Source organism: Prevotella sp. SGI.167, from assembly GCF_050313615.1.
Taxonomy (GTDB): Bacteria; Bacteroidota; Bacteroidia; order Bacteroidales; family Bacteroidaceae; genus Prevotella.
Genome location: NZ_JBNPLT010000005.1, coordinates 1 through 115,343 on the forward strand (window position 1 = coordinate 1; position 115,343 = coordinate 115,343).

At 45.0% G+C, this 115,343-nt stretch carries 92 protein-coding genes and 4 tRNA genes (1 of these 96 running past the window's edge); 42 read left to right on the plus strand and 54 right to left on the minus strand.

Going from position 1 to position 115,343, the window contains the following annotated elements; genetic code table 11:
- Window positions 1–99: 99 nt before the first annotated feature.
- The 6 genes from ACQRBJ_RS03895 to ACQRBJ_RS03920 all read left to right on the plus strand — a co-directional run bounded on the left by ACQRBJ_RS03895 (window position 100) and on the right by ACQRBJ_RS03920 (window position 8,280).
- Window positions 100–2,175 (plus strand): AAA domain-containing protein, encoded by a 2,076-nt coding sequence (locus tag ACQRBJ_RS03895; protein WP_445302898.1) that lies wholly within the window; start codon window positions 100–102, stop codon window positions 2,173–2,175.
- 172 nt (window positions 2,176–2,347) lie between these two features.
- A complete protein-coding gene (locus ACQRBJ_RS03900; RefSeq protein WP_445302899.1) occupies window positions 2,348–3,640 on the plus strand; it encodes an ATP-binding protein in 1,293 nt (430 codons plus the stop codon).
- 96 nt (window positions 3,641–3,736) lie between these two features.
- Window positions 3,737–4,138 carry a hypothetical protein gene (locus tag ACQRBJ_RS03905; protein WP_295346983.1) on the plus strand — a complete coding sequence of 134 codons (402 nt, stop codon included), beginning with the start codon at window positions 3,737–3,739 and terminating at the stop codon, window positions 4,136–4,138.
- A 217-nt stretch (window positions 4,139–4,355) separates the two neighbouring features.
- A complete protein-coding gene (locus ACQRBJ_RS03910) occupies window positions 4,356–4,907 on the plus strand; it encodes a sigma-70 family RNA polymerase sigma factor (RefSeq protein WP_445302900.1) in 552 nt (183 codons plus the stop codon).
- 10 nt (window positions 4,908–4,917) lie between these two features.
- Complete coding sequence (locus tag ACQRBJ_RS03915; RefSeq protein WP_445302901.1) at window positions 4,918–5,634, plus strand: DUF4974 domain-containing protein; 717 nt, start codon at window positions 4,918–4,920, stop codon at window positions 5,632–5,634.
- 75 nt (window positions 5,635–5,709) lie between these two features.
- Complete coding sequence (locus tag ACQRBJ_RS03920) at window positions 5,710–8,280, plus strand: hypothetical protein (protein WP_445302902.1); 2,571 nt, start codon at window positions 5,710–5,712, stop codon at window positions 8,278–8,280.
- Between the two features lie 81 nt (window positions 8,281–8,361).
- Here ACQRBJ_RS03920 and ACQRBJ_RS03925 read toward each other — a convergent pair whose 3' ends face one another.
- From ACQRBJ_RS03925 to ACQRBJ_RS03935, 3 genes are all read right to left on the minus strand, one after another.
- A complete protein-coding gene (locus ACQRBJ_RS03925) occupies window positions 8,362–9,618 on the minus strand; it encodes an ATP-binding protein (RefSeq protein ID WP_295346979.1) in 1,257 nt (418 codons plus the stop codon).
- A 293-nt stretch (window positions 9,619–9,911) separates the two neighbouring features.
- Window positions 9,912–10,583: a hypothetical protein gene (locus ACQRBJ_RS03930; protein ID WP_217760654.1), complete on the minus strand. Its 672-nt coding sequence runs from the start codon at window positions 10,581–10,583 to the stop codon at window positions 9,912–9,914.
- A gap of 64 nt (window positions 10,584–10,647) precedes the next feature.
- Complete coding sequence (locus ACQRBJ_RS03935; RefSeq protein ID WP_445302903.1) at window positions 10,648–13,155, minus strand: hypothetical protein; 2,508 nt, start codon at window positions 13,153–13,155, stop codon at window positions 10,648–10,650.
- Window positions 13,156–13,969: 814 nt separating this feature from the next.
- On the opposite strand from ACQRBJ_RS03935, the gene ACQRBJ_RS03940 reads away from it, so the two are divergent.
- Entirely contained in the window at window positions 13,970–14,194 is a 225-nt protein-coding gene (locus ACQRBJ_RS03940) for a DUF3874 domain-containing protein (RefSeq protein WP_254880970.1), read from the plus strand.
- 689 nt (window positions 14,195–14,883) lie between these two features.
- Here the strand turns inward: ACQRBJ_RS03940 and ACQRBJ_RS03945 are convergent.
- The 3 genes from ACQRBJ_RS03945 to ACQRBJ_RS03955 form a co-directional block, all read right to left on the minus strand.
- A complete protein-coding gene (locus ACQRBJ_RS03945) occupies window positions 14,884–15,753 on the minus strand; it encodes a tetratricopeptide repeat protein (RefSeq protein WP_217760652.1) in 870 nt (289 codons plus the stop codon).
- Window positions 15,754–16,504: 751 nt separating this feature from the next.
- A complete protein-coding gene (locus tag ACQRBJ_RS03950; protein WP_445302904.1) occupies window positions 16,505–18,064 on the minus strand; it encodes an AAA family ATPase in 1,560 nt (519 codons plus the stop codon).
- 263 nt (window positions 18,065–18,327) lie between these two features.
- Window positions 18,328–19,260, minus strand: coding sequence for a helix-turn-helix transcriptional regulator (locus tag ACQRBJ_RS03955; RefSeq protein WP_445302905.1), 933 nt, complete (start codon window positions 19,258–19,260; stop codon window positions 18,328–18,330).
- 150 nt (window positions 19,261–19,410) lie between these two features.
- On the opposite strand from ACQRBJ_RS03955, the gene ACQRBJ_RS03960 reads away from it, so the two are divergent.
- Together ACQRBJ_RS03960 and ACQRBJ_RS03965 are read left to right on the plus strand one after the other, a co-directional pair.
- Window positions 19,411–21,246: a DUF262 domain-containing protein gene (locus ACQRBJ_RS03960; RefSeq protein WP_445302906.1), complete on the plus strand. Its 1,836-nt coding sequence runs from the start codon at window positions 19,411–19,413 to the stop codon at window positions 21,244–21,246.
- A gap of 9 nt (window positions 21,247–21,255) precedes the next feature.
- Window positions 21,256–23,304 (plus strand): DUF262 domain-containing protein, encoded by a 2,049-nt coding sequence (locus tag ACQRBJ_RS03965; RefSeq protein WP_445302907.1) that lies wholly within the window; start codon window positions 21,256–21,258, stop codon window positions 23,302–23,304.
- A gap of 174 nt (window positions 23,305–23,478) precedes the next feature.
- On the opposite strand, the gene ACQRBJ_RS03970 is transcribed toward ACQRBJ_RS03965, so the two are convergent.
- The 3 genes from ACQRBJ_RS03970 to ACQRBJ_RS03980 all read right to left on the minus strand — a co-directional run bounded on the left by ACQRBJ_RS03970 (window position 23,479) and on the right by ACQRBJ_RS03980 (window position 25,832).
- The gene (locus ACQRBJ_RS03970) at window positions 23,479–23,856 is read right to left on the minus strand and encodes an HIRAN domain-containing protein (protein WP_203049236.1); all 378 of its coding nucleotides are present in this window, start codon (window positions 23,854–23,856) and stop codon (window positions 23,479–23,481) included.
- 454 nt (window positions 23,857–24,310) lie between these two features.
- Complete coding sequence (locus tag ACQRBJ_RS03975) at window positions 24,311–25,492, minus strand: MFS transporter (RefSeq protein WP_445302908.1); 1,182 nt, start codon at window positions 25,490–25,492, stop codon at window positions 24,311–24,313.
- A gap of 13 nt (window positions 25,493–25,505) precedes the next feature.
- On the minus strand, window positions 25,506–25,832 hold the full coding sequence (locus ACQRBJ_RS03980) for a DMT family transporter (RefSeq protein WP_117664025.1): 327 nt from the start codon (window positions 25,830–25,832) through the stop codon (window positions 25,506–25,508).
- Window positions 25,833–25,992: 160 nt separating this feature from the next.
- Here ACQRBJ_RS03980 and ACQRBJ_RS03985 point away from each other — a divergent pair, with 160 nt between their 5' ends.
- Window positions 25,993–26,556 carry a Crp/Fnr family transcriptional regulator gene (locus ACQRBJ_RS03985; RefSeq protein WP_445302909.1) on the plus strand — a complete coding sequence of 188 codons (564 nt, stop codon included), beginning with the start codon at window positions 25,993–25,995 and terminating at the stop codon, window positions 26,554–26,556.
- 256 nt (window positions 26,557–26,812) lie between these two features.
- Window positions 26,813–28,102, plus strand: coding sequence for an ATP-binding protein (locus ACQRBJ_RS03990; protein WP_445302910.1), 1,290 nt, complete (start codon window positions 26,813–26,815; stop codon window positions 28,100–28,102).
- 19 nt (window positions 28,103–28,121) lie between these two features.
- Here the strand turns inward: ACQRBJ_RS03990 and ACQRBJ_RS03995 are convergent, their stop codons facing one another.
- Genes ACQRBJ_RS03995 through ACQRBJ_RS04005 form a run of 3 tightly spaced genes read right to left on the minus strand, consistent with a single transcriptional unit; the run spans window position 28,122 to window position 32,147 of the window.
- Complete coding sequence (locus ACQRBJ_RS03995) at window positions 28,122–29,171, minus strand: FecR family protein (RefSeq protein ID WP_445302911.1); 1,050 nt, start codon at window positions 29,169–29,171, stop codon at window positions 28,122–28,124.
- 11 nt (window positions 29,172–29,182) lie between these two features.
- A complete protein-coding gene (locus ACQRBJ_RS04000) occupies window positions 29,183–29,647 on the minus strand; it encodes a sigma-70 family RNA polymerase sigma factor (protein ID WP_445302954.1) in 465 nt (154 codons plus the stop codon).
- Window positions 29,648–29,663: 16 nt separating this feature from the next.
- Entirely contained in the window at window positions 29,664–32,147 is a 2,484-nt protein-coding gene (locus ACQRBJ_RS04005) for an outer membrane beta-barrel family protein (protein WP_445302912.1), read from the minus strand.
- Between the two features lie 302 nt (window positions 32,148–32,449).
- Between ACQRBJ_RS04005 and ACQRBJ_RS04010 the strand changes: the two genes are divergently transcribed.
- From ACQRBJ_RS04010 to ACQRBJ_RS04020, 3 genes are all read left to right on the plus strand, one after another.
- A complete protein-coding gene (locus ACQRBJ_RS04010; protein ID WP_445302913.1) occupies window positions 32,450–33,814 on the plus strand; it encodes a sigma-54-dependent transcriptional regulator in 1,365 nt (454 codons plus the stop codon).
- 45 nt (window positions 33,815–33,859) lie between these two features.
- Window positions 33,860–35,188, plus strand: coding sequence for a sensor histidine kinase (locus ACQRBJ_RS04015; protein WP_445302914.1), 1,329 nt, complete (start codon window positions 33,860–33,862; stop codon window positions 35,186–35,188).
- 79 nt (window positions 35,189–35,267) lie between these two features.
- Window positions 35,268–36,059 (plus strand): Fic family protein, encoded by a 792-nt coding sequence (locus tag ACQRBJ_RS04020; RefSeq protein WP_445302915.1) that lies wholly within the window; start codon window positions 35,268–35,270, stop codon window positions 36,057–36,059.
- 38 nt (window positions 36,060–36,097) lie between these two features.
- Here ACQRBJ_RS04020 and ACQRBJ_RS04025 read toward each other — a convergent pair whose 3' ends face one another.
- The 6 genes from ACQRBJ_RS04025 to ACQRBJ_RS04050 all read right to left on the minus strand — a co-directional run bounded on the left by ACQRBJ_RS04025 (window position 36,098) and on the right by ACQRBJ_RS04050 (window position 45,250).
- Window positions 36,098–36,778, minus strand: a complete 681-nt coding sequence (locus ACQRBJ_RS04025; RefSeq protein ID WP_445302916.1) for an ABC transporter ATP-binding protein — start codon at window positions 36,776–36,778, stop codon at window positions 36,098–36,100.
- A 48-nt stretch (window positions 36,779–36,826) separates the two neighbouring features.
- The gene (locus ACQRBJ_RS04030; protein ID WP_445302917.1) at window positions 36,827–39,211 is read right to left on the minus strand and encodes an ABC transporter permease; all 2,385 of its coding nucleotides are present in this window, start codon (window positions 39,209–39,211) and stop codon (window positions 36,827–36,829) included.
- A gap of 77 nt (window positions 39,212–39,288) precedes the next feature.
- A complete protein-coding gene (locus ACQRBJ_RS04035; RefSeq protein ID WP_118416971.1) occupies window positions 39,289–40,542 on the minus strand; it encodes an efflux RND transporter periplasmic adaptor subunit in 1,254 nt (417 codons plus the stop codon).
- 56 nt (window positions 40,543–40,598) lie between these two features.
- Window positions 40,599–42,020 (minus strand): TolC family protein, encoded by a 1,422-nt coding sequence (locus ACQRBJ_RS04040; protein ID WP_445302918.1) that lies wholly within the window; start codon window positions 42,018–42,020, stop codon window positions 40,599–40,601.
- Window positions 42,021–42,195: 175 nt separating this feature from the next.
- Window positions 42,196–42,876 (minus strand): ABC transporter ATP-binding protein, encoded by a 681-nt coding sequence (locus ACQRBJ_RS04045; RefSeq protein ID WP_118311189.1) that lies wholly within the window; start codon window positions 42,874–42,876, stop codon window positions 42,196–42,198.
- Window positions 42,877–42,907: 31 nt separating this feature from the next.
- Window positions 42,908–45,250, minus strand: coding sequence for an ABC transporter permease (locus ACQRBJ_RS04050; protein WP_445302919.1), 2,343 nt, complete (start codon window positions 45,248–45,250; stop codon window positions 42,908–42,910).
- 240 nt (window positions 45,251–45,490) lie between these two features.
- On the opposite strand from ACQRBJ_RS04050, the gene ACQRBJ_RS04055 reads away from it, so the two are divergent.
- The 6 genes from ACQRBJ_RS04055 (at window position 45,491) to ACQRBJ_RS04080 (ending at window position 53,838) form a co-directional block, all read left to right on the plus strand.
- A complete protein-coding gene (locus tag ACQRBJ_RS04055; protein WP_295346963.1) occupies window positions 45,491–46,009 on the plus strand; it encodes a DNA-binding response regulator in 519 nt (172 codons plus the stop codon).
- 75 nt (window positions 46,010–46,084) lie between these two features.
- Window positions 46,085–46,963, plus strand: coding sequence for a sensor histidine kinase (locus ACQRBJ_RS04060; RefSeq protein ID WP_445302920.1), 879 nt, complete (start codon window positions 46,085–46,087; stop codon window positions 46,961–46,963).
- Between the two features lie 154 nt (window positions 46,964–47,117).
- Entirely contained in the window at window positions 47,118–47,309 is a 192-nt protein-coding gene (locus ACQRBJ_RS04065) for a hypothetical protein (protein ID WP_217760640.1), read from the plus strand.
- A 135-nt stretch (window positions 47,310–47,444) separates the two neighbouring features.
- Entirely contained in the window at window positions 47,445–49,265 is a 1,821-nt protein-coding gene (gene argS / locus ACQRBJ_RS04070; RefSeq protein WP_441932982.1) for an arginine--tRNA ligase, read from the plus strand.
- Window positions 49,266–49,468: 203 nt separating this feature from the next.
- Window positions 49,469–49,942: an RNase H family protein gene (locus ACQRBJ_RS04075; protein WP_295346960.1), complete on the plus strand. Its 474-nt coding sequence runs from the start codon at window positions 49,469–49,471 to the stop codon at window positions 49,940–49,942.
- Window positions 49,943–50,544: 602 nt separating this feature from the next.
- Entirely contained in the window at window positions 50,545–53,838 is a 3,294-nt protein-coding gene (locus ACQRBJ_RS04080; protein WP_445302921.1) for a glycoside hydrolase family 2 TIM barrel-domain containing protein, read from the plus strand.
- 91 nt (window positions 53,839–53,929) lie between these two features.
- Here ACQRBJ_RS04080 and ACQRBJ_RS04085 read toward each other — a convergent pair whose 3' ends face one another.
- Window positions 53,930–54,088, minus strand: coding sequence for a hypothetical protein (locus tag ACQRBJ_RS04085; RefSeq protein ID WP_176425501.1), 159 nt, complete (start codon window positions 54,086–54,088; stop codon window positions 53,930–53,932).
- 66 nt (window positions 54,089–54,154) lie between these two features.
- Window positions 54,155–55,192: a bifunctional diaminohydroxyphosphoribosylaminopyrimidine deaminase/5-amino-6-(5-phosphoribosylamino)uracil reductase RibD gene (gene ribD, locus ACQRBJ_RS04090; RefSeq protein ID WP_445302922.1), complete on the minus strand. Its 1,038-nt coding sequence runs from the start codon at window positions 55,190–55,192 to the stop codon at window positions 54,155–54,157.
- Between the two features lie 106 nt (window positions 55,193–55,298).
- Between ribD and ACQRBJ_RS04095 the strand changes: the two genes are divergently transcribed.
- The 12 genes from ACQRBJ_RS04095 to metG all read left to right on the plus strand — a co-directional run bounded on the left by ACQRBJ_RS04095 (window position 55,299) and on the right by metG (window position 67,346).
- Window positions 55,299–56,333 carry a N5-glutamine methyltransferase family protein gene (locus tag ACQRBJ_RS04095; RefSeq protein ID WP_445302923.1) on the plus strand — a complete coding sequence of 345 codons (1,035 nt, stop codon included), beginning with the start codon at window positions 55,299–55,301 and terminating at the stop codon, window positions 56,331–56,333.
- A 221-nt stretch (window positions 56,334–56,554) separates the two neighbouring features.
- Complete coding sequence (locus tag ACQRBJ_RS04100; protein ID WP_153122023.1) at window positions 56,555–57,085, plus strand: regulatory protein RecX; 531 nt, start codon at window positions 56,555–56,557, stop codon at window positions 57,083–57,085.
- Between the two features lie 118 nt (window positions 57,086–57,203).
- Entirely contained in the window at window positions 57,204–57,935 is a 732-nt protein-coding gene (locus ACQRBJ_RS04105; RefSeq protein ID WP_445302924.1) for a ComF family protein, read from the plus strand.
- A gap of 141 nt (window positions 57,936–58,076) precedes the next feature.
- A complete protein-coding gene (pyrE, locus tag ACQRBJ_RS04110) occupies window positions 58,077–58,709 on the plus strand; it encodes an orotate phosphoribosyltransferase (RefSeq protein WP_153122021.1) in 633 nt (210 codons plus the stop codon).
- 17 nt (window positions 58,710–58,726) lie between these two features.
- The gene (locus ACQRBJ_RS04115) at window positions 58,727–59,188 is read left to right on the plus strand and encodes a polyketide cyclase (RefSeq protein WP_089543321.1); all 462 of its coding nucleotides are present in this window, start codon (window positions 58,727–58,729) and stop codon (window positions 59,186–59,188) included.
- Window positions 59,189–59,201: 13 nt separating this feature from the next.
- The gene (gene argH, locus ACQRBJ_RS04120; RefSeq protein WP_445302925.1) at window positions 59,202–60,539 is read left to right on the plus strand and encodes an argininosuccinate lyase; all 1,338 of its coding nucleotides are present in this window, start codon (window positions 59,202–59,204) and stop codon (window positions 60,537–60,539) included.
- A gap of 19 nt (window positions 60,540–60,558) precedes the next feature.
- Window positions 60,559–61,185, plus strand: coding sequence for a hypothetical protein (locus tag ACQRBJ_RS04125; protein WP_293629176.1), 627 nt, complete (start codon window positions 60,559–60,561; stop codon window positions 61,183–61,185).
- A gap of 115 nt (window positions 61,186–61,300) precedes the next feature.
- Window positions 61,301–61,373, plus strand: a tRNA-Gly gene (locus ACQRBJ_RS04130).
- Between the two features lie 21 nt (window positions 61,374–61,394).
- Window positions 61,395–61,480, plus strand: a tRNA-Leu gene (locus ACQRBJ_RS04135).
- 19 nt (window positions 61,481–61,499) lie between these two features.
- Window positions 61,500–62,507, plus strand: a complete 1,008-nt coding sequence (locus ACQRBJ_RS04140) for a DUF4369 domain-containing protein (protein ID WP_294971167.1) — start codon at window positions 61,500–61,502, stop codon at window positions 62,505–62,507.
- Between the two features lie 42 nt (window positions 62,508–62,549).
- Window positions 62,550–64,100: a YifB family Mg chelatase-like AAA ATPase gene (locus tag ACQRBJ_RS04145; RefSeq protein ID WP_153122017.1), complete on the plus strand. Its 1,551-nt coding sequence runs from the start codon at window positions 62,550–62,552 to the stop codon at window positions 64,098–64,100.
- A gap of 1,179 nt (window positions 64,101–65,279) precedes the next feature.
- On the plus strand, window positions 65,280–67,346 hold the full coding sequence (metG, locus tag ACQRBJ_RS04150) for a methionine--tRNA ligase (RefSeq protein WP_264951163.1): 2,067 nt from the start codon (window positions 65,280–65,282) through the stop codon (window positions 67,344–67,346).
- A 116-nt stretch (window positions 67,347–67,462) separates the two neighbouring features.
- Here the strand turns inward: metG and ACQRBJ_RS04155 are convergent, their stop codons facing one another.
- The 3 genes from ACQRBJ_RS04155 to ACQRBJ_RS04165 all read right to left on the minus strand — a co-directional run bounded on the left by ACQRBJ_RS04155 (window position 67,463) and on the right by ACQRBJ_RS04165 (window position 70,614).
- Window positions 67,463–68,191, minus strand: coding sequence for a porin family protein (locus ACQRBJ_RS04155; RefSeq protein WP_295346955.1), 729 nt, complete (start codon window positions 68,189–68,191; stop codon window positions 67,463–67,465).
- Between the two features lie 413 nt (window positions 68,192–68,604).
- The gene (locus tag ACQRBJ_RS04160; RefSeq protein WP_441935811.1) at window positions 68,605–69,462 is read right to left on the minus strand and encodes an enoyl-ACP reductase FabI; all 858 of its coding nucleotides are present in this window, start codon (window positions 69,460–69,462) and stop codon (window positions 68,605–68,607) included.
- Between the two features lie 129 nt (window positions 69,463–69,591).
- Complete coding sequence (locus ACQRBJ_RS04165; protein ID WP_445302955.1) at window positions 69,592–70,614, minus strand: endonuclease/exonuclease/phosphatase family protein; 1,023 nt, start codon at window positions 70,612–70,614, stop codon at window positions 69,592–69,594.
- 89 nt (window positions 70,615–70,703) lie between these two features.
- Here ACQRBJ_RS04165 and ACQRBJ_RS04170 point away from each other — a divergent pair.
- Window positions 70,704–70,775 (plus strand) — tRNA-Arg (locus tag ACQRBJ_RS04170).
- Between the two features lie 157 nt (window positions 70,776–70,932).
- Here ACQRBJ_RS04170 and secDF read toward each other — a convergent pair.
- The 3 genes from secDF to ACQRBJ_RS04185 all read right to left on the minus strand — a co-directional run bounded on the left by secDF (window position 70,933) and on the right by ACQRBJ_RS04185 (window position 76,129).
- Entirely contained in the window at window positions 70,933–73,956 is a 3,024-nt protein-coding gene (gene secDF / locus ACQRBJ_RS04175) for a protein translocase subunit SecDF (RefSeq protein WP_441935812.1), read from the minus strand.
- A 109-nt stretch (window positions 73,957–74,065) separates the two neighbouring features.
- Entirely contained in the window at window positions 74,066–75,163 is a 1,098-nt protein-coding gene (locus tag ACQRBJ_RS04180) for an endonuclease/exonuclease/phosphatase family protein (protein ID WP_441932975.1), read from the minus strand.
- Between the two features lie 18 nt (window positions 75,164–75,181).
- Window positions 75,182–76,129 carry a rhomboid family intramembrane serine protease gene (locus tag ACQRBJ_RS04185; protein ID WP_295346952.1) on the minus strand — a complete coding sequence of 316 codons (948 nt, stop codon included), beginning with the start codon at window positions 76,127–76,129 and terminating at the stop codon, window positions 75,182–75,184.
- Between the two features lie 227 nt (window positions 76,130–76,356).
- Between ACQRBJ_RS04185 and ACQRBJ_RS04190 the strand changes: the two genes are divergently transcribed.
- Window positions 76,357–76,632 carry an HU family DNA-binding protein gene (locus ACQRBJ_RS04190; RefSeq protein WP_153122011.1) on the plus strand — a complete coding sequence of 92 codons (276 nt, stop codon included), beginning with the start codon at window positions 76,357–76,359 and terminating at the stop codon, window positions 76,630–76,632.
- Between the two features lie 137 nt (window positions 76,633–76,769).
- On the opposite strand, the gene ACQRBJ_RS04195 is transcribed toward ACQRBJ_RS04190, so the two are convergent.
- The 14 genes from ACQRBJ_RS04195 to xerA form a co-directional block, all read right to left on the minus strand.
- Window positions 76,770–77,573: a gluconate 5-dehydrogenase gene (locus tag ACQRBJ_RS04195; protein WP_295346951.1), complete on the minus strand. Its 804-nt coding sequence runs from the start codon at window positions 77,571–77,573 to the stop codon at window positions 76,770–76,772.
- A 168-nt stretch (window positions 77,574–77,741) separates the two neighbouring features.
- A complete protein-coding gene (locus ACQRBJ_RS04200) occupies window positions 77,742–78,557 on the minus strand; it encodes a FecR family protein (protein ID WP_445302926.1) in 816 nt (271 codons plus the stop codon).
- Between the two features lie 17 nt (window positions 78,558–78,574).
- Complete coding sequence (locus tag ACQRBJ_RS04205) at window positions 78,575–79,408, minus strand: hypothetical protein (protein ID WP_445302927.1); 834 nt, start codon at window positions 79,406–79,408, stop codon at window positions 78,575–78,577.
- 14 nt (window positions 79,409–79,422) lie between these two features.
- Window positions 79,423–80,640: a DUF4249 domain-containing protein gene (locus tag ACQRBJ_RS04210; protein WP_295346948.1), complete on the minus strand. Its 1,218-nt coding sequence runs from the start codon at window positions 80,638–80,640 to the stop codon at window positions 79,423–79,425.
- A gap of 22 nt (window positions 80,641–80,662) precedes the next feature.
- The gene (locus ACQRBJ_RS04215) at window positions 80,663–83,413 is read right to left on the minus strand and encodes a TonB-dependent receptor (protein ID WP_445302928.1); all 2,751 of its coding nucleotides are present in this window, start codon (window positions 83,411–83,413) and stop codon (window positions 80,663–80,665) included.
- Between the two features lie 24 nt (window positions 83,414–83,437).
- Complete coding sequence (locus ACQRBJ_RS04220; RefSeq protein ID WP_445302929.1) at window positions 83,438–83,959, minus strand: RNA polymerase sigma-70 factor; 522 nt, start codon at window positions 83,957–83,959, stop codon at window positions 83,438–83,440.
- 84 nt (window positions 83,960–84,043) lie between these two features.
- Window positions 84,044–84,114, minus strand: a tRNA-Gln gene (locus tag ACQRBJ_RS04225).
- A 66-nt stretch (window positions 84,115–84,180) separates the two neighbouring features.
- Window positions 84,181–85,482 (minus strand): tyrosine--tRNA ligase, encoded by a 1,302-nt coding sequence (gene tyrS / locus ACQRBJ_RS04230; RefSeq protein WP_445302930.1) that lies wholly within the window; start codon window positions 85,480–85,482, stop codon window positions 84,181–84,183.
- Between the two features lie 63 nt (window positions 85,483–85,545).
- Entirely contained in the window at window positions 85,546–85,800 is a 255-nt protein-coding gene (gene yidD / locus ACQRBJ_RS04235) for a membrane protein insertion efficiency factor YidD (protein WP_153122004.1), read from the minus strand.
- Window positions 85,797–86,246, minus strand: a complete 450-nt coding sequence (rnpA, locus tag ACQRBJ_RS04240) for a ribonuclease P protein component (protein ID WP_445302931.1) — start codon at window positions 86,244–86,246, stop codon at window positions 85,797–85,799. Before rnpA ends, yidD begins: the two co-directional genes overlap by 4 nt.
- A gap of 20 nt (window positions 86,247–86,266) precedes the next feature.
- Window positions 86,267–87,016 (minus strand): uroporphyrinogen-III synthase, encoded by a 750-nt coding sequence (locus ACQRBJ_RS04245; protein WP_153122002.1) that lies wholly within the window; start codon window positions 87,014–87,016, stop codon window positions 86,267–86,269.
- 6 nt (window positions 87,017–87,022) lie between these two features.
- Window positions 87,023–88,051, minus strand: coding sequence for a DUF4271 domain-containing protein (locus ACQRBJ_RS04250; RefSeq protein WP_294971339.1), 1,029 nt, complete (start codon window positions 88,049–88,051; stop codon window positions 87,023–87,025).
- A 20-nt stretch (window positions 88,052–88,071) separates the two neighbouring features.
- Window positions 88,072–89,346 (minus strand): methionine adenosyltransferase, encoded by a 1,275-nt coding sequence (gene metK, locus ACQRBJ_RS04255; protein WP_294971342.1) that lies wholly within the window; start codon window positions 89,344–89,346, stop codon window positions 88,072–88,074.
- Window positions 89,347–89,493: 147 nt separating this feature from the next.
- The gene (gene xerA, locus ACQRBJ_RS04260; protein ID WP_445302932.1) at window positions 89,494–90,408 is read right to left on the minus strand and encodes a site-specific tyrosine recombinase/integron integrase; all 915 of its coding nucleotides are present in this window, start codon (window positions 90,406–90,408) and stop codon (window positions 89,494–89,496) included.
- A 133-nt stretch (window positions 90,409–90,541) separates the two neighbouring features.
- On the opposite strand from xerA, the gene aroQ reads away from it, so the two are divergent.
- Window positions 90,542–90,964, plus strand: coding sequence for a type II 3-dehydroquinate dehydratase (gene aroQ / locus ACQRBJ_RS04265; protein ID WP_153121998.1), 423 nt, complete (start codon window positions 90,542–90,544; stop codon window positions 90,962–90,964).
- 1 nt (window position 90,965) lies between these two features.
- Complete coding sequence (locus tag ACQRBJ_RS04270; RefSeq protein WP_295346941.1) at window positions 90,966–91,631, plus strand: O-methyltransferase; 666 nt, start codon at window positions 90,966–90,968, stop codon at window positions 91,629–91,631.
- A gap of 134 nt (window positions 91,632–91,765) precedes the next feature.
- Here the strand turns inward: ACQRBJ_RS04270 and ACQRBJ_RS04275 are convergent, their stop codons facing one another.
- From ACQRBJ_RS04275 to pckA, 11 genes are all read right to left on the minus strand, one after another.
- Window positions 91,766–92,995 (minus strand): FtsX-like permease family protein, encoded by a 1,230-nt coding sequence (locus tag ACQRBJ_RS04275; protein ID WP_294971350.1) that lies wholly within the window; start codon window positions 92,993–92,995, stop codon window positions 91,766–91,768.
- Window positions 92,996–93,027: 32 nt separating this feature from the next.
- On the minus strand, window positions 93,028–93,363 hold the full coding sequence (gene rbfA / locus ACQRBJ_RS04280; RefSeq protein WP_153121995.1) for a 30S ribosome-binding factor RbfA: 336 nt from the start codon (window positions 93,361–93,363) through the stop codon (window positions 93,028–93,030).
- Window positions 93,364–93,386: 23 nt separating this feature from the next.
- On the minus strand, window positions 93,387–94,223 hold the full coding sequence (gene murI / locus ACQRBJ_RS04285; protein ID WP_217760621.1) for a glutamate racemase: 837 nt from the start codon (window positions 94,221–94,223) through the stop codon (window positions 93,387–93,389).
- On the minus strand, window positions 94,220–94,771 hold the full coding sequence (locus ACQRBJ_RS04290; RefSeq protein WP_294971354.1) for an OmpH family outer membrane protein: 552 nt from the start codon (window positions 94,769–94,771) through the stop codon (window positions 94,220–94,222). Before ACQRBJ_RS04290 ends, murI begins: the two co-directional genes overlap by 4 nt.
- A gap of 101 nt (window positions 94,772–94,872) precedes the next feature.
- A complete protein-coding gene (locus ACQRBJ_RS04295; RefSeq protein ID WP_153121992.1) occupies window positions 94,873–95,358 on the minus strand; it encodes an OmpH family outer membrane protein in 486 nt (161 codons plus the stop codon).
- A gap of 94 nt (window positions 95,359–95,452) precedes the next feature.
- Window positions 95,453–95,965: an OmpH family outer membrane protein gene (locus ACQRBJ_RS04300; protein WP_153121991.1), complete on the minus strand. Its 513-nt coding sequence runs from the start codon at window positions 95,963–95,965 to the stop codon at window positions 95,453–95,455.
- 11 nt (window positions 95,966–95,976) lie between these two features.
- Window positions 95,977–98,613, minus strand: coding sequence for a POTRA domain-containing protein (locus ACQRBJ_RS04305; RefSeq protein WP_294971358.1), 2,637 nt, complete (start codon window positions 98,611–98,613; stop codon window positions 95,977–95,979).
- A 54-nt stretch (window positions 98,614–98,667) separates the two neighbouring features.
- Window positions 98,668–99,420 carry an isoprenyl transferase gene (locus ACQRBJ_RS04310; RefSeq protein WP_294971361.1) on the minus strand — a complete coding sequence of 251 codons (753 nt, stop codon included), beginning with the start codon at window positions 99,418–99,420 and terminating at the stop codon, window positions 98,668–98,670.
- 1 nt (window position 99,421) lies between these two features.
- Entirely contained in the window at window positions 99,422–100,111 is a 690-nt protein-coding gene (locus ACQRBJ_RS04315; RefSeq protein ID WP_445302933.1) for a DUF6089 family protein, read from the minus strand.
- 13 nt (window positions 100,112–100,124) lie between these two features.
- Window positions 100,125–101,510 carry a DUF6242 domain-containing protein gene (locus ACQRBJ_RS04320; protein ID WP_445302934.1) on the minus strand — a complete coding sequence of 462 codons (1,386 nt, stop codon included), beginning with the start codon at window positions 101,508–101,510 and terminating at the stop codon, window positions 100,125–100,127.
- 202 nt (window positions 101,511–101,712) lie between these two features.
- A complete protein-coding gene (pckA, locus tag ACQRBJ_RS04325) occupies window positions 101,713–103,314 on the minus strand; it encodes a phosphoenolpyruvate carboxykinase (ATP) (protein ID WP_235391826.1) in 1,602 nt (533 codons plus the stop codon).
- A 397-nt stretch (window positions 103,315–103,711) separates the two neighbouring features.
- Between pckA and upp the strand changes: the two genes are divergently transcribed.
- Window positions 103,712–104,371, plus strand: coding sequence for a uracil phosphoribosyltransferase (upp, locus tag ACQRBJ_RS04330; protein WP_294969339.1), 660 nt, complete (start codon window positions 103,712–103,714; stop codon window positions 104,369–104,371).
- Between the two features lie 593 nt (window positions 104,372–104,964).
- Here the strand turns inward: upp and ACQRBJ_RS04335 are convergent.
- Window positions 104,965–106,626, minus strand: a complete 1,662-nt coding sequence (locus ACQRBJ_RS04335; RefSeq protein WP_295346936.1) for a nucleoside kinase — start codon at window positions 106,624–106,626, stop codon at window positions 104,965–104,967.
- A 171-nt stretch (window positions 106,627–106,797) separates the two neighbouring features.
- Here ACQRBJ_RS04335 and ACQRBJ_RS04340 point away from each other — a divergent pair, with 171 nt between their 5' ends.
- Window positions 106,798–108,507: a Na/Pi cotransporter family protein gene (locus tag ACQRBJ_RS04340; RefSeq protein ID WP_294969345.1), complete on the plus strand. Its 1,710-nt coding sequence runs from the start codon at window positions 106,798–106,800 to the stop codon at window positions 108,505–108,507.
- Window positions 108,508–108,675: 168 nt separating this feature from the next.
- Here the strand turns inward: ACQRBJ_RS04340 and ACQRBJ_RS04345 are convergent, their stop codons facing one another.
- Together ACQRBJ_RS04345 and ACQRBJ_RS04350 are read right to left on the minus strand one after the other, a co-directional pair.
- Window positions 108,676–109,245, minus strand: a complete 570-nt coding sequence (locus tag ACQRBJ_RS04345; RefSeq protein WP_445302935.1) for a hypothetical protein — start codon at window positions 109,243–109,245, stop codon at window positions 108,676–108,678.
- Between the two features lie 364 nt (window positions 109,246–109,609).
- The gene (locus tag ACQRBJ_RS04350) at window positions 109,610–110,878 is read right to left on the minus strand and encodes a serine/threonine protein kinase (RefSeq protein WP_445302936.1); all 1,269 of its coding nucleotides are present in this window, start codon (window positions 110,876–110,878) and stop codon (window positions 109,610–109,612) included.
- Window positions 110,879–111,004: 126 nt separating this feature from the next.
- On the opposite strand from ACQRBJ_RS04350, the gene ACQRBJ_RS04355 reads away from it, so the two are divergent.
- From ACQRBJ_RS04355 to ACQRBJ_RS04370, 4 genes are all read left to right on the plus strand, one after another.
- Entirely contained in the window at window positions 111,005–112,000 is a 996-nt protein-coding gene (locus ACQRBJ_RS04355; RefSeq protein WP_294969353.1) for an NAD-dependent epimerase/dehydratase family protein, read from the plus strand.
- Window positions 112,001–112,049: 49 nt separating this feature from the next.
- Window positions 112,050–113,036 carry a phosphatase PAP2 family protein gene (locus ACQRBJ_RS04360; RefSeq protein WP_445302937.1) on the plus strand — a complete coding sequence of 329 codons (987 nt, stop codon included), beginning with the start codon at window positions 112,050–112,052 and terminating at the stop codon, window positions 113,034–113,036.
- Between the two features lie 56 nt (window positions 113,037–113,092).
- Entirely contained in the window at window positions 113,093–114,427 is a 1,335-nt protein-coding gene (miaB, locus tag ACQRBJ_RS04365; protein WP_445302938.1) for a tRNA (N6-isopentenyl adenosine(37)-C2)-methylthiotransferase MiaB, read from the plus strand.
- Between the two features lie 160 nt (window positions 114,428–114,587).
- A protein-coding gene (locus tag ACQRBJ_RS04370; protein ID WP_295346931.1) for an ABC transporter ATP-binding protein crosses the window boundary here: on the plus strand, window positions 114,588–115,343 show its beginning. 1,098 nt of this gene lie beyond the right edge of the window; the window shows 756 of its 1,854 coding nt (coding positions 1–756); it begins with the start codon at window positions 114,588–114,590; its stop codon lies off the right edge, out of view.

Below are 115,343 nucleotides of genomic sequence, written 5' to 3' on the forward strand. Positions count from 1 at the left end.
TGCTCAGGAACTTATAAATAAAGTTAAATTATAGTGTTGCGGAATTAAGGCTATTATCTTCTTATTTTTGCCTGAATTGGTGTAACTTTGCATCCAATTATGGAACAGATTTCACCAATTCAGGCATTATTGCAACAACGCACCCTGCTCCAGCTGGAGTATTATACCGAGAAAGAAGCCTTCCGCAAGCTCACCGAACAGATGGGAATGCAGCGAAAGGTGAAACGAGGTGATGCCTGGTTCCCGCTCCGTGTGGGAAAAAGCTTTTATAATTCGCTGAACCAAACAGCCATTGAGGTCTTCCGTACCTCTGATCAGGATATCGAGCACAACTTTGAGTTCGGTCGCCCCGTCATGTTCTTTATGGTCAAGAAGATGGGCAAGAATGAGAACCAGGGCAGTACAGCCCTCCAGCAGTCAGAAAACGCTAATCAAAAAGTTCAAAGTTCAAATCTCAAAGTTCAAAGTAATCAAAAAATTCAAAGTATAAAATATTTTTCCTTTACGGGAACCGTAAGCTATGTGGATGGCGACAGAATGGTGATTACCGTTCCCGATTCTGCCCCATTGCTCGACTTGCAGCAATCTACGGAGCCTATCGGCGTGCAGCTGTCGTTTGATGAAACCAGCTACAAGCTGATGTTCGAGGCTTTGGATAGAGTGATGAAGGCGAAGAACAACCGTCTGGCTTATCTCCGCGATTTATTCTATTCGCATCAGAAGGCAGGCAGATTCTCCTTCGAACCGATGAAGTTCCCATGGCTCAACCCTACCCAGGAAAGAGCTGTGAACGAGGTGCTTTGGGCGAAGGATGTGGCCATCGTTCACGGACCTCCGGGAACCGGAAAGACCACAACCCTGGTGGAAGCCATCAACGAAACCCTGATGCGAGAGACTCAGGTGCTGGTGTGTGCACAGAGCAACATGGCGGTGGATTGGATTTCTGAAAAACTGGTGGATAGAGGTGTGAATGTGCTCCGTATCGGAAACCCTACCCGTGTGAACGACAAGATGCTGGGCTTCACCTACGAGCGCCGCTTCGAGAGCCATGCTGATTACCCTCAGCTTTGGGCAATCCGCAAGGCTATCAGAGAATTAAGAAAAAACAGGAAGCAAGGAAGCGAGAACTATCATCAGAAGATGGAGAGGCTGAAGAGCCGTGCCGCCGAAATAGAAATCCGCATCAATAGCGAACTCTTTGGCGAGGCGCGTGTCATCGCCTGTACCCTGGTAGGTTCTGCCCACAGATTGCTGGAGGGAATGAAGTTCGGCACCCTCTTTATTGACGAGGCTGCGCAGGCTTTGGAAGCTGCCTGCTGGATTCCTATGCGAAGAGCCAGCCGGGTGATTCTGGCGGGCGACCATTGCCAGCTGCCGCCTACCGTAAAGAGTATTGCGGCATTAAGAGCCGGACTTGGCAAGACCCTGATGGAGCGCATCGCCGAAAACAAGCCGGAGGTTGTAACCCTGCTGAAGATTCAGTACCGCATGAACGATGAAATCATGCGATTCTCCAGCGACTGGTTCTACGGGGGCAAGGTGGAAAGTGCGCCACAGATCAAATACCGAAGCGTATTGGATTACGACCATCCGATAACGTGGATTGATACTTCGAACGAGGAGAATCAGATAACGATAGAAGGAGAAGATGTTCCTGAAGATTCTGCTTCCACATTATCTTCTGTATCTGCAGCCAATCAGAATTCTGATTTGAACTTCAAGGAGCAGTTTGTGGGCGAGAGTTTCGGGCGTATCAACAAGGCAGAAGCCGAGCTAACCCTGCTCACCCTGGCGGAATACTTCACCAAGATAGGCAAGCAGCGGGTATTGAGCGAGAGCATCGACGTGGGCATCATTTCGCCTTATCGTGCCCAGGTACAATATCTCAAGAAGCTCATCAAGAAGTATGAGTTCTTCAAGCCTTACCGCCGCCTCATCAGCGTAAACACGGTGGACGGTTTCCAGGGGCAGGAAAGAGACGTGATCCTCATCTCGCTGGTACGTTCCAACGACGAGGGACAGATCGGATTCCTGAAAGACCTCCGCCGCATGAACGTGGCGATGACGAGAGCCCGAATGAAGCTCATCATCCTGGGCAACAAGGACACGATGACGAAACATCCTTTCTACAAGAAACTGTGGGAGTATGTGGAAGGGCTCAATAATGATGAATAAGGACGAAGTTCGTGTAAAAAAGTGTATGTATGCAAGGAAAGTTCGTGTAGAAAAGTGTTGAAAACATTTGGAAGTTCGTGTAAAAAAGTGTATCTTTGCAACCAACAGAGCTGTTTAAACATCATAACAGCAGGTTATTAACATCATTAACAACTTCAAAATGTATGTAAGGATGAAAAGAACGATCATAGAACAATTAAAAGCATGGAAAGAGAGCCTTTACAGAAAGCCCTTAATCTTATCAGGAGCAAGACAAGTAGGCAAGACTTATATCCTTCAGGAGTTTGGGAAACAGGAATATGACCACGTTGCCTACATCAACTGTGATGGAAACTCTGAGATTGCCAACATATTTGCAGAAGATTATGATATGAAGCGAGTCCTAATGGTTATCGGAGCCATTAGCAAACAGCCTATAATCCCTGGCAAAACGCTTATCATTCTGGATGAAATACAAGAACTTCACAAGGGACTTTCCTCGCTGAAGTATTTCTGTGAAAATGCACCAGAATACCATGTGGCTGTAGCAGGTTCACTTTTAGGCGTTGCCATGCACCAAGGAGAATCCGCCCCAGTGGGAAAGGTTGATATCATTCGACTCTACCCTATGTCTTTCGAAGAGTTTCTTATGGCAAAAGACGAAGAACAGTTGCTGAACATATTGAAAAGTAAAGACTGGAAGACCATCACATTACTTCATGATAAACTCATCAAGATATTAAGAGAATATTATTTTGTAGGGGGAATGCCTGAGGCTGTGAAAACTTATCTTGCAACTAACGATGCAAATCTCGTCAGACAGGTTCAGAACAACATTCTCACCATTTATCGTAGTGACATGTCGAAGCATGTCAGCCCAAATGAAGCCACTCGCATCAGCATGGTTTGGCAATCCATCCCTTCCCAGCTTGCCAAGGAAAACAAGAAGTTCATCTATGGAGCGGTGAGAAGCGGAGCACGAGCCAAGAATTTTGACATGGCAATACAATGGCTGGTGGATGCAGGTCTCACCTATCGCATTTCCCGAGTAAGAGAAGTTGGAATGCCTTTGAAGTTTTACGAAGACCTCAATGCCTTCAAGCTGTTTCTCCTGGATGTCGGCCTCCTGGGTGCGCTAAGCGAGATGGAACCTGCCCAAATGCTCATCTCCAACAAAGCCATGACGGAGAGCAAGGGGGCGTTCACGGAAAACTACGTCCTTACCCAGCTATTATGTCAACAGGACATTTACACCTATTATTATAGTAGGGAAGACGCTCGCTTGGAGATAGACTTCCTTGCCCAGCACCAAGGGGTGATAACTCCGATAGAGGTAAAAGCGGAAGAGAACCTGCGTTCCAAGTCACTTCGCGCCTTCTTTGACGCCCATCCCGACTTGCGAGCCATCCGCTTCTCCATGTCGCCATACAAGGAGCAAGAGTGGATGAAGAATGTTCCATTGTACGGGGTAGAGGAGAGTTTCTAGGAACTCTTCTCACAATACTCCCTGAACTTTGCCTTAGTCATGGCAATACCAATGAGTCTATTAGATAACGCAACAATAACAACAAAATAAAAAAATATGCTACAACGTGACTACATACAGCGACTGATTCGCGAGTTTATGGCGGCACTCGAAAGAATGCTCGAAAAGAAAGAGGTGGAGGAGAGACGTGAGAAGATCAGGGAACTCTACAATCAATACGTGGGCCCTTACGCCTTCTACAGCATAGCCACCATCGAGGATGTGATGAAAGCGATGGCAGGAATTGCCGATGAGGAGAAGCGACTCTCCAAGATGGATATGCTTGCCGAACTCTACTATCACGAGGCAGATACCGTGGGGCAGCCTACAAGAGATGAACTCCTGAACAAGGCTTTCATGCTCTTCGATTATGTGGAAACCCACGGAGATACGTTCTCCATCGAACGCCGTAACAAAATGGCAGAAATCAAACAAAAGATTGGAGATGCGCTCAAATAAAGAGTGCATCCTCCTTTTTTATATTTCTAGGATAACAAAAACTAATCATAAAGTTCAATGGTCAAAACTCAAAGTTCAAATTTCGATGCTGAGTGGCGTAATGGAAATGATAGCGAGATGTGGCGTGAGTCTCTGATTTGCATTAAAAAATATTCTGCTAAGGGTTAGGAAAATGAAAATTCGATTGTAATATAGGCAAAAGAAAAGAAATAAAGTAATGCAAATAAACAAAGAAACGATAGAACAGCTCTTCCGGCAACATTATCTGAGGATGTACCAATTGGCCAGGGTACTTCTGAAGGATGATGCAGCCAGCAAGGATGTGGTGAGCGAAGTCTTTGCCGATGTGCTCAACGGAAAGACCCAACTGGGACTTGATAACGAGACAATAGCCAGCGATTCGCCCCTGCCTTCCACTAATGCCGGGAGCTATCTTCTGGTGTGTGTGCGCCATAAATGCCTCAACCAGTTGAGCCGACAGAAGATGAAAGACCGGGTTCATCATCTTCTGAAAGCCGATACTTCGCCTTCGATAGCTCCCCTGGAAGCGACGATTGCCGAAATAGACAGGGAGACCGAAAAGTACGAGGCAATTCAGGCTTATATGGATGCTGAACTCACGCCACAAACCCGCAAGGTACTCGATTTCCGCTTTCGGCAGAAACTGAAATATCGGGAGATTGCTACGGAATTGGGCATCAGCGAAGTGGCAGTTTATAAGCATCTGGCGCAAGGCATCAGAAAATTAAAGCAAAAGTTTAACCCTTAGCAGATTTATTATGGACAAGTTTGAAAAAATACTGGATATCATCGACCATCAGGAGAAGTATTCTGATGAGGAGATTCGTGAAATATTGCAGGATGAGGAATGCCGAAAACTCTATCAGACGATGGTGGAAGTGGATTCTGCCCTCCTTCAGCAGAATTTAAACACTCAGGCTTCTATTTCTCATTCGCCTGATGATGCTCTTTCTTCTAACTCTTCTCTGGGTAACTCTTCTCCTAATATAGATGAGGAATGGGAGAAATTCAGCCAGAAACATCAACTTCAGGAAGTATCCCATCCTATAACTTCCTGGCGTAAACTGGCAGCATCCATCGCCGGCTTTGTCTTGATTTCGGGTATTGCCTTTGCCGCAATCCATACTTACATCAAGCGCAGCCAGGAAACAACCCAGGTAACCGCAGATACTCATCCGGAAGTCATAAAATCAGATTCCGCAAAGCAGGTAACAGCAAAGGATTCCCTGACTCATCCGAAACCAGAAAAGCCAGCCATTCACAAGATTTTCGAGAATGTGGCTTTCGAGCAGATGATTTCAGAGATTGCTTCTTATTATGATTTACAAGTGAAGTTTGAGAATAACGAGGACAAGACCCTCCGCCTCTATTACGAATGGAACAGTCATTCGAGCATCGAGAACATCGTAAAAGAACTGAACCAATTCGAGAATGTAAACATCGAATTGCAACAAAACGAGCTGATTGTAAAATAACAAGCTTATCAAAAGTAAGCATAATATTATCGACTCTCAAAGTAATCATAAAGTTCAAAGTTAAAAAGTATCATTATGAGAAGATTTTCAGCCATCATATTCCTGCTGTGCACGTTCGCCCTGGCAATGAGCGCACAGCACATCCAGCGCAACTATCACGACCGCAGCATGTCGGACGTCCTCATCGACCTCGACAAGGCTTCCAAGCGCTACAAAATCAGTTTCATCTACAACGAACTGGAGGATTTCACAGTTACCCAGAACGTGAAGACAGCCAATATTCCCGATGCCATCCGCAAGGTAATCGGCTTCTATCCAATGCAGATGACCGTAGGTGACAGCCTCATCACGGTAGAATGCATACGCAAGAGCGAGCGCAAGCTGATAGGCAGACTGATAGACAATCACAATCTTCCTGTAGAATTCGCCAACATCCAGCTGCTCAACCCGAAGGATTCCTCCTTTCTCTGTGGAGGCGTGAGCAACGCCAATGGCGATTTCGTTATCCCCTGCCAGCAGAAGCAGGCCCTTATGAAGGTTTCGTTCGTAGGCTACAAGACGATTTGCAAGCTGGTACCTGTTGCCCGCATCGGAAATGTGAGGATGCAGGCGAATTCATACCTGTTGAAAGGTGTGACCGTTGAAGCCGCAAGGGTTGTAGAAAAAGTAGATAGACAAATCATCTTCCCTACAAAAGAGCAGGTGAAAACGGCTTCCAACGGTTATGATCTGTTGGACAACTTGTCTTTGCCTACCATTATCGTAAATCGAGCAGAACGCAAAGTTCTGTCATTAAAGGGCGGAGATGTGCAAATACGCATCAACGATGTCAAGGCTAGCATGCAAGATGTATTGGCTTTGCAGCCGGATGAAGTTACAAAGGTGGAATTCATCAATGTTCCAGGACTCAAATATGGAGACAGCAATCTGGATGCAGTCATCAACTACCAGGTCCGCCGACGCTATGCCGGTTATGTGGGTGGAGTTTCTACGATGCAAGGCACCAAGACAGGTTTCAATAATAGCGACGGTTATTTCAAATACAATGTGAAGAAATCGGAATTCAGCATCAACTACAGTTTCTCCTATCGCTCGGTAGAGGAACGAAGCTATGAGAGTCTCGGTACTTATCATCTGCCCACAGGAGAAACTCTACATCGCAATTATTTAGGTTATGATTCTCCGTTCCTATACACCACCAATAATGTACAGTTGGGTTATAATCTTAGTGAGCCAGACAAATATACATTGAATGTACGGTTGAATTTCTTCAATTACAACAGTCCAGTGAGAGGCATGAACCAGCTTTATCAGGAAAGCGGCAAGGCAAATCAATATCTGCAAAACAACAGAAAAATGCTGGAGCAGATTCCATCTCTGGACATTTATTATTCGCTCAACATGCCCCATGACCAGAACCTGGCTCTGAACCTGGTGGGTACTTACATCGGCACAGATTACCAGTATCGTATGAGGGAATATACGTTCAACAAATCGCCGGATGAATCTGTAAAGAACGCTCCGCTGACCGATTACAGTTATGATGCAACTGGTAGAAAGCGCTCTCTTATTGGTGAAGGAACATACAGCAAGAACTGGAAACAGATGGCTTTATCGGTAGGTGGACAATATAATATCAGCCACACAGATAACATCTATGTGGGAAGCAGTAATGCTGATACGGAATTGAAGTACAGCAATCTCTATCTTTTCACCCAGCTACAGGGACAGCAGAAGTGGTTCAGTTATCAGGTGGGAGTTGGCGCAACCAGGTCTTCCATCCATCAGGGGGAGAACGGATACAGCAAATGGCTGTTTCGACCACAGGTAACTTTACAGGCAAAGGCTAGCGACCGTCTGAGTTTTAAATGGAGCAGCAAAATCACGTCAGACATCCCAAGCCTTTCCGACTTGAGCGAGTTGCGCCAATATTCCAACAGCTTTGAGGCGCGTGACGGCAATAGCGGTCTGAAGCCATTTACCGGCTACAACAATACCTTGTCGGCTTCCTGGAACATTCCGCTGATGTCTGTGTACCTGGAGGGAAACTGGACGTATTACGACAAGCCAATAGCCACTTCTATCTTGCCCGAAAAGCGGGAGGATGGCTCTTATCTCTTTGTGAGCAAACCGGAGAATCAGAAGAGTCATGATTACAAGCACCTGCTGTTGACTCCTGAAGTTCACCTCATCAAGGATCATCTGGATTTGAACCTTATGTGCGAGTATCAGAATGTCAAGACAAAGGGTTTGGATTATTCCCACGAGTTCAATTACTTCAGTTATGGAGCAGAAATTCGCTACATGACGGGCAATTGGAACATTGGCTATGGTGCCTATAAGGTGGAAAAGAGTTTTTGGGGAGAAAAGACAAACGGCGGAGAGCCAACCTCCAATCTTGCCGTAACCTACAGTTATAAGAACTGGCAGTTTGGCGTTCTCGGATTATTCGTATTCTATCCTCATGGCTGCGTGTATAAGGATGAACTTTTCAACAAGTATGTGCAGCAGAAGAACAAGGTACGCCTTGCTGACCAGGGCAACATGCTTGTCTTTACTGCCAGCTTCAACTTCAGCCATGGCCGCAGATACCATACAGGCAGCCGTAAGCTGAACAATAGCGATAGAGATAATGGTATCAGATAGAATAGTTTTATATTTTCCCGAAATCACAAATAAGCAAAAGGCTGAACTTCCTAACCCGAAGTTCAGCCTTTTTGTCTGTTATCAGAATTCCAGCAGCCATTTCCATAGAGGGATTATCTCTATGCGGCAACCATCCTTCTCTACAATATCCTCCTCGTCCTTTGTCACAACAATCATCCGCTTGACATTCTGGACAGAAGAAAGCCTGATCAGCCCATCTGTCTCCCGCCGGAAAGTATCGGGATCTGCCATAGAGTAGGAAACCTGTATGGCCAATTCTTCTTCCGGAATCACAAAATCTACCTCGGCATTCCTGCTGTTCCAGAAATAGCTGCCGTCACCATATTTCCGCCTGAGCGTGACGGCAACTATGTTTTCCAGCAACGAAGTGTCTGCATCTACAAGAAAAAGATGAAGCAAACCATTGTCCGTAAAATAATACTTGCGGTTGGATTCCTTGTCCTGCAACTTTCCGAACAAATTCTCATACGGCAAAATGAGCCAGGTGTCAGCCATGTAGCCGACATAATCTATCGTGGCATCCGTACTGAGTTTTTTGCCGGTACTGCTCACGATGCTGGCTATTCTGCTGTAAGATAATGGCTGCTTCACGCTTTCTGCCATCTTGCGAATCATTACCCGCAGGGCATAGTCGTTACGAATCTTATATCGAGCCACCAAATCACCGAAGAAGATTTTACTGAAGAGATTGCTCATCCACGACCTCGGCTCCTTCATCCCCACAGTCTCCGGCAAACCTCCATGCAGGAAATAGATATTAGAGAGTCTTACAATATCCTTAGCGTAAGCATAGAGGGCATTCTTTGCCTTTACATCAATACCGCTCGCCTTCAGATATTCGGCAAAGGAATAGGGATACACCTCATGTATCATGTACCTGCCACCGAGTGTTGTCGCTATCTCGCTGCTCAACATCTTGGCATTACTACCCGTGATGTAAACCTGATATTTCTGATCTGCTAACCTGCGGGCAAACTTTTCCCATCTATCTACCAGCTGAACCTCGTCGAGGAAGAAGATAGGTCGACTGTCATACATTTCTTCATAACAGGTTTTTATCAGGTCAAGGTCGGTCACATCCAAGGAGTCAATACGGTCATCCTCGAAGTTGAAGTACAGGATTTCCTCCCGCTTATGCCCCTGTTCCAGCAGCTGTGCTATGCGCTGATACATCAGATACGATTTTCCTGCGTGTCTCAATCCTACAAACACGTAATTCAGTCCATCCATGAGCTCTACGTCACGATGAACCAGTTCTACTTGAGTAACATAAGCCTGATACTCTATTATCAGTAATTTAATCAAATCCTTCGTCATAATTCCCTTTCTTTTTACTGAATCCGGTGCAAAGATACATATTTTATCGTTTATAGACGACAAAAACAATAACTTTTTATCGTTTATAGACGATGATAATACATATATTTTATCGTTTATAGACGACAAACATCATTTTTAACACGATCTCGATGCTTTTAGGCTTCGCGAATTCAACAAGCAAGTGCAAAATTACTAAATGTTTTTGTAAAAGCACTCCTTTGATGTTGAGAATTTTCGGATAACTCGACTATAGATTAGAATTGTCCATAAATTATACCAAGGAGCAAAATTCACTCTTCCGTGACGATTCTTCTGCCAATTTCGATTTTAGCAATCTTCCTGTACCAAGGTTGCTCAATTATACTATCATTTAATTCTAAACATCTCAATTTAAGAGTCATGATGTCATAATCATTAAATTTACTCTCATCATATACACAATATGCTGCAATAGAATATTTCAGTTTTTGAGTTTTATCTTCATCATATATGCTATCATTATATACATTAAATCCCGATTTTATGTTCGTATGTAAATGTTCTCTATAATTGGGACCAATACTATCTCCATCCCATTCATATACTACCCCATCGAGATAATACTTATATCTGAGATTAATTTGCCTATCCAACATGCTAGATGGAATTTTATAAGGTAACTCTTCATCTAATTGCTGAAGGAAGCATTTTATTGGAAATCCTTTTAGCTCTATCGTTTTATCAGCATAATTACCATATTTTACTTCTATAAAAGTAAATGTTGTGTCCAAGGAAGAATCTGCTTTTACTAAAAAGACTTCTCCCTTATAACTTCCCTGTTTTTCATCATAAAATTTAGGAACATTACAAACTGCCCGATGGAAATCAGGATATCGCCAATCCTCGTTAAGACAAGCGAAGAATGTCCCTCCTATAAATACAAAGCAAAATAACAACAATAAGTTTTTTACAAGTCCATTCATAACATTTAAACAGATTATGAGGAAACCTATCTGGGTTGAAATAGGTTTCCTCTTATTATAAACTTTATTTATCAGCCACGATATATCCTTGACAATATGTTGTAATACCGTTCTCGTCACCAGAATGTTTTATTCCTATAATAACGAGATTTTGCTTTGGATATACCATTATTTTATGGCTAGAATATACACACATATCAGCATTTGGATATGGAATAACTTTCACCAATTTACCTTTATATTTCAGCAATCCAGTTTGATACCTAGTCATACCATTCTCATCTCCTTTATGCTCTCTACCCGTAATGATTCTAGAATAACTATTTTTACCTTGCATCTCTGTAGTCATAAAGAAATCTTGCGATTCACTTTGCTTATGCCACTCAGTCCATTCTAAATCCTCAACAGTAATATTATTACAATCTTCATTTCCGTTTATATCAACAGCTTTTAAAGATGCAAAATAATATGTCGTTGTTCCATTTTCATCACCATCATGAGAATACGTATATAATATTTGTGTATTTTTATGATTAGAAACTGAGCACTCGCCGCCTAGACTTTCCTTTTTGGATTCCTCAACTTTTTCTTTTTCATCATCAATCACCAACAATACTTGGTCTTCTTGTATAAGCGACTTGATCGTCGGATTATTATGCGATTTTGACATGATTTCTAATTCCCCACACTTTTGCCACGGTCCAAGAGGTCCCGTTGTCATATTCTGTTCACCTACTTCTCCCCAAGCTCCGGCAAAATACTTCCAAACTTGAGAAGGATTGGTCAAGGAAACAACGCAATTGGTTGCCACCCAATCATATCCCATATTATCAGCATGATCATGAGAAAGGGTAACACCTAAGACATTAACTGTAGAATATGTCCCCGGCTTATTATAAAATGCATGAGAACCCTTAGCACAATATACCGTCAACTCATCCTTTTTACCATGTACTATCTCTAATTCATTTGCAGGATGAGAATTCGCACCAGAATGACAACTCAAACTTGCCCCAGTTATTTTACCATTACCATCTAAACTTACAGTAACACATTCCCAATCCCCTTGATGACTTCCACTTACAATACCTGTAACATCCTTAGCATAATCAGATCCGAAGAAGAACCAATAAGATATGGTTTTTTCATTTGCATAATGCACAATGCATGGTACTCTGTAGTTTGGATCTGAATCACCTGTCAAATGATCATCTGGTTGCAAAAAGACTTCCCCTTTTCCAAAACTGTTTGGATCGTGAGGACGAAGATTCATCAATTCATATTTTCCATAAGGAGTATGCTGATTCATTATGACACCCAAAGGAATATCATAATACTCTGAAGAATGCGAATCACCTTTCACAAAAGTATTCGTGATTTTGTTATAACCATAATCTGTACCACCTTTTACATGGCGGCGCAATCTTGATAAATGGATATAATCTACAGGATTCATTGGGAAATATGGATCTTCCGAATGCATTTTCACATGCAATACGATTCTCTCATCAGGCTTGGTTGGTTCATCACACACAATCATTCCCAATCCATAATAAGTTGTTCCATTCTCATCACCATAATGATGGCGTGCTGTAATTACATAATAATCATTGGTCTTAAACCAAATACCATCCGACTCTTTTTTAGGTGCAGAGACATGATAACCACTAATAAACGTTGGATGTCCATTATAAAAGACATCTCCAATGGCATAAGCTGTGCTACCATTTTCATCCCCAGAATGTTTCCTCCCAACAATTACTTTTCCGTAAGGTGCATCGTATCCTTCTCCTGTTGACTCTTTTTTATACTCTACCCATGTTACATTCTGAACAGTAATATCTGCATCAGTAATAACTTCTCCGCTAGCAGAAATTGCCTTTAAAGAAGCATATTCATAAATAGTATTGCCATTCTCGTCCCCAGAATGAAGCCTTCCGGTCAACACCATATTTGACGGACATAAGAAGGAGCTTTTACTTTCCTTCATAGATTCGCTTTGTGTCCTTTTATCAGGTACTATTATTGTTCCTTTTGGTGCTGGTTCTGTAGATGGTTCCAAAGAATAGAGCTTTGAATAATTATAATAAGTTGATCCATTTTCATCACCAGTATGATGCCTTCCGGTCATAACCCTTTCTGAATCCGAACAACACCAAATACCTTTTGATTCCTTAATAGAGTCTGAAGAAACCCTATCAGCAGTCATACAATTATTGTCATTAAATCGAACAATTGCAGTCGCATACCGTGTTAGGCCATTTTCGTCACCTTTATGTTCTCGTCCTACAAGAACACGATTATTCAATGCATCAAAACCTTGTCCTGAGGACTCTTTTGTCCATTCTGACCATTCTTCCGAAGAAACCCTAATCACACCAGATACAGGATTGCCTGACTCATCAACAGCCTCCAATTCTGCATCTTCAAACCAAGTTTTCCCGTTCTCATCACCAGAGTGACACCTACCTGTAAGAACACGATTAAAAGAACACAAGTAAAACTCCTGTGAAGCTCTCTTGTAATAACTGGTTTTTTGCCTATTTCTAGGTCTTAAAAAAATCTTTTTCATACGAAAATCAAATTAAAATTAATACTATGTTTGTGGAATTAAATCCAAGTGCAAATATAAAGGTGTTTTAAGCATAATTGTTCTTTAAAGCCTGATAATTTATATTATTTTATACATTACGAGTCCTCTATTTGTTCTTTTTTTTACTTTTGCGGTTCTCTTTGCATTAACGCGAATGCGAATTCAACAAGCAAGTGCAAAATTACTAAATGTTTTTGTAAAAGCACTCCTTTGGTGTTGAGAAATTCAATTTCTTTCTTGGTCTTTCATTAATTTTTGCCATAAACTTTGTTATCATCTGCCTCTTTATGGTCACCCTAGTAGAAACCCCTTAGTTCAAATCAAGAGACAGCCAATCATCGAACTTTTACTTTTTTCAAAATATAATGCCACTATTGCCACGCTATAAAATAGCTAACTGATATTTAATAATTTAAGCGTTGCAATAAGGGCATTTTCTGTTGCCACCAATTGCCACCTAATGCCACGCTACGGCGAAAAACAGGACTCGTTTCTGAACAGCAGCAGTACATCCTGCAATGGTGCAAGGAACATGGTTACACCAATATGAGATTCGACCGATATACAGAAGAGGTCAACTACTGATAGCCAAAGACCATGAGGACTTGTAACCACGTACATGAGGACTCATACCCGAGACTATGAAGACTTTTACCCGACACCGCCGGGGAAAAGTGCCCAACGCCTTGGGTAAAACTGGGCAAAGCCTCGGGTTAATATCCCCGATACTTGGGAACAGACTTCAGGACATCAGCAGCACCCGAAAAGTAACACTATTAATAACCACAAGTTGATGGCAGCCGCCATTTTCGACATTTTGAAGCAGAAATTCGGCTCTTCCCTCCAGATTTCGAGTATACAGAAATTGGGCAGAGAGCTTCAGAATATTGAAGGATTGAAGAGCCAAAGAACAAGATTTAGCACTGAGTATCTGGTAGTTAGAAAAATAGTCTCTCTCCTTTTCATCTCATTCCCTCATAAAAAGAGCGTGGCAATGCGTGGCATTAGGTGGCAATAGAAATACCGCTTATTGCCACGCATTATCCACTTTTAATCAGAGAGTTAAATGTATACGTGGCAGATGTGGCAATAAAAACAGAAAACATTTTCGTGCTATAATCATAAAAGTAGGAGCAAACTTCTCTAAAGGCAGAAGATGGAAGGAGAGGTGGAAGGTGGAATAAGAATGAGATTGTTTTCATTAGATTAAGGGAAGCATAAGCAAAACTTTTTTGCTATTTTCTTGTAACTTTCCGCTCATTTTCTTTTGGAGTAACACATTTATTGTGTACCTTTGCTCCGAAATAATTATATTTGCATGCTCATTGAATTTCTTGACATAGCTCAATACATGGGGGCTACTCGCCCCCAACCCCCTCGGTGTTTTCAGGTATAGATTATTAAGCCTGAAACCCCTCAGATTTTTGCACTTCTATTGAGAACTTGCCTTTCCCTTTGACCAGCGACAGTTGGTTCTGTCCGTTCCAGAACTACTTGCAAAAAATAATCTTTCTAACTGGGAAAATATTTTTTTCCAGTTAGAAAGATTAAATTCTGCATTTTGTTTTATAGAAGCTTTTGCCCTTTACCTTTCCCTTCGGCCGGTGACCGTTGGTTCAGGGCGCATTGGGTAATTTCAGCCGTATAGGTCGAAAGCCTTTTTAGTCGTTATATAGGTCGAAATCCTTTTATAGGTCGAAATCCTTTTTATTCGTTATGAAAGACCTTGTAGGGGTCCATCTGCCGCATTTTTTCCTTGATTTTCTGCTCAATTCCTTCTGATGGTTCTAGAACTTTGGCACCCATTTCCTTTACTGCAGCCTCATCCTCGGCAGCTCCGGCACTATCTCCTAAGATTGTGCGCACTATGCTGCGCTCACGATAAGCATCAATAGAGAAAGGATTCACATCCATCACTTTACCGTAGGTCTGCTCAGCCTCCTTCAACTTTCCCTGTGCCTTCTCTACACGCGCCTTCAGCAACAGCACATCCTCGTTGCCTGGAATATGCTCATAGAGGAAAGTTGCATCGAGTTCAGCCTCGGAAAGCTGAGCCTGATCCAGCAGGATGCTGCCACGAAGCAATCGGGCGGCGTAGAAATCATCACGCTTGCCTATCGCCTCAGTCAGCATCGACACGGCACGAGGTGCATCGCCCAGCCCTCTGCAGGCTCTGGCATAGAAGAAATACGTCTCTACATTCTCAGCATCCAGCTGCAGAGCCTTGTCGCACACATCCGTCATGGCGATATAATCCTCCATCATATACGCCACATCCGCCATACGCAGCAATACAGCCACGTTATCGGGCTGCGCCTCCGAGATTTTCTGCAACTGGGCGTAAGCCTGCTGCAGGTTGCCCATCGAGATGTAGGCACGAGAAAGATAGTCGCGGCATTCCAGATCTTCGGCATTCAGCTGCAGAGCTTGTTCCAGAAACTTGGCTGCAAGGTCAAATTGGTGCATGCGGAGAGCACGCACACCATCATATTTCACCTTGTCGAAGTCCTTTTCCTTCGTTTCTCTCACTTCTTCGGTAGTTTTTTGCCCACCAAATAGCTTTTTCAATATGTTCATATCCAATTGATTTTTTAAGTTTTGAATTGTTTGTTGTTGAAATCGTCTCAAACGACAAGGCAAAGATACAAATAAAATCCAAAAAACGCCCCTTTTTTGGAAGAAATATTTTCTTTTTTCTGATTACGAGAAGAAAAACATAAACTGAGACAGGCAGTCAGCAATCTCATAAGTGTCTGCTTTTTAGTGAGTTATAAGTATTTCTCAATCCTACTAAAGGCTTCAAACGTCTCAGTCTCAGTTGTCTCAGTTATTTTTCAAGTACCCCCTCTTTTTCTTTTATTCTTATATATATATTATATATTTATATATAATTAATTAATAATCAATAAGTTACAAAACAGAAGAAAGGAAAGGAAGAGAAAAAGGGGAAAATGATACCCCCTTATTTTTTAACTGAGACTCTGAGACTGAGACTCCTTCCAATTAATTGGAATGCCACTTTTTGTATTAACTATCTGATAATAAGCCTTCTAGAAGAAAGCAAATTAGAAAATCTTCCAAATTCCAAATCTTCCAATTAATTTTTCAGCATATCCCTCCTACCCTCCTTTTTATATATATTTATATATATTATATATATAATTAATTAATAATCAATATATTATATAATATAAAGAAGTAAAGAGAAAGGACAAGCGAAAGATGCAAACCCTCTTAAAATTAATTGGAAGAACTGGAATCTGGAAGATTTAGCAGGGTAACTGGAACGCAGCCCCAGGAAAATCCCCTTTTCTCTAGAAGGCATTTCTCACTCCACGACCCAATCCGTGATGTTATGCGTAGCACTATCAAAATTAATCCCGACCTTGGTTATAGGAAGGCCCGACAAGGCAAAACGCTGGCGATAGTTCTTGAGATTGATCTGCTGCATCGCCACCTGAGCATTCTGGTTAAGTTTCAACTCTATCAAGTAAAGACGAGATTTCGTCATAACCACGATATCAACCCTGCCATTCGGAGTATGTACTTCTACATCTACCATCCAAGCCGTAAGAAGCGAGAAGATGACATAGAACATCTGCTGATAATGCCCCTCATAGTCAGTATTGGCACAATATGGAACCGTGCCCAGGAAAGTCTGCAAATACTGCAGGGCCAGTCCCAGGTCTTCCTTATCGAAGGCACGAGCCATGTTGCGGGTCGTATTATTGGCATTCTGCGTGTTAGGCGTTACATAATAAGGAATCAGCGCCTTGGTCAGCCCCAGCCGCACTTCTCTGTTCGGAATACCCAAAGTATAGGAATCGTAAGCCTCTTCATAATCCTTGATTGTAATATAGCCACTCTGATAGAGCAGAGGCGTAAGAGTTGTCATCGTTTCTGTAGGCGCATCAAAGTCTGAAACGCCCGCTTCCATGGATTCGGCGAAATCGCTGAAGTTGACACCAAACTTCTTCATCATATTGATGAGATAGGTAGGAGTTCCCGTAGAAAACCAGAATGGCTCTACCCGCTTTAACGAAAGACTGCTGAGCAAACTGAACGGATTGAAGATATCAGGCGATTCTGATGCAAAATGATAGCCGTCATAATAATCCTTGAGTCGGCTCAGCGTCTCATCCATCGTCCAGTTCTTTGCCTCTGCCAATTCCTGTATTCCCTCTTTTAACCGGGTAAGCATCTCCTCCTTGGTAATACCACAAATGCCCGCATACTCGGGGAGCATGCTGATATTGGTGATGTTGTTCAACTCGCTGAAGATGCTGAGCTGCGAAAACTTGGTAATGCCCGTGAGGAATACAAAATGCAGCATGGAGTCAGAATCCTTCAAGGGACTGAAAAAATTGCGAAGAATCTGACGGAGAGCCACCAGCTGGTTTTCCTCGTGCACCACATCCAGGAGGGGCGCATCGTATTCGTCGATGAGAATGACCACCTGCTTGCCGGTTTGCTTATAAACTTGGCTGATGAGATTGAGCAATCTTACATTTGGGTCGGGCGCATCCGTCATGATTCCCCATTTCTCTTCATGCTGTTTCAGAATAAAGAGAAGATAGCGTACCAGCGCATCCTCCTGCATGTGCTTGCCACCCGACAGATCAAAATGCAAGACAGGGTATTCCACCCAATCCTGTTCCTGCCTTTCCATCTCCAATCCCTTGAAAAGTTCCTTCTTTCCTTCGAAGTAGCTTTGCAAGGTAGAGACAAGAAGCGACTTTCCGAATCGACGAGGGCGACTCAGAAAAAGATATTTCTTGCCGGAATGGGTCATCTGATGGATGTAACCGGTCTTGTCAACATAGAGATAATTCTTGGTGATAATCTCCGAGAATGTCTGAATGCCTACAGGATAGAATTTTGCTGCCATAATCTGCACCGTTTTGATTTTGGCACAAAGTTAAGCAAAATTTCTGAAAACAACAAGCAAATCGGAGTTAAAAATACAAGATTGGGATAAAGAAAGAATAAGTTTTCCTTTTGAAAAGGAAACTTATCTGTTTTTTATCTAAAATCTCTTTTCTACTTTAATATATTGTACTACCTTTGTACTATCTAACCAAATCCGATAAATAATTTGCGTTAAAATGCTCAAATCCGAGAAATATGTATGAAACTTGAACTGTTGCTATTCTATTTTTCATACATTCTCATTGCATCTCGATGCAAGTCGTGTATCTGTTCAGCCAACCATTTTGGTGAGAGGATTCTCAATTGGCTTCCCCGGCTCATTAAATATCCAAAGAAATCTACGGTAGGGCGCATAGTAATTTCAAAATCCATATAGTTGTCGCCTTTTGCGATAGTTTTTTGAGTTGAATGGAGAGGTAAATCTTTTACTCGATACTGTTCGTAATCGTAAGCTCTAAACCTAATTCGTTCAACAGCAGTTCCGTCGCCAATCAGCACTCCGTAATATTCCTTGAAGTAATCTTGAGCGTTGAAGTCTTGAGCTATCTCAAATTTGGTATCTGTTGATTCTATGCTTTTGATTCTGTCAAGTGAGAAAAGGGCATAGTAATCTTTTACTTCTTGGTTTTCTGCTTCTGTATAATGGAAGTGCCCCAATACATACCAACGTTGCTTATGCAATTTTATGCAATATGGCTCGATAGTATAGCTTTTGGCATCTGTATTGCCATACCTCTTGTAAAGAATGGTTATCTTGATGTTTCGTTTCATGGCATCAAGGATTAGTTTGAGGTTTTCGCCTTCATAGGGTACAGTTTCAAGCACGATCCTATCTTGAAGCGATACACATTCGCTAATAATATTATTGGATGCAAGTGTGGCTAACATCCAGTTTTGTATGGAGTCAGACTCTAATGCTTCAGGATTTCCAATAGAATATTTATATCCGTTTTTCCTGTTGCACTCGATATATATGCCAAAAATGTCTTCTATGGCATCTTTGTGTCGATTGAAGGTTGAACGAGCCAATTCTATTCCTTCGCTCATGTCCGTTTCAAGCCATTTCTTTTGAATATCTGCAAAAGAAATAGATTGGGCTTTGTTGATGGTGTTTACCAACCAAATGTATTCTTTGAATTTCGCTTGAGTTCTCATGTTATATACAATTTTATCTACATTAAGTAACGAGATTTTTGCTTTTTTATTGATTTATGATACATTTTTTCTTTTAAAAAAGAACTTGTCCTATGATTTGATACAAGTTTTTCTTATCTTTGTGCCGACATAACAATAATTTCATAAAATATGAACTATGATGAAGTAAAATTACGCAGTTTGATAGGCAAATGTCAATGGACTTTTGCCAAGACTATGCCTACGTGTCCTCATGAGTACATTGTGAGGAATAAATGCGCCTTGTCTGATGAGGAATTTGTCTTTTTTGTGCAGTCACAAAGAGAATTTGGTGTTCCACAACAATGGTGGAAATATAATTTTCCTTATCTGCATATTGATGGGTATAAGTATTGGACGATGGGAGATACCATAGAGAATACTACCATTATCAATAGGGCGAAAGACGATAATTCGCAAATACATATAGTTGAGCAACAGTCAGTAGAACAACAATCCCAAAAGGATAAGCTTACGTTGTCTATAACTACTATTGGTGATTTGCTTCTTCGCCAAACGATTTCGAATGGTGGGGAACACATTAATGGTGTAAATCTGTCGATTCCGATCTATCAGCGTCCATATAAGTGGACTGCTCGTAATGCAATACAGTTGCTTGATGATATTATCGAAGCGATGAATGACAATAAAGAAAGTTACAGGATTGGTACTCTGATTCTTCATCGAGCATCAAGCCAAGACTCGTATGATATAGTTGATGGATTGCAGAGAATCATTACGTTCTCTTTGTTGTTAAAGGTATTGGGGAAGAACGATATAGCTTTTCTCCAGCAAGAATTATATGATAATGAGTATAATGCCCGTAATATATCCAATAATTATCGAGCATTGGAACGACGCATCAGCAAACCTGATTTGAAAGAAAGCCAACAACAGAAAGAAGACTATTATGTAAAGGAACGGGAGTGTAGAAGACTGGAAGAATTTGTAGAGAACAGATGTGAACTTATTGTTGTTGTCACATCTGACGTTTCTGAAGCCTTTCAGTTCTTTGACTCTCAGAATGCTCGTGGCAAAGCCTTATATCCACATGATTTGCTGAAAGCTTATCATTTGCGTGAAATGATTGATATAGAAGAGAATGAAGTTGAAAGAATCGTCAAGGGATGGGAACAAATATCTCAAAGTGGTTTGGCAGATTTTTTCGGAAACTATCTGTATCGTATCAAAGAATGGGTAAATGGCAATAGGGCAGAAGTGTTGGATGAACGTAATATCCACATGTTCAAGGGGATTACTCGTTCTGCACGAACTCCTTATGCTCAATTCTATAAGAGTGCTTATTGTTATGCAGATATGGTAAATTCTTCTGCTATGCCATTCGTTTCTGGAACTCGCAATATCAATGCATTTCAATTGGACGCTCCAATTATAGCAGGCAAACCTTTCTTTGAATATACGAAGCATTATTATGCCATACTAAAGGACATTCGAGATAACAGCAAGTACGAGGGGTTCTATATCAACGACAATATTATAGTGAAGACATTGGATCGCTATTTCAAGAATGGAGTAGGCAATGGTATTGCCCGGTTGCTGTTTGATACTTCAGTTCTCCTGTATGTAGATAGGTTTTGTCCGGAGTCATATCCAACCAAAGAAGATATGGAGCTATTTGAGCAATTTGTCGTTTATGCCTTTGTTTGGGCTTATTCGCTTAGAGCACAATATACAAATTTGGGATGGCTTTCTGCTCAGAATTTCATTATGGAAACTAATGAGAATTTGAAGAATTCATTTAATATGTACAAGTTGATAGCCAGGCAGGATACTCCCACTACATTACTCAGCATGTTGGCAGATAAGCTAACCCCTTTGGCTGATAGCGACATAAAGGATGGGAAAAAGAATGGCAGAACAAATGCCGGGAATTTGAAAGAGTATGATGGCGATGGAGTCTATCTGAATTATCTCTATTTCTTTAAAGTAAATCGTTTTTATAAATAGTAGAAGACAATGAAAGATTTGAAAAGTATTTTGAAAGAGTGTTCTATTAAGGAAATCTATTGCGATAATCACGGAGCACCTATTACATACGTAATTCCAATCTACCAACGTAACTATGCGTGGGAACGAGATGAAATCTGTGCTTTGATAAAAGATGTCCATGATTCTATGGATATGGGCAAAACGGTTTATTACATAGGTACTCTTGTCACTTATAAGCGTGATGAGAACAAATATGAGGTGATAGATGGTCAACAGCGTTTGACTACGATTTACCTCATACTTAGAGCTTTGGGAGTACAGGACATTTATAATCGCTTGACTTATTCGGCACGAAAAGCTTCTGCTTCTACGATAAAGGCATTATCAGGGCGTGGAGAGAAAGAGGATCTTAGTGAGATGCCTGACCTTGGTATCAAGAATGGCTTCGAGTCCGCAAAAGCAGGATTGAATGAGATTGTTGGTTTGGCTCAAACTGATGTGGATAAATTCAAAGAGTATTTCTTGAATCATGTCCATATCATACATTATCGAGTGCCGAAGGATGTGGATTTGAACCATTATTTTGAGGTGATGAATTCTCGTGGCGAACAGCTGGAGAAGCATGAGATTGTTAAGGCAAAATTGAGTGAGCAATTTATCGGGGATAATACCTCGATGGAAAAGTTCAGCCGTATCTGGGAAGCATGTAGTGATATGTGCTTCTACGTTCAGCAAAAAATGTCTGATATGAAAACTGTTTTTGGTGAGAACATGGATAGTTTCGTCTTAGAGTCGTTTGAGGCATTTGCCGACATGCCAGCTAATGCAGGTAATTCTTTGGGTAGAAAAACGATTGCTGAGTTGTTGGATACTCCTGTTAGGCCTGTGCCCCAGAGTACGATGTTAGATGAAAATGATAGATTTCAACCGATCATAGACTTTCCTAATTTCCTCTTGATTGTGTTGAAGATTACGAGAATGAAGGAACAAGGATTTGATCCTTTGAAATTATCTCTTGATGACAAGGAACTGCTTCATGAGTTTGAGAAGATTAACATCACGGCTGATTTCGTAAAGCGGTTTGCTTATAATCTGTTGAAGGCTAAGTATTTCTTGGATAATTATGTGGTTCATCATACGCTCGGTGAGGACCGTATTTCAGAAAATCCGTGGAAGTTGCAGCGTTACTATAAAAATGGAAATGCTGTCTATCTGAAGGATTTGTCGGAAGACAAACCCATGCAGGCAGAGCTGGTACAGTTGCTGTCTATGTTTGAGGTAACTTTTACGGCGAAGCAACGCAAGAACTACCTGTTCTATTGTCTGTACCATTTGTTTGAGAACGATAATATGAGTGATTATCTCGTCTTTATGAGAGATTTGGCTGATAAGTATTTCTTTGATGTGTATCTGAATGCGGAAAAACTCAATGAAAGAAACCAGCCAAAGCCTAATAGCTTTGATGACACGATGATACGAAATGGACATCTGAATGTAGAACTGGAAAATGTAGAACGAGACTTTAATCGCATCTATCCTAAGGGAGCGCCCAATATACCTCTCTATGTGTTTGATTATACAGACTATAAAATATGGAGAAAGTATGCGGAGGAGCTACGTGGAGAAAAAGCTAAGAAAGGAGATGCAAAACGTATAGGATTCTTTCAAGATTTGGGATGTAGTGATTTTGAATTAGAGGTATTTAATAACTTCTATTTCTCTCGAACTCGTAAGAGCCTTGAACATTATTATCCTCAGGCTAAGGCTGGTAGTGATAAACCTGTCAGCTCAGAAGATAGCAATTGTTTTGGAAACTTTGCCATGATTGGTTCCGATGCTAATAGCTCTGGTTCTGACTGGAATCCAATTGATAAGAAAAACCGTTATTTGGATTCAAAGTCAAATCAAGTTAGTACAGCATCTCTAAAGTTCAGAATCATGTTGCAAATATGTCAAGACAATTATGATGATGGGATTAAGAATGAGACGGCTAAACGTCCTTTTGGATTGGAATGGAATGTGGATGATATGAATGAACATCAAGAAAAAGTGCTTAAAATCGTCATGAAAAGATAATAGTATAAGATACTGATTATTTTGTAAATAAGAATAAGGGACAGGAAATCCTCCCGAAGCCTGCATCCGAAGACCGACGTGTGAGAGGCGTATCCTGTCCCTTTGTAGGTAAGCACAGAAAGGTCAAGGCCACGTCGCACCATACAGGTCCCTACGACCTGGCCGATTTTAGGGTTAGCTTTCGACACAATTCTGTGCTTGTTGGTTTTGCTTGATGCGAATGGTCAAGCGAATTTGGTTCTCGTAATGAGCATCTTCGTTGATTTTGCTGATGCGGCATTCAAAGACAGATGCCCACCCCATTTCCAATAATTGGGCAATCTCTGTATTGGAAGTGCGAGGAAGATAGCCTAGCAGATATTCCTCTTTCTCGTTGTTATCTGCCACCTTAGAATAAACCACAGCGACAGCATTCTTGTCGTATGGGTTCTCTTGGTCTCTTTGTAATTCAAGCAGAGTGCCGACCTTCAACTCTTCCCAAACTTCATTGGCATCATGATATTGGCGACCTGCGAGATGACATTCCTTGAAAAATATCTTTTTTCTCTTCATAACTTTACTATTTTGATTTCTGTGTGCAAAGTTAGCTTGCACTTGTGCCAATTCGTGGGACAGCAAGTCTTTATTTTATGTATTTAGAGGAAATATTTTAAAGTATATGTTGCAAAATACAAAATAATCCTTTTCCTCGAACAGCAGGCGATAAATATAATACTATACTATTTCGGCACATTTGTCGGGCAAGCCTTTGGTGGGATAGAAGCCACAACTTCCTTGAATTTCTCCTTCGTAATCTATCACCCAATATTCTGCATTTGCATTTAAGCATTATCCATCTTCTTGATTGGACGGATGATAAAACCATCTTTTGTCGCCATATTGTTATCGGTTTGTTTCCTATTCCTACAAAGATTCTCTTTGTTTTCAGGCAATGAGTCTGTAGCCATTCCATTTACCATGGTCTGCATTACAATATTCAGGCTGAAAGAATATTTGACATCCACCCTTATGCCGTTTTAGAGTTGAAGCAATTAACAAGCAAGGAAGCTGCGGTAAAGGCAACTCCTACTCCTACCACACCCGTCCATCCATAATGTTGCCAGAATAGACCTGAAACAAATGTACCGGCAGAACCTCCTAAGAAGTAAATGGTCATATAAACGGTATTGACCCGGTTGATGGCGGATGTGTCAAGAGCGACCACGCTGGTCTGATTTGACAGATGGATGCTTTGCATTCCGGCATCAATCAAGAGGATGGCGATTATCATCCACAAGTAACTGTCATTTCCCCAAAATGCCAACAACCATGCAAACAGGATGACGCATCCTCCGACAATAGAGAAGAATCTTGCGCCATACTTTTGGATATATCCGCTGATGAAAACCACCGTGGATGCACCTGCCAATCCGCACAAACCGAGTGCTCCGATAATATCGTCGCTTGCAAAGAAAGGCTCTTGCTTCATTCGGAAAGCAAGGCAACTCCACAAGGCAAAGAACGAGCCATAAGCCAATGCCGCCCTCAACGACGCGATACGCAAGTACGGGTATTTGGAAAATAGGCGCAACAAGGATTTCCACAGCCCTGCATAACTTTCTCGTGAACGGGCAGGCAACACGGGCAGCATTTTGTGAATCATCAGAAAACACCCGAGCATAAACACGCAAGCCACAAAATAGACAGTACGCCATCCCCATATATCGGCGAGAAAACCACTGAATACCCGTGACCCAAGAATGCCTATGAGCAAACAGGACTGTATAATCCCCACGTTGCGCACCTTGTGGTCTGGAGCTGAATTATACGACACCAACGGAATGAAGAACTGCGGCATGACCGAAGATGCCCCGGCAAGCAAGGATGCGCCCCACACCCAGTAGATGTTCGGGGCGAGTGCTATGGCAAGCAAGGCGCACGAAGAAACGATGTAATTGGTCAATATCAGTCTCTTTCGTGAAACCAGGTCGCCAAGCGGAATGACAAATACAAGCCCTGCCACATAGCCTATCTGGGTCAATGTCGCCACCATGCTGGCGGAAAAATCGCTTACCGCGAAATCCTTAGCCATGCTGCCCAACAGAGGCTGGTTATAATAGCAGTTGGCAACGGAAAGCCCGGTAGCGACTGCCATCAGCGCCAGCAGAGGCGCCGAAATGCCTTGGTTCTCCCTCAATTCATACTTCATCTTCTGCCTCCTTTCAATATGATACGATTTTCAATCCAATCAGGGAAGCAATAAGCGTGAACAGAAAGAAAAGACGGATGGGAGAGGCCGGCTCCTTGAAGACGAATATCCCTATCAAGACCGTGCCGACCGCCCCGATACCCGTCCAAATGGCGTATGCCGTTCCCAAAGGTAAAGTCTGAACCGCCTTGGCAAGCAGGGTCATGCTCAATACTGTGGAAGCCAAGAAGCCGCTACCCCACAGATAAAAAACAAGTCCTGACGCAGCTCTCGCTTTACCCAAGCAGAATGTAAGGCTCACCTCAAACAATCCTGCCAATAATAAGATTATCCAATTCATAACTATGATTTATTAAATTCAGGTGCAAAAGTAAGTAAATAATCTCTAATTGCTTTTTTCATTTGGTAAAAACTGATTTTACATTTGCAAAAAAACAGCCGTTCATTTCCGTTTTTATGTGCAATTTTATAATTTTGCACACCAAATACAACAATGAGTTATGGATATAAAGGAAATCATCAATCAAAGATATGCCATGCCGGATGCGTCTTTGGATAGATTGCGGCAATGCCTGAGTGAGGTTTCGTACCCCAAAGGATTCCGCGTGTTGGAAAACGGCAAGATAGAAAAGGATATCTTTTTTATCAAGAACGGCATTGTCCGCGCTTACACTTCGGTGGACGGGAAAGAAATCACCTTTTGGATTGGCAAGGAAGGAGCGACCCTTGTTTCCATGAAAGGATACGTGAACGATGAGCCGGGATATGAGACGATGGAGCTGATGGAAGATTCTGTCTTATACGTATTGAAGAAGAAAAAGCTGAAAGAATTGTTTACGGAAGACTTGCATATTGCCAATTGGGGACGGCGTTATGCGGAGATGGAATTGCTTGCCACCGAGGAACGGCTGATTTCCATGTTGTCCGCCATTGCTTCGGAACGGTACAAAGAGTTGTTAGAGAAAGAACCCGATTTGTTGCAACGGTTGCCGTTGGGAAACATTGCTACCTATTTAGGTATAACACAGGCAAGTCTGAGCCGGATCAGGGCACAAATAAAGTGACGTAATTCAGCGGATATTCCATATTTTATATTACTCAAAGCTCAAAGCCATGAGCAAAATTACAAATGTTCCCTCAGAAATGCGAAACTTGAATTAAAAATACAAGATTGGGATAAAGAAAGAACAAACTTTCCTTTTGAAAAGGAAATAATTGCCGATTTCTTTCCTTTTTAGAAGGAAAGTTTGTATCTTTGCAACCGAGTGTAGGAATCTACATATTAACAATAAAATAATCAGCAATAAAGAAGGAACACAAATGGAACTACGCAGCACATTTCAGTCAATCATTTCCTTGCACCAAGAGGAATTACCTTTTGCCTTGCAAGAGAGAAGCACCCAACTTCCGTTGGATGGAAACCGCATCGTGACTGTTACTGGCATTCGCCGTTGCGGAAAGTCATCATTATTGGGACTTACGATTAATCGCCTGCTACAACAAGGAATTCCAAAAGAGCACATCCTCTATGTAGGCTTCGACGATGAACGTTTTCTTTCCATGTCGCCCGAAAACTTCGATGAATTGCTGCAAGCTTATCGTGAAATGTATCCTGATACATCGCTTAAGGATGTTTATATGTTTTTTGATGAGATACAACTCATAGAGGGATGGGAACTCTTTGTTCTCCGGGTGTATAAGAATTATTGCAAGCATATCTATGTAACAGGTAGCACAGCCAAGATGCTTTCAGAAGAAATGGCTTCCGCTTTGCGAGGATGGCCTGACGAATATCGCGAGTATCCTTTGAGTTTCAAGGAATATTTGGCGTTCAAAGGCACCAAGGCAAATCCATTTAGCGAAGCTGGAAAGGCAAAGTTGGCAGTTTCCTTCCGAGGATATTGCGAGGAGGGCGGTTTTCCAGAGGTAGTTCTCGAAAAAAGCAAGATGGAAAAAGTCAAAATCCTGCAGTCTTACTTCAACACCATGCTCTTCAGGGATATGGTGGAGCATTATCATATCGGAGCTTCTCCTTCGGTGGTGCGTTATTTCTTAAAGCGTGTGATGAACAATCTCACGAAGCCGACTAGCGTGAACAATATTTATAACGACTTGAAATCGCAAGGCTTAAAGGTCTCCAAGGATTCCCTCTATCTGTGGCTCGACTATGCTTGCAACATTTTCATGTTTCGCAAAGTGGAAAAATACGATAAGTCGATGGTAAAACAGCGTTCTGCCAAGTATTATGTGGCTGACATTGCCCTGCGCAATGCCGTATTATTGCCTGAGAGCGAAGATGCAGGCAAGGCTTTGGAGAATATTGTTTATCTCAACTTGGAGAGAACGCTTGGAGAAGAGGACGGGATATTCTACTTCTATGAATCGAAGGAATGCGACTTTGTTGTGAAAAAGGGCGAGCGTGTAACTGAGCTGATACAAGTCTGCTGGACATTGAATGATGATAACGTAGAACGAGAGATAGGAGGCTTGATAGCTGCCTCCTCCGTTACAGGCTGCAAACAGGGTAAAATCATCACTTTCTCCCAACGGGAGACCTTCGAACGAGACGGGATAAGGATTGAGGTTATGCCAATATGGGAGATGGAATAGGAATAGGCAAAATCATGGCTTAAAGCACCATGATCTTGCCCTTTTCCATTCTGACTTTTGCCACACCCATCTCGTTCAGCGCCGTGATGATTTCCTGCAGGCTTGCCCTGCGGGAGAAGCGGAAGTGGATGAGCTTATCCATATTCGCCTGGGACTGGAAGACTACGGTTTTGTTGTACCAGGCTCCGATGTCGCTCATCGCCTCTGCCAGCGTAACCTGATCCATATCGAAATCGCCCTCCAGCCAGTCGGAGGCTGAAGAGGAAGCCTTAGACACCACTATCTTATCCACCTGGAGCGTAGCTGTCTGCCCCGGGCGCATCTCTACCTCCGTATCGGCATTGCTCACCTTCACCTTGCCTTCCATCAAGGTTACCTTTGGGGCATCCTTGCGATAGGCTTTCACATCGAATATGGTACCTAATACCTGCGTCTGCATCTCGCCCGCCTTTACCACGAAAGGCCGATGAGGGTTCTTGGTTACCTCGAAATGAGCCTCGCCCTTCAGACGGACTTCCCGGACTTCTGCATCATCGAAAGATGCAGGATATTCGAGCATAGAATTGGCGTTGAGCATCACCCTGGTGCCATCGCTCAGCGTTACCAATGTGGTGGTTGCTGCTGGGGTAGAAACCACGCAATAGCCATCGCTCAGGGTCTGCTCCACCTGCTTGGGAGAAGTGACCTCCGAGAAAAGCTCCATGGAGAACTCCGTAGGCTGAGAAATCTCCTGGGATGAACGGAAAATAAAAAGGAATAGGCTTGCCGCTACTGCAACAGATGCCGTAATCCAAGTCAGGATTCGGGCTTTATCTATCTTTTTCTCAGACAATTCATCTTCTGCCTTCTGTAGATGTTCCTTCTCTGAAGAAATATGCTTCTGCTCGAAGGCTTCCCAAGCCGCCAGCGTTTCTTCCTTCGAAGGCTCATCGCCCAAGGCTTCCCCGAATATCTGGGAAAGCCGGGCATCAGAAACATTTTCTGAAACTTTCTCAGAAGCATTCTCAGAAACATTTTCTGATACAGAATCCATTCTATAATCCAGTTCTTGATCTTGATTCTTATTCATGATTTTTCCTCCTAATTCTCTATGTTTGTATGCTTCATTCGCTCGCGCAAGGTGGCGAGTGCCTTGGAAATATGCTTCTTCACGGTGTTGGGACTGATGCCCAGCCTGTCGGCTGCCTGCTGATAGGTGAGATGCTCGAAATAGCAGAGGCGGAGAATCGTGCAGGTGGGTTCCTTCAGCTCCCTCGCTATCTGCTCCGCCTGTTGCAGCAGGCGCTCGTGCTCCTCATACCGGGTACTCATATCATACCGGGTGGCCTCTATCAGCGCCTCTACGTTGGTCTGTTCCACCTGCTGGTGCTTGAGCCAGTTGAGACAGGCATTTCTCACCGATGCATAGAGCCAGCTCCTCCTTGTTTCCATCTGCAAGGAGGAGAATTGGTTCCACGCCTTCTCGAAAACATCTCCCACAACGTCACAGGCCTCGTTGCCGTCTCCCAAAAGGGACACGGCATAACGCACCAATCGAGGATACATTTCCAGGAATAGCTGCTTAAAGTCGTTGTTTTTCGCTCTGTCCTGCGCCACTACCTTTATATTTATTTCTCGTTGCATTGAATGTGTATCTCACACAGATGCCAACTTTCTGATTATCTGCGTATCGGGTAAACGTGCGATGCGACTGCGTGCCGTTTGCCTCGAAATAATAATATCCTGTATGCAAGAGGTCTTGCAATACAAACATCACCTTGAGGGCATCATTCTTCATGAAATTCCTGGAAACCCGGAACTGCATGTTGCCCATACATTTCTTTATTCCGATTCCCATCTCCGCCCTCGTGCTGACATTGCCCGAAAGATTCATGAACCACCGGTGGGGAAGCCTCAGATTATTGTTCATACTGAATGTAAACTGAGGCTGGTTTTTGCCAAACTCGGGGATATTGAGATGATCTACATTATCATGACTGTAGTAGACACTCGCCGTGAGGTTAGGATACCAGATTCCAAACGAAGGCGCCACACGGATATTGGCTCCACAATAGTAGGAATGAGGCACCGAAGCCATCGTCTCCAAAAGCACACTCGGATGGTTCACCTCGTCGTAAGGCTTGTACCAGGTCATGTACATGTCGAGCACATAATTGTAGTAGGCCATGAACGACAGCCACTTGTAATTGCCCGACAGGTTGAAACTGTGCTGCTTCTGAGGTTTGAGATGAGGGTCGCCCGACTTGTACTCGTACTTGCTTTCGTAGTCGATGCTGCTCTGAAGCATGACGTAGATAGGACTGTACTTGTTCAGACGATAGGAGAAGGCAAGATTCAGATTATCCTTGCTGTAGCCGATGGATGCAAATGGAATCCAATCCCTGTAGCTGGGACTCTGTTCCGCCTGCAGCACATCCTTCTCGTAATAATCGGTCTTCTGGTATTCGTATCGCAAACCGGCTCCATAGTTCATGTGTCCGCTGTTCAGATAATACTCCAGGAATCCGGCATAGATAGACTGACGGATGTGATTGAAGGCATCGGCAGAAAAGCCGCTCTGGATGAAGTCGTTGTGGCGGTTGGTAAACATCTCTTCCGTTCCGAAAGAAAGCCTACCCTTCCACAAAGGTCCCGACACCACCAGCTTGGCAGCATAGAGATTACTCCTCACCTTGCTCTCTGATTCCGCATCCAGCTGTCCGTCGTTTATCGCCGTCTGGGACCTCTGACTCACCTTGTTATAGAAGTCGCCATTGAAATTGATGTTCCATTTGCCGAAATCACCATTATAATAGGCATTCACGCTATGCGACCAATGGGGCTTGCGTTTCGAAAACAGATCTACGCCCATGCTTTCCGTCAGTTTGCCATCCTCCCACACATCGGTTGCTCCCCAGCTGTGGGTGTAGTTGTTACCTATTATATTGGTTGTCTCATAGCGCATACCCAGCGATTGCTTCTCGGAAATCTCATAGTTGAAACCTGCGTTCATAAGAATCTCTCCACCAAGGGTTTTCGTGGTTCTGCGGCTGTTGAATTCCCAGTCGCTGGTGGTATGGAGCTGGGTTTCGGAATGGGCGGTGGTGTGCGAGCGATTCAATCCCACTCCCACTTCGCCGAAGATATCGAGTCCGCCCGTACGATAGTTCAACTGCACATCATCAAAAGTATGAGGCGAATAACGGCCCTGCATATATTCAGAATAAAGGCTTCCGCTCAAGCCCTGTCCGCGCTTGCGAACGGCACGCAGACGGATTACGGCATTGGTCTTGGAACTATACTGCGCTCCGGGAACGGTAACGATTTCTGCCTTCAGAATATCCTTGGCGCTCAATCGCTTGAGTTCGTTCAGATTCTCCAGTTTCCTGCCGTTGAGATAAATCTCGGGCGCTCCACGACCGATAATTTCCCAACTCCCTGCTTCGCCCGAAACGAATGGCAACTGGCTGATCATATCTTCGGCAGAGCCCAGTTCGCCCAGGATGGTACCTGATACCAGGGTAGTGAAGGCTCCGTCCTTATACACCACATTGGGGCGGGTACTCTTGATGGTTACCGCCTTCAGCTGCTGGGTGTCGGGATGCAGACCGATGTGCATGGTAGGCTTGCAGGCCAGGGTCTGCGACTTATAGCCCACAAACGAAACCTTCAGCATTACATCCTTATCGGCATAAGGAAGTACAAAGCTTCCATCCTCCGCCGTTACGCAACCTGCCACATAAGCCTTGCTGACGGAGGAAATCAACACCACGTTGGCAAAAGGGAGAGGCTGCTGGTGCTCATCCACTACGCGGCCCTTGATCTGTTCCACCCGGGTTGTCTTGCCCGTGTATTGAACGGCAAAATAGGTGTTGTGCTCTACGAAGGAGAAAGGTTTCCCTTGCAGCACCATCTCCAGGGCTTCCTTCTGTCGCTTAGCCTGGATATTGGCAGTAACGCGATATTGGTCGGTAGCCTGATAGGCAAAGAGGATATTCTTCTCGCCCGCCTTTTCAATCTTCTTCAACACGGAAGTAAGCGTTTCGTTATGCACCTGAAAGGTCATACCTCTGCTTTGAGCAAATAGGGAAATGCTCAAGACAAGACTCAGTATAAGGGAAGTCGTTCTTTTCATCATTTTTCTTGTTTTTATGATTCTACTTTGTTCATAATACAACATCCCCCTGGAATCGGGTACGCCTATTAAAAAAATAATGTTGCAAAAGTACAAAAATAATCGGGAAACTTGCCATTTGTTTTCACCAAAAAATATTCTTCCTGCCACTTTTGGCGCCATTATCAGCATTTTTTCGTCTAATTATTAGACAATCATTACCCATTTCCGATGATATTTCGTAACTTTGCACCATGATTAAGAAACAAGGAACGATATTGATTGTTGATGACAACCGCAACATTCTTACTACAGTAAGGATGCTGCTGGAACCCATATTCGATGGCATCATCACCATCGCCAACCCTAACTCCATCCCAGCCAAGCTGAGAGAGGAGCATCCTGACGTGGTGCTGCTCGACATGAACTTCTCCAGCGGAATCAATTCGGGAAACGAGGGACTGTACTGGCTCAGGGAAATCAAGAGCCTCAGCCCGAAAACCGAAGTGGTGCTCTTTACCGCCTATGCCGACATCCAACTTGCCGTAACAGGCATCAAGGAAGGTGCCGCCGACTTCATCGTGAAGCCTTTTGAAAACGAGAAGATGATACGTACGCTGGTAGAGGCTAGGGATAAGAACAAGGCTGTGGATAACGTTATCAACAGAAATGGTGGAAAACCTGGTGGAAAAGATGCGCAAAGCGCTATGTATTGGGGAGATAGCGAAGTTATGAACAATTTGAGAAGTATTGTGGAAAAAGTTGCCGCAACCGATGCAAATATCCTCATTACGGGCGAAAACGGAACAGGTAAAGAGGTGTTAGCCAACGAGATACATCGTTTATCCACAAGATGTGGAAAAAAGATGCTGCCTGTGGATATGGGAGCCATTACGGAAACCCTTTTCGAGAGCGAACTCTTCGGTCATGTGAAGGGTGCTTTTACTGATGCCAAGGTGGATAAACCGGGCAAGTTTGAGCTTGCCGACGGCAGTACCATCTTCCTGGATGAGATAGGAAACCTATCCTATGGTCTTCAGGCAAAACTCCTTACCGCCCTGCAACGCAGAAGCATCGTAAGAGTGGGCGGAAGTAAGCAGATTCCCATCAACGTACGGCTGGTTTGCGCCACCAACCGCAACCTGCAGCAGATGGTAAACGATGGCGAATTCAGAGAGGATCTGCTCTATCGCATCAATACCATCCATCTGGAATTGCCTGCCCTGAAACAGAGAAAATCAGACATCGTTCCATTGGCAGAAAGATTCCTCCGTCAATATGGTGATTTATATAATAAGGAGAATCTCCGTCTTTCGGAAGAAGCTGAGAAAAAACTTACCAGTTTGCCTTGGTACGGCAACATCCGTGAACTTCAGCACGCCATCGAGAAAGCCGTGATTCTGTCTGATGGCGGAATGATTTCTGCCGAAGATATTGACGGCGGAAACCAGCAGAAAAGAGAGAAGCCCCTGGAAGAGGTTCAGACGCTCGACGAGATGGAGAGCCGAATGATAGAGAAAACCATCAGGGAATGTGAGGGAAACCTGTCAGTGGTAGCCGCAAGGTTAGGTATTTCCCGCCAGACGCTTTATAATAAGATTAAGCGATACGGGTTATGAATTTAGGCACGGATTACACAGATTACACGGATTTTTAGTTATCAGATGAATAGTCAGTTAGCAATCATCGTTTTATTGGTGATTTTGGTAGTTCTAGTAGCAGTCAACATCTGGCTCTACCGCCACTATCGCCGGAACATCAAGAAGGTAACCTTCCTTTTTGATGCGATAGATAATGGGGATTTCTCCTTCAACTTTCCTACGGAGAAGGGGTTTAAGGAGGATAAGATTCTGCACAAATCCCTCAACCGCATCAAGCTCTTCCTGCAACATACGAGAGAGGAGCAGATGGATCGGGAGAAATATTACGAGCAGATTCTGAATGCGGTGGATACGGGCATCCTGGTGGTGGATAGTCACGACAACATCCTGCAACATAATCAGGCAGCCCTCCGGTTGCTCGATACGGATGTGCTTACCCACATGAACCAGGTAAAAGAGAAACTGAAGGATGAACACCTGGCAAAGCATGAGACGCAAGCCATGCTGAAAGACAAGCACGTGCGCATCATCGCCCTGAGCGACGTGAGCCACGAGCTGAGCAATCAGGAGGTGGATTCTTGGATCAAACTGATTCGTGTGCTGACCCATGAAATCATGAATACCATCACGCCGGTTACTTCATTGAGCGAAACTCTGCTGAAAGAATTGGGCAGCAAGGAGTTGCTGATTGCAGATAACGAATCTGATGATTTACATTCTCCAGGCAAATTGATAAAGGTTTCAGAGAAGCCACAATCTGCTGAGCAAGCGAAGCTGAAGCAAGGCTTGAAAACCATCCACAAAACAGGAACCGAGCTGTTGGCTTTCGTCAACAACTATCGCCGCTTCACCCATGTTCCCCAGCCTCAGCCTGCTCTCTTCTATGTGAAGCCTTTCCTGGAAAGGATGGCGTTGCTCTGCAACCACGAAGTAGAGATAGAAGTTTCTCCCAAGGATTTGCTGGCTTATGCCGATGAGAGTCTCCTCTCTCACGTGGTAACGAATCTTCTGAAGAATGCCGTAGAAGCTTTCAAGGAAAAGGGAAAGTTATCTGCAGAAAGAAACAAGCAAGATGGAAATAAGCAGGGTAGGAACAAGCAGGAATGCCGCTCCGCGGATTTGCAATCCGCGGCAAGCAAGAAGGCATTTATCCGTCTCAAAGCCTACGCCAACGCCCAGGAATCCATCATCATCGACGTGAGCAACAACGCCGGTCTCATCCCCGAAGATGTAGCCTCCCATATTTTCATCCCGTTCTTCACCACGAAGCCGGAAGGAAGCGGAATCGGTCTTTCCCTCTCCCGCCAGATCATGCGAGTAACCGGCGGCAGCCTCTCGCTCTATCAGGACAAGGCGCAGGGAATCACCACCTTCCGCATCATCATCCCATAACATAAGCACTTTTTTTGAGAGAAAAGTTTGGTGTTTATCCATAAAAATCGTATCTTTGTCCCCACAAATACAGAAGATTATGGCATTCGAAAAGGAAATCAAGGAATACGAGGATTTGAGAGGAAAATATCAAACCCTTATCATCAATAAAATGGATAGAGAAGAGTACATCAAATATAATGAAGTACTCTTCTCTACCCATTCGTGCGCCATTGAAGGCAACTCATTCTCCGTAGATGATACCCGGGAACTGAAGGAGAAAGGTCTGGGGATGATTCCTGCCGGAAAGACTCTCTTCGAGGCTTTCGAAATGCTTGACCACTTCGAAGCCTTTGAGTACATGATGCAAAACACGCAGCATCCACTCGACGAGAATCTTCTGAAAGGAATCAACAGGCGGGTTACCAGCCATACACTTTCCTACCGTTCTCCAGAAGCCATTCCGGGCGAATACACCACCACAGACATGGCAGCAGGCGATACGGTATTTGGCGACCACGAAGAACTCATCGCCAGAGTTCCCAAGCTGTTGGAATCTACCGAAAAAGCCATCGTTTCGGCTGCCGTTCATCCCATGATTCTTGCCGCCCATTTTCATGGCTTCTACGAATATCTTCATCCGTTCCGTGATGGGAATGGAAGAACAGGACGACTCATCAGCAACTACATTCTCTTAAGATTGAATCATCCTCTCCTCATCATCCCATCCGAAGCCCGTCAGGAATACATTTCTGCCCTCCGCATGATTCGTACGGAAGCTACGGACGAACACCTCATCCGTTTCTTCTTCAAGATGGCAATACAGAGAATGGAAGAAGAGCTGAAGCAAAAAGAGGCCAACACCAAGCGATTTATGACATTTCTCTTCTAATGAAGCATAGCGTCATACGCTCAGAAGTGACAGAAGCACTAAAGCTGATTGCCCTCCGCTTCCACAATCTGTCCATCAAACAGGCGGATGGTGCGATGGGCTATCTTGGCATCATGCTCATTATGCGTTACCATGACGATGGTGGTGCCCTCGTGGTTCAGCTCGGTAAGCAGATGCATCACCTCGGCTCCATTCTTGGAATCGAGGTTACCCGTAGGCTCATCGGCAAGGATGAGCTTCGGACCGAAGACCACGGCACGGGCGATGGCTACCCGTTGCTGCTGACCACCTGATAGCTGGTGAGGGAAATGCTTGGCACGATGGCTGATGGCCATTCGCTTCATAATCGCCTGCACCTTTGCCTTGCGCTCTGCCTTCGGAATATTGAGGTAAGTAAGAGGAAGCTCGATGTTCTCCTCTACATTCAATTCATCTATCAGGTTGAAGCTCTGGAACACAAAACCGATTTCTCCCTTTCTCACATCCGTACGCTCCTTTTCCTTCAGGTTTGCCACCTCGTAATTACCCAGGAAATATTTTCCCGAAGTTGGGTTGTCGAGCAAACCGAGGATGTTGAGCAAGGTGGATTTGCCGCAACCGGATGGTCCCATAATGGCAACAAACTCGCCGTCTTCTACTGTGAAAGATACATTATTTAAAGCAATCGTCTCCACATCTTCTGTGCGGAAAGACTTGCAAAGATTCTCTATTTTAAGCATTTTCTTATCTTTTTACTTTTTTACCTTTTTACTTTTTTACTTTTAATTTTATTCATCCTTGAGATATTTCACCGGATTACTGTTAGCCACCTTATAGCAGTTGATGATGACGGAAAGCCCGATGATGACGAGCAAGATGATGGTAACGCCGATAAACAGCAAAGGCGTCATCGTAATCTTCTCGCTGAACGACATCAGCCATTGTCTGGCTATCAGCCAAGCCCCCAAGTCGCCCACGATGATGCAAGGCAAGGCAATCTTCATGATGTCCTTTAGGAAGATGCGAAGAATATCCTTCACCTTCGCTCCGTTTACCTTTCTGATCGCAATCTCCTTGCGGCGGCGGTTCACCTCATCACTCGTATAGCCCACCAATCCGAAGACGGCGATGATCATCGTCACGATGCCGGCAACCAAGATTCCGTTGCGGAAATTAAGCTGGGAAGCATACTGGTTAGCCAATTCAGAAGCATAACTCTTCACGATGACCTTATTGTTCGGATACATCGCCTGCACCTTCGATTGCAACTCCGACAACGATTCGTCCCTTAATTCATTAAACTTAACCAACATGTAGTAAGCCGTCTTGGCAGAATAGAAATACAAGTCAGGCAATCCATTCATTCCATCACCAGCGGTTTCCGCAGCACCCCAGCGAATATTCCTGCTCACGCCACAAATGGTAAAGATATTCTCATCATGTCCTGTACAGGTAATTTGCTTGCCAACTACGCCATCCTTCCAATGCCACGTTTTGATGAGTTTCTCAGCACCTCGTTCATCAATAATAACCTGTCGGCAACTGTCATTTCTTTCCGTAAAGAAAGAGCCCTGAACGATAGGAATATTCATCATCTTGAAGAAATTATCGTCCACTCCCGACATCTCCATGATATTAAAGGTATTTTTATCGTCGCCAGGTACTCCTACCATATTTCCACTACGATCATACCCATCGAGCGGAACATTAAAAGTCGAACTGCATTCCTTGACATTCGGCATTCGCCTGACTTCTGCCAGACATTGGTTGCGCTGGTCTCTATTGCTGGCATCTATCGAAACAATAGCCACATTATCGTAATCATACCCAGGATTGAGCCCCAACATCAGCTGGTATTGACCATTCACGATGTAAAGCAAACTGAACAGCAAACCAGAAATAACGAACTGGACACCCAACAAACCAAGTTTCCAACGGTTGCGATTCTCATTATAGCCACGGAAAGCGATGGCTACAGGAATCTTGTTGTAGAGCCAACCTGGCAACAAACCGCCAACCAACAGTACCAGAATACAGATTGCCACCAATATCCAACTGCCACGATTAAGCACCAACGTGCTTACCGGAGCAGAAAGGAAGTTTTCGATGGTTCCCTTGCAAAGGAATACAAGAACAGCCGCAAGAACAACCGCCAGTCCCACATGCACCAAAGCCTCAGAGAAAATGATGGCATGAATATTCTTCGATTCGGCACCATAGCACTTTCGGACAGCCATTTCGCGAGAACGACCCACGAGATTTCCCACGATGATGAGCAGATAGTTCATCACAGAAGTGAAGAGGAGGACAAAAGCGATAATTCCCATAATCCATCCCATCTTCTTGACATAAGGATCTTGGGTGTAAACATCGCTCAATACCGTGAAATCATAGTTCAGTTCTATTCCCATATTCTTCATCTCCTTCAAAGGGAAATGGTCCTCTCGCATCTTATTCACGTAAGGCTTGAGCTCTTTTGCCTCATGCCCCTTTGCCAACCGGATGTATGATGCATAGCTATCATTTCCCACCCATTGGCCTCTGTCATCGTAGGAATATACGTATGGCATACTACACATCGACAGAATCATCTGCGTACCATGAAAGGAAGAACCCCAGGGAAACGCTTCGAAAACACCATAGATGGTAAAAGTGGTTCCCGGATAATTAGAAAGCGTGAAATGCTTGCCTACAACATTGCCGCCAATCTTTGCTGCCGTTTCAGAATCGATGAGACAGGATAAGGGTTGGGATAAAATCTGTTTAGCCTTGCCTATCAATATCTTCTGTGGAAAGACATCGAAGAAACAACTATCTGCCATCCTAATATTGGCAGAAACGATGTTCTGGTCTTCCATCTTACATTGGGCATCATCATAAAAATAGTGAGTACTGGTAGCAGCTTCCACCATAGGCGCATATTGCTTTACACCTTGGGCGGTAGCTCCTGAAGTTTTGTTAAACTCCATGGTTTCGCCATGGTTACTGCCCACTTCCGAAATCTGATACGTCCTATCCCATCCTGGAAAGTACGTATCGTAAGTCTGCTCAAAATAAATCTCGGCAATAATTACCGAACTGATTGCCAATCCGAGCGCCAGACACAAAATCTTCACGAAGTTGTGCTGGCCCCTTCGAGGCAGATTCTTGAATGCGTTAATAATATGATTCATATCAATATCCTGTTTCAAGGGCGTTAGCCCAATTTATCACTAATCACTACTAGTTAATCATTACTAACTAATCACTACTAATTAAAAACTAATACATCATTATCCTTGTAGGCCTCATAGCCGCTAACGATAACCTGCTCACCCGGCTCCAAGCCTTCAATCACCTCATAATACTGAGGATTCTGGCGACCGATGGTGATCTTTCGGCGATAAGCCTTCTTGCCACTCTTGTCTAATACAAAAATCCATTGACCACCCGTTACACTATAAAACGTGCCTTTAGGGATGATTATTGCCTGCTTCGACTGACCGAGCTGCAAATCTACATAATAAGTCTGACCGGTTCGGATGTTGCCTGGGCGAACACCTTTGAAGATGAAGTCGATGCGGAATCTGCCATCTCTTACCTCGGGATAAACCTTGCGAACCTGCAGGAGATAATGCTTACCGTTCTGGTCGAAAGTGGCAGTAAGTCCCGGTTTTACCCGGTCGATGTAATGCTCATCCACCTGCGCCTGCACCTTGAAATCGCTGAGGTCGTTGATGACTCCAATCTTCTGTCCAGCCTGGATGCTCTGTCCCAGCTCCACATCTAGCAAGCCGATTTCACCCGAAATGGTGCTGCGGATGTTCAGCTTCTCCTTGCGCTGGCGAACCAGCTGCACATTCTTCTGCATGGCTTCCAGATTATCACCCATCTGATCCATCTGCGAACGGCGGAGCTGGGCATCCTTCTTCAATCGCTTACTGATGAGCGCATGCTTCTTGACGGCAAGGTCGTAATCTTCCTTAGCCTTCAGATACTCCTCGCGCGAATTGAGTTCTTCCTTGTGCAACGCCTCCTGATGCTGATAGGAACGGCGCTTGGTAATGACATCCTGCGAAAGCGACAGTTCCTCGTTGCTGTTGTTCAGACGGTCCTGCTCCATCGAAATCTGGGTGTTGCGAAGCATGTCCTGCTTTTCGGCAAGTTCGCTTTCGGCATTCAGAATCTCCAGGTCGAGATTCGAATTGCTCAGTTTCACGATTACATCGCCCTTGTTCACGTGGGCACCTTCATCCACCACTTTCTCCAGAACAATACCGCCTTCCTCGGAACTGATCTGTACCACGGAGATAGGAACCACCTGTCCATCCACCGAAACATAATCGTTGAACTGCGCCTTCTCTACGGTTCCGATGCTCAATCCCTTCCTGTCCACCTTCAGGGTGGAAGAGAAATTGCCCAATCCCAACCAAATGAGGACTGCGATCAAAACCGCTCCTCCGCCAATCCATGCCCAATACTTGCGAGGCACGAGATATTTTTTCTTTTCTATCTTTATATCCATAATTTAAGTGAAGAGTGAAGAACGAAAAGTGAAGAATTCACTTGCATTCTCCAGGTTTATTTAATTAAATTTTCTCCCTGATAATAAGCAACCAATCTCTGTTTGATGATAAGCAGCATCTGCATCTGGAGTTCCTTGATTCTGCTTTCCAGAAGCGTCTGGGCTGCGGTATGAAGATCGAAGGTGGAAAGCATTCCTTCCTCAAACTTCCGGCTCGACATGTGATAGGCGAGCGAATCGGAGGCCACCTTCTTCTGCATCTGATGCAACTCCTTGGCGTAACCCTCTGCATCCATTACCGCCTGGGCTATCTGGTCATGAAGCTTGCGACGGGTTTCCTCCAGGTTCACCTGCGCCAGTTGCCAGTCGTTGCGTGCCTTCTTCACGCTGTGCCATCGGTCGCTATTATAAATAGGTATGGAAAGGGTCAACGCGAGGTATTCGCCCCGGTTGTTGCGAAACTGCGAGGCAAACCCATCGTATTGCCCTTTCTGAGAGAGATTCTTATAATAGTTGGTAGAAATGCCGCCACCGAGAGAGAGTGATGGCAGCAATCTGCCTTTTGCTATCTTATAATCATATCGTGCCCGCTCCACTTCGTATTCTGCCGACTTCAAATCGGGAGAAATATGCTGGAAGCCCTGGTAAACGGTTTCGTAGTTTACAGGTAAGATTGACGTTTCTATTTTGTCAGTCCCCAGATTCTCTACCCCATTTGGTTCTACGCTCTGACTACCAGCTTCTTTCTCGCTTTCTTTCAGCATTCCTGATTCCAGGCTTTTCTTCTGAGTCTTCGTCAGAGCCGCCAATTTCAGTTCTTCATCCACCGGAAAATTCATCGCGGATTTCAAGGCGAGCAGACTCTGTTTTGCCACATTCTCCTGATGTGTAAGATTGTATTCATCTTCTGCCACCTGCGATTCCATCTGCACCACATCTGGGCGCCCTTTTTCACCCAGTTCATACAGTCGCTTCATCTTCGCCAGCATCCGCTTGCTTTCGTTCAGTTTCTCGCTTGCTATCTGAATGCTTGCCTCAGCATAGGCAGCATCCACATATTTCTGCATCACGTCGATGGCTCTATCGTCCTGAATCTTCTGCATCGCCGTGGCTGAATAATCCCGGCTCAGCTTAGCCTGCTTCAAGGCGTTGATGGTAGCGAAACCATCGAAGACATTCAGTTCGGCATAAAGCTGATAGTAATTGTTGAATGTCGTTACATTATTATAAGTATTGGTTTCCGGGTCGATGTTTCGTCCCCAGGCGTACTGTCCCTGTACGCCACCCGTAACGGTAGGCAGGAATCCAGCCACAGCATGCTGGTAATCCTGCTTGCGCTGGCGGGCATTCACCACCTCCCGCTTCACCTCCGTGGCGTGCTCCACGGCGTATTTCATACAGTCGTCAAGGCTCCAGCTCTGTGCTGAAGCGCCAGCCACCCAGACCAACCATCCTATCAATATTCCTATTCTTTTCATAATCTTCTTCATTTTGGTATGATTAGGACAAGAGCCGTGCCAAAACAGCATTTCTCCTAATAATCAGGCCATTAAATAAAAACCCTCATTAAACAAACTGTCCAACAATTAGACACCACCGTCTAATTGTTGGACAGTAAACCGCAGATCAAAGCTAATCATTCGAAACCAAAGATCAAAGCTGATCATTCATCGCATCCACCACTTGTCCATCAAACAGATTGATGATGCGACTGGCGTAGGTAGCATCGTGCTTGGAGTGCGTAACCATCACAATGGTGGTTCCCTCTTCGTTCAGCTCGCTGAGCAACTGCATCACCTCCATACCATTCTTGGAATCGAGGTTACCCGTAGGCTCATCGGCAAGGATGATGCTAGGCTTGCCCACCACGGCACGAGCTATCGCAACACGCTGCTGCTGACCGCCCGAAAGCTGATGAGGATAATGCTTGGCACGATGGCTCAGCTTCACCTTTCTCAGAATTTCGAGCACACGCTCCTTGCGCTCCGCCTTTCCCACTCCGAGGTATTTCAGCTGCAAATCCACATTTTCCTCAACGGTAAGTTCGTCGATGAGGTTGAAGTTCTGGAACACGAAGCCGATGCGACCCTTGCGATAGGCGGTACGCTCACGCTCCTTCAGATGACCCACTTCCTCGTTATTCAACCAATACTTGCCTTCCGTAGGACTATCCAGCAAGCCCAGGATGTTCAGCAAGGTTGACTTGCCGCATCCCGAAGGCCCCATGATGGCGATAAACTCGCCATCCTCTACTTCTATGTTTACGCCGTTCAGGGCGATGGTTTCCACCTCTTCCGTGCGGAATATTCTAGTTAAATTCTCTGTTCGTATCATCGTTAGAAATCTTTTTAAAGTTTATGACTCATTATTCAGCCTTGATGCTGTCTATCGGATTCGACATCGCCGTACGCAGGGTGCAGCCGATAACCGAAACAAAGGCTATCAATAAAGTAAAGATGGCACCAGCCAGCAACACCCACCAAGGGAAGGAGATGCGATGGACGAAATCCATGAGATAAGTCTGCATCAGCTTCACGCAGATAGGGATGGCGATGACCACAGCCACCAGCGAACTGACGAGGAATCTCTTAGCCAGTTGCCAAGCCGCATCCCCAATCGAAGCGCCCATCACCTTGCGGAGGGCAATCTGCCGCTTCTGCTGGTTGCCGTAATAAACCGACATTCCGAAGAGACCCAGGGCAGAAATCAGGATAGAGATGCTCATGAATGTGATGATGAGCACCATCATATTATGCTTGTCCTTGAGGTTATTCTTCAAAGTATCATCCATATACTCCACATCCATTTCCGTAGGAACACCCATCAGTTCCTTAGCCACCTGCTTGCAGGTATTCCTGATTGCCTGCAGCGCCTGGGCATGATCGCCACGGGTTTTCACCAGAACAGCCCATCCACCCTGCTGCGGGGTAATGACTCCAATGGCATTATGCTCCGTTTTCTCATTCTCGCTCAGCGCATCTCCACTATGATAATCGGCAATCACGCCGCACACCTCATATTCATGTTTACCATCCTTCATTCTCATTCCGAACCAAGGCTTGTGGGCAGAAACGCCATAGGCACGCTTCGCCTCTTCCGTTACCCAAATCTTGCCATAGGCTGGTTCGCAATACTGTTCAATCACCTTGAATCCCAACATCTTCATCGCCGTGGAATCTGCCATGAACATACGGAGCATTCCTATTACTTTTTCATTGTCATCATGCACGCCATTTCCCCAGCTTACAATAGGATTGGCGTTGCCGTAAGTGGCCTCTTCCACCTCAGGAAGCGCTTTCAGACGGTTCCTGAGGATAGCCATCTTCTCCGGCGAACCATCCAAAGAAGAATAGATGTAAACAATATCCTTCGTCTGATAACCCAAGGGCAAATCGGCAAGATGCTTCATCTGGAGCATCATCGTTATCGCCATGACTACCAGCGTGATGCTGATGACGTTCTGGGCTACGATAAATATCTTGCTGAACCACATCTTGCTGCGCATGCGGATGGTTCCCTTCACCACATCTATCGGATTGAAACGGGAAACCACGATAGCAGGAAGGATTCCCGCAAAGATGGAAATGATGACGTAAGCCAACGGCAGGAACCACAGAAGGTCGAAGGAATGGAACAGGTCGATTTTCGTATCCAACATAGAATTGAACAACGGGATGAATGCCCAGGAAATCAACAAGCCCAACAGGAAGCAGACTGCCGTGAAGAGCGCCGACTCCTTGAGATAGCGCAGCATCACGCCCTCTACCGATTCGCCCAGCAGCCTTCGGGTAGCCATCTCCTTCGCACGGTTGCCAATCTGAGCCACCGTAAGATTGATGTAATTAAACAAGGCTGAGAGCAGCAGGACCAGCGCCACGACCAGGAGGATATTCACGAGAGTACGATTGCCATGCTTGAAAATATCGACACTATCAGTTGTAAAATGAATCTGGTCCCATCTCATAAACTGGCAGCCCCACATGAAGTTGACTCCATCCGATTCCTTTTTCCAATCTTTCCAATAGTTTATGTATTTGCCGAGCAAGGTCTGTCTCACCTTTTTGGGGTCGGCTTCCTTTGCCAGTCGCGCCACCGTAGTGCAGGAGCCAAATTGATCCATCGCCTGAGCCTTAGCTTCTATCAGTTTCATCGACACGAAAATATCGTATGGGTTAAGAAGGTCCTCACGGTCGAAATCCTCCATGATTCCCACCACCTTGAGTTGCAGCTTACCGCATTGGATGGTACGGCCGATAGGATTGGCGTTGCCGAAGGCTTTCTTGGCAAAAGATTCCGAAACCATTGCCTGATGAGCATCCGAAAGGAGATGATCAGGCGCACAACCACGGCATTTGTAACCCATGAACTGGGAGAAGTTCGGGTCGATAGCCAGATATTTTGCCTCATAATACTGTCCATCTATCAGGGCTCCCTGCGGAGCATAATATTCACCAAATCTTGTCCATCCCTTGATTTCCGGGATGGAAGGAAAGAATTCCTTGGCTGTGCCCCAGGTCATTCCGAGATAATCGCCGGAACCTGCAACATAGAGTTCCTTCGCCAGTTTCTGATTCGTTCCCACACGGTACTCTGCAGTAGCGTAGGAAACGAGAATCAGCACAAAAGCCAGTGCCACCGAGAGGCCCAAGGCCTCTATGGTGGCATAAAGCTTGTTGCGTGATAAGAATTTCACATAACTTTTCATCATATACTCATTTATTTTTTGTTTCACTTAAATCAAACGATAAAGGAAGAATGCCATCTCCCTGTTTTCGTTAGCTGCTGCAAAGTTACGGCTTCTCCCGTTTTCTGCCAAGATTTCCGCCAGCCCGAAAGGTGGATTGTATGAATTTCATACACTCTATTGTATGATTATCACACAACAATCCCGTTTTTGTTTGTCGTTTCGGGAAAAAAGCGTACTTTTGCAAACAAAAAAATAAAAGAAATGAAATACGGAACCCTTCTTGTCATCGACGATAATCCGTCGATACTCACGGCGCTGAAGATCTGTCTGAGCAATACGTTCGAACGGATCCTCACCCTTTCTCGCCCCGATACCGCCCCCACGCTGCTGCAACAGGAGCAGGTAGATCTCATCCTACTCGACATGAACTTCTCGCTCGGCGTAAACAGCGGACAGGACGGTTTGCTCTGGCTCCGCACCTTCCGCCGGCTCCACGCCCACATCCCCGTGGTGCTCATCACCGCCTTTGCCGACGTGCAGCTTGCCATCAAGGGATTGAAAAGCGGAGCCGCCGATTTCGTCACCAAGCCCTGGGATAATGACGAACTCATCAGAACCCTAAAAGATGCCATCGACAACAATACGGAAGTGGCAACCTTGGAAAATTTCGAGAACGATTACATCCGGAAGGTAGTGGATAAATGCCACGGCAACATCTCGCGTGCAGCCGAAATGCTCGGAATTACCCGACAAACCCTCTACGCAAAACTGAAGAGATGACTTTTGGAAAGGGAAGTTAAAGAAGTTAAGAGAAGTTAGGGGGAAGTTAAGAGACAAATGTATTAGAGCAATTTTATGGTTATTATCAAGATTATATATTTAATAGGTGGAATCTGCCTCATCCTGGGCGGCCTCATCTATCTGTTCTTTCGCCATCAGCGAAGGCTGAAGGCTCGTGCCTTCCTGATGCGTGAGGCTGTAAGAAATGGCGATTACGCCTTCCGCCTACCCACTTCGGGCTTGCTTCCAGGCGAAAGAGCTTTGCAGCAGGCACTCAACGACATGCAGGGCGATATTGCCCGCCTCGTAGCCAGACACGAAGTGGAATCCTGGCAAAAGCTGACCCATGTACTCACCCACGAAATCATGAACGCCACGGCTCCCATCTCCAGCATCTGCCAGGCTTATCTCAGCAACCCGCAGATCAAGGGAAGCGAATACGAAGAAGGCATTCAGGCGATTCACGACACCAGCAAGTCGCTCACCAACTTCGTGGATAGCTACCGCAAGCTCACCCAGCTTCAGGCTCCCGTCGTAGAACCCCTTCCGCTCGCCTCTTTCCTGGAGAGCATCAAGGCGCTCTATCCCGACCTCAGCTGGCACCTTTCCCTCCCTCAGAATGCCACGCTGGAGGCCGACCGCAACATGCTGCGACAGGTATTCATCAATCTTACCAAGAATGCCATCGAAGCCCATGCCACCGACATCGACGTCCGCATGAGCCAAAACGAGCGTCCTGTCCTGCTGTTCAGCAACAATGGTGCCCCCATCCCTGCCGATGTGGCACGGGAAATCTTCATCCCATTCTTCACCACCAAATCATCCGGAACGGGAATCGGACTATCTCTCTCCCGCCAGATGCTGATGATGCAGAACATCGAACTGGGACTATCCGACAACAGTCTCTCCGGCTACCATGTTACATTCTATCTGGAAAAGCAAGACAACAGCTAACGCTCCTGCCGTTTCACATTTCAAATACGTGAAAATTTAAAACTTTTCTATATTCTCCGAAAGAAAATGACAAAAAGTTTGGAGTTTTCGAAAAAAAACATTACCTTTGTCACCATCAAAAAGACAAAATGAACAACGAAACAACATAAAAATTATGATGACAATCGAAGAATACAGAGCAGCCATCTTACAGGCATTGCTCGATGCAAAGAATGAGGACGGAACGTCAGCCATCACTCCTAAGGAAGCCCAGGAAGCACTCAACGGTTTTACCGATGATGAGCTGCAGGACGGAATCCTTTGGAATTCACCGGAAGACGTGGCCGAAATTATCCTCGAAGGATAAAGAAAATATCGCTTTTCTTTGCACAATCCAATTATTATTTGTAATTTTGCAGCCGCTTAGACAACAAGGGGATGCAAATGACCCTTGAGCGGGCATAAAGAAAAGATATTTACCGGTAAAAAAGATATAAAGATAATGAAGATAGAAAACGAAATCATCAGCTCTGTCATCGCGGCGGTGAAGGAGCTTTATGGTCAGGACGTACCTGAAAAGATGGTAGCCCTGCAGAAGACCAAGAGTAATTTCGAAGGTAACCTTACCCTCGTCGTATTCCCATTCCTCAAAATGTCTAAGAAGACTCCTGAGAGAACTGCACTCGAGATTGGTGACTACCTGAAGGAGAACTGCGCTAACGTCATCGCAGACTTCAATGTAGTAAAGGGTTTCCTCAACCTTTCTATCGCTCCTGCCGCTTGGGTAGGACTCTTGAACACCATCAACGCTGACCCTAAGTTCGGCGAGAAGCCTGTTACAGAGAATAGCCCGCTCGTCATGATCGAGTACTCTTCTCCTAACACCAACAAGCCTCTCCACCTCGGTCACGTGCGCAACAACCTCCTCGGCTGGTCTCTGGCTCAGATCATGGAGGCTAACGGCAACAAGGTAATCAAGACAAACATCGTTAACGACCGTGGTATCCACATCTGTAAGTCAATGCTCGCTTGGCTCAAGTGGGGCAATGGTGAAACTCCTGAAACTTCCGGCAAGAAGGGCGACCACCTCATCGGCGACTACTATGTAGCCTTCGACAAGCACTATCGTGAGGAAATCGCAGAGCTCAAGGCTCAGTACATGAAGGAGGGTATGGACGAGGAAGCTGCCACAGAGAAGGCAAAGGCAGAGGCTCCGCTGATTAAGGAGGCTCACGAGATGCTCGTGAAGTGGGAGAACAACGACCCAGAGGTCCGTGCACTTTGGCAGAAGATGAACAGCTGGGTTTACGCTGGCTTCGATGAGACTTACAAGATGATGGGTGTAAGTTTCGACAAGATATATTATGAGTCAAATACTTACCTCGAAGGTAAGAAGAAAGTAGAGGAAGGCTTGGAGAAGGGTCTCTTCTTCCGCAAGGACGATAACTCTGTGTGGGCAGACCTCACCAACGAGGGTCTCGACCAGAAGCTCCTGCTCCGTTCTGACGGCACTTCTGTCTATATGACTCAGGACATCGGTACAGCCGACCTCCGTTTCAAGGACTTCCCTATCGACAAGATGATCTACGTAGTAGGTAACGAGCAGAACTACCACTTCCAGGTACTCTCTATCCTGCTCGACCGTCTCGGCTTCAAGTGGGGCAAGGACTTGGTTCACTTCTCTTACGGTATGGTAGAGTTGCCTAACGGTAAGATGAAGAGCCGCGAGGGAACCGTAGTAGATGCTGATGACCTGATGGCAGAGATGATCAAGGATGCTCGCCAGACAAGTGATGAGCTTGGCAAGTTCAAGGACATGAGCGAGGAAGAGCGCCAGGAGATTTCACGCATCGTGGGTCTTGGAGCGTTGAAGTACTTCATCCTCAAGGTAGATGCCCGCAAGAACATGCTCTTCAACCCAGAAGAGAGTATCGACTTCAACGGCAATACAGGTCCTTTCATCCAGTACACCTACGCTCGTATCCGCAGCATCATGCGCAAGGCTGCTGCCGAGGGTATCGAGTTTCCTGCAGAGTTGGGCGCAGATGCTCCTATCAACGAGAAGGAGATCGACCTCATCCAGAAGATGAATGACTTCGCTGTAGCCGTAGCTGATGCCGGCAACAACTATAACCCTGGCGGTATTGCCAACTACTGCTACGAGCTGACCAAGGAATTCAACCAGTTCTACCACGACTACAGCATCCTGAATGCTGAGAGCGAGGCAGAGAAGATTACCCGCCTGGTTCTCGCAGCCAATGTTGCCAAGATTCTGAAGAACGGTATGGCTCTGCTCGGCATCGAGGTTCCAGAAAGAATGTAATTTTTACATAAGATATTATAACCTACAATCGAATAATGACTATTGACAGATAATGAGCAGCCCCAGAGCCAGACTCTGGGGATTGCTCATTTCACATTTATAGAGGTTCGTATACTTCTATAGATATAAAAGTCCAAAAAAATTATTTATAAAGACCATTATTCTCCAAAATTCATCAACCAAGCAACAAAAATCAGAAAAATATGAGTAATATGCCCGTCAATCCTCCTTCGTGGAGAAACGATACAGTTCTCCCTCTACCCAATGAAGTTACGGCGAATGCCTGGGCTGTAGATGCAGCCTGTTCCGGCAATCCGGGTCCGATGGAATACCAATGCATCGACCTTCAGACCGGCGCCCAGGTTTTCCACTATGGTCCTATCCACGGCACCAACAACATCGGCGAGTTCCTCGCCATCGTCCACGCCCTCGCCCTGATGGCACAGAAGGGCATTACCGACAAGGTAATCTATAGCGACAGCGTGAATGCCCAGCTCTGGGTAAGCAAGAAGCAATGCAAGACCAAACTGGAGCGCACTCCTCAGACCGAGCAGCTCTATCAGGTCATCGCCCGTGCCGAGAATTGGCTCCGCACCCACCCCGTCACCGTTCCTATCTTTAAATGGGAAACGAAGAAGTGGGGCGAGATTCCTGCCGATTTCGGAAGAAAAGGATAAAAACGCAATCTCAAATACACTCTTCACCCTTCACCTTTCATGCATAAACCCCTATCACTCAATAGTTTCGGCGGGTGAAGAGTTACGCAGACCCTTCACCACCCTTCACCCACTCTTCACCTTCTAATTTTTCCAGTTTTTTCGCATAAAAGCAAAATTTTCCAAGGGTGAAGAGTGGGTGAAGGGTGGTGAAGAGTTAAGAGCACTCTTCACCCTCATAACATTCTAATTCACAACAAATTACACCCAAAAGGTGAAGGGTGAAGAGTAAAAGCGAGAGTAGAATTTTGACGACTGTGCTTGATTACCAAAGGCATCTTCTTCCTAAAAAAACGAGGCGATACATCGTTTCGTGCCTCGTCATGGCATAATGTTGCCCTGGTAGGGGGCAACATTATGCCATAGTCAGGCAATAAATGAAAAAAGGCTTAAATAAGCAGCAATGGAAGCCACTTTCCTCCTGACAAATAGCCATTTTTAATTCTCCCCCAACAAAAGTGCTGTAATTATTTGGAGGTTTCAGGAATTAATCGTAAATTTGCACCAAATCTAAATAGATTCATAACTAGCTAACTTGTAATTATTAATAATTCAACCAGACAATGAAACAAAAACATTTATTTTGGGGAGCTGCGGTTGCATTGACCTTCCTCTTCAGCGCATCAGCTATTGCACAACCTAGACACACCAAGAAAAAAGTGAAGAAGGTGGTGGAGACCAAAGTTGACGTTTGTCCGTTTACAGACAAATGGGTAGAAGACGAAACTAAGTTTGAGGATCGCAAGGAAAAGGCGCACGCTACCTTCGTGCCTTATTCTTCTACTGCCACCATGCAGAAGGACGATTACTTCAAATTCCCATGGCTCACTCCTAAGCGTGCCAACTATCTGTTGCTCAACGGAAAGTGGAAATTCCACTATACAGCCGACTGGAAGCAGGGCAAGCCGGAAAAGGATGATTTCTGGGCAGACAACGCCGACGTTTCTTCATGGAAGGAACTCCAGGTGCCTCTCAACTGGGAGATGGCTGGATACGATGTTCCGGTTTACAACAACGTAGGTTATCCTTTCGAGAACAAACCTCCGTTCATCACAGCCTTCAAGGATAATTTCGACAAGAATCCGGTAGGTTCCTATCGCCGTAACTTCAACCTGCCAGAGGGTTGGGAAACAGGAAAACGCGTGTTCCTGCACTTCGACGGTGCCTGCAGCGCCATCGTGGTTTGGGTAAACGGAAAATATGCCGGCTATTCACAGGGCGCCAATACCGATGCTGACTTCGATGTGACCAACCTCGTCCGCAAGGGCGACAACAACGTATCTGTACGCGTTTACCGCTGGAGCGACGGCTCTTACCTGGAGGGACAGGATATGTGGCACCTCGGTGGTATTCACCGCGATGTTTATCTCGTAGCTACTCCAAAGACCTTCGTAGCAGATCATTACATCACATCTGCCCTGAACAAGGATTACACATCAGGCAACCTGAATGTTGACCTGACCATCGATAATGCAGCCAAGGAGAAATCTGAGAAGACGCTGGAGATTGAACTCCTCGACCCACAGGGCAAGTCTGTTGCCAAGCAGTCTGCTCAGGTTGCCATGACTGCCAAGGATGCTCAGAAGAACTGTCGCCTTAGCATCGACAACCTCACCGGTCTGAAGGCCTGGACCTCAGAGCAGCCTAATCTCTATACCGTTATCGTTCGCCAGAAGGCAGGCGACCAGGAAGAGATGGTATTCTCTACCAAATACGGTTTCAGAGAGGTGACCATCAAGGATAAACTGGTTTATGTAAACGGCAAGCGAGTATTCTTCAAGGGTGTCAACACCCAGGATATTCATCCACTCTATGGTCACGCCATCGACGTGAAAACCATGCTTCGCGACGTGATTCTGATGAAACAGGCCAATGTGAACACCGTCCGTACCAGCCACTATCCTCGTCAGGCTAAGATGTATGCGATGTTCGACTACTACGGATTATACTGTATGGATGAGGCTGACGTAGAGTGCCACAACAACCAATCTCTCTCAAACAACCCTACATGGCGCGCAGCCTACGTTGATCGCACAGAACGCATGGTGTTGAGAGACCGCAACCATCCTAGCGTGGTATTCTGGTCGCTCGGTAACGAGTCGGGCGGTGGCGACAACTTCCAGGCTACCTACGATAAGGTGAAGGAACTCCTGCCTGGTCGCGATGCTTGGGTTCACTACGAGGGTTACAATCACGGCGCCAAGTACTCAGACTTCGGTTCAGACATGTATCCAAGAATCGAGGTGGTAAAGAAGCAGATGAACGGCCTCAACGACAAGCCTTACTTCATCTGTGAGTATGCTCACGCAATGGGTCAGGCTGTGGGTAACCTGCAGGAATACTGGGATCTCATCGAGGCAAGTACAGGTATTACCGGTGGCTGCATCTGGGACTGGGTTGACCAGGGAATCTACGATACACGCCGCATCCGCAAGGGTCTTCCTCTGAAGGATCCTAAGACCGGACTCCACTACTACACATCCGGTTACGACTATACCAAGATGAACAACGGTTACAGAGGATTCCAGGGCGACTTCATGAGTAACGGTATCATTACTCCAGGCAGAGAGTGGACAGCCAAGCTCACCGAGGTGAAGTATGTTTATAGAGACGTGAACTTCGAATCTTTCTACAGCCGCGTACTCACCTTGAAGAACAAGTGCGCATTCACCAACCTTGCCGACATCTATGATCTCTGCTACGAGGTGCTCCGCAACGGCGTTTCTGTAGAGAAGAACCAGATGGCTATCCCATCTGTATTGCCAGGCAAAACCTGCGACATCAACATCCCATACACCACCGCTGTAGATGATAAGGCAGAGTATGTCATCACCTTCAGCCTCATCCTGAAGAAGGCTACTTCATGGAGCAAGCAGGGTTATGAGATGGCTCAGCAGCAGTTCAAGCTTTCTGCAGAGAACGCAGGTGGCACTTCTGTTGCCGACCCTACCTTCGTACAGAAAGACCATGGCAAATTGCCAGCTATCCAGGAGAAGGGCAAGCTGAAGGTGAAGGATAACACCATCACCGGCAAGGATTTCAGCATCACATTCGCAGAGGATGGAACCCTCGCCAACTGGACTTATCGCAATACTCAGCTCGTTCAGCCTAATGCAGGTCCTGACTTCAACGGTTTCCGCCGCATCGCCAACGACAACGTAAACCTGGGTGCTACAGGTGGTGTTGCCGAGAACGAGAATAAGGAAGAGGGTGCACTCACCGGCAAGAAGATGATGGTGAAGGCTCCTAAGAAGCAGGGCAAGAACGTGGTTGTGGAAACTGCCGTTACCAACGGTAAGGATACTCACCAGATTGCTTACATCATCTATCCTAACGGAACCGTAGATATGAAGGTGACTACCAACAATTCTTCTGAGGAAACCCGAAGAATCGGTATTACCATGCAGTTTGCTCCTGGTTTCGAGAATGTTGAATATTACGCCAAGGGCCCTTGGAGCAACTACAACGACCGCCAGAGAGGTTCGCTGTTAGGTTTGTACAAGACCACCGTGGATGGCATGTTCGAAGAGCAGAGTGCTCCTCAGACCATGGGCGACCGCCAGGGCTTGCGCCAATTGACATTGGACAACAACAGCACAAAGTTGCAGATTACCACCGAGGGCATGGTAGCCTTCTCGTTGTCTCACTTCGATGATGCCCAGTTCAACTACGACGTATTCTATGGTGGCAAGCATCCTTACGACCTGGTACGCTCTAACCAGATTTTCGCTCACTTCGATTTCTGGCAGCGTGGCATCGGTAACCGCAGTTGTGGTGGCGACTCTTGTCTGCCACAGTACATGACTCCAACAGGAGCTCATGAGTTCACCTTGCGTTTCACTCCAATGGCGAAATAAAGGAAATAAAGAATAAGATATAAAAAAGGTGGGTGTTACACGAATTGTTGTAGCACCCACCTTTTTTATATCTTGTCTTATGCCTGAATGTTTAGTAATCCTGGATGTAACCCTTGGTAAACATGTCATACGACAGGGCTTCCAGCTCGGCGAGCGTCATGTGCTCCACAGAATGCTCTATCTTGCGAATCAACTCATCTCTCTTGAAATCGTCATTATCGCTCAGGCGCGATGTAAATCTATTGCTCATTTCTTTACTTTGAACTTTGAATGTTGAACTTTGAACTTTATGATTAGCTTTGGGGCTTCTATGAAACTATTGGCGTTCATAGATATTGATGACGTTTCCATCATACGCCTCATGGCTCACTAACCGTATATTATGAGGAAGCTTGGGTGCTGCTGTTCCGGCAGTTACCACATTTTCCACATCTGTGGATAAAGATGTTTCTACCCTGATTTCATCCCATAATCCGGCATCGAGGAAAGCCTGATGGGTGATGGCTCCACCTTCTACTATCAGCGACTGCACCTTATTATTATATAGGTACTGCATCATCTGCTTCAACACCTCTTCCTTACCCCTGGAGAAATCCAAGCCCTCGAAACAAGGATGATAGCGGTCGATGACCAGTCGCATCGGGTCCTTGCCGCTCCAGTCTCTTACGTTGAGCAGACTATGGTCACGCTCATCGGTGATTCTTCCCACCAGGATAGCATCATTCTCGGCACGAAGCTTGTGCGAAAGCATCTTGGTAAAAGGCGACGAAATCGCCATTCCCTGATAATTATTATCCAGAAAACCATTCGCAGTCTGCGCCCATTTCAGGATGATATATGGTCGCTGATGGGTATTGAAAGTGATGAAACGCTTGTTGAGTTCGAGGCATTCCGCCTCCAGAACGCCTACTGTTACCTCGATTCCTGCCTCGCGAATCTTCTGGATTCCACGCCCCTGAACCTTAGCAAAAGGATCTACGCAGCCGCAGACACATCTCTTCACGCCTTTCCTGACGACCAGGTCGGCACAAGGAGGCGTCTTGCCATAATGAGAACACGGTTCGAGACTCACGTAGATGGTGGCATCCTTCAAAAGATGCTCATCTTCGGGCTTCACAGAAGCAAAGGCATTGACCTCTGCATGCCCCTCGCCACATCTTACATGATAGCCCTCGCCGATGATTCTTCCTTCTGCACTCACGATGACGGCGCCCACCATCGGATTAGGCTTCGCATTCTGCCTACCATTCTTAGCCAACTGCAGGCAGCGGCGCATGAACATTTCGTCAATCTCCTGCTGAGAGAGCGGCTCTCCCGTCTTCGGATTCTGAAAAGATACTTTATTTTGTTCCATAATTCAACTTTTCTTTGTTTTTCTTACTCATTTTCGATAAAATGTCGTACCTTTGCTCTCAAATCAAATTGCAAAGCAATATCAAATCGCAACAAGCAATATCAAGATGAAAACTTATCAGCAACTTTGGCAATCCCTTACCCCACTCTATGATGCTGGCGAAGCGCAGGCTATCGTCCGCACCGTGCTTGATGTGGAATATGGAATGACTCTGACCGACATAATCTGCGGCAAAGTTAATGAATTATCTTCAGACGAGGGAAGAAATCTGGAAGAAATTATCACAAGACTGCAAAATGGCGAACCGGTGCAGTATGTTTTGGGCAAAGCCGACTTTGCTGGCCGGACTTTCCATGTAGAGCCGGGCGTGCTCATCCCAAGACCTGAGACCGCCGAGCTTTGTCAATGGATTGTGGAAACACAGAAGGAGAACTGGGAAAATGTAGAGGAAATTATCAGAAAAGAATTTAACATCAGCCCTGACGTTGCCTTTGAGGACATAAACATATTTAAGGAAAAAGGATGGTTCAAACGCAAATATTCACGTTTGAGATTCCTCATCAAAGTGTTACATAGTTATAAAAAAGCTAGACATTCTAAACTAGCCTCTCCTCGACCAAGAATCATAGATTTAGGTACCGGCTCTGGCTGCATTGCCATTACCCTGAGCCTTGACATTCCAGATTCAGAAGTATTAGGAATAGATATTTCCGACTCTGCCTGCAATGTTGCCACAAAGAATGCCAAGCAGTTAGCGTCCAGAGCTATCTTCAAAAATGTCGATATTTTTGACTTGCTTGAAATGTGTAAAACAAACAGAGAAGATCATTTTAAAGCAGACATCATCGTGAGCAATCCTCCTTATATCTGCGAAAAGGAGAAGGCAGATATGGAGAAAAACGTCCTTGATTACGAGCCCGATCTCGCCCTCTTTGTACCCGATGAAGATCCTCTGAAGTTCTATCGAGCCATCGCGGAGTTCGCCTCATTAGAATTGCGAAGCTGGGGCATGCTCTATTTCGAGATCAACCCTCTTTACGAAAAGGAGACAAGAGAAATGCTCGAAGGATTTGGCTTCAAGAACATCGAGACCAAGGAAGATGCTTTCGGAAAGAAGAGAATGATGCGAGCTATGAAATAGTCTATTAGATAAGCGGATTGCAAATCCGCAAAATAATAGGGTCGAACATTTTTTGACGCCGGATTGCAAATCCGGCGGAACGCCTAACGGAAGACTACGCCTAGCGATTCCAGAAAGTCCACCGCCAGACGTCCCTGCGGATTTGCAATCCGCAGTAAAAAAAGGTTCGTCCTATCAAAACCGGAGGATTTGTAATCCTCCCAATAAAACATAAATGCATTATGGAATATTATGACAACTCCAAGCGCCCCAAGAAGCCGATGACAGAGGAACAGGCACTACTGAAACTCACCACCCTCTGCACGAAAGCCGAACATTGCTCGCAAGAGATGCTTGACAAGATGAAGAAATGGGGACTGGAAGAGGAAGCCATCGCCCGAAACATGGAATTTCTGACTCAGAAGAAATTTATCGACGATGAGCGCTTTGCCCGCTTCTTTATCAACGACAAGATAAAATATAACAAGTGGGGACGAAGGAAGGTGGAGCAGGCTCTCTGGCTGAAACACATTCCCAAGGAAATCTCCGACCCCATCTTCGAGGAAATCGAGGACGATATGTACACGGAAACCCTCCTGCCCCTGATGAAAAGCAAATATAAGAGCATCAAGGCTAAAAACGATTATGAACGCTCCATGAAACTCATCCGTTTTGCCCTTGGCAGAGGATACAGCATGGATGTAATTCACAAATGCATCGACAAGATGAAAGAAGAAGATTTGGGCGACATCGATTTCGAAGAAGACTTCTAGGGAAGAAAGTGAAGAACGAAGAGTGAAGAGTGAATAATTCAACGGCTTTACTAATCATAAAGTTCAATGTTCAAAATTCAAAGTTCAAAGTAAAGAAGTTCAAAGTAAAAAAGAAGTAATGCAAATCAGCCTATTAGGGAAAATACTAGACCTGTTATTTCCCCGCCACTGTCTGATGTGTGGTAGACGCCTTCATGGGCCGGAAGAAATGCTCTGCACATCCTGCCTCTCGACTTTGCCTCGTACAGATACCTGGGAAAATCCATACGAGAACGAGATGGCAAAGATTTTCTGGGCACATATTCCCATCGAGCGATGCGCCTCCTTGTTTTATTACCAGGGCCATTCGCCTGCCAGCCAGTCCGTCTATGCCCTGAAATATGGAGACAGACCGGATGCAGGCTTCTTCTTGGGAGAAATGATTGGCAAAGAAGGAATCGAGAGAAAATTCTTTGAAGGAATTGACGCCATCATCCCCATTCCACTGACACCCAAAAGGAAGGAGAAACGTGGCTATAATCAAAGCGAACAAATAGCCCTAGGCATCAGGAGGCAAACCCAGCTGCCCATCATCACCGATGCAGTAAGAAGGGAAGTCTTCACCGAAAGTCAAACCCACAAGAACAAACGGCAAAGACAGGAGAACGTGGAACATGCATTCCAGCTTGCTACATACTATCACGATGAGAAAGGCAGAAAGCACCCCATCACACACCTGACGGGCAAACATCTTCTCATCGTAGACGACGTCTGCACCACGGGAGCCACCGTCAACGCCTGCTGCCAGGAACTCATGAAAGCCGGCAAAATGAAATTCAGCTTCACATCCGTAGGATGGACGAAGGAATAAAAAAAGAACTGAAGAATAGTCGAAAACAGCAGAAAAATGGGCTTGAGGTATAAAAAATATATAATAAATCGCATCTTTGTGGCAATAACTCACTTTTTTGTAGTACCTTTGCCAAAAATTAATTATTAATTCCTTATAATTATGGACAAACTGAAGAAAGAATTCGCATCTAAGTTATTGAAGGTTAAGGCTATCAAATTGCAGCCTAACGATCCTTTCACTTGGGCTTCTGGCTGGAAGTCTCCTTTCTATTGTGATAATCGCAAGACATTGTCTTTCCCTGAACTCCGCAACTATGTGAAGCTCGAGCTCGTACACGCCATCCTGGAGCAGTTCCCAGAGGCTGACGCTGTTGCCGGTGTGGCTACAGGTGCCATCGCACAGGGTGCCTTGGTTGCTGACGAGTTGCACTTGCCTTTCGTTTACGTCCGTTCAAAACCAAAGGATCACGGTATGCAGAACCTCATTGAAGGTGAGCTCGACCCTAAGGCTAAGGTTGTTGTTGTAGAAGATTTGATTTCTACAGGCGGCAGCTCACTCAAGGCTGTAGAGGCGCTCCGCAAGAACGGCAACGAGATTGTGGGTATGGTAGCTAGCTACACCTACGGTTTCCCTATAGCAGAGAAGGCTTTCGCTGATGCTAACGTGAAGCTGGTTACCCTGACTGACTACGAGCACGTAGTGGAAGAGGCTCTCGAGACTGGCTACATCAAGCAGGAAGACGTAGAGTTGCTCCACGAGTGGCGCAAGGACCCAGCTAACTGGAAGAAGTAATTTTTGACCCATCAATAATGAGTACAAGTACATTCGAAAGTAATATCAAACAGATTCCTCACAAGCAGGAATCTGTTTTTAATACTTTGAGCGACCTCAACAACCTGCAGGTGCTCAAGGACCGCTTCGAGCAGGTGAAAGACCAGATTCCTGAGGACAAGAGAAAGGAAATGGAGAAACTCAAGGACCTGAGATTCGACAGCGACAGCATCACTATCAACGCTCCTATGGTGGGCGACCTGAAGATGCGCATCATCGACAGAGATTTTCCAAAAACCATCAAGTTCGAGACAGAAAACAGCCCTATCCCATTCAACTTCTGGATTCAGCTGCTCCCTACAGGAGAATTCTCATGCAAGATGAAGCTCACCATCAAGGCTGAGCTCAACATGTTTATCAAGGGTATGGTGAAGAAGCCATTGCAGGAAGGCATCGAGAAGATTGCCGACGCCCTGGCGATGATTCCTTACCAGGATTAAAAATAAAGAAATTATGGCACATAAACTTTGGGAAAAGAACTTTGAAGTAAACAAGGAAATCGAAAGATTCACCGTAGGCCGCGACCGTGAGCTCGACCTCTATCTCGCCAAGTACGATGTACTGGGAAGTATGGCGCACATCACCATGCTCGAAAGCATCGGACTCCTGGAGAAGGATGAACTGGCACAGCTCCTCGCAGAATTGAAGAATATCTACGCCATCGCTGACAAGGGCGAGTTCGTCATTGATGACGGCGTGGAGGATGTTCATTCCCAAGTAGAACTGATGCTCACCCAGAAACTGGGCGACATGGGTAAAAAGATTCATTCGGGAAGATCACGCAACGATCAGGTTCTGGTAGACCTCAAACTCTTCACCCGTCATGAGTTGAAGGAGATTGTGGACGCAGTGAAGATTCTCTTCGACGAGCTGATTCAGAAGAGCAACCAGTACAAGGATGTTCTGATGCCGGGCTACACCCACCTGCAGGTGGCGATGCCTTCATCATTCGGACTCTGGTTTGGCGCTTATGCTGAGGGACTTGCCGACGACATGCTCTTCCTGCAGGCTGCTTACCGCATGACCAACCGCAACCCGTTGGGCAGCGCAGCAGGATACGGAAGTTCATTCCCATTGAACCGCACCATGACTACCGAGCTTCTCGGTTTCGACAGCATGGACTATAATGTGGTTTATGCCCAGATGGGCAGAGGAAAGATGGAGCGCAACGTGGCTTTCGCCATGGCTACCGTGGCAGGAACACTGGCAAAGATGGCTTTCGATGCCTGCATGTTCAACTGCCAGAACTTCGGCTTTGTGAAGTTGCCTAAGGAGTGCACCACCGGTTCCAGCATCATGCCTCACAAGAAGAACCCTGACGTATTCGAGCTGATTCGCGCCAAGAGCAACAAGCTGCAGAGCTTGCCTCAGCAGGTGATGCTCATCATGAACAACCTGCCGGTGGGTTACTTCCGCGACCTTCAGATTATCAAGGAAGTGTTCCTTCCTGCCTTCGACGAGTTGAAGGACTGCCTGCAGATGGCTGCTTACATCATCAACAAGATGGAGGTGAACGAGCATATTCTTGATGATTCTCGCTACGACCCAATGTTCTCTGTAGAGGAAGTGAACCAGCTTGCTGCCAACGGAATGCCTTTCCGTGACGCCTACAAGACTGTTGGACTGGAAATTGAAGCAGGTGAATTCAAGCCAAATAAAGACATTCATCATACTCACGAGGGAAGTATCGGCAATCTCTGCAACGACAAGATTCAGGAACTGATGGAGAAAACCCTCTCAGAATTCCACTTCGAACGCATGGAGAATGCAGAAAAGGAACTCTTGAAATAAAAACAGAAAAGGCTTCTGTATGAAGAATAGCATATATAATAAGGTATATATATATAATAAGGTGAAGAGCATGGCTGGAATAGCTATGCTCTTACTTTGTTCGTGCGATGCAGAAAACACCATCAGCACACAATACCTGTGCCAGTTTATCTTCAGAACCCAATATCATCTCGACTGCAGCATTGTTACTGCATTGAGTGGCGCAGGAACCTACACCATGGTTAGTGCCAAAAGGGTAAACGGAGTCTGGAACATCTACTCCACCCTGAACGACGGCAGGAATCATACGGAGACTATCATCCTCTCAACTGCCAAGGAAAATTACGCCAACTATAGCCACATGGGCGCTGGAAGCAATACAACCGACGCAACCAAAAACGGCTTTATCTTGGGAACAACCAACTTCAACGGTTACGCTGCGTGGGACCGTCAATGCCCTAACTGCATCCAGCAATATGGCGGGACCAACTATCCGCTGGAATGGACAGGAAACCGCCAATCAGTCGTTTGCAACAAATGCAAAAGAGTTTATAACCTGGAAAACGGCACGATAACAAGTGGCGGTCAAGGAAAAAACGACAAAGCACTCATGAGATACAGAGTGGTTTATTCGGGCAACGGAAGCGTGCTGACAGTAGGTAATTAAGCGAAAATGCTACATTTTAAGCCATAAAACGAAAAAAATGAGGATTCTTCGTCTTAAAAAATGTAAATCTTTTGGTAGAATGAAGAAATAGCATTACCTTTGCACTCGCAACAATGCGGAAATAGCTCAGTTGGTAGAGCACAACCTTGCCAAGGTTGGGGTCGCGGGTCCGAGTCCCGTTTTCCGCTCTAACTCTTAACGTTTACCATGCCGCAATGGTGGAATTGGTAGACACGAGGGACTTAAAATCCCTTGGCCAGTAATGGCTGTGCGGGTTCGAGTCCCGCTCGCGGCACCCCTTAAAGTTTTTCATTATGAAAAAATTTGCTTACATCATATATTTTATTTCAGTTTTAATACTTACCTCATGTGGGGCAAGAAGTGGTTATTTTCAAATTGAAGGCAAATTTCTTCACATGAACCAAGGTGAATTTTATGTTTATAGTCTGGATGGAGGCTTTGAAGGTATGGACACTATCAAAGTACAAGGTGGCCGTTTCTCTTTCGAAAAACCATGCAAGGAAAACTACACCATCATGATTGTATTCCCAAACTTCTCTGAACAGCCTATCTTTGCTGAATCAGGAAAGTCGGTAGATATCAAGGCGGACGCTTCTCACCTGAAGGAAATGGAAGTGAAGGGCACTAAGACCAATGAACTCATGACCAAGTTCCGTCAAAGCATCCTCAACGACACTCCTCCACAGGAGAAAAAACATGCTGAAGATTTCATCAAGGCAAACACAAAATCTGTTGTAAGCCTATACCTGATAAGAAAGTATTTCTTTGCCAATTCTTCACCCGACTACGACAAAGCACTTTCTCTCCTTGCACTTCTTGAAAAAGAACAGGGAAAGAATCCTCTATTCGGTAAAATGAAGACATGGGCAACCGATACCAGAAACAGCAGCGTAGGAAAACAGTTGCCAACATTTACAGCCTACGACCTGAATGGCAAAATGGTTTCATCTGCCGATTTGAGTAGCGCTCCAGTGGCTGTCATCTATACATGGGCATCATACAACTATGACAGTCAGGAACTTCAGAGAGAACTCAAGAGACGCCAGAAGAAAGCTAACGGAAGGCTCAAGCTGATGGGATTCTGCCTGGACGCCAGCAAATATGAATGCAAGCAGAACATTAAGCGAGATTCCATCACTTCTCCAACTATCTGCAACGGAGAGATGATGGAAGACAAGACCCTGAACAAACTGGGACTCAAATCCCTGCCAAATATCATTCTGCTACAGAATGGAAAAATCATCGCCCGAGGCATGAAAAAGCAAGAGCTTTACAATAAGCTCGACGAATTGCTTAAGTAAAAACATCGAGCCATACCATAAACCTTTAAAACCAGTAGCCATATGTTAGTAAAAGCATATTGTGCAGCAGTTAATGGCTTGGAAGTCACTACTGTAACCGTAGAAGTAAGCCTGAACAAGGGTGTAATGTATCATCTTACCGGTCTGGGAGATGAGGCAGTAAGGGAAAGCCGTGACCGTATTGCGGCTGCCCTACAATATAGTGGCTTCAAATTCCCGATTGCGGATATTACCATCAATCTGGCTCCTGCCAATCTCAGAAAGGAAGGAAGCAGCTTCGACCTACCGTTGGCAATAGGCATCATGGGCGCAAACGGGAATATTCCAGAAGAGCACTTGAAAGAATACATGATGGTAGGAGAACTGAGCCTTGACGGCACCTTGCAACCCATAAAAGGCGCACTTCCTATCGCTATCAGAGCCAGAGCAGAACATTTCAAAGGACTTATCGTACCGGAACAGAATGCCCGGGAAGCAGCTGTCGTAAACAATCTTGTGGTTTACGGCATGAAAAATCTCTTTGAAGTAATCCAGTTTCTCAGCGACCAGTCTGCACCAGAACCAACCATCGTAGATACGCGGAAGGAATTCTACGAGAACCAGACTCATTGCGACTATGACTATGCAGATGTACGTGGACAGGAAAACGTAAAACGTGCACTGGAAGTGGCTGCTGCAGGCGGTCATAACCTTATCATGGTAGGCCCTCCGGGATCAGGCAAATCCATGATGGCAAAAAGACTGCCATCCATCCTTCCTCCTCTAACCTTATCAGAAAGCCTGGAAACAACCCAGATCCACTCTATTGCAGGAAAACTGGGCAAGAATGTCTCACTCATTTCCCAACGACCATTCAGAGCACCTCACCATACGATTTCACAAGTAGCCCTAGTCGGTGGAGGAACCAGTCCTCAGCCGGGCGAAATATCATTGGCGCACAACGGCGTGCTCTTCTGCGACGAACTTCCGGAATTCAACAAAACAACCCTTGAAGTACTGCGACAACCATTGGAAGATCGCCACATCAACATCAGCAGGGCAAAATATTCCATAGACTACCCATGCTCCTTCATGTTTGTAGCAAGCATGAACCCATGTCCATGCGGCTATTACGGTGACCCTACCCACAAATGCGTCTGCACACCAGGACAAATCCAACGATACATGAATAAAATATCAGGACCACTGCTTGACAGAATAGACATACAGTGCGAAATAAGTCCTGTACCGTTCAAGGACATCTCCAAAGCTGCGCCAGGCGAACCTAGCGCAAATATCAGGGAGAGAGTGATAAAAGCCAGGGAGATTCAAGCCAACAGATTCAAAGACTTCAAGGGCATTCATTGCAATGCTCAAATGACGGAACGGATGATTCACCAGTTTGCAGAACCGACAGAGGAAGGAATCAACCTCCTGCGCATGGCCATGGAGAAATTGTCTCTTTCTGCCAGGGCATATAATAGAATTCTGAAAGTGGCAAGAACAATAGCCGACCTGGCTGGTTGTGAGAACGTAGAGCCTCAACATCTTGCTGAAGCCATAGGTTACCGTACATTAGACAGAGGAGACTGGGCAGAAAGAGGACAATTGTGACAAAATGTTGGATAAAAAAACGCATTATCGCCCTCTTAATACTGCATAAATATAAAGAAAAAGATAACACAAGGGGAGTAAATTCTATCACAACAGAGGTAATAACTGTTGTTTTTTAACAATAAAGACACATTTTTACTCCAAAAACAAGAATAAATACCCCATACATTAACAAAAAAGCCCTAACTTTGCATTCGTAAACAAGATCATACGGCAACGTAGTGGTCAATTATTAACAACAAAAACTTTTAAGATCATGGATTGCATTTTTAAAATTACATCAGCAGTAAAGAAAATAGGTTTCGTAGTCTTGCTCGCAGAGTTAGCTGTCATTGCCTATATGAGTCTTTAAGACATTATAATAAGTATAAGGGAGGTTATCAATCAATTGCACCAGAAATATACATTCCTGGTTCAAAAAAGCCTTAGCGCACCTTTAAAGGGGTTCGTTAAGGCTTTTTTGTTGTACATAACAGACAGCCCTCATTTTTACAACGCAAGAAATACAGATAAAAAAATATCCATTCTGAAAACGGAGACGGAGTTCATTTAGGGTAAATTTTACGCTTATCATAGCAAAACTATTGTTTTTACCCATATTCTAAACAATTCATACCCCAAAAAATCAATATTTACCCCACAGATAACAGAAAAACCACTACCTTTGCAATCGAAAAAAGAACCAAGCACATAAGTGTAAGGGGTAAATTACAACAACAAAACTATATAGAATATGAATTGCATTTTTAAAATTACAGAATTAGTTAAGAAGATTGGTTTCGTTATTCTTATTGCAGAGTTGGCTGTTATCGCCTACATGAATGTAATGTAAGAATTATCCTATCATCATCAACATAAAAAGAAGGATATTAGGATAACAAGACGAAACAGGGTAATAACTTCTCTATCATAGAGAAAAAACAAGAAAACAAAAGAAAACAATAACAGATAAAAATAGTAAATGATAATAAAAAAAAGACTCTAAGCTCAACTGCTTAGGGTCTTTTTTATTTTCGGACAACTCTACTTATTATTGCTGTTTTAGCTCTTTTTATCCATTTTCCACACAAAATGCCACCTTATTATATAGATAAGTAAGAAAAAGGAGCGCCAATCCTTTCTACTTTCCAACATTTTTTTGTAATTTTGCAGGCAAATAACAAAAATATATTAGCTAATATGGAACAAAAGAATTTCAAACGTACCACCGTAACCGCAGCATTGCCTTACGCTAACGGTGGTGTGCATATCGGCCACCTGGCAGGTGTTTACGTGCCAGCCGATATCTATGTTCGCTATCTTCGCCTCAAGAAGCAAGACGTTGTTTTCATCGGCGGTAGCGACGAGCATGGTGTACCAGTAACCATCCGTGCCAAGAAGGAAGGTATTACAGTACAGGAGGTTGTTGACCGCTATCACAACCTCATCAAGAAGAGTTTCGAGGATTTCGGCATCTCTTTTGATATTTACAGCCGTACCACTTCGCCTACTCACAATAAGTTTGCTTCTGACTTCTTCCGCACTCTCTACGACAAGGGTGTATTGGAGGAAAAGGTAGAGGAGCAGTTCTGTGATGAGGTAACAGGCGAATTCCTTACCGACCGTAACATCGTGGGCACTTGCCCTCGCTGCGGTGCAGAAGGTGCCTATGGCGACCAGTGCGAGAAATGTGGTGCTACCCTCTCTCCTGAGGAACTTATCAACCCTACCAACAAGAACAACCCTGGTCATGGCCTCGTGAAGAAGCCTACCAAGAACTGGTATCTTCCATTGAACAAATATCAGGATTGGTTGAAAAAGTGGATTCTGGAAGGTCACAAGGAGTGGCGTACCAATGTTTACGGTCAGTGCAAGAGTTGGTTGGATATGGATCTTCAGCCACGTGCCATGACCCGTGACCTAGATTGGGGTATTCCGGTTCCTGTAGAGGGAGCAGAAGGCAAGGTGCTCTACGTTTGGTTCGATGCACCTATCGGCTACATCTCAAACACCAAGGAGCTTTGCGACGCTCATCCAGAAAAGTGGGGAACATGGCAGAAGTGGTGGCAGGATCCTGAAACACGTCTTGTTCACTTCATCGGCAAGGACAACATCGTGTTCCACTGCATCATCTTCCCTACCATGCTGAAGGCTCACGGCGACTATATCTTGCCAGACAACGTACCAGCCAACGAGTTCCTGAACCTGGAGGATGATAAGATTTCAACATCCCGCAACTGGGCTGTATGGTTGCACGAGTATCTCGTAGATTTGCCAGGCAAGCAGGATGTATTGCGCTATGTTCTGACAGCCAATGCGCCTGAGACCAAGGACAACAACTTTACATGGAAGGATTTCCAGGAGCGCAACAACTCTGAGTTGGTTGCCGTTTACGGTAACTTCGTAAATCGTGCCCTCCAGCTCACCAAGAAGTATTGGGGCGGCGTAGTTCCTGCCTGCGGCGAATTGCAGGAGGTAGACGAGAAGGCCATCGCTGAGTTCAAGGACGTGAAGGAGAAGGTTGAGCAATATCTCAACGTATTCAAGTTCCGTGAGGCTCAGAAAGAGGCTATGAACCTGGCTCGTATAGGTAACAGATACATCACAGAGTGTGAGCCTTGGAAGGTTTGGAAGACCGATCCTAAGCGTGTGGAGACCATCCTGAACATCTCCCTCCAGCTGGTAGCCAACCTCGCCATCGCCTTCGAGCCATTCTTGCCATTCTCTTCAGAGAAGCTCCGCAAGATGATCAATATGCCTAACTTCGAGTGGACTCAGCTCGGCAGCACAGATCTGCTCAAAGCTGGTACCCAGCTCGGTGAGCCTGAATTGCTCTTCGAGAAGATTGAGGATGAGGTAATAGAAAGACAGCTCCAGAAGCTTGCTGACACCAAGAAGGCCAACGAGGAGGCTTCTTACCAGGCAGCTCCTATCAAGCCAGAAGTTAGCTTTGATGATTTCGAGAAACTCGATATCCGCGTAGGTCACATCCTGAACTGCGAGAAGGTAAAGAAGTCTAAGAAGCTTCTGAAGTTCACTATCGACGATGGTTCTGGCGTAGAGCGCACCATCTGCTCAGGTATCGCAGCCTACTACGAGCCAGAGCAGCTGATCGGCAAGGACGTATTGTTCGTAGCCAACTTTGCTCCTCGCAAGATGATGGGCATCGAGAGCCAGGGTATGATTCTCTCTGCAGTCAACTTCGACGGCACTTTGAATGTTACTTCACTCCTTGGCAAGGTTAAGCCAGGAAGCCAGGTAGGTTAATCTTTGAGAAACAAAAGGCTAAAAGTCCTTTGAAATAAGAACAAAAGAAGCCTTTTTTAAATAAAAATCTAAAAAGCTCTATATCTTCAATACTGAGGATATAGAGCTTTTTCTTATTAAAGCGCAAAGCGATAGCCTATTGTAAAGGTGAATACCTTATTCTTGGAATCTCCGGCATCCTCCTTATTTACCTTGGTTAAACCTATATGATAGCGGGCATCCAGAATAACGTTCATATACTCATACGATAAACCCACAGGAATAGACACATTCACCTTCTTGGCAGCGTAAATACTCTCCACTTCCCGGCTTTCCTTGTAAAGAGTAGAACCAGTCTTATTATCCTTCTCCAACTCTGTTTCTTCCGACAACATCTTGCCATCACCGCACAAGAAACCCACCTGTGCACCAGCCATGATGGCAAACTGAGGAGCCACGTATGCTTTCAGCATCAAAGGAATCTGAACATAGTCAAGATTCAGATGATGATTCTTGACACCCGTATATTTCTTGATGCCATTATTAACAACATTCCCATTTTCTGCCATCTCATAATCACCCCATCTGGCACCCTGACGGACATAACAAGCACCTAGAGAAACACTCAGATAGTCTGTGGCACGATACTCCACATCAAGTCCGCCCAAGAATCCAGTCTGATTCTTAGACTTCACCTCCCTGCCGTTTTCTGTTGTCAGATAAATGGAATTATCACTCAGATTTGCGATAGCCACACCGATACGAGGAATCACAGAAAATCTTCCTACAGGATTCTCCTCACCTTGTGCCATTGCTCCTATAGCAGAAAGCAACAACATCATCACGATAGCAATGTTCTTTTTCATTATATTCTTTCTTGAATTGACAATTTACACCTTATTATATATAAATAAACTCAAAAACAGGAAGAATATTGCATCTATAATATACAAGAAACAACTATTAAAACTAATCTAAGCACATATTCAAAAGGAAAAAGGTTACCCTTCAGCTGTATAATTAACAAATCAAGACTCTGCCAGGCTGTTATTCATATAGTTTAAAGTATGCATATCACACGCCGTGCACCGAGCGAAGCTTGCTTGTGCGTCGTACGATGTGAACATTTACGACGTTCGACGCATGTGCTCACACCGTTCGATGTGAGCCAAAAGACAAATAGGCAATACACCGCTTTCCCTGTAGGAAACAGCATGTATTGCCTATTATGAGTAGATGTGATGATGTGTAATACATCATTCTTTCCTTATTTTTTCAATTATCCGTAGATAACCTTCCCATTCTCATCCTCGTAAGGAGTCATATCCTTAGCATACTGGTTCATGGCGCGGAGGCTCATACCCATAGATGAGAAACCACCATCGTGGAAGAGGTTCTGCATAGTTACCTTGCGGGTGAAGTCAGAGAACATCATTACGCAATAGTTAGCGCAATCCTCTGCTACCGCATTTCCGAGTGGAGACATCTTGTCAGCAAAGTCCATCATATTCGCGATATCCTTGATACCCTTACCTGCTGTTGTAGCTGTAGGGCTCTGAGAGATGGTATTGATGCGGACATGCTTCTCACGACCATAGATGTAGCCGAAGCTGCGTGCGATGCTCTCGAGCATGCTCTTGGCATCAGCCATATCGTTGTAACCGAAGAAAGTACGCTGAGAAGCTACGTAAGTGAGAGCTACTACAGAACCCCACTCATTGATAGCATCCAACTTCTTGGCTACCTGCAACATCTTGTGGAAAGAGATAGCAGAAATATCCAAAGTCTTGTTCAAGAAATTGTAGTCGAGATCATCGTATGTACGATGCTTACGAACATTAGGGCTCATAGCAACAGAGTGGAGCACGAAGTCAATCTTGCCACCGAGCTTCTCCTGAGCCTCAGTGAATACCTTTTCCAAATCCTCAACGCTGGTCGCATCCGCTGCGATGACAGGAGCGTTGATCTGTTCAGCGAGCTTATCCAGCGTACCCATACGCAAAGCCATAGCTGTATTACTGAGTGCGATGGTAGCACCCTCTTCAGCAGCCTTAACGGCTACTTTCCAAGCGATTGATTCCTCATTGAGTGCACCGAAGATGATGCCACGCTTGCCTTTTAACAAATTGTGAGTCATTGTTATCTTAATACTATATGTTTGTAAATCGTGCGCAAAATTACGAATTTTGTGCAATATATGCAAGCTTTTTCACAAAAAAGTGCATTTTACACCTTCTTTTTTGAGAAAAGTCAAGCAAATCATGCCTTATTTATCATCTATCAGAATCCGAGCCACTAATGGAAGATGATCACTGTAACCCCCTAAATACTTCGGACCCAGGTAGGTTCGATAAGGTTTTTTACCACCATATTTCTCATCATCTTCGAGCAAGAAAGGCAAATCTCCTATCCTGCTGACATTTTCCTGATGCTGCATCGATTCACTCAGCAGAATCTGGTCAAGACTTCTCCATTCACCATGCCAACGATAAGTAGCCTTAGCACCATTACTCCCTTTAGCTTTAGAAGAAATATTAATAAGATGATGCTGATAAAGATATTCAAGTGCAGGAGAGTCGTGATAATCATTGAAATCTCCTGCCACAATAATTTTGGCACTATCATTGATTGCATAGATAGAATCAACGGCAGCTGCCAGTTGATTGGCTACCTGCATACGATAAGGTCTGGATACCAATTCACCACCTCTACGACTCGGTGCATGAACCACAAATATATGTAAAGTATCATCACTCATGATCCGACCGGAAGCATATAATATATCTCTCGTAGGACGCGAATGGGGTAATCGCTTAATACGAATAGGACAGGAATGAATCAAAGCAAAAGAAAAGGGATGATACATGAGAGCAACATCAATACCACGCTCATCAGGAGAATTCGTCATTACATACTCATAACCTGCCGTACGAAGAGCAGAGCGCTTGGTTAAATCAAACAACACGCTATCATTTTCCACTTCACAAAGAGCAACGAAATCCGGAAGTTTCCATTTTTTGCCAGAATCAGTCATCGAGTTGGCAACATGAGTTGCCATTTCTCCATTATTGCTTATATGCTTGACTGAGTAATCTTCATAGCCCAAAGCAACTATAGTTTGAGACAGAAGATTCAGTTTACGCCAATAGCGGACGGGAGTCCAATGATAGTTGCTTTCTGGAAGGAACTCAACATCATTTTTAAGCGAATCATGACTCGTATCGAAGAGATTTTCACAGTTTAACTCAACAAAAGTGAGGAAACTTGATAACAACAATGATAAAAACATAGTTAATAATTTTGTCGTGTCAATGATTTGATGTATCTTTGCAGTCAAATTGCAAAACGCAGAAAGATCTGACTGTTTTAGCAAGGGAAGGTCCCATAGTTTAATGGATAGAACGGAGGTTTCCTAAACCTTTGATCCGAGTTCGATTCTCGGTGGGACCACTTCTTCTACTACAAACCTTATTTACCGGAATCATCTGGTAAAAACTATAAAAGGTCGCTCCTAGAAACCAGGAAGCGACCTTTTGTTATTTATAGTATTTGCCGTTATCTATTTCCATCCAGTTTTCACCAGATGGAAATAAGATAAAACAACTTTTTACTTAACTTCTGCAACAGCAACCTCCTCAGCTGGCTCCTCCTTGATCTTGCGACCAAGAACGATGTAAGCCATAGGAGAAGCGATGAAGATAGAAGATAATGTACCGAATACAACACCCAGAATCATTGCGAATGAGAAGCTGCGGATACTGTCACCACCGAGGATGAAGATACAGAGCAACACAATCAATGTAGATGTAGATGTATTGATGGTACGAGCCAATGTCTCATTGATAGATGCATTGAAGATCTGCTGACGATCTCCCTTTGGATGCAACTTCAAGTTCTCACGGATACGGTCGAATACTACCACCTTATCGTTGATAGAGTAACCTACCACGGTCAGGATAGCACCGATGAAGGTCTGGTCGATCTCCAATGAGAATGGAACGAGCCCCCACAGGAGTGAGTAGAAACCGATTACTGTCAAGGCATCGAATGCCAACGCAATAGTAGAACCTACAGAGAAGGCCACGTTGCGGAAACGTACCAGGATGTAGAGGAAGATGGCAATCAGAGCGAAGAGCACACTATAGATAGCACCCATAGTGATATCTTTAGCTACTGAAGGACCTACCTTAGTACTACTGATAATAGAACCACCCTGACGAACGTCTGGGTTCTTGAATGCCTCAACACTCTTCTGAGATACCAGGTTGGCCTTCTTCAAGGCATTGTAGAGGATAGTCTCAGCCTCATCGTCAACAGTTGGACTGTTGCTCTCAATCATATAGTTGGTAGATACACGGATAGTCTTACCGTCTGTACCGATAGCGATAGCGCTGGTAGTAGCCTTGGTTCCGTCTGCATTGACGAATGCATCGCCGAGAACGGTACGGATCTGCTCAGGCTCTACAGGGTTCTCGAACTGTACCACATAGTTACGACCACCAGTGAAGTCGATACTCTTACTCAAGCCACGAACAAAGAAGCTACCGATGAATACCACAGCAGCAATGATAGCTACGGTGAAGGTAGTCTTGTACATAGACATGAACTTGTACTTCTTACCCTGCATCAGGTTGTGAGAAACAGGAGTATCAAACTTGCAGTGCATCCACTTGTCGTGGTTCAACTTATAGTCGTAAACCAGACGAGTCAGGAACACAGCAGTGAAGAATGAAACTACGATACCGATGATCCATGTGGTAGCGAAACCACGGATAGGACCTGTACCAGTTGTCAACAGAATAACACCAGTAATCAACGAAGTCAAGTTAGAGTCGAAGATAGCAGAGAAAGCATTACCATAACCGGCAGCTACAGCCTGCTTCATACCCTTGCCAGAGCGAAGCTCCTCTTTGATACGCTCATAGATAAGCACGTTAGCATCCACGGCAGTACCCAGAGACAAGACCATACCGGCAAGACCTGGCAATGTCAAGGCTGCCTGGAAGGACGTCAGAATACCGAGTGTGAAGAATACATTGACGAGCAATGCCAGGTTAGCCATCATACCAGGAATGATGTTGTACATCATAACCATGTAAACCATCAGGAGTACGAAAGCTACAACGAATGATACAATACCCATCTGGATAGACTGTGCACCGAGAGTAGGACCTACAACCTCCTCCTGAACGATACGTGCAGGAGCTGGCATACGACCAGACTTCAATGTATTAGCCAAGTCCTTGGTCATTTCGATAGTGAAGTTACCGGAAATCTGTGAGTTACCACCATCAATCTCACCGTTTACACGAGGAGCTGAGTAAACTACACCATCCAGAACGATAGCGATAGCCTTGCCCACGTTAGCCTTGGTCATCTGAGCCCACTTGCGGGCACCCTCAGTATTCATCTTCATGCTTACAACAGGAGAACCCATCTGGTCGAACTCATCCTTAGCGTCTGTGATGACATCACCCTCCAATGGAGCACGACCTGTAGTAGTTGTCACCTTCAAAGCGTGAAGCTCATAGATATTCTTCATCTTGATATTGTCAGCAGGCTGTGCACCCCAGAGCAAACGCAAGTCTGAAGGCAGCAGGCGCTTAGCCACTGCAGAATAGATAATCTTGTTGATAGCAGCTGTATCGCGAACGCTGGCATAACCAACAATACTCAAACCACCACCGAGCTGCAAACGAGCCAACAATGGGTGAGCCTTGATAGCAGCAGCATTCTGAGCATCCTCGCCTACCTTGGCAGCAGCATCGTCCTTCTTCTTGATAGAGAACTTAGCCTCAGCCTTCTTAGGCTCTGCCTTAGCTACTTTCTTCTTAGCGGCAGCAGAATCTGCAGCTACAGTATCATTCTTCTCCTCACCATTGTCACCATTAGCGATATGAGTATCGAGCTGCTGGAGATAAGGAGCGATTTCCTCTGAGTTATATGTCTCCCAGAACTCAAGGTTAGCACTACCCTGAAGCATCTTACGCATACGCTCTGGCTGGCTGATACCAGGCATTTCTACCATGATACGGCCCTGCTGACCTTCCAACTTCTGGATGTTAGGCTGAACAACACCGAACTTATCGATACGGGTGCGGACAACGTTGAAAGAGTTGTCGATAGCCTCCTGTACAGAAGCGCGGATAGCCTTCTCTACCTCTGCATCGCTGCTCTGAGGAGAAACCTTGCCCTGCAACTGCTGAGTTGCGAACACTTCTGCAAGTTTATGACCAGGTGCGCTCTTGTGATAAGCGTTAATGAAAAGTGACACGAAGTCACCACCGTTAGCTTCTTCCTGAGCTCTAGCTTCCTTCATGGCATTGGTAAAACCAGCGTCGGTCTTGTGATCGGCAAGGTTTTCAATTACATCAGGTACTGAAATCTCAAGGATTACATTCATACCGCCCTTAAGGTCAAGTCCAAGACCAATCTGAGTCTCCAAGCAGTTCTGATAAGAATAAACACCCAAGTACTTAACAGAATCCTTATAATCCTGCTGTGCAATAGGGTCTTTGATCTTTGCAGCCTCGCCGTCATAATAACGTGTGGCGAACGAGAATGACAAATAGAAGATACTTGCGAGTGTCAGTAAGACGGCTACACAAATTACAATTCCTTTGTTTTGCATTTCTATTTTATTGTTATTAATTTATTTATTTTCAGTCTTATTATTGTTGCTACATATATAATGACGTGCAAAAATACGCATTTTTTTTCGTAAATAAGAATAATTTGCGCTATTTTTGATGTTTAGCCCTCATTTTTAGCTTACAAATGATGGGATAGTGGTCAGAAACAGCGATTTTATCATCAACTTTACACTCGTAAGGTTCCCAATCATCTGAACATAAAATATTGTCAATGCGAACAAAAAATCCACTATGATGGTAACTAATCCCCAATCCGTTGCCACTGGAAACAAAGCAATCAGTCAATCCATTAGCTATCGTCCGATGTGCATAGGAAATAGGACCGTCATTAAAATCCCCACAAACTATTTTACTCATTTTCCCATAATGCTTCAGATAGCTGGCCACAGCCTCAGCTTCCGAGGCACGCTTTCGGGTAGCTTCAGCTAACTTCACAACTAAAAGCTTTGATGTATGTTCAGCAGTATCCACTTCCAGTTTTCCCACTACAAGTCTTTTAAACTGCTTTCTTTCTTCCAGACTTAAACCAGTCGTTTCCAGATGATTATTAACCAATAACACTTCTCGACCCCTGATATTTAAGCGATAAGCCACACTCATATTACCTTTAGACTGATAAGGAATAATTTCCTTTGATAATATCGGGAATTTACTCAAGAGCATCAGGCAATTTCCACCACCAGGATGCATGGTCGTATCTTGAAAAGCATATAGCGGTTTTAACAAACTATCTATCTGCTGAACATTTCTTGAGGTTGGCATCGCTTCCTGCAAACAAACAATATCTGCATCTTGTTCCTGAATATATGCTAAAGAAATATTAGTACCTTCAGAATCCTCTGTCTGGTCGCCAAAATTCCACGTATTATATGAAAGCACCTTGATACATTTAGAAGGAGTCTCACCATTTACATTAATGGGCATATACTTACGAACAGGAACAAAGCATACCAGAAATCCCACAAATGGTATTGTAGCATATTTTGGACGGAACAATAACCAAAAGAGGAGAAAACACAAGTTGATTGCCAAGAATAACGGAAAAGTAAGCCCAGCATTTGTAAAAATGCCAAGCTTCTCAGGTGACAAGACATCTGAGAAGCCTACCAAGAACATGATTACTATCGTAGCCACATTGGCACCAGCAATCATCCGATAAGTAAATTCCTTAAATCCTTTAAACATAAGTTTTCATCTACGATATTACTTGTTGCTCTGGTCAAAGAGAGACTGTTTTTCCTCTTTGGTCAAACTATCATATCCACTTTTCCTTATCTTATCCAAGATACGGTCTATTTCCTCTTGAGAGACAACTTTCTCGTTGGTGGTACACTCTGCATCCTGCTCGTATTGAGAAGTATAAGAATCATTACGGGTATAGGTAAAGTTTCTCTTACCTGTATTACGTTTTCCGCCAAACATATTCTTTAACTTATCAAATGCATCAGCCGTATGAGAGCCGCCATAACCACCATCTACCTGCTTACGCCAATATCTAATCATAAAGAATCCAAATACCATACCTCCCAAATGGGCAATATGAGCAACACCATCACCTGTAGTTGCCAACGCAGAGAACAGTTCTATGGCTGCATAACCAATAACAAAATACTTAGCCTTGATTGGTATAGGCAACGGGAATATAAAAATACGCTCATTCGGATAAATCATACCAAAAGCCAACAAAATGGCATAGATTGCACCAGAAGCACCTACAGTAGTCCATTGATTAAGCACAGCAGAACTATTATGAGCAACTACAGTCAAATCAGAAAAAGACAATCCTGGCAACTGAGAAGAAGCTACGACATAGAACTGCACAGCCTGCGCAGCTTCCTGAAAAAGGCCCGCTCCCACGCCACATGCAATGTAATAAAAAAGGAATTTTTTCGGCCCCCATACTCGTTCTACAACACATCCAAACATCCACAAAGCAAACATATTAAAAATAATATGCTCAAAACCTCCATGCATAAACATGTAAGTAAACAACTGATAAATATGGAAATCAGATGCTAAAAAGAAATGAAGTCCCAGCAAATCATTGAGCACATAGCCGTCTGGTCCGTTCTTTCCCATCAAAAAACACACCAGAAAGGCAACAACATTCACTATCAGCAAATTCTTTGTAACTATTGGTATATTGCGCATAACTATAAACTTTCTTATTAATTAATTATCGAATATTTTTGTAATTTGGGGGCAAAATTACTAAAAATATCCGTGAAAACATCAAAAAATAAGCATATTACACTTAATTTTCGATAATTTCATCACTTTTCTGCTTTTTTTATTTGAACTTTCAAAGGAAAAAGCTATATTTGTAAGCAAAAAGGACAAAAAGGCAAAAATTACTAATCATTTAATAACGTAAAATTATGAACAAGACAGAATTGATTGACAAGATTGCAGCAGGTGCTGAGATTTCAAAGGAACAGGCTAAGGCAGCTCTCAATGCTACAACAAGCGCTTTGAAAGAAGCTCTCATCGCAGGTGACAAAATCCAGTTGGTAGGCTTCGGCACTTTCAGCGTAAACGAGCGTCCTGCACGTGAGGGTATCAACCCAGCAACTAAGGAGAAGATCCAGATTGCTGCCAAGAAGGTTGCAAAGTTCAAAGCTGGCGCTGAGTTGGCTGATGCACTCAATAAATAATTGTAAAGATTATTTTTAAACATAATAGGACTATCCTCACAGATAGCCTATTATTGTATATCATAAAAATCCCATCCTCGCAATTTGTGCAAGGATGGGATTTTTTATTTAACTAACCTTGTGATAGGGTCCTTATCTTATTTAGGCTGCTTGCCGATGTAAGCCAAGATACCACCATCTACATAAAGAATGTGACCATTGACTGCATTAGATGCTTCAGAAGCCAGGAACACAGCTGGACCTTCCAACTCCTCTGGTTCTAACCAGCGACCAGCTGGAGTCTTTGCACAGATGAAGCTGTCGAATGGATGACGACTACCATCTGCCTGACGTTCACGAAGAGGTGCTGTCTGTGGAGTTGCGATATAACCTGGGCCCAAGCCGTTACACTGGATATTGTACTCACCATACTCAGAGCAGATGTTACGAGTCAACATCTTCAAGCCACCCTTGGCTGCAGCGTATGCAGAAACGGTTTCACGACCCAGCTCGCTCATCATAGAGCAGATGTTGATAATCTTACCATGACCCTTCTTGATCATGCCTGGGATAACTGCCTTAGATACGATGAATGGTGCAGTAAGGTCGATGTCGATTACCTGCTTGAAGTCATCTATAGACATCTCTGTCATAGGAATGCGCTTGATGATACCAGCGTTGTTAACCAGGATGTCGATAACGCCGAGTTCCTTTTCGATGTCAGCAACCATGTTCTTCACCTGCTCCTCATCAGTTACATCGCAGATATAACCCTTGGCATCAATACCCTTAGCCTTATAATCAGCAAGAGCCTGATCCATGTGATGCTGGCTGCGGCAGTTGAAAGCAATTTTAGCACCTGCCTTGGCATAAGCCTCAGCAATAGCGAAACCGATACCGTATGCGGCACCTGTCACGAGGGCAACCTTACCCTCCAATGAGAATAGTTTGTTAAAGTCCATACTTTTATATATTTATCAATTGTTTGATTTGTTACGAGGGCAAAGATACAAAATTATTTTGAATCTCGCTCTTAATCAATACGAAAGATGCGACCTTTTTACTTATTTTCTCATTTTATTGACTACTTTTCATAAGTTAGTCCCTTTTTGCGATGCTTTATCCAACACTTATTGTATCTGAACACCCAATGTTTCTTCTATTACCTGGATAACCTGTGGGATGGAATCTGTTTCGAAATCACCCGTCAGACGCTTACTCTCATCAGAAGCCGTATATCTTGTGCCTGATAATTTAGAAAGTTCCTTCAATACTTCGGATAATGGAGTATTGTCGAAATGCAGTCGATGCGTAGCCCATGCCACATCATTGATATCATAATCAGCCAACAACTCAGGCTGGACAGCTCCTTTCAACAGACGTGCCCGCTTGCCTTTAATCAGGAAGACACCTTCAGCAGAACTGCGAGCCGTGAAAAGCACCTTTCCACTGGTTACCATTACTTCGGGAACATCCGTTCTTTCATCCACCATAAACTGGGTACCGAGCACTCTTACATGTCCATGCTCTCCCATCACATCGAAAGGATGCTGTTCATCATGCTTCACCTGATAATAGATGCAGCCCTTCATCTCCACCTTTCTGCAATCATCTTCCTGATAGGAAAGAGAAGAATGAGGCATCAACGATACCTTCGTTCCATCAGGCAGATGATATGCCACTACTTCCGATTCGGCAGAAAGCGTCACCGTCTTTGGCTGCAAAAGCGTATAGGCGCCTATGGTGAAGAGCACCAGAATAGATGCAGCCACAGCTATCCAGCGGATGCGACGCATGCGTAAAGATACAGTTGCTGCATGCGAAATCTCTTCATCAGCAATGCCTGCCCGAGCCTTCACCTTCTGCAAGGCCTTTCTGGTATCCAGCTTGCCCGACTGAAAATACTTCAGCACAAAATCCTGTTCATTCTTGTTGATCTTCATCATAGAATCCCTTTCTTCCTTTAAAATTGTCCTGTAATAGATGCAAAGAGCGTATTGGTGTGCTTATACTTCTCGATGCCATTATATCGCTTACCCTTCGTATAGCGGATATTGTTTCTGCCATTTTCGATATTGAAGTCGCTTGTCAGCCATCCCAAAGATAGAAACACGTCGCCCGAACGGAAGGTCAAAGCCGACTTGATGCGCCAAGCCAGCCATTTTCCGCCATGATTCCTCACAGTTCGGGTAGTTACATTGCCATAAAGCTCATCTGTATAAGATGCAGGATGCCCCACACCTTGTGCGTCCTTGATTTCGGTAAACTTCACCTTATCATTACAAAATGGCGTGATGCAGAGTCCAGGCTCGCAATGCAGCATCAAGCCCGCAGCACGACGCTTGCTCAACCACAAGGTAGGAGTACGAAAAGCCAAACCTGGTGTCAGGTTGATTTTAATAACCCTCTTCGGATCATATTCATCATCCTCATAACGGTCTATCAAGGGTCTATCCCCGTGGTTATCGTTCCATTCTATTCCACAGGAAACACCGACATAGGTCAGGGGATAATAGGCAAATGTCAACTCAACCATGTAGCTACTTTCATTGGCATCACAGAATCCGCCCGTAATACCAGACTCATAGCGCAGCAATTTGGTATCCTGCTTTCGCTTCATGCGATTGATCATCTCCACACGCTGTTCAAAAGTCATAGAATCCTTCACCGCTTCCATGGTATCATTCAAGATACGATAACCCGTATTCTTCTTCTGAACAGAAACATCAGAACCTTGTGCCTTGCCGGCAATGGCAAAGCACAAGGTACCTAAAATGATAAAAAGACTTCTTTTCATACTCCTCACCTTTTTTATTTGGTATATATTCCGCCTTGATTATCCGATGGTGCCGATGGCAATGGAGCGATATACTTCGAAGCTTCACAGACATTAAATCCTGCCACTACACCGAAACCACCTTTTACGTTCGAATAAGTAGGTGTCACCTGCATCAATCCAGCGTCCGCCCAACTATTGCTCTGCGCATCGTTAATGCTCTTCAAGAAGCGATAGTACTCTGGAGTAACCTTGCAAAGTTGTACATTATAAGTAAAGCCAAACAAACGGTCCCAACCATCATACGTGTGCCAATAAGAATCATTACTGTTCACTTCCAAATGCATCGTATAGGTCTGTCCATTTATCGTCCGGTCATTGAAGATATAAACATCATCAAAGTATTTGTATTCGTCAAAGCCGAAATCATTATCCAACTCTGACTTCTTGTTAATCAATGGCTCACTGGTGGTCACCATCTCAGGCCAAACGATATTTGATGCCAAACTATCAAAACACCATTCATATTCATCCTCCCTACCCAAATAATTAAGATAATCTTGGTAATTATTAACATAAACATCATGTTGCCATCTATTGCCTTCTTTGGGAACACCTTTCAAGTTTCCATATTTCTGCTTGCGAGTTACCTTCACAGAATAATAATCCGTGGTTGAAGCTGGGTCACTAAAAGTCGCTTCCAACTTATCTACCGAGAAATAAACATCATGATCCGACGATTTCTCTTGCAAGTGGATGTCACCTATATTTACATCAACCTTCTCAGGAATGGAAGTCGAAGCAAAAACCTCGGAGAGACCATCTGCCGACACCTGGACCTCAATCTTATCTCCTGCCTTCTGCTTTCCTACGGCATAATACTGTCCTATTAGAGTAGAAAGAAACCAACTATCGGAAACTTGAGAAAAGGACTGCGCTTCCTTTATGTTTTCGATACGTTTCACCTCCTGTGGCATCCCATTTACCTTATATACGACACTTGCATCCACGGGCAAGCGTGATTGGGTATCTATATCTCCTTTGAACGAAGAAACGGGCAAGCTTTTCGTTACAACAATAAGTGTGGTGTCTCCCTCCGTAGGAAAACAATAAAGTACCAATCGGGGAGTATCTTGCAGCTTCTTTACATCAAAATCATCTATGCAAGAAGAAAAGACCACGCTCATCAAAAAGAAGAACAGTCCCCATCTCCAACTTACATTGATTTTTATTCTTCTATGATTTGTATTCATATACAATGAAATTTCTTTTGTTTTAAAACTTGATAGTATAGCTAAATGAAGGTATTATTGGAATAAATCCCTTGTTTTTCGCCTCAAACTGCTGCGTAACCTCATTATAGTCCACCTTGACGTACATCGAGTTGAGATGGCAATAAGCATTATAGATGCTCAAATTCCAAATGCGCTCATGTCCATGCTTGGTGACATGACGGAAATCGAATCCCAAGTCCAAGCGATGATAAGCTGGAAGCGTCAAATTATTGGGGATGGCATAGACATAAGAGGCGGAATTCCACCAATTCCCGTAATACTTGCCTTCTTGATCTGGCAAGCTTGGCAATGCCGCCAACTGGGTTGGCACCGTGGCATGATTGCCCGTGTGATAGTTCCAGACCGCAAAGCAACTCACCTTCTTGTTAAACGCATATCGCAAGGACAGATTCAACTTATGGCGGTTGTCAAACTTGTCGTAATACCAATCCTGATAGAAGTCATCATACTTTCGCTTGTTCCAAGAGAGCGTATAAGAACCACTCAAGGTCAGATGATTGGTGCGATAAGTGGCATCAGCCTCAACGCCATAGAAGAGCCCCTTGCCATCCATCACTTGCGAATCCCAATGCTCAGCAGGCGGCTCTATGCCTACCCAACTGCTGTATTGAAGCAGATGCTTGGACAACTTGTAATACCCTTCGAGCGACAGAAGCCAATGGCGGTTGGGCTGGGCATAGATTCCTGCCGCAAACTGATAAGAACGCATTGGCTTCAGATTTTGGGTAGTCGGTACCCAATAATCTGTAGGCAAGGACAAGTAGCTGTTAGAAACCTTATGCACATACTGGGTCATCTGAGTAAAGGAAGCCTTCAGCGACACCTCATTGCTCAGTTGATATTTCAGGGCAAAACGTGGGTCGATATTCAAGAAGTTCTTATTACTGATATGAAAAAGGGCCATATTGAAGCCAACATTCATACTCCAGTTGCGGTTGATATTGATTTCATCCTCTGCGTATGCCGTCCACTCATGCGCCACATGACGATTACTACTATTCATTCGGATGGTATCAACTTGGGCTGATGCATTTCCCTCATATCCAGTATAATCCAATTGCATAGCTGTCTGGGGGCGAAAGAGATGCATCGTATAGTCGCTTCCAAAACGGAAATGATGACGAGGGTTCGGACGGTAATCGAATGCCAGACGATAGCCCGCATCATAAATCGTTGAGGTATAACCATGCTCCAAGTGAGTGACAGAAGTGGCATTCTCTCCCGATGGACTGATGTAACGATCATCATCCAAGGAATACAACTTGGAACGATTATGGGAATACACCGCAGTAATGTTTGAGAAGAGCTTCGGAGAGAACAAGTAGTTCCAGTTGAGTGCTACATTAAAGTTTCCCCAATCCAGCTGCGACTTCGTCAAATCCTTGTCATAGATTTGGTTGGGTTGATACCCATCCGCCTTACTTTCATCATAATCATCCTTCACGTCCCAACTGTCCTTGCCGTGATAAAGACTCAAGTCTATTTTCGAACGGTCGCTGAACCGATGGGTTACCTTGGCATTCAAATCCATAAAGTAATAACCTATCGAAAGTTTCTCGTCTGGCTCAGAGAAAGCCTTGGTCAAGGGACGGGACAGCAGATCCAACCAGGAACGGCGCATACCTATATTATAAGAGGTCTTGCCTTTCCGGATAGGTCCCTCAAACTGCACACTGGCATCGAGCAGTCCGATGCGATAGGCACCATGAAACTGATTCATGTTTCCATCGGCAGTACGCACATCCACCACCGACGACAATCTTCCACCATATCGTGCAGGAAAGCCACTCTTGTAGAAATCCACGTTCTTCACCACATCGGCATTGAAACTGGAGAAAAGACCCAGCGCATGATTCGTATCATAAAGCGGAGTACCATCTATCAGATAAAGATTCTCGTCGCCATTACCACCATGCACATAGAGTCCGCTTGCCAACTCCTGTCCTTCTGCCACTCCACTCACGCGCTGCAGGGTTTTCACCACATCAGGCGAAGACATCAGGGCGAACTCGGTTTTGATATCCTTGTTCGAAAAGGAGCGCTTACCGGTTTGCGTGGTAAGAAGCGGAGAGTTCAAATCGCCATCTACCACCACCTCAGGCAATTTAGCATCAACACGGAGCGCCATATTATGATGCATATCTTTCGAGAGATTCACTTTCTCCACCTTGTCGGCATAGCCCACATACGAAAAGCGGAGTTGGTGCTCGCCCTCGGGCAGGGTAAGCGAAAAGAAACCATATTCATTGGATGTTGTACCGATGCCATCCGTCAGATCATAGATGGTGGCATTGATCAGCGATTCGCCACTCTCGTCACGGACATATCCGCTGAGAGTGTGGCGACGCTGAACCTGCTGAACTTTGTGATTGATATTCGTGTAAGATGTAGATATTTGTTGTATGGGTTTTCGCTTCAATATCACATAGTTCGCATTGATAGTATATAGAATATGAGTTTTCTCGAAAAGCACCTTCAGTGCCTTCTTCACCGAAAGATGCTGGATATCTGGTCCATGATACTTGATGTTCAAATCCCCATCAAGCGATGAATCATAAACGAAGTTGATTTTTCTGGTGCGGTGCAGCCAATCCATCTGCTGACGGATGGTGGTAGAAGTCTGAGCCTCCACCATCATCTTCGGCGTACCTGCCAACGTTGGTGTTGGCAAGGCAAGAATTGAGAGCGCAAAAATAAACTCTTTACCTTTCATAACTGTACTTTTATTCATTCTTTTATTGCTATAACGCAAGAATTACAGAATACCCCCATGGATGAAAGGTAAAATATAGCAAAAATCTGCAAGAAAATCCTCTTTCTTGCCTCGCAAGGTCTTTAAAGCCTTGGAAATCTGATGCTCCACGGTCTTTTCCGACAGGTCCAGTTCCTCGGCAATCTCCCGATAAGTCATGCCATCACGCTTGCTCATCAGGAAGATTTCCCTGCATCGTTCGGGTAATAGCTCGATAGCCGTCCACAGTTCCGCCTCCCGGAAAGAACTTTCCTGCGCCTGATTATCAGAGATTGTGCCGCTCAAATCAGAAGGAGAAATCTCCGTATCTATCGGAGACTGGCGGCGCAACCGGTCGATGCAGGCATTACGCACAGAGGTATATAAGAAAGCCTTGATGTTTTCCGGCATGATGCTCCTGCTTATCAATTTCACAAAACAATCCTGCACTACATCTTCAGCCTCATCGATATCATGCAGATAATGAGTGGCATAAAGACATAGTGGACGATAATGCTGCTGAAATATCAAGTCTATCTCTTGCATAAACCTTTTCTACCTAAACTAAACTCTTATATAACAAAATAACCCTCCAAATCCGCAAAGACTTGAAGGGTTATTTATGACCTGTTGTCCCAGGCGGATTCGAACCACCACTGACAGAACCAAAAACTGTAGTGCTACCATTACACCATAGGACAAGCAAATCGGCTACAAAGGTAGTGGAATTTTTCTCCACTACCAAATATTTTCAATACTTTTAACGATTACTTAACGGTAATCAAGAAGTAGTTCTTCTTACCTTTCTGAACCAAAAGATACTTGCCGTCAATCAGGTCATCAGCAGTGATTACCTGGTCGAAAGCTGCGAGTTTCTCCTTGTTGAGTGAAACGCCACCACCCTTAACGAGCTTGCGCATCTCGCTCTTACTTGGGAAGATCTGCATACCTTCCTGGTTGAAGAGGTCAACAGCAGTACCACCGAGCAAGTTCTTGTCGAGGTCGTAGTGAGGTACATTAGCGAAAACATCGTTCAATGTAGCCGCATCGAGCTGTGCCAAGTTCTCCTTGGTAGCCTTACCGAAGAGGATGTTGCTGGCTGCGATAGCCATATCCAAGTCCTCCTGAGAGTGAACCATCACGGTAACCTCCTCAGCCAGACGCTTCTGGAGTACACGGCGACCTGGATCCTGCTTGTGCTCCTCTACGAGGGCATCGATAGTCTCCTTATCAAGGTCGGTAAAGATCTTGATATACTTCTCAGCGTCGTCATCGCTTACGTTCAACCAGAACTGGTAGAAAGCATAAGGAGTAGTACGGTTTCGATCCAACCAGATGTTACCGCTCTCTGTCTTACCGAACTTCTTGCCGTCTGCCTTGGTAATCAATGGGCAAGTGAGGCAGAAGCACTCTGCATCGTTACCCAATGTACGGTGAATCAGCTCTGTACCGGTAGTCATGTTACCCCACTGGTCATTACCTCCCAGCTGGAGGCGCACGCCATACTTCTCATACTGATAGAGGAAGTCGTAGCCCTGAAGCAACTGATAAGTGAACTCTGTGAAAGACAAACCGTCACGAGCCTCACCATTCAAACGCTTCTGCACGCTATCCTTCGCCATCATATAGTTAACAGTAATGTGCTTACCTACCACACGAGCGAAGTCGAGGAAGGTGAAGTCCTTCATCCAGTCGTAGTTGTTTACCAACTCAGCCTTGTTAGGCTCATTACCATCAAAATCAAGGAACTTAGCCACCTGTTTTTTGATAGCTTCCTGGTTATGATAGAGAGTCTCAGAGTCGAGAAGATTACGCTCCTGGCTTTTGCCAGAAGGGTCGCCAATCATACCTGTAGCACCTCCAACGAGGAGATAAGGTTTGTGACCACAACGCTGCAAGTGACGCAACATCATGATACCGCAAAGGTGACCGATGTGCAGAGAGTCTGCAGTAGGGTCTGTTCCGAGATAGGCAGACACCATGTGGGTGTTAAGGTATTCCTCAGTACCTGGCATAATCTGCGCCAGCATACCACGCCATTTCAATTCTTCAACAAAATTTTTTGCCATCGAATGTGATTTCTTTATATATTATATAATATGTATATGGGGCCCAACGATACAGTCGGAAACTTACGGCACGGGGTCATAGCCCGAACCACCCCAAGGGTTGCATCTCAAGATACGCCATATAGCCAAAGCAAGTCCTTTGAAAGGACCATGCTTCAGAATGGCTTGTCTCGCATATTCTGAGCAAGTGGGCTGAAAGCGGCACGATGGTGGCGTATAAGGGGTTATGCACTTCTGATAGAAGATGATTGGTAGCAACAATCCCCACATCAATGCTTTTTTTATACCAAGCATTAAAGAATGCAACAACTTTCTCATAAACCAGGCTCAGCACAAGATGATTTCTTCACTCCCGTTTCATTTTGCAATTTCTCAACCAATCGCTTCATCTGCTGATGCATCTTGGCATTGATTTCAGCCGATTCATGCAATTTTCCATCTTGCCAAATGAAAGCCACAAGCAATTGTTTACCAGACAGGTCCTTCATCTGTTCTTCCAAAGCCATCTTGTTATAGCGGAAAGCCTCACGAATTTGTCGCTTCACTCTATTACGTTTAACAGCTCGCTTAAAAAAGCGTTTGGAAACACTGATCAGTACCTGCACCGACTGCTCCTGCTCTTCCTTTTTGTCTACCAGTAAATATACCATTCGTATAGGCCATGCCGTCATAGCCTTGGCATGTCCCTTAAAGAGCAAATCTATCAGCAGATGCTTGCATAGATGCTCGTTTTTTCCGAATGTGTATATTCCTTGATCCGACATATTTACAATTCTCTAATAATCTATTTATTATGACGTTTCAGATAATCCTTCAGCGCTCCTGTCATAGAAGGGAATTCCTTGGTAGGAGCCTCCAAGTCAAGGCGGAGATTTTCATCTGCCACAGTCTTGGCTGTAGCTGGTCCAAAAGCAGCCAAGGCTATATTGCCCTGTTCAAACTTAGGGAAATTCTTCTTGAGGGCCTTTACACCTGTTGGACTGAAGAAAACCATCATGTCATAGTCGAAGTTCTTTATCTCCTCTTCAGTAAAATCATTACTTACAGTACGATACATCACACACTCTGTGTGCTTCAACTTCTTCTCATCAAGCAAGTCCTTGATATCATCATTATGAACGCAGCTCAATGGAACAAGATACTTTTCGGTCTTATGACGAGCCATCTGTGCCATCAAACCGTCAATCTTACCTGTATCGCCAAAGAAAACCTTGCGCTTACGATACTGCACGTACTTCTGGATGTAGAGCGCAATCGTCTCGATGACACAAAAGTATTTCATGTCTTCAGGGATGGTAATGCGCATTTCTTTTGCCAACTTAAAATAGTTGTCTACTGCATGGCGTGAAGTAAATACCACGGCAGTATAGTCTAACAGATTAATCTTCTGCTGACGGAATTCCTTAGCTGTAAGTCCCTCAACCTTAAAGAATGGGCGGAAAACACATTCCACGCCGAATTCCTTTTCAATATCAAAATAAGGAGACTTCTCACTTGCTGGTTTGGGTTGAGAAACTAAAATCTTCTTTACCATTTTGTCTTAAAAGTTTATTTTCAGATAATGACTTATCAATACGAGTCCACCCCATAGGGCAAACAACGGTACCACTTCGAGGGCACAAAAGTACAAAAATATTTGCAAAAACACACCATTTCTTTTAAAAAAGATTAGATATGTCTTGTAAAACGATAATATTTTAACTATTCCTAGTACTACTAGCGTATAAATGACCGCCACCTGAAGCGAAAAATCAAAATACGACAGCAGCATCACCATAGGGAACAAAGCCACCCCTTCACAGGATATCAGAAAGAGGTAAGCTTTAAGCCATTGTACATTTTTTTTCTTATCAAAGAACACCCAACCCGATATGCTATAGAGGATTGCCTTCATTAGGAAATATCCTCCCACGCATCCCGCATATATACTTATCACCTGATATTGCTCGATGGTAAAAGTATCGCTGATAGAAGCCTTGGAATAGATGAAATATCCTATAGCTATCAGGAGACACGTCTGCAATACGAAGAAGAACTGGAATCTGATTTCATTGCTTGTTTCCGATATCTCAGTTGTTCCCAACGATGGGGTACGGAAAAAAGTCTTTGCCTGCCGCAGAATGAGTTGCTTGGTTTTAGCGAATGCCACACAAGCCATCACAAAACAGAGCAACAGGAGCGAGGTAATGAAATTATCTCCTGCCACCGTATAGGGTACAGGATCTCCCGCAACACCTAATCGGCCACCTTTCAGTTCTGGGTGAAACAATGAATCCTTAGAAAAGAATGATTCGCGATAATACTGTGGTAAACTGACATCACGAAAACTCTTTCCTGGTTTATGTCCTGGTAGATGCAACGTGTCGGGCATTTCGCTCCAGTGTATTTGACTAGGTTTAATGTGCGCGCGTATCATTGAATCTTGCTGAGCAGGGGTTGCATTCTTTGGCAGCCAACTCAGCACCTGTTTGGGTGTGAGTTGGCTGCCATGTTGCTTCTGCACCTGCTGCTGTTCTGCAGCCTCAAGTGCTGTTTCTGCTGTCAATATCGAATCTGCTTGTTGCACCATTCTTTATATTTATCCTTTCCTTATAGTCCGAATGCTTTCTTTATTTCGTTTACCTTGTCAAGTTTCTCCCATGTGAAAAGTTCAACCTTCATGGTCTTTGCCTCATGGTAACGGCTGGTGAAGGTTTTCTCTACTACTTCGTTCTTACGTCCCATGTGACCATAAGCAGCAGTCTCAAAGAACATTGGCTGGCGCAATTTCAATTGGCGCTCAATAGCCTTTGGACGGAGGTCGAACATCTCGGCAATCTTCTTGGCGATTTCACCATCTGTCATATTCACATGACTTCTGCCATAAGTGTTCACATAGATGCTTACAGGTTCTGCCACGCCGATAGCATAACTTACCTGTACCAACATTTCGTCTGCAACACCAGCTGCTACCATATTCTTGGCGATATAACGAGCTGCATAAGCAGCAGAACGGTCTACCTTACTAGAGTCCTTACCAGAGAAGGCACCACCACCATGAGCACCCTTACCGCCATAGGTATCTACGATAATCTTACGACCTGTAAGACCAGTATCTCCATGAGGACCACCAATAACGAACTTACCTGTTGGATTTACAAAGTATTTGATATCATCGTTGAAGAGAGCCAACACCTTATCGCTCAAGTGTGTCTTGACACGTGGAATCAAGATATTGAGCACATCCTCACGAATCTTAGCCAGCATAGCCTCATCGTCATCCTCACCATTTTCCTTCTTGATGAAATCATCATGCTGGGTAGAAACAACGATGGTATCGATGCGCTGTGGAATATTATCATCAGAGTACTCGATAGTAACCTGACTCTTGGAGTCTGGACGAAGATAAGTCATCACCTTGCCTTCCTTACGGATATCAGCAAGTACTCGCATGATGAGCTGTGCCAGGCCAAGTGATACAGGCATGTAGTTTTCGGTTTCATTAGTAGCATAACCGAACATCATACCCTGGTCACCAGCACCCTGATTCTCATCTTCCTCACGACATACGCCACGGTTGATGTCATCACTCTGCTCATGAATAGCAGTAAGAATACCGCAAGAATCACCATCGAACTGATATTCGCTCTTGGTATAACCAATCTTCTTGATGGTCTTGCGTGCTATAGTCTGCAAGTCTACGTATACATTAGAACGCACCTCGCCCATGATGACAACCTGACCAGTAGTACAAAAGGTCTCAATTGCACAGTGTGAATGGTCATCGTATGCCAGGAACTGGTCTAGCAATGCGTCTGAAATCTGATCAGATACTTTATCTGGATGCCCTTCAGAAACTGATTCTGATGAAAACAAATATGCCATATTTTCTCCTTTATTTTCTATTAATTATTGATATTCATTTATTTGCGGCTGCAAAGTTACGCATTTTTTTTCAGATTCTGCTATTTTCTATAGAAAAAACGAGCATTCTGAGGACCATGTGACTACATTTTCCTCAGAATGCCCGATTTACTTCTTGATATTACGTGGATGGTGTTTCAATATAGCTTCACGAAGGTCGGAAGTTTCTATATGAGTATAGACTTCTGTCGTCCCGATATCCTCATGTCCAAGCAAGTCCTGTATAACTCTGAGATCAGCCCCTCCCTTCAACAGAGCTGTGGCGAAACTGTGTCGCAGAGTATGCGGCGAAATCGTTTTTTTGATACCGGCATCCTGTGCTGTCTGCTTGATCATGACAAGGATCATGGTGCGTGTGAGATGGGCACCTCTACGGTTCAGGAACACATAGTCTTCTTCGCCAGGTTTTATCTTCATGAGATTCCGGTCAATATACCATAAGTTGATCTCCTTCAATGCCTTACCCGAGATAGGCACAAGTCGTTCCTTGCTTCCCTTTCCAAGAACACGGATAAACTTTTCTTCCTCAAACACATCACTTTTCTTGAGGTAAACCAACTCAGACACCCGAAGACCGCAAGAGAAGAGAGTTTCTATAATCGCCTTGTTGCGCTGTCCTTCCCATTTGGATAAGTCAATGGCACCTTCCAGGGCATCCACTTCTTCCACGGAAAGATACTCAGGCAAGTGCTGTCCTATCTGAGGAGATGGCAAGAGTTCCGTAGGATCATCCTTTATAAAACCGTCGAGTACCAGAAAGCGATAGAAAGAACGCACGCCACTCAGAATACGGGCTTGCGAACGGGCTCCTATCTTCTTATCATGCAAGCTGGCAGAAAAGGTTTCCAAATCTTCCAATCTCATTTCCAGAAGCGACTTGTCATTCTCTTCTCCATATTCTATCAGGAATTGCAGATCATGACGATATGCCTCAAGCGTATTGAGCGAGTAGCTGCGCTCCAACTTGAGGTACCTCATATAATTCCTGATAAAATCATTACCCATTTTCTTGTCTGTTTCCATTTTTATTCTTACCTTTGCATCTGAAAGCAGAGAATTGATGCTCTTTGTCTTTTCTTCATTCAAGACATCGAGTCTGCTCTCTGCCGCAAAGATACAAAAAAATATTGATTTAGAAAATAAAAATCGATTGTTTATGAAAATACAAATCATCAATGGTCCAAACCTGAACCTCTTAGGTGTTCGTGAACCAGGCATTTATGGCAGCAATTCTTTCGAGAGTTACTTACCTCAGTTAAAGGCTAAATATCCTGATGTTGAGATAGATTACTATCAGAGCAACATCGAGGGTGAGCTTATCAACAAATTACAGGAAGTGGGATTCTCTTACGATGGAGTAGTTCTCAATGCAGGTGCCTATACCCATACAAGTATTGCCTTGCAAGACTGCATCCGGAGTTTGAAATGTCCTTGCGTTGAGGTTCACATCTCCAACGTGCACAAACGTGAAGAGTTCCGCCATCATTCTTATATTTCCTGCGCTTGCCTCGGAGTCATCTGCGGTTTCGGTCTGGCTTCTTACGACCTTGCCATTGCAGGAATCATAGCCAATCAATAATATGACAGAGACAGAACTTATCGACAAATACATCTGCCAGCATATTGAGCCAGAAGGCGATTATCTATACCGTCTTTACCGGGCCACGAATATCCACACCATCCACGGCCGTATGGCAAGTGGTCACATTCAGGGTCGTCTGCTCAAGATGCTTGTACAGATGATACGTCCTGAAAATATTCTGGAAGTAGGCACTTTCAGCGGCTATAGCGCCATCTGTCTGGCGCAGGGGCTGCAGGAAGGCGGCAAGTTATACACTTTCGAAATCAACGACGAGATGGAAGATTTCACCCGTCCCTGGATAGAAGGTTCGGATGTTGCCGACAAAATAGACTTCCGCATCGGAGATGCCAATGTAGAAGCACCCAAGCTGGGAGTGATGTTCGACATGGCTTTTGTGGATGGCGACAAGCGCACCTATATTGAGACATACGAAATGGTGATGAAGATTCTGAACCCTGGCGGATATATCCTTGCAGATAACACATTATGGGATGGACATGTTATTGACCCTGCCTACGACCGTGACCATCAGACCAAGGGCATCCGTGCCTTCAACGACCTGATTGCCAACGACCCCCGTGTAGAAGTGGTGATTCTGCCGCTGCGCGATGGTTTGACACTCATCAGAAAAAATAAGAATAAAAAAGAAGAGGGGGTGTCATAAATATCTTGCTTAGGGTATAGATAAGGCACGGATTACATGGATTTATGCTGCTAATGTAAGTAAAGCGATTATCATCTCATAAAAAATCCGTGTAATCCGTGCCTAAAAACAGCAAAGGACAAAATTTCTTTCTATTAACTCAAAAGTCTTTTACTCAATGCCCGTACCGGATACCATACGGCAAGCCATCCCACGGCGATGACCGTAACAAAGATGATAGCCACATCTGTATAATGTACGCTGACCGGATAAGCATCCACGATAAACGAGCCTTCCGATTCACCCAGGCGAACGAAACCATACTGCTGCTGTAAGAGACAAAGCAACAATCCCAATCCGATACCTATCACGGCACCAATCACGGCAATCATACGTCCTTCGAAAAGGAAGACTCTCGTAATCTGCTTATCATTGGCACCCAGATTCCTCAACGTCACCACATCATTCTTCTTGTCAATGATGAGCATCGACAACGAGCCGATGATATTGAAGCAAGCCACCACCAGGATAAAGGTCAGGAAGATATATGCCATCAATTTTTCTATCGACATAATCTTAAAAGTATCTTCCTGCTGTTCAAAGCGGTCGAGCACCTTATACTTGGTACCGGCTATCTTCTGCATCTCTGCCTTGACGGCATTCAAATCGCTTCCTTCCTTCAAACGGATTTCCAGATCGGAGAGCATTCCTTGCTGTCCGAAGAGATTGCGTGCGAAGGCTATGGAGGTTACGATGTAGTTCTTGTCATATTTCGACTGCCTTACCGAGAAAAGCACACCAGGCGAATTGAGCGAATCGGCAACAAAGCCCTCTCCAGGATTCGACAAATCCAACTGTCCTTCTTTCTTTGGAGCATAAATCTTGAGATAACCATCCCATTGAGCTCCGATACCCATGGTTTGCGCCAGCCTGATACCCAGGATACCATACTCCAGGTTTGCCGCATGAAGAGAGTAAGTGCCGTCTCCATACAAGATATCAGTAATGTGCGACAACTCTGAGAAGTTATCTTCCACACCCTTAATCTTAACCATAGCCTGCTTGCCCTGATAGATAGCCAACGCCTGATCCTCTACGGTTTCCGTAGCCACATCCACTTCTGGCAGCAAGCGAATCTGGGTTAGAATGGGATCATCAGAAGGGGCTGTCTTTCCCTCCACAGGCACAACCTTGAGCTGTGGGTCAAAACTCGTAAAGAGCGATGCCACCAGGTCATGAAAACCGTTAAACACGCTCAATACAATAACCAAAGCCATCGTAGCCACAGCCACACCAATCACAGAGATAGAACTGATCACGTTGATAACGTGTGTGCTCTTCTTTGAGAAAAGATACCTACGAGCTATAAAGAATGGAAAATTCATTTGTCTTTTTACCTTTTTACTTCTTTACTCTTTTACTTTTTCAAGAGTTCGTCGATATGCTCCAGATAGTCCAGACTATCATCCAGAAAGAAACGGAGCTCAGGAATGATACGCAACTGGTTTCTCACCTTTCTACCCAAGTCGAAACGGATAGTCTTCTCGTTGGCATTGATATTCTTCAATATCTCCTCACCCTTCTCTGATGGGAACACACTGAGGTAAGCAGTACAGATGCTGAGATCCGGACTTACTCTTACCTTTGTAACACTTACCATCACACCGTGCATCATGCGGGTCTGTGACTGGAAAATAAGACTCAACTCCTTCTGGAGAAGTCTTGATATACGGTTTTGTCTTGTTTCTTGCATAATTCTTAACTATTAATTATAAATTATTCCAGGTCTACGTGGGTAGCATTTACCTGCTCATGCAGGAAGATCATCGCAGACTCTTTAAATTTTTCCTCACTTTCTGTAGTCAGATACTGGCAGGTTCCACCCTTCGTAACCATCTGTTCCATGTTTGGATGGCGTTTCAGATAATCCTTCAGGCTGTTTGCTACATACTGTCCCTGCGGCACAACCCTCACCCCGTCAGGAATATTCTTCACGATGCTGCTCATGAGCAGCGGATAATGGGTACAACCCAGAATGATGGTATCAATATCAGCATCCTTGCGCATCAACTGATCGATGCGTTTCTTGACGAAGTAATCAGCACCAGGGCTATCCGCTTCATTAGCTTCTACGATGGCAGCCCACAGAGGACAAGCCACACCATTTACCTCTATGTCTGGCCACAACTTACCTATTTCCATCTTGTAGCTCTCACTCTTGATGGTACCTTCCGTGGCAAGAATACCCACATGCCGGCTCTTGGTGAGTTCGCCAATCACCTCGGCAGTTGGTCGGATAATACCCAGCACGCGACGATCCGGATCCAATTCCGGAATATCCCTCTGCTGGATGGAACGCAGGGCTTTAGCCGATGCCGTATTGCAACCCAGGATAACCAGATGACAACCCATTGAGAACAGCTTGATAACCGCCTGGCGGGTAAATTTGTATACAACCTCGAAGGAACGGGAACCGTAAGGGGCACGGGCATTATCGCCCAAGTACATATAGTCATACTGTGGCAAGAGCTGGCGCAATCCATGCAGGATGGTAAGACCGCCATAGCCCGAATCGAAGATACCGATAGGTCCCGGATTAGATGGTAACATCATTTAATTTTCTCCTTTAGTGCTTCTGTAATATCCACACCCATCTCAGCACTCAGATAAGGAGTGGCATTGTTATCGGTATTGAGAATGAAAGCAAATCCGTTCTCCTTACCTATCTGCTGTAAGGCAGCATTCATCTTTGCCTTTAATGGAGCATAAGCCTCCTCCTCTGCCTTTTTCAGAAGACGGGCAGCCTCAGCCTTGAAGGCAATATTCTTCTCCATCAACTCACGCAGCTCAGCCTGTCTTTTCTCAAAGATAGACTTGGCATAAGAGCGCTGGCCATCAAGAAATTCCTCATACTTGCTGTTAAACTCGGTCTCAACACGCTTGGTTTCTTCATCGTATTTGCCACGGAGTTCGTCCATATTATGCTTGGCTATGGCATAGCCAGGCATGGTATGAAAAACCTGCTCAAAACTGAAGTAGCCAAATCGCAATACCGGCTGGGCAGCAGTAGTTGCCTGTTGTGCTCCCACCGCTGGATTCTGCTGGGCAGAAGCCGAGAGTGCAAAGAGAGCGAAAGCCAAAAATAAGAGATTCTTTTTCATGATGCGTGATACCTTATTATATTATATATGAATATACTGGATGATAAATAAGGGCAGGCACTTGTGCCTGCCCTCAGCTTACTATCGAATGAACCGATTGATTACTTAATCTTAGCCTGAACCTCCTTGGTTACATCAACCACGTTGGTACCTGTATAAACAGCAGAACCTTCCTCGAAGATGTAAGTATAGTTACCAGCCTTACCTACTGCCTCGATAGCAGTACGAACCTTAGCTACGATAGGCTGCATGAGTTCGCTGCTCTTCTTCTGCAACTCCTGCTGACCATCCTGGTAAGCCTGCTGAATCTTCTGCTGAAGACCCTGCAATTCAGTTTCCTTCTGCTGCTTAGCAGTAGCGTTCATGGTGCTGGCACCCTTCTGGTACTCGTCAGCCTTGCGCTGGAACTCGTCCTGCATAGCCTTGAGGTCGTTCTCCTTCTGCTTCTGGAGAGCTTCCATCTCGCCGTTAGCCTTAGCAACATCTGGCAAAGACTGCATGATCTGCTGTGTATTTACCTTGCCAAACTTCTGTGCCATCATTGTCATTGGTGCACAAAGCATCAACATTAAAATAAGCTTTTTCATTGTTTTATTTCTTTTTGATTATTAATTCTAATTCATGTTCCCATGCCGCCTTGCAAGCGCCATACGTTCACTATCGGCTGCAAATTTACAATTATTATTTGGAATAACCTAATTTTTGGAGCACTTCGTTGCTAATATCTACCTTTGGCGAAGCAAAAATGATACCATTGTTGCTGGCACGGTCTATTACCAGTGTATAACCACGCAAATCTGAGATTTCCTTGACGGCATTATAAATCTCTTCCTGGATAGGTCCCATCAATGCCTCACGCTTTTTATAGAGCTCGCCTTCAGCCCCGAAATATTTCTTTTTCAGGTCGCTTGCCTCTTTCTCTTTCTGCATGATGGCATCCTGCTTAGCCTTCTTCTGCTCCTGTGAGAGGAAGACCACTTCGTTCTGGTAGTTTTTGTACAGAGTGCTAGCCTCCGTATTCAGGGCTTCTACCTCAGCCTGCCAAAGAAGACTAGCCTGGTTCAACTGCTCGTTGGCACGCTCATAAGCTGGAATATTCTTCAGGATATATTCCATATCTACCAATGCGTATTTCTGCGCATGTGCTGAGATGGCTGCTACAGCCATCATCAGCATCAATACTATTTTCTTCATAAGATTTATCTTTAGAATTCCTGACCCAAGATGAAGTGGAACTGGCTTCCACCCTTCTTATACTGGCTTCCGTTCCAAACCTTGTCGAAACCGTATGCCCAGTCGATACCCATCAAACCTACCATTGGCAGGAAGATACGAACACCCACACCGGCACTACGCTTCATGCTGAATGGGTTGAAGTCCTTGGTATCATACCAGGCGTTACCAGCCTCAACAAAGGTCAAACCATAAATGGTGGTATTACCCAGGAGGAATGGATAACGGAGCTCCAGTGAGAAGCGGTCGTAGGCATAAGCATAGTAACCTGTGCTGCGGCCGTATGATACAGAACCGTTCTCATAACCACGGAGACCGATAGTTTCCTCACCATAATATGATGAATAACCGCTCATACCGTCACCACCCACATAATAGGTCTCGAATGGACTCTTCTTGTACTTGTTGTAAGCACCGAGCAAACCGAGTTCTACACGGGTCATCAATACGAAGCACTTCTGCCCCTCTGTGAGTGCTGTATAAGTCTTAGACTTGAACTTCCACTTGTGATACTCAATCCAGCGATACTTCTCCTGCTGCTCCATTGAATAGGTGGCAGACTGAGAGTTGTTTGCCAGATTCTTGTAGTCCTTGTTGTCGAACGCACTCCATGGTGGAGTAAGGTTGACGCTTGCCTCGAACTCAGAACCTGTACGTGGGAAGAGCTGGTTGTCGGTTGATGTACGGTTCAATGCGATGGTCAAGTTCAAGTTGTTCGCATTACCGTTGGTCATCAACATATAGCTCCAGTTCTTCATCATGTAGCGCTGGTAAGCCAACTGTACAGACAAGGTGAAGTAATCATCCGGCCAACGGAGGCGCTTACCCCAACCGAGGCTCACACCCACCATCTGGATATACTTGTCTGGATCGTAATAGTTCTCGTAGTTATTATAGTAACTGGAACCATAACCATACATATAGCTGTAATAGTTGTTCATGTAAGCACTATTGTAATAGTTGCTTGACACGTCTGTACTCTTACTGTAGTATGCACCTACGCTGAACTGGATAGGACGCTTGCCACCAAACCAGTTGGTAGAGTAGCTTACGTTGTAGCTCTGATAGTAGGTACCGTTGGTCTGTGCACCGATACTCAGCACCTCACCGTCACCTATAGGCATGATACCACGGTGCTCCTTGTTCTTGTTGAAGAGGTTTGCCATGGAGAAGTTGTTGAGCTTCAAGCCCACACGTCCGATGACACCCGTCTGACCCCAACCGAGCGAGAACTCAATCTGGTCGTTACTCTTCTGCTCCAGGTCCCAGTTTACATCCACCGTACCATCTTCAGGATTAGGCCTTACATCCGGGTTAACCTTCTCAGGATCAAAGTGTCCCATGGAAGCCAACTCACGTGCCGAACGCAGCAGGGCATCCTTAGAGAAGAGGTCACCTGGCTTGGTACGGAGCTCTCGGCGTACTACGTTCTCATAGAGACGGGTATTACCGTTGATACGTACATGGCTCAGATAAGCCTGAGGTCCCTCTGTCACGCGCATCTCCAGGTCGATGGAATCTCCGTCGATATTGATTTCGGCAGGATTGATGTTAGAGAACACGTAACCATTGTTATAATAGAGGTTGGAAACCGCATCATCGTCCTCATTGAGTCGCTTTTTCAGCAACTTCTGGTTATATACATCACCCTTCTTCATACCCAGAATGCGATCCAGGTCGAAGGTATTGTATACGGTATTACCCGACCATGTGATATTTCTCAGATAATATCTCTTGCCTTCAGCCACCTTGACGTATACATTTACATGCTTGTCATCAAAGTTGCTCACGCTGTCTTCCAGAATCTGTGCATCGCGATAACCGTACTCGTAGTATTTCTCGATCAGTTTCTCCTTATCTTCCTTCCAACGCTCAGGTGTAAACTTCTTGGATTTGAAGAAAGTGGCAAACTTACCAGCCTCATGAGTCTTGGCAAAGGCACCCTTGGAGAAGAGTCCACCCTTGATCTTCCTGTCGCTCAGCTGCTCGTTACCGTCGATGGTAATCTCGTGTACCTTGATCTTTTCCTTCTTGTCTACTATCACATCAAGGATTACCTGTCCCTTGTTTGCCACGTCATCACGCTGGTTAATCTGGATGTCGGCGTTCTTGAAACCCTTGTCGTCGAAGTATTTCTTGGCAAGAATCTTGGCACGGTCCAGCATGTTAGGAGTAACCTGCGTACCCTTCACCATGCCGAGTTTCTGCTCCATGTCTTCACGTTCGCTCTTCTTCAAACCGATGTAATTGATGTTTGAGATACGAGGGCGAACAGCCAGATAGATGTGGAGATAGAGTTTCTCACCCACGATAGAGTCGGCAGCAATAGCAACCTTCGAGAAGAGTCCATGCTTCCAGTAACGCTTGACAGCAGTAGTGATGTCGTCTCCAGGTACAGTAATCTCATCTCCTACTGTAAGTCCGGAGATACCAGTCAGCACATAGTCTTCGTATCCTTCCACACCTGATACATTGATGCCACCCAGTTTCAGCGTACGGGGTGTACCAGCATAAGAGATGTCGGGATTAACGATCTTATCTTGTGCCTGAATCTGCATACTTGCCATAACGCCTAGCAGCAGGATGAAAATCTTTCTTAGCTTGTTCATTTATACCTTATTATATATAATGTATTTTCGTTTCTTATATTGGGGGTTGTTTTTTTACTTTTCTTCCTCTGCCTCTACCTGAGCCTCAGTCTTGCCAAAGCGACGCTGGCGAGCCTGGTAACTCGCAATAGCCTTGTGCAGGCACTCCTCGTTGAAGTCTGGCCAGTAAGTATCGCAGAAATACAACTCTGAATATGCAATCTGCCACAACAGATAGTTGCTGATACGCAACTCGCCACCTGTACGGATCAGGAGGTCTGGGTCTGGCATGAAGTTGGTCTCCAGATGCTTCTCAAAGTTCTCCTCGGTCAGCATCTTCTCCACTTCCTCATAGCTGGTGCCCTTCTCCATGGCTTCCTTCACGGTTTCCTTCATCGCCTTCATGATTTCCCATCGTGAAGAATAGCTCAGGGCTACCACCATGGTCATGGCATCATTCTTGGCAGTATGATCCATTGTTTCCTGCAACTTATCCTGCACCGCCTGTGGCAATCGCTTCATATCGCCTATCACCTGGAAACGTACATTGTTCTTCATGAAGATTTCATCTTCCAGTGAAGACAGTACCAGTCCCATCAAGGCAGAAATCTCGTCGGCAGGACGGTTCCAGTTTTCGGTAGAGAAGGTATAGAGGGTAAGGAATTTCACACCCAAGCGAGTACATTCTGAGGTAATGCAACGCACTGCGTCCACTCCTGCCTGATGACCATAACTGCGGTTCTTGCCTCTTTCTGTTGCCCAGCGTCCATTGCCGTCCATGATGATGGCGATGTGCTCAGGTATTCTGTTCATATCCAAGTTGTCCATATTAATCTTCTTTATTACAAGTTCTACATTTTGCATTGAAACTATAGGTCAGCGACACCTGCAGCGTTGAGTAGCAGTCGGTATTCTTGAAAGCTCCGCTACTGCTTACCCAGTAAGGGTCTTTCACCCCATCCAGCTCATCGCTCAGCGAGAAATGGATGGTCCAATCCAGTCCTACGTTCAGTCGTTCACTTACTTTATATTTTGCGCCTATACCCAGGGGGATATTGGCGGTAAACACATTCTTTTCGCTTCCCGTCGCATAGGTGGCTCCCAGACCACCAAAGATGAACGGCACCAGCGGCTTGGCTCCCCGATAATCTCTACCCGTACCGTATGGCCAGAAGTTATACTCGAACACGAAGCTGGCATCTACCAGCGTATTGTTAAACGAGTAAGGCTGCCCGGCATAGTCAGGGAAATAAGAATCCACATTGTCAGAAGATCCTTTTATCTTGCCAAAGCCAATATTCAGCCGCAGATCTTTGTATGGGTCGATATTATATCGTCCCACAACGGCAGCCATCGGCTGCATATTCTTGAAAATGCTGCCATTAAAGTCGCCCTCATACGCCATAGTACCTATGCCCGCACCTATCTCCAATCGATATTGCGGGTCATCCTGCGCTTGCGCCTTCTGAACGGGAAGCAAGCTGATGAGAAGCAACAGGCTGCATAAGTTACGAATCATGACTACATTTCAGTTATTCAAAAATAGTCTGGTCCTTGCGCCAGCCATCACGATTGAAGCGGCCTTTCCAGACATTACCACCACGAATCAGCCAATAGTAATTGTTGGCATCACGACAGAAACCGATGCTGCTGTTAACGTTAAAGGTAAAGGCTGCAGGCAGAGTAACCAGAGAGTCAACCTTCCAGCTAATTCCGTTATCCTTGCTCTTATACCATTTGCCATTGCTGCCCACAGCAACAAAGCCTGTATCTGCTGCACAGGTCAATACCTGATCCATCATCGGCATCTTGTATGGCTGATGGCTGTCGAGTTCGAAGTAATTCCACTCATTGTCAGCAGCATCAGCATCATTGTCTACTACGTGGTTCCAGATAGTAGCGATAGAGTCGCCATAACTCTTGTCACGAGTACCCATCAGCATGAGATATTCCACGTTCTTGGCAGAGCGAATGCTGGTAGAGCACATAGAGAGATTATTTGTTGGCAGATAATCAACGCTCTTGTCAAGCGCCAAAGCAGTCCAGCTGGCACCCTGATTCTTTGAAACAGAGATACCGGCAGCAGTATAGGCATAAAGGTTCTTGCTGCTGGCGCCTACCATCAGTTTGAGAGAAGCATCGCTTCCCTTCTCCTGCCAGTTGCAGCCATCTGCAGAAGCATATACCTTTCCGTCTGACAAGATATAGAGGTTATTACCCATAGCCACCGCATTCTGATAGTCATCCGCACCGAAAGCGATATTGGCGGTAATCTCCTGCCATCCCATACCATCGGTATTGGCAGTCTTGTAAATCTTCAATCCCTCAGCATTCTTGCCGAATACATAGATATTGCTGCCCAGCGAAACCATCTTCAGATGGCTGAGCTGAGAGAGCACAGTATTCTGCTGAGCCTTCTCCTGCCAGTTGAACACATCACCCTTTTCCTGATGGATGTTTACCTTCACGGTATATGTAGCATAGGCAGTGAAGTCGTTGTTGTAAACACGGATGAGTCTTGGCTTGGAGAAATTGATAGAGTCTGTGCTGGAATAAGTGATAAGCGAATCAGTCTTATCAATATCCTGCAACACGACAAGGCTACTATTCTTGCTTGTAATAGTAGCCAGCATAGCCGAATCCCTCACACCGCATGGTAAGGAATCGACATTATAGATCTGGCGTGTAGCCTGATCAATATAAAATTTATAATTAGCGCCTGCCACAACAGCTTTATACAAGGAATCCTTGGTACCATCCTTTGTCTTGCCCCACTGATCGAGTGATCCCAGAGAAAACGCCGTAATAGCAGTATCATGTGTATATTCTACATTTAAATCATCGTCGCTGCTCAAACATGAAGAGAGCGATAAAGTAGCTGCCAGCAGCACTACGAAAGCTAAAAACTTCCTTTTCATTCTATCCAATTTTTCTTTTTAGCTGCAAATTTACAGAGAATTCTTCAAAAACTCGCCCTTTTCTCCTTATTATTATGCAAATTATTCATTTTAGGCGCATTTTTTAAGTTTTTTAGTGATTTAGAAGATTAAAAACGAAGAAATCCCGCTTCTCTTGCGAGAAAACGGGATTCCATATTGAGTATGAATTCGAAGAGTCGAATTAGAGCTGTGGACCAGCAGCAACGAGAGCCTTACCAGCCTCATTGTTTGTATACTTAGCGAAGTTCTTGATGAAACGAGCAGCCAAATCCTTAGCCTTCTCCTCCCACTGAGAAGCCTCAGCGTATGTATCGCGTGGATCCAAAATCTCAGTAGCTACACCTGGCAACTCTGTTGGAACCTTGAAGTCGAACATAGGGATCTGCTTTGTTGGAGCCTTGTCGATGTCACCGTTCAAGATAGCGTCGATGATACCACGTGTATCGCGGATAGAGATACGCTTGCCAGTACCATTCCAACCTGTGTTAACAAGGTATGCCTTAGCATTGTTCTTGTTCATCTTCTTAACCAACTCCTGAGCGTACTTTGTTGGGTGCAACTCCAAGAATGCCTGACCGAAGCAAGCAGAGAATGTTGGAGTAGGCTCTGTGATACCGCGCTCTGTACCAGCCAACTTAGCTGTGAAACCAGAGAGGAAGTAGTACTGTGTCTGCTCTGGAGTCAGGATAGATACTGGTGGCAATACACCGAAAGCATCAGCTGAAAGGAAGATAACCTGCTTAGCAGCTGGAGCAGAAGAACCTGGCTGGATGTTGTTGATGTGGAAGATTGGGTAAGAAACACGAGTGTTCTCTGTTACGCTCTTATCAGCGAAGTCAATCTTACCATCAGCAGCTACAGTTACGTTCTCGAGGAGAGCGTTGCGCTTGATAGCGTTGTAGATATCTGGCTCAGACTCCTTGTCAAGGTTGATAACCTTAGCGTAGCAACCACCTTCGAAGTTGAATACACCATTGTCATCCCATCCGTGCTCATCGTCACCGATCAACTTACGCTTAGGGTCTGTTGACAATGTAGTCTTACCTGTACCAGAAAGACCGAAGAAGATAGCTGTATTCTCACCGTTCATATCGCAGTTAGCAGAGCAGTGCATAGAAGCCATACCCTTCAATGGCAAGAAGTAGTTCATCATAGAGAACATACCCTTCTTCATCTCACCACCATACCATGTGTTGATGATAACCTGCTCCTTAGATGTTACGTTGAAAGCAACGCAAGTCTCAGAGTTCAAGCCGAGCTCCTTGTAGTTCTCTACCTTAGCCTTAGAAGCGTTGTAAACAACGAAGTCTGGCTCGAAAGCCTCAAGCTCCTCAGCTGTAGGACGGATGAACATGTTTGTTACGAAGTGAGCCTGCCAAGCAACCTCAACGATGAAACGAACAGCCATACGTGTATCCTTGTTAGCACCGCAGAAACCATCTACTACATAGAGGTTCTTGTTGCAGAGCTCCTTAACAGCGAGATCCTTAACAGTACCCCAAACCTGCTCTGACATTGGGTGGTTATCGTTCTTGTACTCATCAGTTGTCCACCATACAGTGTCCTTAGAGTTCTCGTCCATTACGATGTACTTATCCTTAGGTGAGCGACCAGTGTAGATACCTGTCATAACGTTAACTGCACCTAACTCTGTCTGCTGACCTACCTCGTAACCCTCGAGACCAGCCTTTGTCTCCTCCTCGAACAACTGCTCGTAAGAAGGATTGTGAGCAATTACTGTAGCACCAGTAATGCCGTACTTTGTCAAATCTAACTTTGCCATTTTTTTAAATGTATTTAAGTTGTGAAATATTTATTCTGAAACTTATCTTTTTTTTATTTTGGATTCTCTAACGAACCCCTTTTTCCTAAAACCGCCGCAAAGTTACGAAAAATATGTTTTATAACAAAGATTCTCGCATATAAATAATGTATTTTAAAATCTTTTTTGGTTAAAGAAATTAAAATCGCTCCATTTCGTCTATAATTTGCCACGTTGACTTTGCAAATATTCGTTGCTGTTCAGCATCCGGAATCCCCATCTTTTTGTGCCAACCCACCTATTTAATATATATAGCTTCAGAAAACGAGGAAAAAAGTTGCCCAAACATTTTGTAGTTTCCATGATTTGCATTATCTTTGCATAAGATAAAAACAACAGAATAAAAATACTACAACTTATGAAAATAAATAATCTGAGCGAGCACAATTGCATCATCAACCGCTATCTGGCAGAGATGCGCGACTGTGATTATCAAAAGAACCGGCTCCTCTTCCGCAACAACATCAAGAGAATCGGTGAGTATGAGGCTTTCGAGATTTCAAAGACTCTGAATTACGAGAACAGAGACGTGACTACCCCGCTCGGTGTAGCCCAGGTTAATTTCCCTACAGACAAGATTGTCATCGGTACTATCTTCCGTGCCGGACTTCCTTTCCACGAGGGTTTCCTCAACATCTTCGACCATTCAGGCAATGCCTTTGTGAGCGCTTATCGCGAGTATACCAACAAGGAGCATACTGAGGTAGGCGTACATATCGAATACCTCGCCACACCTGATCTTACGGATAAGGTGCTCATCATCGCCGACCCTATGCTGGCTACAGGCATCAGCATGGAGTTGGGCATGAAGGCGTTCCTTACCAAGGGAAATCCTAAGCATATCCACGTGGCTTGCGTCCTTGCCGCTCCAGAAGGAATCGAGCATGTCAAGAAGACCTTCCCTGAGGATAAGACAACCATCTGGTGTGCATCTATCGATGAGGGACTGAACGAGCATAAATACATCGTACCAGGCTTCGGTGATGCGGGCGACCTCTGCTACGGAAGCAAGCTCTAAAGCGAAAAGTGGCTGTATAGAAAGCCACTTTCCTTTTTACTCTTCACTCTTCACATCTCGGCGTTAACCCATTAAATATCAACACATTAAACAGGTGAAGAGTCAGATCTCACTCTTCACCACTCTTCACCACTCTTCACCTTATGCAAGGTATAAACGCGGAGCCGCTTACTTATCACGAAGCTCAGCCATCATTGAAGACAGATATTGGTCATCATAGATGACTAAACATAGTGTAAATAAAAGGGGTTACACCCTCAAAAAGAATCAGGTGAAGAGTGGTGAAAAGTGGTGAAGAGTCGGGTTTGCCTCTTCACGCACAAAACCCATTGTATATCAACCACTTACGCCCAAGATGTGAAGAGTGAAGAGTAAAAGCGAAAGTAGCGTTTTATTCGCAGGAATACGATGCGGCAACGCTTGCCTTCAAAATTTCCTCACGACATAAAAAATTACGCCCGGCAATGGCACAATATTGCCCCAGCCGAGGGCAATATTGTGCCATAACCAGGCAAAATGTGGAATGAGGCTTACTTCATTTCGAAAAGACGCCTTTTCCTTTCCCCAAGACGCCTTTTCCTTTCTCCAACCGCCTAATAATGGAAAGAACTTCCGCCTAGAAATTCTCGCAATAGGGAAGTTGGAGGAAGATTATTGTAAGGGATTCCCTTGAAATACTTCAGGAATTTCAGCAGTCTGTAAGCTTCCGCATATTCCTCGCAGTTTTCCGGAACCTGCTGCAGCAATGGTTCTGCCTGCATCTTGAGCACGGACAGTTCATAGAGCATCGCCGTATTCAGCATCGCATCAGCATTCTCCTGGAACGGGAATATCCATTTGTTCTCGCCAGCTCTTACCGATGGCCAGCGGTGAATGGTCTCCTGAGCCGATACACCTCTATATTTATAGTCGCGGATGATGCGGCGCAGCAGACGGTTGTCGGTTGTCGGAATATAATTATGATTATCCAGCAGGATGGTAGTCAATGCCGAAGCATACACGCGGTAAATCTGCTCTTCCGGAATATGAGCCGTCAGCTCTGGGTTCAGGGCGTGGATTCCCTCTACCACCAGCACATTGCTAGGCTCCAGCTTCAGTTTCTTTCCGCTCTTGATACTCTTGCCTGAAGGAAAATCATATTTCGGCAAATCCACCTCCTCACCACGGAAGAGGGCATTGAACTGGTCGTTGAGCAAATCGAGATTCAACGCATAGATGCTCTCAAAATCATATTCTCCATTCTCATCCTTCGGAGTCTTATCCCTGTCCACGAAATAATCATCGAGCGAAATCTGCAACGGTTTCAGTCCGTTTACGGCAAGCTGAATGCTCAGGCGCTTGCAGGATGTTGTCTTACCGGAAGACGAAGGACCAGCAAGAAGCACGAGCTTCACACCCTTGCGCTGGGCAATATCCTCAGCAATCTTAGCCAGCTTCTTCTCCTGCAGTGCCTCGCTGATATTGATGATGTCGGTAGCATGACCGGCTTCGATAGCCTGATTGAAGTCGCCCACGGTTCTGATACCCAGGATTTCCTGCCAGCGATGATGCTCCTTGAAGATGTCGAACATCTTGTCCTGCCGGGTCATCTCGCCCAGCTCGTCCGGATTCTTGAGCGAAGGAATGCGCAGGAGCATGCCGTCATAATATTTCTCCAAGCCGAAGAGATAGAGCTGGGAGGTATTGGTGAGCAATGTTCCGTAATAATAATCCACGTATTCACCTATTTTATAATAGGTAGTATAGATAGAGCCCGAAGTCTTGAGCAGTTTTACTTTTTCCACATCTCCCTTCTCCTGAAACAGGGTGATGGCATCTTCCGTAGGAACGGTGAACCGGCGAATAGGCATCCGGGCATCGATAATCTCCTGCATGCGGCAGCGGATGATATTCACATCCTCATCCACAACCGGCCGACCGAGACGGATATCCACATAAAAGCCGTTGGAAACCGGAATATCAATCACCACATCTGTAGCCGGATAGATATCCTGCACCGCCTTGCAGAGTACGAAGAAGAGGGTGCGGGTATAGGCACGGGAACCTGACGCAGTTGTCATATCCAGAAATTCTACATCCTTACTGTTATATACACGATAATGCATGCCCTCAACCTTATTATTTACCCTTGCAGACACCGGTCCGTGGGTCATTTTGAGGTCAAATGAAGAAAAAACATCAAAAAGTGTGCTTCCAATTTCGACTTTCTGAGTTTTTTTATTATTTTTGCAACGGATTTGAATTACTTGTTTCATTTGCATTAAAAAGATGTTACAAAGTTACACAATCTACTGCCCGTCCAGCCCTTCCTAAAAGCTGTTCCGGGTCATCAACCTACTCCCCGGAGAGGAGCACGCTTACAGAGCGTAAAGTTACGAAGAAATTCGGATACTTCTTGTTTTTGACAACATTAATTAAGTTATAATATGTCTATTTGGATATTTTTCAGGCTTATTGGAGCACTCGCCCTACTTATGTTTGGTATGAAGACCATGAGCGACAGTTTGCAGAAGATGGCTGGACCTCAGCTCCGCCATGTGTTAGGAACGATGACCACCAATCGTGTGACGGGCATCCTCTCGGGTACGCTCATCACAGCTGCGGTGCAGTCATCTACGGCTACAACGGTGATGACGGTATCATTCGTCAACGCAGGTCTCCTTACCCTCGCCCAGGCTATTTCGGTCATCATGGGTGCCAATATCGGAACCACGCTTACCGCCTGGATCATGAGTGCCGGCTTCTCGTTCAACATCACCGACTTTGTATGGCCTGCATTCTTCATTGCCATTATCCTGATTTACAGTAAGAAGCGCAAGATTATCGGCGACTTCATCTTTGGTATATCCTTTATGTTCCTTGGTTTGGGTACTCTTCGCCAAACCGGTATTGATATGGACCTGGCTCATAACCAGCCAGTTCTGGAGTTCTTCTCCAGCTTCGACCCTCACAGCTTCCAGACCACCATCACCTTCCTGCTCATAGGTAGTATCCTGACCATGTGTGTGCAGAGTTCGGCTGCCGTCATGGCGATTACGATGATTCTCTGTTCCACCGGCGTACTGCCTATCTATCAAGGTATTGCGCTCGTAATGGGTGAGAATATCGGTACCACCGTAACTTCCAACGTGGCAGCACTCACCGCCAACACGCAGGCACGAAGAGCGGCGATGGCGCACATGGTGTTCAACATCTTCGGTGTGCTGTGGATACTCTGCGTGTTCCGTCCGTTCATCCACCTGGTTTGCGGTTGGGTAGGTTTCGACGATGCCATGGAGAAGAGCGATCCTCATTTCGTTGCCAACGCAGCCAAGCTCTCCTTCGTGCTTGCCGCCTTCCATACCACGTTCAATCTCTCCAACACCTTTATCCTGGTATGGTTTGTCCCACAGATAGAGAAGCTGGTATGCAAGATTATCCGTCCTAAGAAGAATGCCGAAGAGGACGACTTCCGTCTGCGCTTCATCCAGAGTGGTATCATGAAGACTCCGGAAATCTCCGTTCTGGAGGCTCAGAAGGAAATCCACAGTTTTGCCGAGCGCATCCAGCGCATGTTCGGCATGGTGAAGGAGCTCCTGGGAGAAACCAATGAAGACAAGTTCGTAAAACTCTACACCCGCATCGAGAAATACGAGGGTATCTCTGACAACATGGAGATTGAGATTGCCAAGTATCTCGACCAGGTGAGCGATTCTCATCTTTCTGACGAGACCAAGGCAAAGATTCGTGCCATGCTCCGTGAGATTTCTGAAATCGAGAGTATCGGTGACAGCTGTTTCAACATCGCCCGCACGCTCAACCGCCGTTTCAAAGGCAAGGAAGACTTCATCACTTCGCAGTATGAGCACATGCACCAGATGATGGAGCTTACCGACAACGCCCTCACCCAGATGAACATCACTCTCGTAGGTCACAAGGGGGACAACGATGCCAACCTCTCTTTCAACATCGAGAATGAGATCAACAACTATCGCAACCAGTTGAAGAGCCAGAACATCAACGATGTAAACAACCATCTCTACACCTACGCCATCGGTACGATGTATATGGACATCATCCAGGAATGCGAGAAGCTCGGCGACTACGTGGTGAACGTAGTGGAGGCCCGCATGGGTGTAAGACAGCATGAGGCATAACACCTCTTTATATATATCAGAAAAAGAGGGTGTGTCATAAGTCCATGATACACCCTTTTTTACTTCTGTATAGTTCCCCGCACTTCACGGGAAACGACAAGGGTCTATATGCCACGATGAAAAGGTGGCGTATAGACCCTTGATTATATGGTGAAAGAACCGTACAGTTTATCCTTCAAGAACTTTCCACTTGATGCCTCCATTCTGTCCTGCCACATAGTTGCAGAGAGGAATGCCGGGATGGGTCAGGTTGGAAAGATAAAGAGGCTCATCAGCCACAAACTGGTGGCAGGTAAACGTATCCCCGGCAGCCAGTTTGCTGTTCAGCGATTCCATCACCTTGAAATTGTCATTTCCCAGATACTTGATGGTAAGAATACGGCCGGGCTGCCAGGTCAGTCTAACCAGATCATTTACGACAAGAGCATCAGCAATCAGCTTGCTCTTGATAAAGAATCGGCTGGAAGCAACAGCATTCTTACTCTCTACGAACGCATTCCAGCTGGGATATCCCACCATGCGGGAGAGCAATTCCAGATTGAACCTGCTCGGATTGCAGGAACATGCCACATATCCCCACAGACGCTTCAGCGTGCTCACCGAAACCGTTTCCTGGGTATAACCCTCTATCTGTCGGGAAAGGAAATCAAAATCCCTTGGTGAAACAATCTTTCGTCCCACCAGCGTTTCGACCTCATTCTTGAGTCTATCAAAATCTTCTTTTTTATAATCTTCCATCATTATATATTCATCTATTTGCTTTTTACAGATTGCAAAGATAAACAATATTTGCCGTTTTTCCCACAAAAAATGTACCTTTTATTGCAATAAACTGAAATTGAACCGTTTTGAACCAATCCACTTTCGTTCTTTTTATGTATTTTTGCAACCAGAAAGTAAAGATTGATTTGGGAGATAAAATAAAATCTGAAAGCGTATTTATAGTCATTTGAATCATTTTCTATGAACCCAGGATATTAGAGCAGGACAGATATAACATCCCTGCGGTCTGAGATTCTATATGAATCTCAAACCATATCCTTTTAACAAAGAAATGGCATCCCCTCAAAACCAGGGAGTGCCATTTTTAATTTGATCGTTGTCATTTCTCAAACTCCACAATATAAGTAAAGCGCCCCCACGGTGAACGGCAATAAGCATCTTTGCTACCCTTAGGAACATAGAGAACAATCTTCCTAAAACTAAGAGCCTCAAAGATATCATCCATCGTCACCTTCCAAAGTGCATTTCCCAACCTAGGTGGCGTCTTGCTACGGAAATATATACTCTCCAGATTAGGACTGCCAGCAAAGATATGTTTCATCACGTGCAACTTGGGATTATCAGGCATCACGACCCGCTTCAAGAAAGGGTGAGCAGCAAAGGCACTATCCTCCAACTCATCTACACGATAACTCACACCCTGATATTTCACGGTAGCAGGAATCTCGATGACAGAATCCCGGTCATTGGCAGCACTTACTGTAACCAAACCGCCACCCCACGACTTATATTCCAGGTTGCCAACAGTAAACTGAGCAACCACATCGTATAGTATCTCTGGCTTTACCACCTTATTATATAATACAATACCTGATGTACCCAAAACTAAAAAAGCGAGAAGACTGTTTAAAGCTTTTAGGCGACGATGAAGCGACTGAATATGCATCCTTAAAGCTAACACATTAGGATACCGATACTCTAAAGGAAGAAAACATCTCTTGACAGCCCAACGGCAAGACCATCCCAGCCGCATCTCCTTCAAGATGACTCCCAGACTGTAGATATCATTGCGCACATCAGGTACACTCTCTTCCTGCTGCTCAGGCGAAACATACCCTTCGGTACCGGCAGGGCTTTTCAGAATGGTATAGCTGTCGGCATCAGAGAGCCCGAAATCAATCAACTTGATCGTACCTCCGTTACGGGCTATCATGATATTGGCAGGTTTCAGGTCGCGATGCACAATCTGCTGATCGTGCACATACTCCATCACCAGCAAAAGCTGGTGGGCAATCTGCCGGCGCTCCAAACCGGAATGCTTCTGGGCAAGCCACTCATCAAGCGTCACGCCATCTATCCATTCCATCACGATACATCTGCCGTATCCCTCAACTTCTTCCAACCCCTCCACCTTCACAATACCGGGATGGTCAAGACGGGCAAGGATGTCATATTCCTTCTGCTGAAGCTGCAGGAAGGTAGAATCATGACACACATCAGGCTTCAACGATTTCAATATCCACCACTGACCGTTGCGCTTGGCACGGAGCAGGACATTAAAACCGCTGGTAGAGAGCTCGGAGATTTCCGTGAATCTATCCGAAACGGCATCTACAGGAGACAATATAAAACCTGATACTTGCGTCATAGCTGCAAAGATAATACTTTCTGATGAAGAAACAGAAGAATTTAAAATAATTTTAGCATAACATAGCGGATAACTCATGAAAAAATAGTATCTTTGCACCCAAAATTGCAATTTTATTAATAATTAATGAAGATTCTAGTAACGGGTGCGTCGGGTTTTATCGGCAGTTACATCGTGGAAGAAGCCTTGCGACAAGGCATGGAAACCTGGGCGGCAGTACGCCCTACCAGCAGCAGGAAGTATCTGCAAGACGAACGCATCCATTTCATCAATCTCAACCTTTCTTCAGAGGAAGAGTTGGAGAAAGAACTCGCCCCGCATGAGTTCGACTATATAGTGCATGCAGCCGGTGCTACCAAGTGCCTGCATGCAGAAGATTTTCATAGGGTTAACACAGAAGGAACCAAACACCTGGTGAATGCCATCCTGCATCTAGGAATGCCTATCAAGCGATTTGTCTTCGTCAGTTCGCTCAGCATCTTCGGAGCCATCCGTGAGGAGAAGCCTTATCAGGAAATCTGTGAGAATGATGTGCCTAGACCAAACACGGCATACGGCAAGAGCAAGCTGGAGGCAGAACGCTATCTTGACAGCATCGGCAACAACTTCCCCTATATCATCCTGCGACCTACCGGCGTGTATGGTCCTAGAGAAAAAGACTATTTCCTGATGGCAAAGAGCATCAAGCAGCATATTGACTTTGCTGTAGGATACAAGCGTCAAGACATCACCTTCGTGTATGTTCAGGATGTGGTGCAGGCTGTTTTCCTTGCCCTAGACCATGGTATGAACGGCAGGAAATACTTCCTCAGCGATGGCGAGGTATATCAGTCGGCTGCCTTCAGCGACCTGATTCACAGGGAATTGGGTAATCCGTGGATGCTGCGCATCAAGGCTCCTATCTGGGTGCTGCGCATTGTCACCTTCTTCGGTGAATATATCGGAAGGTTAACAGGAAAGATGTCGGCTCTGAACAATGACAAGTACAACATCCTGAAACAGCGCAACTGGCGATGTGACATCGAGCCAGCCATGGACGAACTGGGCTACCACCCTCACTATCCATTGGAAAGAGGCGTGAAACTCGCCATCAAGTGGTACAAGGATAACGGATGGCTGTAAAACATATCATAAAGTTCAATGTTCAAATCTCAAAGTTCAAAGTAACACCGTGATAAAAGATTATTTTAAGATAGAAAAGAACCCCAAGAAGGGTCTCCTACCACTGGAATGGGTGATGCTGGGATATATGGCTGTTACTGTCATTACCATGCTCTTTACCTATACCAAGCTGGTTAACCCGGAAGAAATGCTTTGGGGACGACTGAGGGTTCTCGCCATGACTGCAGCCCTATGGGCAGTTTACAGAATGGCACCTTGCAGGATAACCAAGATGGTAAGAATCATGGCACAGATAGCTCTGCTTGCCTGGTGGTATCCAGACACTTACGAAATCAACCGGATGTTCCCCAACCTGGACCATCTTTTCGCCGGCTGGGAACAGGACCTCTTCGGATGTCAGCCTGCCCTGCTCTTTGCCAAGGCAATGCCATGGGCAGTAGTGAGCGAACTGATGTCGATGGGCTACTTCATGTACTATCCGATGATAGCAGTTATCGTACTCTACTATTTTTTCTGCAGATACTATGAGGCTGAGCGTGCATCTTTTGTGGTGCTGGCTAGCTTCTTCATCTATTATGTCATCTACATCTTCGTACCGGTAGTAGGACCGACGTTCTATTTTGATGCCGTGGGAGCCAGAGCCATCGCGCAGGGAATCTTCCCGGCAATGGGCGATTACTTCAACAGCCACAGCAACTGTCTGCCAACACCAGGCTATACTGATGGTATATTCTATCAACTCGTAGAAGATGCCAAGGCTGCTGGCGAACGTCCTACGGCAGCCTTCCCTAGTTCGCATGTAGGTGTAAGTACCGTCATCATGCTGTTGGGCTGGCATACGGGCAAGCACAAACTGGTTTATACGATGTTGCCATTCTACATTTTCCTGTGTCTGGCCACCGTTTATATCCAGGCACATTATCTCATTGATGCTGTGGCAGGACTCGTTTCGGGCGTTGTTCTCTACTTCGCCCTGATGGCAGTATCCAAGCACATGATAGAAAACAACTCATCATCCCGATTGAGATTCAGATAAAGACAGATACATATATATAATAACAACATTAATTTGAATAGAATTCATCTAGAACAATGAAGAAACTATTTATTGAGACTTATGGCTGCCAGATGAACGTGGCAGACAGCGAGGTAGTTGCCTCTGTGATGCAGATGGCAGGCTACGAGATTTGTGAGAAAGAAGAAGAGGCTGATGCCATCTTCCTGAACACTTGCAGTATCCGCGAGAATGCGGAAAACAAGATTTATCATCGCCTCGACACCCTCCATGCAGAGCAGAAGAAGGGTAGAAAGGTGATTCTCGGCGTATTGGGCTGCATGGCTGAGCGCGTGAAGGATGACCTCATCCAGAACCACTATGCCAACCTGGTCTGTGGACCAGACAGCTATCTCAACCTGCCGGATATGATTGCGCAGTGCGAGATGGGAACCAACGCCATCAACATCGAACTTTCCAAGACCGAGACCTACCGTGACATCGTGCCTCAGCGCATCGGTGGCAACAGAGTGAGCGGTTTCGTAAGCATCATGCGTGGTTGCAACAACTTCTGCCACTACTGCATCGTTCCTTATACCCGTGGACGTGAGCGCAGCCGTGATGCCGAGAGCATCCTGCGAGAGGTGCGCGACCTGCACGACCGTGGTTTCAAGGAGGTTACCCTTCTGGGACAGAACGTAAACAGCTATGGTCTCTCTCCATCGGGCAAGCGTGAGGAAAGCAGTCTTTCCTTCGCCGAACTCCTGCACATGGTAGCCCAGGCTGTACCGGACATGCGTGTACGCTTCACCACCTCTAACCCAGAGGATATGACCGAGGACATTCTCCACGCCATTGCCGATGAGCCAAATCTCTGCAAGCACATCCACTTCCCTGCACAGAGCGGAAGCAACAAGATACTGAAGCTGATGAACCGCAAATACACCCGTGAGGAGTATCTGCAGCGCATCGCCGACATCAAGCGCATCATCCCTGGCTGCGGCATCACCACCGACATCTTCGTAGGTTATCACGACGAAACCGAGGAAGACCATCAGGAAACCCTCTCGCTGGTGAAGGAAGTAGGCTTCGACAGCGCCTTCATGTTCAAGTATTCAGAGCGCCCTGGCACCTACGCAGCCAAGCACCTGCCAGACAACGTTTCTGAGGAAACCAAGATAGCCCGCCTCAACGAACTCATCAAACTGCAGACCGAGGTGAGCGCTGAGCAGAACAAGAAGGATGAGGGCAAGGAATTCACCATCCTCATCGAGAACTTCAGCAAGCGTAGCCGCGAACAGATGATGGGCCGAACAGAACAGAACAAGGCTGTGGTCATCGACAAGGGTAACCACCACATCGGAGATTTCGTAAAGGTCCGCATCACCGGCTCTACTTCTGCAACTCTCTTCGGAGAAGAAGTAAAAGAGTAAGAATGCTTCTTCAGAAAAAGAAGCGAAAATATACCCAATTACTCCCAGAAGAAGAAAAAACGGAGCCAAAACGACTCTTCTATAAGAAAAAACTGAATAAAAGTCAAGAAAGACCGCCAAAAGTTTGGCGGTCTTCCTTAAAAACACTATATTTGCACCTATGAAGGAATTTTTGCAAATCTTACGACGATTCGTCCCTCCCTACAAGAAATATCTGGGGCTCTCAGTTCTGTTCAATATCCTGTCTGCGGTATTGAACATCTTTTCGTTTGCAGCCTTGATACCAATCCTGCAGATTCTGTTCCAGGTAGACGGTGGTATCCGTGCCAATGACTACATGGAATGGGATGGAAGTTTTGATACCGTCAAGGAGGTAGCTACCAACAACCTGTATTACTATATCCAGGAGTTTATCGTGGCACATAGTGCCTCCTTAGCCCTTCTGGTCATCGGCTTGTTCCTTGCTTTCATGACTTTCCTCAAGACGGGAGCCTACTTCCTGTCTTCAGCCACTATTATCCCTATCCGTACAGGTATCGTCCGCGATATCCGCAACCAGCTCTATCAGAAGATCACCTCGCTTTCTCTTGGTTTCTTCAGCGAGGAGCGCAAGGGAGATATCATCGCCCGAATGAGCGGTGACGTGCAGGAGGTGGAGAACAGCATCATGTCTTCACTCGACATGCTCTTCAAGAATCCTATCCTGATTCTCTTCTATTTCATCACGCTCATCTGCATCAGCTGGCAGCTCACCCTCTTCACCATCATCTTTGTACCACCATTCGGCTGGTTCATGGGATTCGTGGGCAAGAAGCTGAAGGCAAAAAGTACAGAAGCACAGGCTCTCTGGAGCGATACGATGAGTATGGTGGAAGAAACCCTGGGCGGATTGCGCATCATCAAGGCTTTCTGCGCA

Coding starts and splice junctions, on each gene's coding strand:
- ACQRBJ_RS04115 (WP_089543321.1), top strand. CDS start 58,727: ATGAGTACAAGTACATTCGAAAGTAATATCAAACAGATTCCTCACAAG.
- ACQRBJ_RS04245 (WP_153122002.1), bottom strand. CDS start 87,016: ATGGTAAAGAAGATTTTAGTTTCTCAACCCAAACCAGCAAGTGAGAAG.
- ACQRBJ_RS04020 (WP_445302915.1), top strand. CDS start 35,268: ATGGCATTCGAAAAGGAAATCAAGGAATACGAGGATTTGAGAGGAAAA.
- ACQRBJ_RS04160 (WP_441935811.1), bottom strand. CDS start 69,462: ATGACTCACAATTTGTTAAAAGGCAAGCGTGGCATCATCTTCGGTGCA.
- ACQRBJ_RS04295 (WP_153121992.1), bottom strand. CDS start 95,358: ATGAAAAAGCTTATTTTAATGTTGATGCTTTGTGCACCAATGACAATG.
- ACQRBJ_RS04055 (WP_295346963.1), top strand. CDS start 45,491: ATGAAATACGGAACCCTTCTTGTCATCGACGATAATCCGTCGATACTC.
- pckA (WP_235391826.1), bottom strand. CDS start 103,314: ATGGCAAAGTTAGATTTGACAAAGTACGGCATTACTGGTGCTACAGTA.
- upp (WP_294969339.1), top strand. CDS start 103,712: ATGAAAATAAATAATCTGAGCGAGCACAATTGCATCATCAACCGCTAT.
- ACQRBJ_RS04045 (WP_118311189.1), bottom strand. CDS start 42,876: ATGATACGAACAGAGAATTTAACTAGAATATTCCGCACGGAAGAGGTG.
- ACQRBJ_RS04275 (WP_294971350.1), bottom strand. CDS start 92,995: ATGAATTTTCCATTCTTTATAGCTCGTAGGTATCTTTTCTCAAAGAAG.
- ACQRBJ_RS03945 (WP_217760652.1), bottom strand. CDS start 15,753: ATGAACATATTGAAAAAGCTATTTGGTGGGCAAAAAACTACCGAAGAA.
- ACQRBJ_RS03980 (WP_117664025.1), bottom strand. CDS start 25,832: ATGAATTGGATAATCTTATTATTGGCAGGATTGTTTGAGGTGAGCCTT.
- ACQRBJ_RS04270 (WP_295346941.1), top strand. CDS start 90,966: ATGACAGAGACAGAACTTATCGACAAATACATCTGCCAGCATATTGAG.
- ACQRBJ_RS04250 (WP_294971339.1), bottom strand. CDS start 88,051: ATGGTGCAACAAGCAGATTCGATATTGACAGCAGAAACAGCACTTGAG.
- ACQRBJ_RS04030 (WP_445302917.1), bottom strand. CDS start 39,211: ATGAATCATATTATTAACGCATTCAAGAATCTGCCTCGAAGGGGCCAG.
- ACQRBJ_RS03985 (WP_445302909.1), top strand. CDS start 25,993: ATGGATATAAAGGAAATCATCAATCAAAGATATGCCATGCCGGATGCG.
- ACQRBJ_RS04100 (WP_153122023.1), top strand. CDS start 56,555: ATGGAATATTATGACAACTCCAAGCGCCCCAAGAAGCCGATGACAGAG.
- ACQRBJ_RS03955 (WP_445302905.1), bottom strand. CDS start 19,260: ATGAGAACTCAAGCGAAATTCAAAGAATACATTTGGTTGGTAAACACC.
- ACQRBJ_RS03900 (WP_445302899.1), top strand. CDS start 2,348: ATGAAAAGAACGATCATAGAACAATTAAAAGCATGGAAAGAGAGCCTT.
- ACQRBJ_RS03935 (WP_445302903.1), bottom strand. CDS start 13,155: ATGAAAAAGATTTTTTTAAGACCTAGAAATAGGCAAAAAACCAGTTAT.
- ACQRBJ_RS04200 (WP_445302926.1), bottom strand. CDS start 78,557: ATGATGAAGATCAACAAGAATGAACAGGATTTTGTGCTGAAGTATTTT.
- ACQRBJ_RS04005 (WP_445302912.1), bottom strand. CDS start 32,147: ATGACCTTTCAGGTGCATAACGAAACGCTTACTTCCGTGTTGAAGAAG.
- ACQRBJ_RS04095 (WP_445302923.1), top strand. CDS start 55,299: ATGAAAACTTATCAGCAACTTTGGCAATCCCTTACCCCACTCTATGAT.
- ACQRBJ_RS03975 (WP_445302908.1), bottom strand. CDS start 25,492: ATGAAGTATGAATTGAGGGAGAACCAAGGCATTTCGGCGCCTCTGCTG.
- ribD (WP_445302922.1), bottom strand. CDS start 55,192: ATGGAACAAAATAAAGTATCTTTTCAGAATCCGAAGACGGGAGAGCCG.
- ACQRBJ_RS03920 (WP_445302902.1), top strand. CDS start 5,710: ATGAGAAGATTTTCAGCCATCATATTCCTGCTGTGCACGTTCGCCCTG.
- yidD (WP_153122004.1), bottom strand. CDS start 85,800: ATGAGAAAGTTGTTGCATTCTTTAATGCTTGGTATAAAAAAAGCATTG.
- ACQRBJ_RS03965 (WP_445302907.1), top strand. CDS start 21,256: ATGAAAGATTTGAAAAGTATTTTGAAAGAGTGTTCTATTAAGGAAATC.
- ACQRBJ_RS04215 (WP_445302928.1), bottom strand. CDS start 83,413: ATGAATAAAAGTACAGTTATGAAAGGTAAAGAGTTTATTTTTGCGCTC.
- ACQRBJ_RS04060 (WP_445302920.1), top strand. CDS start 46,085: ATGGTTATTATCAAGATTATATATTTAATAGGTGGAATCTGCCTCATC.
- metK (WP_294971342.1), bottom strand. CDS start 89,346: ATGGCATATTTGTTTTCATCAGAATCAGTTTCTGAAGGGCATCCAGAT.
- ACQRBJ_RS04355 (WP_294969353.1), top strand. CDS start 111,005: ATGAAGATTCTAGTAACGGGTGCGTCGGGTTTTATCGGCAGTTACATC.
- ACQRBJ_RS04000 (WP_445302954.1), bottom strand. CDS start 29,647: ATGTATCCTCGATTGGTGCGTTATGCCGTGTCCCTTTTGGGAGACGGC.
- miaB (WP_445302938.1), top strand. CDS start 113,093: ATGAAGAAACTATTTATTGAGACTTATGGCTGCCAGATGAACGTGGCA.
- argS (WP_441932982.1), top strand. CDS start 47,445: ATGAAGATAGAAAACGAAATCATCAGCTCTGTCATCGCGGCGGTGAAG.
- ACQRBJ_RS04340 (WP_294969345.1), top strand. CDS start 106,798: ATGTCTATTTGGATATTTTTCAGGCTTATTGGAGCACTCGCCCTACTT.
- ACQRBJ_RS03990 (WP_445302910.1), top strand. CDS start 26,813: ATGGAACTACGCAGCACATTTCAGTCAATCATTTCCTTGCACCAAGAG.
- metG (WP_264951163.1), top strand. CDS start 65,280: ATGGAACAAAAGAATTTCAAACGTACCACCGTAACCGCAGCATTGCCT.
- ACQRBJ_RS04085 (WP_176425501.1), bottom strand. CDS start 54,088: ATGAGCAATAGATTTACATCGCGCCTGAGCGATAATGACGATTTCAAG.
- ACQRBJ_RS03895 (WP_445302898.1), top strand. CDS start 100: ATGGAACAGATTTCACCAATTCAGGCATTATTGCAACAACGCACCCTG.
- ACQRBJ_RS03905 (WP_295346983.1), top strand. CDS start 3,737: ATGCTACAACGTGACTACATACAGCGACTGATTCGCGAGTTTATGGCG.
- ACQRBJ_RS04350 (WP_445302936.1), bottom strand. CDS start 110,878: ATGACGCAAGTATCAGGTTTTATATTGTCTCCTGTAGATGCCGTTTCG.
- ACQRBJ_RS04210 (WP_295346948.1), bottom strand. CDS start 80,640: ATGAATACAAATCATAGAAGAATAAAAATCAATGTAAGTTGGAGATGG.
- xerA (WP_445302932.1), bottom strand. CDS start 90,408: ATGGAAACAGACAAGAAAATGGGTAATGATTTTATCAGGAATTATATG.
- ACQRBJ_RS04165 (WP_445302955.1), bottom strand. CDS start 70,614: ATGTTTTTATCATTGTTGTTATCAAGTTTCCTCACTTTTGTTGAGTTA.
- ACQRBJ_RS04205 (WP_445302927.1), bottom strand. CDS start 79,408: ATGAAAAGAAGTCTTTTTATCATTTTAGGTACCTTGTGCTTTGCCATT.
- ACQRBJ_RS03970 (WP_203049236.1), bottom strand. CDS start 23,856: ATGAAGAGAAAAAAGATATTTTTCAAGGAATGTCATCTCGCAGGTCGC.
- rbfA (WP_153121995.1), bottom strand. CDS start 93,363: ATGCAAGAAACAAGACAAAACCGTATATCAAGACTTCTCCAGAAGGAG.
- ACQRBJ_RS03925 (WP_295346979.1), bottom strand. CDS start 9,618: ATGACGAAGGATTTGATTAAATTACTGATAATAGAGTATCAGGCTTAT.
- ACQRBJ_RS04075 (WP_295346960.1), top strand. CDS start 49,469: ATGAGTAATATGCCCGTCAATCCTCCTTCGTGGAGAAACGATACAGTT.
- ACQRBJ_RS04025 (WP_445302916.1), bottom strand. CDS start 36,778: ATGCTTAAAATAGAGAATCTTTGCAAGTCTTTCCGCACAGAAGATGTG.
- ACQRBJ_RS04035 (WP_118416971.1), bottom strand. CDS start 40,542: ATGGATATAAAGATAGAAAAGAAAAAATATCTCGTGCCTCGCAAGTAT.
- ACQRBJ_RS03940 (WP_254880970.1), top strand. CDS start 13,970: ATGGCAGCCGCCATTTTCGACATTTTGAAGCAGAAATTCGGCTCTTCC.
- ACQRBJ_RS04305 (WP_294971358.1), bottom strand. CDS start 98,613: ATGAACAAGCTAAGAAAGATTTTCATCCTGCTGCTAGGCGTTATGGCA.
- rnpA (WP_445302931.1), bottom strand. CDS start 86,246: ATGTCGGATCAAGGAATATACACATTCGGAAAAAACGAGCATCTATGC.
- ACQRBJ_RS04335 (WP_295346936.1), bottom strand. CDS start 106,626: ATGAAACAAGTAATTCAAATCCGTTGCAAAAATAATAAAAAAACTCAG.
- ACQRBJ_RS04195 (WP_295346951.1), bottom strand. CDS start 77,573: ATGGACTTTAACAAACTATTCTCATTGGAGGGTAAGGTTGCCCTCGTG.
- ACQRBJ_RS03950 (WP_445302904.1), bottom strand. CDS start 18,064: ATGGCAGCAAAATTCTATCCTGTAGGCATTCAGACATTCTCGGAGATT.
- ACQRBJ_RS04190 (WP_153122011.1), top strand. CDS start 76,357: ATGAACAAGACAGAATTGATTGACAAGATTGCAGCAGGTGCTGAGATT.
- ACQRBJ_RS04125 (WP_293629176.1), top strand. CDS start 60,559: ATGAAGAATAGCATATATAATAAGGTATATATATATAATAAGGTGAAG.
- ACQRBJ_RS04040 (WP_445302918.1), bottom strand. CDS start 42,020: ATGAAAAGAATAGGAATATTGATAGGATGGTTGGTCTGGGTGGCTGGC.
- ACQRBJ_RS04155 (WP_295346955.1), bottom strand. CDS start 68,191: ATGAAAAAGAACATTGCTATCGTGATGATGTTGTTGCTTTCTGCTATA.
- ACQRBJ_RS04300 (WP_153121991.1), bottom strand. CDS start 95,965: ATGAAGAAAATAGTATTGATGCTGATGATGGCTGTAGCAGCCATCTCA.
- ACQRBJ_RS03915 (WP_445302901.1), top strand. CDS start 4,918: ATGGACAAGTTTGAAAAAATACTGGATATCATCGACCATCAGGAGAAG.
- tyrS (WP_445302930.1), bottom strand. CDS start 85,482: ATGGCAAAAAATTTTGTTGAAGAATTGAAATGGCGTGGTATGCTGGCG.
- ACQRBJ_RS04065 (WP_217760640.1), top strand. CDS start 47,118: ATGATGACAATCGAAGAATACAGAGCAGCCATCTTACAGGCATTGCTC.
- ACQRBJ_RS04310 (WP_294971361.1), bottom strand. CDS start 99,420: ATGGACAACTTGGATATGAACAGAATACCTGAGCACATCGCCATCATC.
- ACQRBJ_RS04015 (WP_445302914.1), top strand. CDS start 33,860: ATGAATAGTCAGTTAGCAATCATCGTTTTATTGGTGATTTTGGTAGTT.
- ACQRBJ_RS03995 (WP_445302911.1), bottom strand. CDS start 29,171: ATGAATAAGAATCAAGATCAAGAACTGGATTATAGAATGGATTCTGTA.
- ACQRBJ_RS03930 (WP_217760654.1), bottom strand. CDS start 10,583: ATGAATGGACTTGTAAAAAACTTATTGTTGTTATTTTGCTTTGTATTT.
- ACQRBJ_RS04180 (WP_441932975.1), bottom strand. CDS start 75,163: ATGTTTAAAGGATTTAAGGAATTTACTTATCGGATGATTGCTGGTGCC.
- ACQRBJ_RS04050 (WP_445302919.1), bottom strand. CDS start 45,250: ATGATGAAAAGTTATGTGAAATTCTTATCACGCAACAAGCTTTATGCC.
- ACQRBJ_RS04220 (WP_445302929.1), bottom strand. CDS start 83,959: ATGCAAGAGATAGACTTGATATTTCAGCAGCATTATCGTCCACTATGT.
- ACQRBJ_RS04290 (WP_294971354.1), bottom strand. CDS start 94,771: ATGAAAAAGAATCTCTTATTTTTGGCTTTCGCTCTCTTTGCACTCTCG.
- ACQRBJ_RS04185 (WP_295346952.1), bottom strand. CDS start 76,129: ATGCGCAATATACCAATAGTTACAAAGAATTTGCTGATAGTGAATGTT.
- ACQRBJ_RS03960 (WP_445302906.1), top strand. CDS start 19,411: ATGAACTATGATGAAGTAAAATTACGCAGTTTGATAGGCAAATGTCAA.
- ACQRBJ_RS04345 (WP_445302935.1), bottom strand. CDS start 109,245: ATGGAAGATTATAAAAAAGAAGATTTTGATAGACTCAAGAATGAGGTC.
- ACQRBJ_RS04145 (WP_153122017.1), top strand. CDS start 62,550: ATGTTAGTAAAAGCATATTGTGCAGCAGTTAATGGCTTGGAAGTCACT.
- murI (WP_217760621.1), bottom strand. CDS start 94,223: ATGATGTTACCATCTAATCCGGGACCTATCGGTATCTTCGATTCGGGC.
- ACQRBJ_RS04010 (WP_445302913.1), top strand. CDS start 32,450: ATGATTAAGAAACAAGGAACGATATTGATTGTTGATGACAACCGCAAC.
- ACQRBJ_RS03910 (WP_445302900.1), top strand. CDS start 4,356: ATGCAAATAAACAAAGAAACGATAGAACAGCTCTTCCGGCAACATTAT.
- ACQRBJ_RS04105 (WP_445302924.1), top strand. CDS start 57,204: ATGCAAATCAGCCTATTAGGGAAAATACTAGACCTGTTATTTCCCCGC.
- ACQRBJ_RS04320 (WP_445302934.1), bottom strand. CDS start 101,510: ATGAAAAGGAAGTTTTTAGCTTTCGTAGTGCTGCTGGCAGCTACTTTA.
- ACQRBJ_RS04080 (WP_445302921.1), top strand. CDS start 50,545: ATGAAACAAAAACATTTATTTTGGGGAGCTGCGGTTGCATTGACCTTC.
- ACQRBJ_RS04140 (WP_294971167.1), top strand. CDS start 61,500: ATGAAAAAATTTGCTTACATCATATATTTTATTTCAGTTTTAATACTT.
- aroQ (WP_153121998.1), top strand. CDS start 90,542: ATGAAAATACAAATCATCAATGGTCCAAACCTGAACCTCTTAGGTGTT.
- argH (WP_445302925.1), top strand. CDS start 59,202: ATGGCACATAAACTTTGGGAAAAGAACTTTGAAGTAAACAAGGAAATC.
- pyrE (WP_153122021.1), top strand. CDS start 58,077: ATGGACAAACTGAAGAAAGAATTCGCATCTAAGTTATTGAAGGTTAAG.
- secDF (WP_441935812.1), bottom strand. CDS start 73,956: ATGCAAAACAAAGGAATTGTAATTTGTGTAGCCGTCTTACTGACACTC.
- ACQRBJ_RS04315 (WP_445302933.1), bottom strand. CDS start 100,111: ATGATTCGTAACTTATGCAGCCTGTTGCTTCTCATCAGCTTGCTTCCC.